Genomic DNA, 115,343 nt, shown 5'->3' with positions numbered 1-115,343 from the left:
GATCTGCTTGGTAGCAGGGCCGCCGAGCAGGATCTCGAGTCGCTTGTGCATGATGCATTCAATCGCATCACACAGGAACATAAACGACGTTCTGCAGTGGTGTGGGAACAGGTCCGGCGACAAATGGTCGAGGTATCTGCATTGGAGGCCACACTGGCTCGTCTCCCAGAAGCTTCGAAGACGCTGTTGAGACGCATCAGTGTGTTCCGTCAGGATTTCCCACGAGCGGCCCTTGAGCAGGGACTCCACGCCAGTGAGCAGGAGTGGCAACCGTTGGTGGATGGGGAACTGCTATACTATGATCCATTCCGGCACCTGTATCATCTCCATAGCATTCCCTCGCAGTATGTCACGCAACAGCTGCAGGATGAAGAACGCAAAGCAATCCAGTTCCAGCTGGCTCAATGGTATGAGCAGTATGCTGATCAAGAAAGCCACCTACTCACTGATTATCTTGAGGCGTATGATCTTTTCCGCGAAGCAGGTCACTACCACGATGCAGGAGAACTGGTGCTCAACATGGCAGATGCTTTGCGCCGAGCAGGACTCTATCAACGCCTCTCGCGCCTCTGCGCTCAGGTGATCAAAGAGAACAATGAGGCGAATAGCGTACTGGTAGCTCGAGCAATATATCAACAAGGCGTGATCGCGCAGCTTCAGAGCGACTATCCACAGGCGCAACAACGCTATCGGGTGAGCCTGGAGCGCTTTCAAGCGCTGGGTGAGGTCATTCGTACGGCAATGGTTCTCTATCAACTTGGTACGATTGCCCAGGAACAAGAGAACTACGCGCAGGCCCAACGCCACTATCACGATGCACAGAGAATTTTCGAGCACGAGCAGGAGTTCGGTGGCCTTGCCGGAGTGTTGCGTGAGGTGGGCACCATCGAACAGAACCTCGGCCATATGAATGAAGCATCCCGTCTGTATCAGGAGAGTGTGGATCTTTTTCGACAGGTGGATGATCCAGGTGGCATTGCCGAGGGACTGCACGCTTTAGCGACGCTGGCACAGGAACAAGGGAAATATGACGAAGCCATCCGGCTATTTCAGGAGATTCTCCCCATTCTCGAGAAGCAAGAGGATCGCGTCGCGGAAGCCGCTTTACATTTTCAGTTAGGAACAGTATTCCAGGACCTGGGAGCATATGAGGATGCACGGCATCACTACCTGCAATGTTTGACGATCACCGAGGCGTTGGGAGATAGAAACAGGCGTGCCAGCACACTTTTTCACCTGGGCATGCTCGCACACATGCAACACAACGATGGCGATGCGAACCACTTTTATCAGGAGAGCCTGGAGCAATTTCAAACACTGGAAGACCAATCCGGACAAGCCAGCGTTATGCTGCACCAGGGTACCCTGGCTCAGGATCAGGGGAACATTGAGGAGGCACATCGCCTCTATCAGCACAGCCTGGAGGCCTTCACTCGCCTCCATCATCTCGCCGGGCAGGCGGCTACATTCCACCAGATGGGCATGTTGGCTCAAGAACGTGGGGATTACACACAGGCACGTCATCTCTACCAGAACAGCCTGAAGCTAGCCGAACACCTGCACGATCCGATTGGGCAAGCTGCGACACGACACCAGATAGAGATGATCGCGTATAAACAGGGCAAGTATGCGGAAGCACAACAGGCGTATCAGGAAAATCTGGCAACGTTTGAGCGCCACGGCCACATGCCGGGACGGGCATCGAGTTTGCACCAACTGGGACTGATTGCCCATGAACAGGGTCGCTATCAGGAAGCGCAGCAGTTCTATCAGCGTAGCCTGGTCTACTTCAAACGACTTGATGACCAGGAAGGCCAGGCTGTTGTCCTGCATCAGCTTGGAATGTTGGCCCAGGATCAGGAACATGACCAGGAGGCACAATACTGCTACCAGGAAAGTCTGGCGATCAAACGGCGGCTGAACGATCTCAATGGTTGTGCCACGACATTGCATCAGCTCGGAACCCTGGCAGATAGACGAGATGATGAGCAAGAAGCGCGACGCTTCTACCAGGAAAGCCTCACACTCTTCCAACAAACGGGAAATCAGGAAGGCTATGGGAGTACGATCCACCACCTTGGTATTCTGGCGCAGCGTCGAGGCGAGTTTGCAACGGCCAGGCGATATTATAAGGAGGGACTGAGCATCGCAAAAAAGCTCGGTGATCGCTCCGGGCAGGCCAATGCGTTAGGGCGACTTGGTCTGCTCGCCTGCCAGCAGAAGAATCTGGTCAACGGACTGAAATACACCATCCAGGCTATATTGATTCTGGAAGAACTGCAAACGCAAACACGCACATGTGCATCACGCACCTTCGCATGGCGTGTTGCTGGCCGCATTCGCGCAGATATGGATACGACACGCTTTGTACACCTCTGGCGTAAATATGCCGGGGCGCTTCCCTTTCCAAACATCTACCTGAAACCACGAGAGTGGCTTCAACGTCATGTGCTGGAATTTCTCCAGGCAAAGGATTGGGAGGAATCACAGCGTCTCGTTCGCACATACCCGGACCTGTTACAAATTGAGGCGGATGAGGTGCTGCAAGCATTATTGCCTGATCAAGTGGATGATGAATCGCGAGCGTTTATTGAACTCCATCGCCGTTTGTTACGTCGATCACGAGAAGAGAGCATTGATGCAGCATTCGCCGATATCTCGAAAGATGAGGATGGTGAACCTGATACGCCTGAAAAAAATTGAGAGGATGTGCTATGCCTGAAGAGAAAGTGCTGAAGTTTGATTGTGGCTACTGTGGAAAGGAAACAACCGCTATCGTCACTGTGATGCCGAATCTGAAGATGTCCGTAACGCAAACCATAACCAATACGTTCTACTGTGAGCATTGTAGCCGTCCAAACAAGGTCGAGGTGCCTGCTTACTGGAATACACGTCGTCTTGTACTGGGAAGGGACAAAGGGTTTCTGGATTACCGCGATGAGATTCCCACGTTCCAGGGAGAAACATTGCCATGACGCGACAAGGCCATCAGTTTACCGCCGATGAGGAAAAAATCCTTCAGGCTTCCGCTGATTACTGGCGCGCAATAGCAAATGAGGAGCCGGTAAAAGCTCTGGCAAGGATCGAGGAAGCTGCCAGACAATTGATTGCCGTTACCTCGGCCCTTCAGGCGGCCTACATCGCGATCTTCGCACTGAGCGACCTGAGAAAGCAGCTGAGTGGGATGCAAGGATTTCCTCCTGGCTGGCTCCTTCTCTGCATCCTCTTTTTGCCGCCGCTTTTCTGGTTCATCAGCCTCTACCAGGCCACGCGGGTCTTCATCCCGAAAGTGTATGATAAGGTCAACCTTGATGAAGTCAGCGTGGGAGCCTGGGTCAACATCAGAGCTGCATACGATCAGACCGGGCAAGAAAAATTGCATGTGCTACAATCATCTCAGCGTTGGTTAGTGATGAGCTTCGCTGTGGTACTCGTGGCGCTATTGCTGCTGTTCTTCCTACCGGCAACCGTGACAGAACCCACAAAGATCATCATTGTGACGCCGACGCCTGTCCGGTGAAGCATCCACTATTTGCTTTATAAGACAGTGTTTGACAGCCATGAAAAACGGTACACCTGATGGTGTCAAGTACCCAATTCCATGGCTCTCCCGTAGAAATAGTGCTCAGCCATATCGTCTGAGATGCTCCTGATTCGTACAAAGAAGAGAGATGTTTGTAGCGACAAGGATGTTGTATTGTGATGACGCTCCCTTTTTCTTTGCCCGATTTTCACGTCACCGAGAGTCGCATCGTCGATGATCGTGTGCTCATTATTGCTATCTCTCAGCGTACGATGGCTGCATGCCCGGCTTGCCAGCAGGAATCGTCGCGCATCCATAGTTGGTACATCCGCTCGCCGCACGATTTGCCTGTGTGTGGTGAGCGCGTCCAATTACAGTTACACGTCCGGCGCTTCCGCTGCCTCAATCCTGCGTGCCAGAAAGCTACATTTGCGGAACGGCTGCCCAAGGTGGTCGCCTTTGCTTCTCGGAAGACCGTACGACTGCGCACTTTGGCGGATGTTTTCGCACTTCTCGTTGGTGGCGAACTTGGATCTCACCTTTTTTCTCACCTGGGAATCCAGATGAGTCCTGATACGCTCTTGCGCCAGATCCACAGGACCAATTCCCCCATGGTTCCAACGCCGAAGATCCTTGGGGTGGATGACTTCGCCTTTCGGAAAGGAAATCGGTATGGGACCTTGCTCATCGATTGGGAGCGTCATCAGCCGATCGATCTCTTGCCAGATCGAACAGCAAGCACGCTTGCGACCTGGTTGCGTGCCCATCCTGGCGTCCAATGGATCAGTCGAGATCGTTCAGGAGAATATGCACGTGGAGCGACTGAAGGAGCACCATTGGCCCGGCAAGTGGTTGATCGTTGGCATCTTCAGAAAAACTGGCGCGAGATGCTCGAACGAGCATTCCATCGTGTCTATTCCCAACTTCAACGCCATGTTGTTCCCGATACAGCAGCTCCCTATCCTCGTTTGCCACGTGAACGCAGTTCCAATGAGCGCCAGTCACAGCAGGATGCCCGTGCTCGCCGGAAAACACGGTATGACGAGGTCAATGCATTATTCCAGCAACAGCTTCCCATTGCTCGTATCGCGAGCCAGCTTCACCTCACACGCACGACGGTGTACAAATATGTGGCTGCTGAAACCTTCCCTGAACGAGCACCTCGCGCACCATCTGGTTCTGGGCGAAGCATTCTTTCTCCCTACAAGAGCTATCTCAGACGGCGCACCGAGCAAGGCTGTCTGAATGGGCAACATCTCTATCGTGAAATCTGCGATCAAGGCTACGTGGGAAGTTACAAAACGGTCCTCCGCTGGCTTCAATCACAAGGACTCCTGCCGCGCCGTCAGGGAGAACAACAACCAGAGACGCTCAATGGCACCATGGAACATCAGGGAACCACGATTCCTGATGAGAACCAAACACCTCACATCCTTCTTTCAGAGCCGCTCAGGTCAGCTCGGTCTCTCTCCTGGTTGCTGATGAACGATCCTGCGGAACTGGACGCGGCAGACCACCAGATGCTTACATGTATTCGACAAGAGCCTGCAGTGGAAACCATGTATCGTCTGACGCAACACGTTCGCCAGCTCCTCAAAGAACGTCAGGCGGATCAATTGGAAGCCTGGCTCGGCATCTGTGCTGACTGTGGCATTCCTGAGATTGAAGCCTTTGCCCTGGGAATTCGGCGAGATTTTTCAGCTGTGCAAGCAGCGTTTCAGTTTCCCTACAGCAATGGTCCAACAGAGGGTTTGGTGAATCGACTGAAACTCATCAAGCGTTCGATGTATGGACGCGGCAGTTTTGAGCTTTTACGCCAACGGGTGCTCAGGTATGCTACGTGTTATGGCTGAGCACTATTTCTACGGGAGAGCCCTTTTACTGGGTACTTTACACGGTTATTTTAAGAAGCACCTCCATTATAGGAAGTGCTTTTTTTCCTTCTATTTTTATTGACATATAACTAATACATTGTGATATAGCATGCTTCTGTAAGCCAACAGATGGTCTTACAGGAATGAATGGTACACAAATTACTGCTTACCATGATAAAGCCTCAGATTGGCGTCTCAGTGCGTTGTAACGGCTGTTGTGAAAAAGTATTCCCTTTTCAGGCGTTCAGAGGGTACACTTTATGTATAGCTAGTGGGCTAGTGACTAGCTTTATCTTTATCGATGGAAGAGGAAGAGGATGGAACGGTATTATTGGGATTATGCCCCAGGCAACGGCTTTGCAATATCTACAGAATCATCTATACAGGAAGTCTTGAATCAAGCCTATAAACAGTTTACGGCCCCTGGTTACACAGTCTATATCAGTAAGGATCGATTGTATGGAGGGACTACCTTTGTTGTGCTGTTTGAAACTGCCCCTAATGAGAAAAGCAAACAGCAGTACTACGTTAAACTGGCGAACCTTCAACAGTATGAAAGCTTTATGCGTCAATGGGCTGTATTGCTACCAACGATCTATCTGCAGTTACAGCCATTGATAGATAAGAGTGTGTCTGAAGGCCATGCTTTTCGCGCCTACGGCCCCCTGACGCTACGCGCCTGCGGCGCGCCCGTACGGGGGCGTTTTGCTTCCCATGGTCACAGGTTTCAGACCCATTCTTGTACTCGCGACGCTGATGGAGGCAGAATCACATTGACTTACTTGTATTTATATGCCATCGTGTGTAGTATATTACACTATATTTGTCATGAATTTATAAATAAGTCATCATCGTTTTCATTCTTCCAAACTCCTGTGTACATACTCCTTATGTAGTTTATTATGTAGATGTCCACTTCCAACCAACGCGTGTGATGAGAAGAAGCATGTCAGGGATGGTGACAAACCGCGTCATACCTAAATTCCACAAGGAACACAACAGAGGAAGGAGGACCAGTCATGAATCATGACAACCAGGCAAAAGCTGTAAAGCTTTCTGAAAATTTTGTCGATTTCATTGATCTGGCCGACGAAAACCTGGAAGAAGTCGCTATTCTGGAGTTTGGCATTCAAGGCGGTGTGGGCTGCTCTTACTGCGGTGACTGCGCTTATAATTGCGCTTGTGGTAGGGACTGCAGTAGTTGCGGAACCTGCAGTTGCCGCTGCAGTGGTGGTTGCGGTTGCAGTTGCAGTGGTGGTGACTGCGGTAGTAACTGCGGCGGTGACTGCATTGGAGGCTGCTACGGTAGGTGTAGGAGCTGTCTTCCGGGTAGGTATGGTGGTTGTTGAATGTAGTAGGTTTTGCGGTGATGCCTGGAGTCGCGTTTATAGCCCGGGTCATGGCCGTGACGGATGACCGACTACTCTTTTCAGAAAGTGTCTTACTCCCATCGTGAAGGGAGTGCTGGCGCGAGCCTGGTTAGTAGGCGATAGCAAGCCGAGAGCTTGATGAACGCCTCTGAGCTTTCCGGCAAGCCCTCGTGATCGCGAGCCAGGCGACGCCAGTGCACGATCCAAGAAAAACTGCGTTCGACCACCCACCTTCTGGACTGGGGATGAAAGCCTGAAGGAAACATCGTTTTCATTCTTCCAAACTCCTGTGTACATACTCCTTATGTAGTTTATTGTGTAGATGTCCACTTCCAACCAACGCGTGATGAGAAGCATGTCAGGGATGGTGACAAACTGCGTCATACCTGAACTCCACAAGGAACACAACAGAGGAAGGAGGACCAGTCATGAATGATGATAATCATGACAACCAGGCAAAAGCTGTAAAGCTTTCTGAAAATTTTGTCGATTTCATCGATCTGACCGACGAAAACCTGGAAGAAGTCGCTATTCTGGAGTTTGGCATTCAAGGCGGTGTGGACTGCGCTAACTGCGGTGGTGGTGGTGGTTGCGGTTGCCGTAGTGGTGGGGGTTGCCGTTGCGGTTGCGGTTGCGCTTGCAGTGGTGGGAGCTGCAGTGGTTGCGGTTGCGGTTGCGGTTGCATTGATGATGATGGTGGTTGCGGTTACCGCGGCGATTACTTTTGCGGCTGCCCTTGCCGTAGGTGTGGTGGCTGTAGGTGATGTAGTAGGTTTTGCGGTGATGCCTGTAGTAGCGTTTATAGCCCGGGTCATGGCCGTGACGGATGGCCGACTACTCTTTTCAGAAAGTGTCTTACTCCCTTCACGATGGGAGTAAGACACTTTCTAAGCATAAAGAGGCATTAGAGGGAAGGAAGAAGGGGTTCAAGTCGCCTATGGAGATACTATCATACAATGGAGATTTATAGCCCCTAATTTTTCTTGTAACGTACCTGGTAATATAGACAGTAAAAGAAGAGAGGTACGGAAAATATGGCAGGCAAACGGAAAACGTATACACCGGAATTTAAGTTCAAGGTGGTCATGGAAAGCTTTCAGCGTGAGACCACCCTGGAAGAAGTGTGCCGAAAGTTTGGCCTGGCTAGTTCGGTTATCAGCCGATGGCGCCAAGAATTTCAACAAAAAGGGCCAGAGATCTTTGCCGATCAACGTGATCTGCAAACGCGCAGCAAGGCTCAGGGCCATGCGCCAGGAGAATCGCCGGAAGAGTTGAAACAACTCATCGGAGATTTGACGGTTCAAAATGAACTGCTAAAAAAATCCCGCGGGCTACTGGGCAACTAAGCGCACATGAGAAAGTGGAACTTGGGCGAAGTCTCTGCGCTTCTGGTGGTCCGATCAACAAATCCCAACTCGCCCGCGCCCTTGGCATCGCTCGCAGCAGTCTGTATCTGCATCCCAAGCGGCCTCAGATGGATAAGCAGCTGGTGGTGAGCATTGAACACTGGCATGAACTGGATGATACGCTTGGGCATCGCAAGCTCGCGGTGCTCATCAATACCGGGAAAAATCGAGTCAAACGGGTGATGCACAAATATGGCATTGCTGCCCGGCGTAAAAAGAAGAAGTATGTCTATCCGGGCAAGGCAGCTCAGACGGCTCCGAACCTGGTTCGAGAAATGGACGAGGATGCCACGCAACAGATCATCTTTTCTGACATTTTTGAGGTTCATCTGGCTGATCAATCACGAGTGCGAGGGTGTTTTGCTCTTGAGAAACAGACGCGCCAGATCTTCGGGCTGGCCTTTGATTATCATATGCGCGCCGATTTGGTGACCAGTGTCATTGAGACTATGACTTTTCCCACGGCTGGAGCCATTTGGCATAGCGATCAAGGCAAACAATATGGAGCGCAATGCACTCGGGATTTGCTGTTACAGAAAGGATTTCTCCAATCGATGAGTCGTGCTGGCACACCCACGGATAATGGCTATGCCGAGCGTTTTGTGGGCACCTTCAAGCTCGCAGTAGCTGATCGCCGTTCGTACCGAACCCTGGGCCACTTCTTGGGCGCTGCAGAGACATGGATCAATTTTTATAATACGTTACGTCCTCACGAGGGCGTAGGCAATTGTTCACCTTTGCACTATGCTCAAGATCATCTCTTACATGGTGCTCCTTTGATTTCCTTATGAGAGTGTCTCTTTTACTGGGTACTTTACAATTTCATGGTACATTCGCTTTTTTAGACAAGAATAACAAAAATCTACGAGCACTTGTTTTTGAATGCGCTCGCCCGTTTGTGGTATCTAGAAATCAAGTTGGGGAGGTAAATAAGATCGTGAAAAGCAAGATTTTTGCTGAGGTAATGCATCCCTCCTTGTTAGCTTCTCAGCCATACGGTACACTAGAAACAAGAAAATTGTACCATGAATATGGTGCAGGAGTGCCGGGAAGCCTGGTCGGCAGGTCCTGGTACTTTTTTGTGTGTACACTGGGACCTCTTGAAATATTACGTTCACATGGTTCGTTGCAATGAAACCAGATGTGAAAAGGAGAGTCTCATGCGCATTCTTCGATATACAGCTCCATCTCTCAGCGCGCTTTTTAGTTTCTATTGTGTGATTTGGGGTCTGATTACTCCATCCTTGTCAACACTATACCGCATTGATAGTATTTTCTTGGGTGGACTTTTACTGCTGCTAGCTTTCGTCCATTTTCGTTTTACCTTTCCCTTGAAACAAGGAGAAGTTGTGCTCCTTGAGAGGAATGAGTAGGTACTCATTTTGTGATGAATGGTCTCATCATCTTCCTCGTCTCATTTCAGAATAGAGTGAACAATCTGATTCTAAACTGTCAGATCTTAAAAGCTATATGGACAATGTTTGAGTTTGTCCATGTAGCGTTTTATATGAAGATGGGTAGGAGGAAGGCAACTCTTGGGGGTTCAGGAGATTGCAGTGCAGTGGGAAGAGTTGCCAAATGTGTTGACAACTCTTTCCCCTCTTCAATTTGATCGCTTGGTTGCTTAAAAGAATTTGCACATCGCGTTATCTAGAAAAAACAATCCCAGGAACTCCCTCCTGATCAGGAGAAAGTTCCTGGGATTTTCAACTTTCGGAGCCTGCATTCGCTTATCGAGATAAGACGCAATTCCCATGCCCATCAGGTGAAAAACAGGGCATGAGAACAACAAAGGCAAGCATATCAACGTCCCTGGAGAACTGGGAGCGCAGATACACGATTCGCCAGATAGTCCTGGAGCCGCTCCTCTCCCTGTGGGCTCACCAGGAACGTCACGGTATCACCAACCTGAATCACACTACCTCCTCGCGGAAAGATCAGTTCGCCATCGTGGCGAATAGACACAATCAAACATTCCGAAGGGACTCCCGCCTCACGCAATGGTTTGTTCACCAGAGGAGCATGCTCTTCGATTTTTGCTTCCAGCATGACCGTTCCTTCTACCACCCCACGCATACGGCGAGAATCTTTGGCCAGGGTCCTACGATACACTTGTGCTATGCTGGCCGCCGTCAAGATACCCAGAATTTTCCGTGTAGAAGAGAAAGGATTACGCTCAACCACAGGCGCCCAGCTCACTCGTGCACTGGTCAATTGCTCTAATGCCTCATCGAGGGTGGCATACGAATCCAGCGTTAACACCTCTGTGTTCATGATCTCTCTGATTGGCCGTTCAGCACGCTCGGCAAGAGGAATGCGCTGGATATCTGCCAATGTCACAACGCCTTGTAAATGTCTTTCTTTATCTACTACTGGCGCTCCACTGACAACCTCATTCGCCAGCATCTGTTCAGCATCGGCAACCGTTTGTGTGGTCGAGAGCCCCAATTTCAACGCGAACATGGCCTGGTGCACTGTGAGCGTCGAAAGCAGCGGAAACGACATTTGTAAACGGTGCGCAGGCGAATCGGCTTTGGTATTGACCTGGCTGGTATAAATGGTATCTTTCCCCACCAAAATTGATGAGATACTGACCGCGATCATAGCGGGGGCGAGTAAGGAAAGGTTCCCCGTCATCTCAGCAACCATAAGCATGATCGCCAGTGGCGCATGAGCAATCCCTCCAAAGAGGGCCATCATCGCCACGATCACAAAGGGACCCGGAATCGCGGGCAAACCTGGCAGTACGTGGTAACTCAACCTCCACACCGCGGCGCCAACCATTCCTCCAATCACCATGCCCGGACCGAAGATACCACCCGATCCCCCCGACCCAACCGTGAGTCCAGTGGTGAGTATCTTCACAAATGGCAATAACAAAATGATCCAGAGAGGAAGCGAGAGCAGACCAGTTCCCATACTGACCTGCACCCAACCATATCCCATGCCAATAGCCTGGGGGATGACCAGACCGATCAAACCGACGAGCAAGCCACCAATGCCTGGCTTCACCCAATTTGGCAGCGATAGATGATGAAATTGATGGGTGAGGCCGTAAAATCCGCGCGCATAGAGACGACCGATCAGTCCACAGAGAATCCCAATTACAACATAATAAAGCAATTGTGGCGGCGAACTGAATGCGAGATCCGCTGGCACAGCGAAGATAGTATGCCAACCGGAATAGACGCCAAAGATGCTATAGCCGACAATCGAGGCGATCAATGCAGGCATAATAGCCTCTACCTCGAGATCATCTTTATACAGGATCTCGGCTGCGAGAATAGCTCCCCCTAACGGGGCACTAAAGATCGATCCGATACCAGCACCCATACCAGTGGCGAGCGCAATACGTCGATCCTGCGCATCCAGATGGAGTACGTTGGCCATGATCGAACCAAAACCCGCGCTGATCTGGGCCGCTGGTCCCTCACGCCCGGCAGAACCACCCGTTCCAATGGTAATGGCGGATGCCACCAGTTTGATCAGGGGAATACGTGCCCTGATGGAGGTACCTTCATGAAAAGCTTTAATGGCCGCATCCGTTCCATGTCCCTCGGCTTCAGGCGCCCAGGTGAACACAATAAAACCAGCAATCAATCCACCCAGCGTCGTGACGACCGGCAGCAACCAGGGGCGTGCCGAATTCCAGAAGGACATCACCCTCGTCGGCCCCTCACCAGCCGGGCTCGGTTGAACATAGCCAACAAGGCCCTCGATAAACCAGTGATTGGCATAATGAATCGCAGTATAAAACACAATGGCCCCCACGCCAGCCACAATCCCAATCAACGAACTTAACACTAACCACTTCAAAAGGTAGCGAGGACTTTCAAAACTACGCTGTAGGCGGCTAAAACGCAATAGACGTCGCATAAAGCTAGCGCCTCCGGCGGATTCTGGAACCATCATTTATACTCCATGTCCTTTGTCTTTATCAACAAACAAGCACTAAAACCCCATCATTAATGAGTGGGCAACCATTCATTAATGATGGTAAAAAAATATGCCTCTGATCAGGCAACATATCTCTGCATACAGTCAGCAAAAACCGATATACTCTTTCTATAATCTCAAGCTCACTCTCTGCTCAGCAAACTATGCAGTCTATGGCGAACACAACAAACGGCAACCTCAAAAAGGATGGCACATAACATACCATCAACAGCGTAAAAGGGTCTTCAATCTCACGCATAGGCCGCTTCAAAATACATATACATCATACAACATAAATGGGCAGCCAGTCAATAAAATTGACGAGACAATAGGTGCAAACAGTACGGGTCTCTTTCTGCGGTTATAAAAGGGTCTCCATAGATATAGAAAAGGCGGGGTGCACATGTAGCAAACATTGACGGAACGCGAGATGTCCTCGCAAAAATCTTTTCCAAATTCTCTCGATCTCTTGACAATACATGCCTTGATCATAGATGACGAAAAAGAACACGACAAAGGAGTGCCAGGAAGACTGGTCGGCTATCAGGTTTTCATGTCCTTTTTTAAGAAGAACTTGATATGTTTATAAGAAAAAAAGAGTAGAAAGGCCAACTGTGCTCGCTATTCCACTCCTGATTCGTGATCTGGTTTTGTTTTTGACGATAGCGCTGGTAACCAATCTTGTGACCAGAAAGCTTGCTGTTCCCTATACACTCGGCTCAGTCATCATTGGACTGGTTGTTGGTATCATCGGAGTAACACCTGAAGTTCGTCTTACACCAGATCTTGTCTTGTTTGTTTTTCTGCCTGCCCTGTTGTTTGAAGGTGCATGGAATGTTAAATGTTCTTTACTTCGCACGAATTGGAAGGTTATTTTCTTTCTGGCGGAATCTGGTTTACTCCTTTCATTTGGTACTAGTGCGTCATTTCTGCATCTCTTCGATCACATCGATTGGTCCACGGCCTTGTTACTGGCGGCGATTCTCTCACCAACCGATCCTGTCGCAGTCCTGGGACTCTTTCGTCAGCTCCATGTCAATGAGCGCTTAGCCAATATCATCGAAAGCGAGAACTTATTGAATGATGGAGTGGCAGGCTCCCTCTATCAAATATTTTTAACCTTTGTCTTATTGAATCTGCATAGCGTTGCCCCAACCGGGTGGGCGGCGCTTGGTTCTGGCCTGGGACAATTTCTCATGGAAGCTGGAGGAGGTCTCCTCTTTGGCTTCATCAGTGGTCTCCTGATTAGCCAGGGATTAAAACGCATTGATGATCCTCAAATAGAAACATCTGCCACCCTTATCGCAGCGTATGGGGTTTTCTGGACCGCAGATGCGCTCCACCTCTCTGCAATCATTGCCGTCATCATGCTTGGCCTGCTACGAGGAAATTATGGTAGAAACACAGCCATGACCGAGCAGGCAAAAGGTGATATCGATACCTTTTGGAATATTATCGCATTTCTTGCGAATGCATTCATTTTCATGCTCATTGGAGTCCAATTCCATTCGTACATCCACACACTGTTCAGTACACCTGGACTGACCATCTAGCTTATTTCACTGGTCGCCATTGCAGCCGTTTTGTTGGCGCGTTTCCTCATGGTCTTCGTCATTGCTGTGCACTCCTGGATACCTTCCTCCAGATCAAAAACGGGCAAAGAGCGTCTGCCACGACCATGGCGCTTCATTCTCTTCTGGAGTGGCTTGCGTGGTGCGTTATCGCTTGCACTTGCCCTTGCAATTCCGCTCGATGTACCTTTTCGGGACGTTATTCCCATCTCAACATACTCTGTGGTCTTCTTTACGCTGCTCGTGCAGGGACTCAGTATCCGCTGGATCTTGAATAAAGCGCTGTCATCATCTCATCCATCCAGAAAACAACAGCCATCAGCACCTTCGGAAGAAGAGAATCAAAAAGAACACATCATTTCAGCCTGACTGAGTCTCTGCTTTGCTCTACGTTTGCTTTGTATACTCTACTTTTAGCAAACTCTATGGAGTTGTACGCCGTAGTATTAAGTCAATCACCCCAAGAGCGGTAGGAATTTGCGCACAAAAGATCAAGAGAAATGTGGTGAGCTTATCAAGTGTGGGCTTATTGAGCATGGAGTAAAACCAGTTCCCAATCCGTGATCCACCAAACAGTGTCCCAGTGGCCATAGGCACAAGGAGAAGCATCCAGAGCGTGGTATGCCATATTGCAAATGTACACAAACTAAAGATGGCACCACACATGATATAACAGCAGGATTCGCTGAACCTCAGCCTTCGGCATAATTCAAACACGACTGCGGCCAGGAAAAGGGGTATGGGTACCCACAGCGATGGCTCATGCAATGCAACGGGCACAACGTCTAGCGGTCGAGAAACCTCGTGATAGCGAAGAAGAAAGATGGTGTAAAGATCACGTGTAGCAGTAAAACAGGACCAGAACAACGGCGCCAGCAGGAATATTCTTAATCGTCGGTCAATACGACGTAGCAGGGCCAGAGCAGCGCCAGCAAAGAAGGCTACCTGTGGGATGAAGAGCGGACATGTTTGTCGTGTCAACCCATGATTCAGGTAGATACGATACATGTGTTGTGCATCAGGCTCCTTGCGTACAACAGGAAGATTGGCAAGTGCGTGCAATAAATGGGGAGAATAATTCAGGTAGAATGGACCTAACATAGGAGGGCACATAAATTCTATAATCAGGACGGCAATAACAATATTGGTGAACCAGGACAGAGGACGATACCTTCTGAACGCCAACCGAGAGGCAGCAAAACCAAAAATGATGGTAAACCAACACCACCCGAGCATGTCATGTGGAACAGACCACTGCGTTTCGTCTAATCCAAAGGCAGTGTGCCAGAAATTATCAAGGGTAATAGTGATACATAACAATACCAATCCACTCCCTAAGATCATAAGAGCCGCTGGCACACGAAAATGAAGACGTGGAAGGGAAACGGCCGGACCAAACCAGATGCTCAGCGATGGGGTCAGGGCAATAACCGCAACCAGAGCTCCAGTACAGGCAGTGACGACAAAGACAAAAAAATGGGGAGGGGACCAGAAGGTATCAAATCGTCGGGTCGCATGCCAGACACGGTCCCAGAGTTTTCCGCTCCCTGTCCCGGCAAAAAACAAGACAAAGGTAAACCAGAAAAGACGATACGCCCACTTGACACTTTTTGGTTCGTTGCATCTTCCTGGCAAGTTTGTATAGGGAGGTACAAAACCGGATTCCCGACTTTCTTCCCTAGAAGCAAATTGCATTAGATCATACATCTCGTATTGCCTCCTGATATACTTGACTTTGCTAGTTGAGCAGAGAACGAGCAAAGACTGGTAAGGATGGTAAAATTGACTAGAAAGTCATTATCAAAAAAAGGGAAACGCTGCGCTGCATTTAAGCATGACCGAGCAAAGTTCATATACCATACCACCCTCTTTTTATTGAATGATCGCCCACCCATAATTTTTCTGAAGCGTACAAGAAAATGTAGAGAGATACGCTCTTTTTATGCTTTTTTGACGTGCATTGAAGAGGGTGCTTTGACTTCCTGGCGAAAGTATGCTACACCAATAGAGGTCCAGCGATCCTTCCGAGGCAAAAGAACTTCTTTTTTATCTCGGAGAATGATCACGCAGAGGATACGTTTTCCTCTGCGCAATATACATGAGTAAACATGCATATTGCCGTATCATCTCATGGTGAGGATCATCGTTTTTTACTGACTAATTGCCCATAAATGTGGTGCGATAAGAGACAGAGTAGCAAAAAAATGGGATACCCAGGAGGGAATGATGCCAAAGATTGTAGATGAGCAAATGCGAGAGGCAACACGCCAACACATTCTTCATGAAGCAGCCAAAGAGTTTGCTCGTCTCGGCTTTGATCAGGCCAATATTAATCTTATTGCCGAAAAAGCTGGTATTGGAAAGGGCACTATCTACCTCTATTTTGAAAATAAACGTGAACTCTTTCTGGCCATGCTCCGTTTTATTGCGCAATCACAGTTAGCCGCTATTCGGGGGGCTCTGGCTCAACACGGGAATCTTCAGATGCGCTTAGAACAACTCTTCCTGGCATTCGTACGTCTGGCCGAAAAAGAAAGTGATTCCTTTAACGTCTATATGAGCGCGCTGTATGGCGTCAATCGAGCATTTAGGACGGAGGCAACGAAACTCCTCCGCGATTACGTTGCGGTTATTGCCCTTGTCCTTGAAGAGGCCCAGGTCCGGGGAGAAATTCGCGTTCGCAATATCGATACCACAGCGCTCATGGTGCTCTCGCTCACAGAATCCTTTATCCTGTCTGCTCGGGTATTGGGCCAATCTGAACAAACCCTGGTAACGCAAGCCAGCCAGACAGCCCAGTTCATTATGCAAGGATTCGTGGCTTCAGTATAATCACTCCTTTTTCCTCGCCTTAGCGAATGAGCCATGATGACCTTGAGAATGGGCTAGCCCTCACTATTCTTGAATAGCAATCCAGCATACTCGCCACATTTTACCATTTTCCAACCATGCCTCTCTATACTAGAGGGCATCCGAGAAGGCTCCAGAAGCGGATGGAGAGTATCTCATATTCCAGCAGAGGGTATTGTCAACTTCGTCTGGAACTCCTGGATAGCAAGAGCTTTTTGTAGGGTATTGTCAACTTGCGAAGAGGCAAGAAGCTCTGGCATACTAAAAGCATGAACACACAAACATCTTCATCCCTCTACAAAGGTTTTCGCTACCCGCCTGAAATCATGAGTCATGCTGTCTGGCTCTACTTCCGCTTCTCGCTCAGTTTTCGCGATGTGGAGGAACTCTTGGCCCAGCGCGGGATTGTCGTCACCTATGAAACGGTGCGGCAGTGGTGCTTAAAGTTTGGGCAAACGTATGCCAACGAATTGCGACGGCGACGCCCTCGGTGTGGGGATACGTGGCACCTGGACGAGGGCTTTCTCACCATCCGTGGAGAGAGGCACTATTTGTGGCGAGCAGTGGATCAAGATGGCAACGTGCTGGATATCCTGGTGCAAAGCCGCCGGAACAAACAAGCCGCGAAACGTTTCTTCCGCAAGCTTCTCAAGGAACTGCAATACGTCCCACACGTGATCATCACCGATAAACTGAAGAGCTATGGCGCAGCGAAACGCGAGCTCTTGCCCGGTGTGGAGCATCGCCAGCACAAAGGGCTCAACAATCGAGCGGAAAACGCACATCAACCCACGCGACTGCGTGAAAAGAAGATGCGGCGGTTTAAATCAGCCAAACAAGCGCAACGCTTTCTCTCCGCCTTCGGACCCATTGCTGGGCATTTTCAACCGCGAAGACATCGTTTGCGTGCCGGAGAATACCGTACCATTTTCCAGGACCGCTTCCAGCAATGAAACGCGGGTGGCTGGAGTCAAGCAGATTGCATAACGATCTATCTTCCCCAGTATTTCACTGCCTTGCCGTCTTTTTCTCCTTTATAGCTCAATAATACACTGCATTCCTACAAGCAAGTTGACAATACCGGAAGGAACGCCATGGGTGTAATACGTAAAGGTGGCGAGTGGATGCGGAGTGGGCACGAGTGGGTGCACTCTTGTCTTGCAATTTCGTTGTCCGTCTCGTATACTAGAAACGAAAGAGGAGCAACTCCTCTGCAAAAGGAGTGCCGGGAAGCCTGGTCGGCCATCGGCACTCCTTTTGCATGCATGCGTTTGGATGCGTCGGTGTGGATATGTGAGAATGGAAGAATGGAAGGACAAAAGGGAAAAGCGCATGCTTCACAAATCAGCTCTTGGACAACCCAAAACGAGTGCACTCACGGACATCTTCGTTCGCCCATTCCAGGAGTTCACTCGCGCCACTATGTCAAGTGGCGTGCTTCTGCTCCTATGCACCATCATTGCCCTGCTCTGGGCAAACACTCCCTTCTCCCAAAGCTATCACACCCTATGGGAACACCACTTCGTGGTCGGTTTCACCGGACTGCAACTGAATTACCCCTTGCGCGTCTGGATCAATGATGGATTGATGGCTCTCTTTTTCCTGCTCGTGGGGCTAGAAATCAAACGCGAAATGCTCGTGGGAGAATTGTCGCAGATCCGTCAGGCAATTTTGCCCATTGTCGCGGCTCTTGGAGGCGCGACCTTCCCTGCACTCCTCTACATGGCCTTCACCTGGGGAACGCCCGCCTCATCAGGTTGGGGTATTCCTATGGCAACAGATATCGCCTTTGCGCTTGGGGTGTTGGCGCTGCTTGGAAAACGTATTCCGCTTGCGCTCAAGGTCTCCCTGACTGCGTTGGCGATTGTTGATGACCTTATTGCGGTACTCGCCATTGCGCTCTTTTACTCTCAGGGCATCTCCTGGCCTGCCTTCTTCCTTGGAGGCGTGCTACTCCTGGTGTTGCTGCTCTGTAATCTGCTGGGAGTTCGCCGCCGCCTGGCCTATGGACTGCTGGGCTTTTTGCTCTGGCTGGCCATCTTTTCCTCCGGGGTGCACGCCACCATTACCGGTGTCTTGGTAGCGTTAATGATTCCCGTGCGCTCACGTCTGAATGCCACCACATTTGTGCAGCAAAGCCAAGAGATGCTTGCAATCTTTGCCCAGGGACGTGCTCCAGGTCTTGGCCTTGTCATGGATGAAGGTCAGCAAGCCGCCGTTCACGCCTTAGAAACGCATGCGGAAGCGATCCAGGCTCCACTCCAACGGATCGAACATGCGCTGCATGTTCCCGTCTCATTTGCCATCCTTCCCCTCTTTGTCCTGGCAAATGCTGGAGTACGTCTTGATATTACCTCCCTTGCTCAAGTCTTGTTCAGTCCTGTGAGTCTTGGGATTGTCCTTGGTCTACTCGTAGGAAAGCAGCTGGGCATTCTGCTTTTCTCCTGGGGCGTGGTCAAGCTGAAGTGGGCGCAGTTGCCCCCTGATATCACATGGAGGCACATCTATGGCATGGGATGGTTGGGTGGCATCGGATTTACCATGTCCCTTTTTATCGCCGATCTGGCGTTTGCGGCCTCTCAAAGCGCGCTCCTGGATCAGGCCAAGATTGCCATCTTGCTTGCCCTTCTTCTCTCCAGCATAGGAGGCTTTCTCTTTTTGCGTACCGGGGGAGCCAAACAAGGGCAAACTGCCAACGAAACCAGTCATTCTGCTTACTAGCATTGACACTGTGAGTAATTCTGTACCTCGTGATGATGTTTTCGATACTCCTGCGCTGCTTACGCAAAAAATATACATCATATATGAAGAAAGGAAAACGCTGTGAATATTCCCTCACTGGAGGGCTATCTGGTGCTCTTTCTAGCGATCGCACTTTTGACGATTGCGGTAACGCGGCGAATTGCCGTTCCCTATACTCTGGGTCTGGTCGTCGTTGGATTGGGTTTAGGCCTCTCAGGTCTGCTTCCAGGTGTCCAACTCACCCCTTCACTGGTCCTCTCTGTTTTTCTGCCTGCGTTACTCTTTGAGGGGGCCTGGGCAATGCGATGGGATGTGGTTCGCGCCCATTGGCGGACCATCTTTTTTCTGGCCGGGCCAGGTCTTCTGCTCTCGCTTGGTATTATTGCGGGTATTTTGCATGTGCTCGATGGTCTTGACTGGGGCACAGCCTTATTGCTGGCGGCGATCCTCTCACCCACTGATCCTGTTGCGGTCCTCAGCCTCTTTCGCCAGTTACACCTGGATGAGCGGCTCTCGGTCATTATCGAAGGGGAAAGTTTATTTAATGATGGAGTTGCCGGGTCCCTCTATCAGGCGTTTCTTGCCATCGTTCTCCTCTCGATACAAGGACACCCTTCTGGAGCCTTTCAGGCATGGGGACAGGGCGTGCTGTTTTTCTTGGTTGAGGCTGGAGGAGGACTCCTGCTTGGGCTGCTTATTGGGTGGCTGGTGAGTCAGATCGTCAAGCGAATCGACGAACCTTTAATGGAGACAATCCTAACCATCATTACCGCGTATGGCGTGTATTTGCTTGCGGATCAGTTTCATCTCTCTGCCATTATGGCCGTGATTGCAGCCGCCCTAGTACTGGGGAATTATTGCCGTCGTGTGAGCATGTCGGAGCCATCCCAGCATGCGGTGGGCAATTTTTGGAGTGTCTTGGCCTTTGTGGCCAATGCGGTGATCTTTCTGTTGGTGGGGGTACAGCTCAACCCCCTGGCGTTGCCTTTGGTTCCAGGTGAGGAGCGCACGACGCTGCTGTTTGCAGTGTTTGCGGTCAGTGTCGTACTGGTGGCACGGCTGGCACTGGTGCTGGTGCTGGCTGCTCGCTCGATGCTCGTGCTCTCACCCCGATCCAGGGCAGCGGGACCAATGCAACCTGTGCCTCGCTCATGGCAGTTGGTCATCTTTTGGAGTGGTCTACGGGGCGCTCTTTCCCTGGCACTGGTCCTGGCTCTGCCCATGGCGATACCTCATCGCTCAGTCTTAGTGATTTCGACCTATGCCGTAGTCTTCTTTACCTTGCTGATACAAGGGAGTACCTTGCGTTGGCTTCTCAAACGCATCCCTTCGTTACAAGCGTCTCTTCCGAGCGAGGGAGAAACATCGTCATCAGAGGAGCAGGTCGCAGAAACGCCCGTGTAGCATCAGGCGAACATGCGCAACTGCGACACATTGATCAGGCGACGCAAACGCCTGTCGAGAAAGAGCTTGTAACAGTGTTGAAAAATGTATAATACTACATTAAATGCATAAATAGCGAATGACTATTTTACTCGGCTATTCGAGCTTGCAATTGGGAAGCAACAGACAAGAAAGAAGAGAGGAATGATGAGTAAAAGCGGTGCGCGAATTCTGGTCGTCGATGATGAGGTAGAGATTGTGCGGGCGCTCCAGCGCAGCCTACTCGCTCATGGCTATGAGGTTTTCACTGCTCACAGCGGCGAAGAGGCGCTCGAGGTCTGGCGGGCCTCTCGACCCGATGTGATGTTGCTTGACCTGGAATTACCAGGGATCAGTGGTCTCTCAGTCTGTCAGCGCATCCGAGCCGAGTCGAGTTTGCCTATCATCGCCCTTTCTGTCAAGGGGGCCGAGCGGGATAAGGTGCAGGCACTTGATCTGGGTGCGGATGACTATGTTCCCAAGCCATTTGGTGTCGATGAAGTGCTCGCACGCATCCGTGTTGCCCGGCGTCATAGCGCCCGGCAGACCTCCGTCATAGAGCCCCGCTTCGAGAGCGGGCCACTGGTCGTTGAGATTGCCCGGCGCCATGTGACACTGGATGGGCAAGAGGTGAAGCTCACCCCAACCGAATATGATCTCCTTAAGGTGTTGATCCAGCATAAGGGCAAAATTATGACGCGCCAGATGTTGCTTAAAGAGGTGTGGGGCACCAGCTACAGAGCTGGCTCGCACTACCTGCACGTCTACATCGGGCAGCTCCGTCGCAAAATTGAGCCCGATCCCACTTCTCCCCGCTTTATCCTCACTATCCCCGGCGTTGGCTATCGCTTTAGTGACGAGCCATAACCATCTTGAGCGAATCTTGAGCGCTTCCCCGCTTCTCTTGAGACCCTCTTGAGATCTTTTGAGCTACACTCTCTGGAGGTGAAGAGAGTGTAGCTCAAAAGAATAGAGGCGAATCTAGAGAGAGCTGAGCGAGTGAACAAGAACCAATTTTCCACCCGTTTGCTGCTTCCCTTTACCCACGGGGTTGATACGGAAGCGTTGGATGTTGCCATCCAACTGGCGAAGGCCTGCCACACCACGCTCGTTGCCGTAGCTGTCCTTCGTGGAAAGGCAAAGCGCAATCGGCTGGAGCCGCGCCTGGAAGACATCATGCAAGCGCAGGATTTTCTGGAAGCGGCGCGCTGGAAGGCCGCGCGTTATAGGGTGGATATAGAGCGCTTCGAGATCGTGACAACAGACGTGACAACAGATATGGTGGGGAGCCTCGATGTGCTCACCAAACAACGTTCTTGCAACGGCGTGGCGCTCTTTGTCAGGGGAGGCAAGGGTGTTCTGCTCAGTAATGATGAGATCCTGGCCTGCCTGGAGCAGGTTGACTGCACCCGATATCTCGTTCATTTGCCAGCTCAGACCAGCCCCTTGTTTGACGCTCTGTGCAGACGGCTCATCCGGTGCTCATCCTGGCTCTCCACACGACTCTTTTCCGCTGATAGCGGTCTGGCTGTCCCTCCATCTCTCGAATTGTCAGAAATCGTGAGACAGGTTGTGAATGGAGAGGAAGAGGGATCTGAAGAAGATATCATTGAAGATCAAAGGATATGCAACAATGGCTGATAGAGATACATCGCCTATGGGAAACGAATATCAGCACTTCAGCGACACACGGCCACTGACGGCAGAGGAAGATCCCACTCAGCTGGTGCGCTATGAAGAAATCCGGGGCAGCAAACTTGGCGATGTGCGCGTGCGCCGTGTGATTCCTGCAAGCCCGAAGCTGCGCTACGTGGAGCAGGGGAGGCTTTCGGCGACGACGGCAGCCGATGCTCCTCAGACGGGATGGGAGAAGGTAACGATGGCTCTCAAGCGCACGCTGATCGGCAGTCCCCTCTCAACGGCCCGTCTCGAACACGAGCGGCTGACCAAGTTCAAGGCGCTGGCGGTGCTCTCCTCCGACGTGATCTCGTCGGTGGCATACGCGACGGAGGCGATCCTACTTGTCCTTGTGGCTGCCGGATCAGGCAATCTCTGGTTGACGTTGTTCATCTGCCTCGCGATTGTTGCTCTGCTCTCTATTGTGACGCTTTCTTACCGGCAAACGATCCCTGCCTACCCGAACGGCGGTGGCTCCTATATCGTGGCCTATGACAATCTGGGATTGCTGCCAGGACTGACCGCCGCAGCCTCGCTCATGGTCGATTATGTGCTTACTGTTTCCGTCAGCATTGCTGCTGGCGTCCAGGCGCTGGCAACGCTCTGGCCAGCACTTACCCCCTACGTCGTTCCTATTGACGTGGCGCTGGTTCTGCTGATTACGATGGTCAATCTGCGTGGCGTGCGCGAATCGGCGACGATCTTTGCACTCCCAACGTATCTCTTCGTCGGGAGTGCCTTGCTACTCATCATCGTTGGCTCTTTCAAGGTCTTTCTCCTTGAGCACCATCCGCTCTTCGGCAACTTTGCTCATGTGGCCCCCAGTGCGCCGCTCACTCTTTTCCTCATTCTCCGTTCCTTTTCTTCTGGCTGTGCGGCCATCACCGGGACAGAGGCGATCTCCAATGGGGTGCCAGCTTTCAGGAAGCCGGAGGCCCGCAATGCCGCTATTACGCTGACCTGGATGGCTATCATCATCAGTACACTCTTCATTGGTACGACGGTATTGGCCCTTGGCTATGGAACGCTGGCGTTCCCAGATGGCAATCCCACGGTCATCGGCCAAATTGCTCAAAAAGTCTTCACTGGCCCGCTCATCTTTATGTATCCTGTTTTTCAGATCGCCACGCTCTTCATTCTGACGCTGGCGGCGAATACCAGCTACTCCGATTTTCCACGGCTCTCTTCCCTGCTGGCGCGCGACCATTTTCTGCCGCATCAGTTTGCTTTTCGGGGGGATCGCCTCGCCTTCTCAACTGGGATTATCAGTCTCGCGATTCTGGCTATTGTGCTCCTGGTCGCCTTCAATGGGGTGACAACTTCGCTCATTAACTTGTATGCCGTTGGGGTCTTCTTCTCGTTTACGCTTTCTCAGGCTGGCATGGTTCGCCACTGGTGGAAACTGCGCGCAACACATCGAGGGTGGCTGCGCAGCATGCTTATTAACGGTTTGGGCGCGACAGCCACATTCGTTGTAGCCCTGGTGATTTCCGGGACCAAATTCCTTGAGGGGGCCTGGATCGTTATGCTTCTCATCCCGCTGCTGGTGGTGATGTTCCTCTTAATCAGGCACCACTATCTGCGGGTTGAGCGTGAACGCACGACAGAGGTGCCGCTTTCTCCCAAAGAGGTGCATCATCGCCTGGTTGTGCCAGTGGCCGAGCTAAACCAGGCAACACGAAAGACACTGGCCTATGCCCGCTCAATCTCCGCACATGTGACTGCCGTCCATGTACACCTTGACCCGGCCCGCACCATCGCCCTACGCGCTGGCTGGGGGCTCTGGCAGGCAGAGTTATCGAAAGAGGAGCAAGTGCAGTTGGAGATCATTGAGCCCTCCTCTCGTTCGCTGGCCCGCAACCTGATCGGCTACCTGTGCTCTGTACAAGAGCAGCATCCAGATGAGACGCTCACGGTTGTCCTGCCTGAAGTTGCCGGGCGTTCGGCGATTGGGCGGCTCTTTGCCCATCCCCATATCTTCCGCTTGAAGTGGGCCCTGTTCCATCAGCCACAAATCGTCGTCACCAACGTCTCCTGGGAGACATCGAACAGCCTGGTCCGCCCTCATGCTATCCACCATCGCTTCATCGTTCCTATCGCTGAACTGGATCGCGCTTCGATCCAGAGCCTGGCCTATGCGCGTTCGATCTCTCCCCGCGTCGTCGCGGCTCATGTCGCTATCGATCCGCATGATGCCGAAGCTGTTCAGTCGAAGTGGAAGAAGATCCAGAGTCACTCTGCGCTCGCAGAAGAATCGAAGCTCGTGGTGATCGAGTCGCCCTATCGCTCTCTCATTCGTCCTCTGCTGGCCTACATCGACGCTATGCAGGAAGTGCATCCAGACGAGCAGCTTTCCGTCATCCTGCCAGAGTTTGTCGTGGCACACTGGTGGGAATACCTGCTGCATAACCAGACGGCGTGGCGCTTGAAAACTGCCTTATTGGCTCGCCCAGGCATCGTGGTCATAGGCATTTCCCAGCATTTGTCGCGTGTTGCACACCCCGATGGGCGAGTCGTCTGATGCAGCCCGAAGTGGAAGTGTCAGAACTCAGAACACAACAAGGAAAGCTCACACAAAGTGGGGAAATGCACATCCAAAATGAGTGAAAGGTGGGGGCAATGAACCCATTTTTCCGCCTTTTTGTGGTGGAAGTGGGGAGACATTCCTTGCGTCACATGACTGTATCCTGAGTTCTGATATCAAATCCTTTGAAGGTGACGTGGTATACTCAGTGGCATGAATACAAAAATCCGCGTGGCAGAACATCTGCCTTTCGAAGAGATAGAAATGCGCTATCGCAAGGCTAAAGACGGCCTGGAACGCGGCCGCTGGCAGGTCATCTGGCTGATCGCGCAAGGAATATCGGCCCAACACGTAGCCGACATGACGGGATACTGTTACACGTGGGTACGCACCCTGGTTCAGCGCTACAATCAGGATGGTCCCAGGGCGATGAGTGACGGGCGTCATGAGAATCTTGGTGGTCAGTACCTCCTCTCAGCAGAGCAACAGCAGCAGTTGCAAGAGACATTGCAGCAGGATCCACCCGATGGCGGCTTGTGGTCAGGACCCAAAGTGGCGCTGTGGATCGAGCAGCACACGGGTCGCAAGGTCCATGCCCAACGAGGCTGGGAGTATCTGCGACGTCTGGGTTTTCGCCCACGCGTCTTACGTCCTCGTCATGTGAAAAGCAACCCCCAGGAGCAGGCCGTCTTTAAAAAAAACTGAGCCAGGATGTGGCGTTGATCCACGTGGAGCACCCCCAGGCCAGCGTCGAACTGTGGGCGATGGACGAACATCGCATTGGCCTCAAACCGATCTTGCGCCGGATATGGGTACGCAAAGGATCGCGACCACGCGTTGGAGTGCAACAGCGCTACGAATGGCTCTCCCTCTACGGCTTTGTTCATCCCCACTCTGGGCGCACCGAGTGGCTCATCTTGCCCACTGTTGATCTCGAGATGATGAACCTGGCGCTGGCGCATTTTGCCCAAGCCGTCGGTGCGAGCAACGACAAACACATCGCCCTGGTCCTTGATCAGGCTGGATGGCATGCCAGTGCTCTTCTCCAGGTTCCTCAGGGCCTTCACCTCATCTTTTTGCCTCCCTACTCCCCCGAATTGCAGCCCTGTGAACGGCTCTGGCCGTTGTCCAATGAAGGCATTGCTTCACGTTGGTTTCCTTCCCTTGACGCGCTTGAAGAGGCGCAAATCCAACGGTGCCAAATCCTGCTACAACAACACGACAGCATTCACCATACCACGTGCTTTCACTGGTGGCCTCCCGACCCGTCAAAGCACATGGCATTCAAAGGATTTGATATCACCCCTCCTTGAACGAGAACCGCTGCCATCCTTCCCCGCAGTCCAGTCATTAGCTGGCTTTCAAAGGGTACTATGATGGCTCTGACTGATGATCTCTCCATCGGATGCAGCTATCTTTGCCTGTCTCGCAAGCGTTCCAGGCGAAGAGATCACCTCTCACAAGTTTGGACCCTGACATTCTACGATGACCTTTGGGTGGCTCCTTTAGGCCGAATACAGACGCGTCTCGTCTGCCGTAGAAGGGAGGCGCGTTTCTACCCCTGGAACATCGCCTCTTGCTGGAAAAAAAACAATACCAACGTTTTGGTGTAATCAAAGCGTACACCATACCTCCCACTCACGGTTGTCCCTTGTGGGGCGACTCTCCCCTCACCGTGTGGACCTTAACGACCCGTCAAACAGAGCTTTCTTACGTCACCCAGTTTCATCTTTGGCTAGCAAACCGAGTGAGGAGAGAGAGTTTTCTCCTCTCGTCCACATTGTCCAGGCAGCTCTTTCACCTCCGACTGCTCAACCGGAAGCTACGCCTGTAGCCATCAGGCTTTTGGGGGAAAGCCTGAACCCTACCAAAGAAGAAATCTCCTTTGCTTCGGATAATGTCAGTAGCCAAGTTCTTGTCGCACCTTTGATGTACGTCTCGTCAACACGCCAGGAATCGGTCGTGGGTTTCAAATGGGGGCGGCAACGTCGTTCGAGCTCAGGAGCATAGTGTTGAACCCAGCGGTAGATCGTCGTGTGATCCACATGCAGACCTCGCTCCAGCATCATTTCTTCCAGATCGCGGTAGCTTAAAGCATAGCGCAAATACCACCTGACGCACAAGAGAATGATGTCGGCTTGGAAATGACGCCATTTAAACGGGTTCTGCTCGGTCATGATGAGTCCTCTTTTGCCCTTTTCTCTCAACTGTAGCAGATCGGTTTACTTCTTGCAACACAACCATATATCTATCGCAGGTGGTTCCATTGTGTTTTTCCATATTAACGTCAAACGTTAGGTTATCTGGTCGAATTCATTTAAAACCTCCATCGCCGTCAAAATGCTCACGTGCATACACGTGGAAAGACGGCTTGTTGATTCTCGACCGGTAGCAGGCGGCTTAGACAACTCGGTAGGCAACCAGATGTCCACCAAACCTGCAAGAAAAGACCGCAATTACATAAAAACCACTGAATAGGGTTAAAAAAAAACTTCTTCTATATCATAGAAAGCAGGCAGGCCGCTTCATCTCATCTTTTCAGTGATGTGGAGATCGATTCGTCTATCAAAAATACCTTCTCCAAATCACTGACTTTGGGATGAGCCAATTTCCCCTGAAATTTGCCCTTCTGTTGGTCAAGAGAAGCAAGAAAAGGGTTAAGCTCCGTTTTTCGCAGACAATCGGAACTTTATTGCTCTCAAAAGAAACATCGCGTCAAGCGAGATGACCGTTATAACGACTGGTTGCGACTGACTGGTGTCCTCGGCTTGATAAGCCTCACTTTTATTACCATGTTTGATCAGCTTGAGCAAGCGATATGGCCCGATCTGCTGCCCTGCTAACGACATACGCTCTCTCCTAAATTAACATAGCATGCATTTGCCTTCTACCGAGAGTAACTGCCTGTTTAGCCAGCAGTGCAAAAAGTAGCGCTGGATTGAATAGTCCAGGTAGCGGTCCGGCCGGAAGGGTCAAGAAATGTCAATGTGTAATTACACATTGAATCTGGTACAACGTAGGCCGTACTCGTCGGTATAGACTGTCCCGGAGGCACCTGGTAATACTGCCAGGGATTAGACGCCTGATCCTCGTAGTAATGTCGACCAGCGCTATCTCGCAGGTAAAGTAAATTGCTGTTGACTATCTGTGGTTGTGAGGAGTAGTTTGCAAACGACATGTTAACTACTATGAAATGGGTAGCGTTCGGGTTTGTAACATAGTAGTTTCCATATCGCAATGATTCAGTTGCACTATTAAGAATAACATTCCATACGGCACTCGGTACAGGTGCTGGGGTGGGAGTATCCGTTGGTGCAGGGATGGGAGTATCCGTTGGCGCAGGGATGGGAGTATCCGTTGGTGCAGGGATGGGAGTATCCGTTGGCGCAGGGATGGGAGTATCCGTTGACGCAGTGGTGAGAGTATCGGTTGACGCAGGAGTGGGATCAGTAATAGATTGTGGTGTGTTCGTTGAAGCCGCTGTAGTAGTCCACGGATGTGTAGCAAGTAGAGAAAAGGCAAGCAGAATAGCAGCGATTATGCTCAGAGTTGCGATTATTGTTTTGTTATTTGATGAGCGTTGCCGGTTTGTATGAAAAGGCTGATGCGAGGCGTCGGCGACCGATTTCGCTACTGATTGTGCAGAGGCCGCAGGAACACGTGGGGTTGCCAGCTGTGTCGGAGTAACAATTGATGGGCCAGGATTGGATTTTGCCAGTTGCGTCGGAGCGACAGAGGCCGAACTGGGAGCGGGCGTTGACGGCTTCTGGTTTGGCGCAGCAGGAGCGGCGAGCGCCTGTAACTCCTGTTTGACGAGCAGCATACTTGCAGGCCGTTTATCTTCGTCCAGTTCCAGCATCTGGGTGAGCAACGTGGTCAGACCAGCAGGTGCAGTCGGCACCAGTGATGGCAGCGAAGGGAAGCGAAACGGCGATGACGAGGGATCATGTCCCGACGCTAGTTGATACAGCGTCACGCCCAGGCTATAGATATCAGAACGCGGGGTGGTCTGCGCTTTACCATATTGCTCTGGCGGCGCGTAGCCCATGGAGCCATAGTACGCAGTATCTTTGGCCTGTCCGGGCTTGAAGTGGCGTGCAATCCCAAAGTCAATCAGATAGATATGTCCATCTGACGTACGCATAATATTGGCTGGTTTGAGATCGCGAAAGATAATAGCAGGCTGCTGATTGTGCAAATACTCCAGTACGGTACATAACTGCATGCCAATGTGGAGTACTTCGTCCAGTGGAAGCCTTCCACCTGGAGCATAGCTGAAACAGTCTTCGAAATAGTCTTCAAGCGTCTCGCCTTCAATAAAGCTCATCACCAGATACCAGTGCCCGTTTTCCTCAAAATGATCAAAAATATTGGGCAGGTTGGGATGTTGCAAGCGCGCGAGCATCAGTGCTTCTTGTCTGAAAGCGTCGGCTGCTTCTTTCTGCTCTTGAGGAGAGAGGCCACTCTGGCTCATCTCTTTCAGGGCGACCTGTCGATTGCCGAGCTGGGTATCCTCTGCGCGATAGACCGCTCCCATGCCCCCTTTGCCCAGAGGAGCGAGAATGCGGTAGCGCTGTTTGAGCGTCACATTGGCCAGTAGTTTCCCTGTGGTGGAATGGTAGAGGGTTGGTTTAGCCGCCTGCAATGACTGGCCACAGGAGCGGCAGTAGACCGCCTGGGCTTGATTGGCTGCTCCGCAGTTGTTACAGATGAGGGTCGAAGGCATCATACACGGTTCCCCTTTTCTCTCTTGGAAATGAGATGATGAATAAGCTTTCCAGTCGAGCTTATTGATGACAACATGACACGACTCATGATTAACACATGCAAAAGAAAAGCATCTCAGGGATACTTTTTGCGATAGAACGTCAAAAGGAAAACCAGAATACTCACGAGAAAAACTATTCCACCAGCGATTGTTTCCACATCGAGATGCTGAATCAGCCCTACAATAAAAAGTAATAGGCCAACTAATCCACCAAGACCACCAAACCATTTTCCAAGCAATTTTGGCGTGCATTTACGAATCAGGAACATGCCAAGAATAAATTCTGGTACGCCTATTACGACTATCGGTGTAAGAGAACTCGCGTCAAGACGTGTTACTATGACACCGACTATTACAAAAGATAAGAAAAGAAAGCCCAAAATCGTTCCCAGGGTGAGTAATATCACTTTCCCATGCGATAGTTTTGGATGAGACGAAGGCATGAGAGCCGAGGAAGGTGGCGCGTACTGGGTTGGAGGAATATGCTGTTGACGCGCAGCGTATTGCGTTGGTGCACTGGATGACGAGCGCGCGGCCAGTTCCGGGTTCTCTGCTGGCTTTCTCTCGCGTGCTGGCGGAAGCGTCGATTGAGCAAGAGCCGGGTTGGCCATACGTTGGAGGCGCTGTTTCACTTCGGTCATGCTGGCAGGCCGACGATCGGGGTCCATATCAAGCATTGATACAATGAGTTCCTCCAATTCACTGGGGACGGTCACGCCCAATGAATGAAGCGAAGGCAAGCGAAAGGGGGAATCGGAAGGGTCATAACCAGACAACAGGCGGTGAAGCGTTGCACCTAGGCTATAAATATCAGAACGAGTCGTCGTTTGCTTGCTAAATTGTTCGGGCGAGGCGTAACCGGGAGAACCATAATTGGTGGTATCCCTGGCTTTTCCCGCTGTAAAATGGCGAGCTATCCCAAAATCAATCAAGTAGATATCTCCCCGCTTTGTCTTCATAATGTTTGATGGTTTCAGATCGCGAAAAATGATTGGGGGGCGTTGCGTGTGAAGATAATCGAGAACCCCACACAGTTCATTGCCAATGTTCACAACCTCTGGAACGGGTAATTTTTTCCCGCTCCGCTTCTCCAGAACCTGTTCAAGTGATTCACCCTCAATAAAACTCATCACCAGATACCAGCGTCCGGCTTCGGAAAAATGCTCATAGATGCTCGGCAGATGGGGATGATGTAACTTCGCCAGCATCAAGGCTTCTTGCTTGAACATTTCCGCCGCTTCGGTAACTTCCTGAGGATAGAGGGAGGCCATACTCATTTCCTTGAGCGCGACCAGGCGATTCCCCAGCGCGGTATCTTCTGCTTTATAAACCGCTCCCATGCCTCCTTGATCGAGTAAGGAGAGAATACGATAGCGTCCATGAAGAAGGTGCCCTGGAGCCATTCGGCCGGTGCCTCCCACCAGAACTGCACTGGCCGAGGACACACCTTGAGCAAGGGCTTTTCCACAACTGAAACAGAAGGTGGCTTGCGAACGATTGGCAGCTCCACATGTAGAGCAGTAAATAGTTATCTCAGCCATGTTAGTCTCCTTTGCGCGTCTTTGTATGCTAAACAAATAGTCTTAACACTGAATTAATTAGGAGGGGTTGCATACCATTGACCATGATCGGGATTACCCTGGACCTGCCAGGTGCCCGCAATATGACCATCGCTGTAGATAACCCCATCAAAAGTTGCTGTTAAACTATAGCCGCTTACATTCTCTGAGTCGCTTGCATTCTCTGAGAAAATTATTCTGTTATCTGTTGTGACATACCCATGCACTGGATAGCCCAGGCTGTTAACCCCAAGGCCAATTTGCTGTCCTGTAAAATTGCCTGAAGCATCTTCTTTAATCCCAGAAAGTGCCCAGGGAGAACGGTCATTTGGAATCATAGAATCCGTTTCATAGCCAGCATAGGCTTTTTGTAATTGAGGATAAATAGATGTAGGGGTTGTATCTATAGTATTGTTTGATCCTGAGTAGCTGCTTGTTTTGGCTGGTAAATGAGAGTTGACAACCAAGCTAATAATGATAATTCCTATAAGGACAATGCCTCCAACCATTAATAAGAGTTTCGATGAGCTATGCGATTTTTGCGGTAGCCCGCTATGGATTGTAGGTGATGCCTGTTGCGGAGTGGGTGGCGCGTAGCGAGTAGGAGCAAGCGAAGCCGCCGAGACTGTAGGAATATGTTTCGGGCTTTGTTCGCGCGTTCCTGTAGAGGAGGGAGATGTACCAATCTTTTGCAAGGCGCGTTTCACTTCCAGCATACTGGCGGGACGGAAGTCAACGTCGCTGGAGAGCATACGGGTTAACAGGTTCTCCAGTTCGACCGGGACTGTGATCCCCAATGATTGCAGGGAAGGGAATTTAAACGGCGTGAGCGAAGGATCGCGTCCAGAGAGCAACTGGTGCAGTGTGACACCCAGACTATAGATATCGGAGCGCGGCGTTGTCTGGGCTTTGCCAAATTGTTCAGGCGGAGCATAACCAGCCGTGCCATAATTTGCGGTATCCCTGGCCTGTCCCGGCTTGAAATGGCGCGCAATGCCAAAATCGATCAGGTAGATGGCTCCCTGCGTGGTGCGCATGATATTCGAGGGCTTCAAATCACGGAAAATGATCGGTGGCTGGTGGCTATGCAGATAGTCCAGGACATTGCACAATTCAATTCCAATCTGCAAGACATCATGCATAGCTAATTTGCCAGAGGGCGATTTCTCCAGCTCGTGCTCTAACGACTCCCCTTCGATATAGCTCATTACCAGATACCAGCGCCCGTTTTCCGAAAAATGATCATAAATGCTGGGCAGATTGGCATGCTGCAGCTTTGCCAGCATCAACGCTTCTTGTTTGAAATTCTCCGCCGCTTCAGTCACTTCTTGCGGGTATATGGCCCCCATACTCATCTCTTTTATCGCCACCAGGCGCTGCCCCAGCGCGCTATCTTCCGCCTTATAGACGGCTCCCATACCTCCGCGACCAATCAGCGAGAGAATATGGTAGCGCTCTCTGAGACGTTGTCCTCGCGTAAGTACGCCTGTGCTGCCCGCGCCAGGAGATGTTGTGGCGCGGGATGGAGCTACAGTCCCGCTAACAGGGATCTGCGTCTTGCTTATGGGACCAGTTCCGTGGTCGATTGGTTTTCCACAACTGAAACAGAAGGTGGCTTGTGAACGATTGGCAGCTCCACATGTAGAGCAGTAAATAGTTGTCTCAGCCATGTTAGTCTCCTTTGCGCGTCTTTGTATGCTGAACAAATAGTCTTAACACTGAATTAATTAGGAGGGGTTGCATACCATTGACCATGATCGGGATTACCCTAGACCTGCCAGGTGCCCGCAATATGACCATCGCTGTAGATAGCCCCATCAAAAGTTGCTGCTAAACTATTGCCGCCGATATATGCTCTCGATAGTATAGAAGCCTGCACCAGAAATCACTCCTGCTACCCGCTTATCGTAAGCTTGCCGGCTTGGCTCTAACACTCCCTCCTGATTGAGCACCATAACGGTTCCCGGTTCAACCTCCTCCAAACAAGTAATCTCGAAATCCTCTGCAAAGTCGGCGTTGGTCAGGGTGATATCGCCAGTCACAACGACATTGCCATCAAAGTACCCAGCCGCGCCACTCGTGCTTTTCCCATACACACCAGGGCCAGTACTATCGTTGTATCCTGCCACTGGCGTTGCTAAATATTTAAACCCATCGTTTGTCTTCTGCATCAAAGCAGTATCGAACGTACCTCCACTCAGGTCATAAACCAACAGCATATCCCCTTCCCTCATCTGGTTCAAGCGGGTATAGTACAAAACAGCAACTATTATCTCTTCTAACAAGATAATCTCTTTCTCTAAAATTTATCCTTGATTGCTGCTTGACACATCAGGCCATGTTTATGTTGCTGATAAGTGGCAGGAATAGTGATAACTGCTCCTGTGAAGGTAGGATGTCCAGAACTGATCATGAAAGCATCGGCATCATGCTTGGTCTTGCGCAAGACATGCATCACTAATTGTTCTGGCAACCAGGCCTTTCCTCCTAATAGCAAAGGATGAGTATTACCCAGATCACGTCTGATCTCGCGTCGATAACAGAGCGGGTCACGTAATCGCTGGTTATTGGCAGCTTTTCCGGAAAGGATTTGTCCCTGGAATGTAACAAAAACGCTAGAGGGAATAGAAAAAACCAGCGAGGCAGGATCTTTGATCAGGGTAAGAATATCACCCTCGAGAAAAGCGGCACTAGAAAAACAAGTACCGAAGTCGATGCCTAAGCGCATGGTGGATTTCTCCTTCCATCTCTCTTTCAGAAAGGGGGATTTGCTTGTATGGCTCTTTTTGAGAGGTACCGTTTGACGTAGATTTTTCCACTTCAATTTAGTGCAACATACTGATGACTAAGGCAAATGCAAGAATCGCGCCGAGTAAAACGCCAAGAAACATCTCGTACCATTCGGCGTGGAGTTGCTTCTGAACCACTCGGAGTATTCCTATACTAATCACACTCCCAATAACAGCCGCGATTCCTGCACGTATCAGGGCAAAATCAATCGCGGTTAAGATAGCAGCTATAATCGCAGCTATAAGAACGTTTTTGAACGACATTTTTCTCTTCTTTCGCACATGCATTGCGCAATTTTTTTAAGAGGGGATCAATTAGCCGATGCAATCGCATGGTGGATGCCTCTTACAACTTTTCTTTACCAATTAGAGGGTTTCTTACCTGGAGAACATACGCATTGCTTTTCAAATGTCAGACATGTATTCTGATTGTTTCTTCAGTTTCTCTTCGGCCGCACTCTGTCTATCTTTTATCTGTATCAGTGGATGTGTATCGCAATGAACAGTCAGTTGGAAAATGTCCGGACGGGCATCTTGTCCAGTGACATCGAGCATCCACTTTGATCGGTGCATCTTGCGCACGTCAATCTCCGCATACAGAATGGCCTCTTGCTCCAACAATGGCCCGGCAATGATCTCCCCTTCGGGATTGATAATCACACTCCCACCCGGATGAAGCCATCCCCCCTTATCGCAAAGAGAGAATTGCGTAAGTGGCGCACTCCCGGAAAGAGTTACCGCTGGTAGGACTGCATTGCAACCAAGGATAAAGACTTGTCCTTCTCGTGCAATATGACGAAGTGTGGCATGCCAGATCTCCCCATGCTCCCATGAGGTGGCAACATAGAATTGTGTTCCCCAGGCGTAAAGCGAGTGACGGGCCAGCGGAAGGTAATTCTCTCCACCAATCAACCCTCCGATGATACCCATAGGCATTTTGTAGACCTGCAAAGTGCTGCCATTACCTGCGGTCCATACCAATCGCTCTGCTCCATTGAGCACCAACGAGCGGTGCTTGCCAACGATTTGCCCCTGCGCGTTAATGTAGAGTTGCGCATTGTAACAACAGACTCCACCAACTTCAGTGGCACACTCAGTCAACCCCATGACCACATTTATGCGTGCACGCTGAGCCATACGACAGAGTCGGTCGGTCACTTCTCCAGGGATACGTACTGCATTCGCACGAAACGTCACATACAACTCACTCAGAAGAGACTGCTCACCGGGTGGAATATTCCAGACCCAGACAGGATAACCGCAGATGAAGGATTCAGGAAAAATGATCAGACGGGCACCAGCTTGACCGGCATCAACGATGCATTCGCAGGCTTTCTCCACTGTCGCGGCACAATCCAGATAGACAGGTGCAACCTGAGCCACGGCAACCGTGAAGGGAGTGTTATGCACGTGTGACATAGACTTCATCTCAGCTTTCTCTCTTGCAAGCCAGTCTGGTACCGTTATTGCTGTTGATACCCTTGCGGCTCTGTGAAAAGTATAAGGGATCAACGCTCTGTTTCGCATCGGGAAAAACACGACTAATTAGAGGGAGGAGTACGTATATTTATTGTGGGCAGTACGTAGAAAAATCATGCATGCTTATCCACCAGCCCTTTTTCGACGGCCCACACAGCAATCTCTGCATGTGAGGTGAAATTGAGCTTCAGCAGGAGATGTTCGGCATGCTTCTCGATCGTCCGCTCACTCAGGCTCAAGATGGACGCGAGGTCATGATTGGATGTGCCCTGGGCAATCAGGGCAGCCACTCGCACACACCCCACGAGACGCTGAATCTGTGTTTGTAGTGAAAAAGTAGCACCGCAAACCGTCTCAAGCAGCGTTGCGGCCTGGTCCAGAGCATGTTGTACAATATACGTCAAGGCCAGAAAACCGACGACGACACTGAGGAGGAGTGAGGCCCCGATCTCCTTCCCTAGCGCCAATGCGTGTTCCAAATGATGTTGTGTCCTGGTCAGCGCCAGACAATCGAGGAAGAGCGCCCCCAGCAGCAGATGTGCAAGGACAATCCAGACATGATGTTCCATGTCAACAGCGAGAGCCAGTGCTACCTGAGACGACGAAGTTCGCCTCGTGGCCCCAGGCTCAATCCAAGGTAGACCAATGCATTGGCTTCACCAATCTGCCAGCCGATCTTATGCGCAATCATGAGCGCTTCCTCTCCAGCACTGATGGCCTCGTCTCCAGAGGCTGACGATGAAAGCGCAGGGAACAAGAGATAACTGGCGCCACTCATCCCTCGCATCGCCAGGCAAGAAATCAGTCCCTGCTGGTTGCTATGCTGGCGGAAAAGCGTGATAGCCTGCTCACATGCGTATGCCCTTTCTTGCACATGACCGTTCATAAACTGAGTGACCCCCAGCAGGTCCCACGTTTCGGCCAGGCCCTGTGCATCGTTCCTCTCTTGAAAAAGGGCCAGTGCCGCTTGATGATAGCCTATCGATTCCAGAAGTTCTTTCATATTCATATGCCAGTTGCCCAACCGATTCAGGCTCTGATACACATGAGAACCGGTCAAAGCTAGGAAAACCATGCTGTATATACGGAGAAAGTGCAGAACAAATCGTCATGTACCACGTTCAACACATTCGGAAGCTTTCTCACAAGCGGAAAGCAACCGGCTTCAACCGCATACTCAGGGCAATCAATCGGAAGCAGGTCCCAGTCTGCATATCTTGGCATGCAAAGATCCATCAGGGGACATATGACAACCTTAAACTTTCGAGGCTGGCATATATCCCTCACTGAGAAATGAACCGTAGCGACTCTTGGAGAGCCGGATGCCTGGAAATCGCGCACGTCCTGGTTCTGAGGAGAGATGGGAACTCTTGATAAATCAAGACCTGGCCTCTTTTACCCTACGGTGAAGGGGTTCGATGCTCAATCTATGAGGTACGCGTAATGCGAATTAGCCACAGTAGAGCAGCATCTTTATGAGCCACTGGAATTCGATATGGTTTTCAACGGTCTATTCACTTTCTACGTACCATTCACAATAAATATACGTACTCTCTCCACAAATGTGTCGTATTTTCCCCGATGCGAAACGAGATATTCATATTCTACCCTATTAATAGTTCATGGATGTGTCATATATCAGTTTGAATATTTGGCAAGAAATTGCTGAAGATAAAAGATGAAACAATGCGCTCATGTAATGTCTGTCGCTGATAACGATAATCGGTGTTTACACAACTTCTTACAAAGTTAAAAGGAGAGACATGGGATGCCAGACACGACTATATATTGCTCTACCTGCGGAGCTGCTAACCGTTCACAAGCCTCTTTTTGCTTTAGTTGTGGCAAAGCACTTGATCGAGGCACCTCATCCATAAGTGTTGCACCTATAGGTGCAACAGGCCGACTTGCTCAAGGGCAATACCTCAATGGACGCTACCAGATTCTCTTGTCGATTGCTCAAGGCGGAATGGGTGCTGTTTACAAAGCCGAAGATACCTTACTAGGCAATCGCCTGGTTGCTATTAAAGAAATGGGCATGGTTTCGCTCTATCCGAACGAGGTCACTGATGCTGCAGAAATGTTTAAACAAGAGGCATTGATGCTGGCGAAATTACATCATCCCAATTTGCCAAGTATCTATGATCACTTTTCTGAAGCAGGGCGCTGGTATTTGGTGATGAGTTTTATTGAGGGCGCATCCTTAGAGCATGCGCTGGAGAAAACAAGCAGTGGAAAATTTCCTGTCTCCGAAGTTATAAAGATTGGTAGCGAGTTGTGCAGTGTTCTCGATTATTTACATACTCAGCAGCCTCCTATCATTTTCCGTGACCTCAAACCTTCGAACATTATACGTACGAGCAGAGGAGCCATCTATCTGATTGATTTTGGCATTGCTCGTCACTTCAATCCGGGTAAGGTAAAAGATACGGCCAACTATGGGACAGCTGGCTATGCACCACCAGAACAATTTGGGAAGGCTCAGACGACGCCACGCTCTGATATCTACAGCTTAGGTGTGACCTTACACCAGTTGCTTACTGGCCGTGATCCCTCAATTACACCGTTTCAATTTCCAACCGTTAGTTCGCTTGGTGTGTCATTGCCCGTAGGCCTTGAGTCATTGATTATGAGAATGCTGGATTCGGATATAAACAAGCGACCCGCTAATATGCTGGAAGTGAAAACCGAATTGCTGCGTATTGATTATTCTGCACCTATCGCATCTCAAACTGCCAAAGCAAACGAGAGAAGAGTGGAAGACAATCCAGAGAGAGTGGCTGGCCCCGGTTCTACAGTACAAACCTACTATCCACAATCAACACTCACGCCAACACAATATGCACCCTCATCACCCTCACTACCATCCGCCCAGAAGAAGTCTGGTAATACCTTTCTCCGTGTGCTGGGTACAATTCTGAGCATTTTCGTGATCGCTTTAGGATGCATAAGTTTTCTTTCCGGTGGTATACAAATAATTATACTTAATGCGAAAGGTTATTATTATGGGAATCCATCCACTGGCTTTGTAATTGGCACGCCGATAACACTTCTCGGATTGTACCTGTATTACAAGTGGGTGCCTGCTGTTGTGGGAAAATGGATCGGAGGTATTGTTGAACTGGTTGGTATGTTAATACTTGCGACTGGATTAGTCTTTGCCAATGACCCTATGCAAATTGCTACTGGCATATTTTTCGTGGTAATCGGTGGACTTCTTCTTCTACTTAGCTGGCTAAGAAAATAAGCAGTCAGTTGTCCAGCAGGCCTTTTTCACTGGCCCATACGGCGATCTGGGTGCGCGACGTAAAGTTCAGCTTTAGCAGGATGCGTTCGATATGCTTCTCGACAGTCCGTTCACTCAGGCTTAAGCGGTTGGCGAGATCATGATTGGATGTGCCCTGGGCAATCAAGGCGGCAACCTGACGCTCACGTGCGGTCAGTCCTCCATATGTCTGTTTTGCAAGCTGCCGTGGGGATGGAGTCGGCAAGGGGGGAAGCTGTGTCCTGGCCTGCCTCAGGAAATGCTCTCGCTGTGCGGCATCCGAGATGTTCATAGCCAGTTCCTCAATGGTCCGGTGTGCCTCGGCAAATGCCTGAGCAGCCTGTTTTCTCCAGCCTTGCGCCCGCAAAATGGTGCCATACGAGATACTGATGCGCCAATAGAGTGGCCGGAGGCATTGCGTATGTGCAGCTTCCAGCGCTGCTTCTAACATCGCCTGGGCCTCCTCCACACGCCCAAGTGCGGCCAGCGCCTCGGCTCGCACGTGCCAGAGGCGTGGAGAAATTCCAGGTTCATGTCCTTCAGACGCGGTAGAGGCAATCGTGTCTTCGATGATGGCAAGCGCCTCGGCCGGTTCATGGCGCGCCAGCGCTAGCTCCGCTCGCGCACACCAGATGAGGCGTTGCATCTGCGTATGCCTCGGCAGGTTGGGGCCACAAAGAGTATCAAGGAGTGTTGCAGCCTGGGACAGGGATTGCTGCGCGATATACGTTGAGGCCAGAAAACCGGCGACGACATCGAGTAGAAGTGAGGCCCCAATCTCCTTCCCCAGTGTCAATGCATGTTCCAGATGATGTTGTGCCTCACGCAAGGCCAGGCAATCGAGGAAGAGCGCACCCAGCAGCAAGTGCGCGAAGGCAACCCAGACATGATGTTCCATTTCAACCGCGAGAGCCAGTCCTGTCCGAGCCAGCTCCAGCGCACGCTCAAATTCGCCCAGCGGTCCCAGACTCAATCCGAGGTACACCAGGGCATTGATTTCAGCAATCCTCCAGCCGATCATACGCGCAATCATGAGCGCTTCCTCTCCACAACGGAGAAGCTCAGACCTATGTGCTGAGGAGAAAAGAGGAGGATACAAGAGATAACTGGCTCCACTCATCCCCCGTGTTGCTAAACAGGAAATCAGCCCTGGCTGATTGCCACTCTGGCGGAAAAGTACAATAGCCTGCTCACACGCGTGTGCACCTTCTTGCAGATGACCGCTCACAAGCTGTGTGAGACCCAGCAGGTCCCATGTTTCAGCCAGGCGCTGGACATCATTCCTCTCTTGAAAAATGGTCAGGGCTGCTTGATGGTAGCGCAATGCTTCCGGCAGTTCTTCCATATTCATATGCCAATTGCCTAATCGGTTCAGACTCTGCCCCAGGATGGAAGGGTCATCCATCACGCGGGCCAGTTCTAAGGCCTGCTGGAAGAAGTCACCAGCCCGTAGATAGTGGTGTCCAGTCCAGAGGACCCCTTGCGAGTTGAGGCAATGCCATTCCATTGTACGATCGTTGAGGGCTCGTGCGGCTGTTAGCGCCTGCTCGTAATCATGGCTTGCTAGTTCGAATTCACTGAGCATACCGTATGCCTGTGCCCGGGCACGGTAGACACTGAGGGGGGGAGGGACAGCCAGGTGATGAGCTGCTTCCAGGGCGTGCGTAAAATGCTCGCAGGCGGCCCGCAATGAGTAGAGCTGTTGCGCCTGCATGCCGGCTCGCGGCGCATACTCCAGCACACTGGCCCACTCACCCGCCATGTAGAAGTGGTACGCAAGGTCAGCAAGAAGGGTGTCAGGAACATCAGGAGATATGGCCACAAGGGTTTGTGCAATGGCAAGATGGTGGGCTTTACGTTCTCGTGCGAGCAAGTCGTTATACATGGCTTGTCGTGTCAGGGCATGGCGGAACAGAAAGACATCCTCTGATTCTTCAACAATGAGTTGTGCTTTGATCAGCTCTTTGATGAGATCAAGCATCTTACGTTCATCTTGCCGGGTTAGTTGCTGCAACAAGGGAAAGGAAAAACGTTGTCCGATCACGGCAGCAACAGCAAGCAGTTCTCTGGCAGCAGGAGTCACATGATCAAGACGCCGCTGAACGGCAATCTGCACGCTTCTGGGAATATGTAACGCGTTCAGGGGCTTGCGCTTCCATCGACCATCCGCATAAAAGACGTCACCGTCCATCTCGAGGGATTTCAAAACCTCTTCGATAAAAAAAGGATTGCCATCCGTCAATGCAAAGATCATGTTGAGAAAGTCAGTATGAGCCGGATGGGGAAGTGCGAAGATCTCCCGAATCATCATCCCCACATCAGCAATGCTCAGGCGCGTCAATGGCACCTCTATCGCAAGACGAGAGCGGTCCAATTGAGCAAGAAAACGCGTCAATTCCGGACGGACTTCCTCATTTCGATAGGTGAGAAGGAGGAGAAAAGGGCGGGATGTGAGACGATGGGCCAGGTAGAGCAAAAACTCCAGGCTCGTCTCATCACTCCAATGAATGTCTTCGATGAAGAGGATCAGGGGCTTGCCAGCAGACAGACGCATCAAGAAATGGGTAAGTGCCTGAAAGAGACGACGTTTCTCCTGGTCTGCATCAAGCGCCGGAGCAGACGTACATGCCGGCCAGAGGGAAGAGAAGGCAGGATAGAGTTGTATCAGCTCGGGGCAGGCTGGTCCCACACACGTCGCAAGCGCCTCCGGAGAGTGGGAAGCGAACACGCTCTCCAATGCATCCAATACAGGTGCATAGGGATAGGCATGATCTGGTTCAAAACAGCGCCCTTTCACAATCGTCACAGCAGAGTATTCTGATTGCTGCTGCAATAGCGGAAGCCTGGCAATAACTTCGGTAACGAGCCGTGATTTGCCAATTCCGGCCTCGCCCGCGAGAAGTACTGTCTGACCTTGGCCACTACACGCTTGCTTGATAAGATGAATAAGAGCTTCGAGTTGCTGGTGGCGACCAATGAGGATAGGGCAGGAGATAGGTGTATGAAGTGGTAGTCCCATACGCATTTACTTCTCTCTTGCAAAATACCGCTTCTCAATACCACACCTCGTAACACTGATAACAACAGAGAACACTAAAGGAGTCGCACATTCCCACAAAGCTTATGCAAATGAAGCTCTTATGGAAGTACCTACTGAAAAGGAAGGGCACGATACGCCGTTCTTCGATCAGGGATTGCTTCTCTATCCCGCTATACAAAAAAAATTATACCATAACTTTGTTTGTAGTTTAATCTCCCATTGCCGGCTATCGTGGCGATTTCAAAGTCCCAAGGAGAAAAAAGGGTTCTTGTGCTCAAGGATGGCCCTTAAACGCTTATATACCCACGAGTTACACAACGAGATGCACATTCCAGTTAGAGAACGCTTTAAATACTATTTTTTAGTGGGCTATTCTTGTAATGTGTAATTTGACACAAAATTGGCTTTTGACCATTTTCGGGCTTTGTCCTCGCTTGCTTTCAAAAACAAGTCAGTTGGGGGAAGAGGCATTCGTTGGCTAGACGAGCGTGTTCGCCACTGATGGCTACTCCAGCTAGAGAGATATAGGATACGCTTACGGAGGAGTGGAAAACCAGCTCGCCCGTATCCCATCCTTTTAATCAATTTTAGCTTGATCACGTGACCTTCGGCCATCCCGTTTAGACAAACTGTCAACGGTTGTGTTGCAAGAAATGGCAACGGAGAAAACTGGGCGTGATTGTTCCTCACCATCTTTCTTAAAGAGCCACTCCAAACAATGTGGTGGCCAGCGCAGCCTGGCCTCTCGGGTAGTGGTTAGATGGTAAGTGATAAACCCAAATTATACTGAACAATAAACCACTTGGTAACCATCTCATGAGATTCGTCAGATTTGGAAAAGGACAACGTTTGTCGAACGTAGCGGCCTACTCGTTGACGCAAGGTGTTGTTCCAGCGTTCCATATACGCAGTCTCCCCAGTTTCCTTCCCAACACAATGATGGGTTTCAGCTGGGAACACATAGTGATAGGCATGCCAAAAATCACCGAAGGTATGGCAGTGTTTGTATTCATAAGGGATGGCTTGCCATAACCGAAGGCAGGTCGCTTTGCTTCGGTCTCCAATGGCAAAGGCGACGATTTGGCGGGTTCGGCGGCACATCGCCGTCCACAACCATCGTGCCTGGTCTTTTTTGCGTACAAAACTCCACATTTCATCGAGTTCGAGCACATCATCTGGGGTCGCAGGCAGAAGGGTTTCTTTGACATCAGGCAAGTTTTGGACGTGCACTTTGAGCCACGCCACAATGGTTGGCCGTGCCATAGCAAAGATTCGTGCCACTCCACGCAGGCTACACCGCTCTAGGCAAGCCCGCAGCGCCGTTTGTTGCTCAGTTTCTGAATACGCTTGCTTTGGTATGAGAACACGATAGGTGCCACAGTCCTTGCAATGGTATTGAGCGTTCCCACAATGATTGGTTCCATTTTTGACAATATTTGTACTTCTACAGACGCGGCAGACGTATGTCATCGTTTCTTGAATCATACCTCAATTCTACCTCATCACTTACCACCTAACCACTACTCACAGCCAAGCAATAGTGGCGATGGCAATATTATCAAGGATATCCATAGCAATGCAAAGAGCCAGGATATTCCTAAGACCACATAAGCAAAACGAACATGTTTTTGAACCTTCGGTGCTATCATTGATCCAATAATTCCTCCAATACCCCCAATACTAAAAATGATACCAATTACTTCACTAGATGCTTGATGAGACTGTGCAATAATAATTACAATAAGTGTTAGACCAGCCCCAAAAAAAACAGATCCAGAAGTCACAAGAGCCATCACTCGCAGGAGTGGTTGTCGCCAGAGCCAGTGTAAGCCTTCTGTAATATCCTTGACAAGATGCTGACCTGTTGGTTCTCGTTGTTCTTGAAATTTATAATGAACCCATAGAATAAGACAAAAAAATGGAGGTTTGAAGGTGGAAAGGGAAGAGATGACAACAATCAGAAAAACGTATACAACCGAGTTTAAAATCAAAGTCGTGAAAGAAATTTTGCGAGAAGAAAAATCTCTCTCGCAGATTGCTTCAGAATACGGGACGCATGTGAATGTGATCTCTCGTTGGCGTGATCAAGCCCTGGCTGGTTTACCAGCGCTCTTTGATGACCGCATGGTACAGGATCAAGCAGCGAAAGAAGCGGAATGGGAAAGAGAACGAGAAGGGTTATATGCAGAGATTGGTCGACTAAGCACCCAGCTTGGTTGGCTGAAAAAAAAAGGTGCAAGAGCATTTGAGTCGTGATGAGCGAGTAGCTCTGATTGAGTGGAACCGGGAGGAGCTAGCCGTGAGCACCCAGGCCGAGTTATTGAGCTTGAACCGGTCCAGCTTGTATTACCAGCCGGTTCCCCCTTCACAAGAAGAGATTGCCCTTAAGCACCGCATCGACCAGATCTATACTGCGTATCCATTTTATGGGTATCGCAAGATCACGAAACAGTTACAGCTTGAAGGGATACAAGTGAACCATAAGGCTGTAGCTCGACACATGCGAGAGATGGGGCTGGAGGCAATATACCCGGGTCCGAATCTTTCCAAGCGAGCACATCAAGCGAGCATCTATCCGTATTTGCTCAAAAATGTCATCGCAAGCACACCCAATTATATCTGGGGGATCGACATCACGTATATCCGTCTGAACAAAGGATGGATGTACCTGGTCGCTGTCCTGGATTGGTACTCGCGATATGTGGTGAGCTGGTTGCGACATGAAGTTGCTTCTGTAGCTGTTGAGGCTGCTAAACAGCGCTCAACCTGGTGTTCCACCACCAGTACCTTACCGAGACCTGCGTCGGGAGCAATTCCGGGGTGGGAAGCTCTCGGAACAATGTACCCTTTCTCAATGAGAGCGATGGAACTGTGAGGAAAAATCGTAACGGTAAGCATCAATGCGGTTGAGGGGCTAAGGTTCAATGGTATGGCTAACACACGTGAACTGCCGATAAACGTCGTTACGACGAACAAGCCAAAGATGCTGACAGGCTTGAACCAAAAGGTATGTGAGAGGCATAGAGGTATCCAGCTTCCTCTATCGTGGACATACTCTCACCGGCGAACAGGCAGAGCCTAACCCATTGGGGTACAAAAGCAGAACATGGTAAGCCCGTCCCGCTCCCGAAAGGGAAAGCCACCCGCAAGGGGAGCCGATAGCGAGGCGGGTACAGGAGGGCGGAAAAAGCGAAAGCTGTTCTGTAACGGAGCAGATAGGGGAACCTTCCCCACGCGAAAGCGGGCAGACTTCCGTCTGGTCTTTCATCACGAAAAGGAGTGGTAAACGATGAAGGAGGAAACGCAGATGGCGGTAGCCAGGTCCACAACAGAATACTCTGATGAGGAAACGGCTACTGGTGCATCCTTCCACGACTCGTTAGAGTGGCACGGCATCCGCTGGTACCACACTCAGCGAGAAGTGCGTCGGCTCCAAGCCAGGATCGTGAAGGCAACTCAGGAAAAGAAATGGGGCAAGGTGAAAGCCCTGCAACGAATCTTAACCCACTCGTTTAGCGGCAAAGCACTGGCTGTGCGGCGAGTGACGGAAAACCAGGGGAAAAAGACACCCGGCGTGGACAAGGTGATCTGGGACACGCCGGAAAAGAAAGCACGAGCCATACGCGACCTGAAAGCAAGAGGGTATCACCCTCAACCGCTCAGACGTGTGTATATCCCCAAGAGCAACGGTGCTCAAAGGCCACTCTCGATTCCGATAGACGCTGTACACTACCCTTCTTTCCAAGCGATGTTCGGGATTCCATTTCTTCTCCTCCTGGTGGATCGGGAACTCTGATCCACCGCTACAGTCTTACGTTACCATACATTAGCAAGCAGGCCGAGTATGTCGGTGCTTCCACTGTCGCTTGACTGGCTTGCGCAGAGCCTCGATGATCTCGTGGGTAAGCGTAATCCAGCGTGGTCCCAGTGGAGTCGAGCGCACGCTCTCCAGCCGTCCCATTTTGCACCAGTCGGCGATCGTGGAGACATCGACGTTGAGCAGTTCGGCGGCAGCTTTCGTCGAATAGCGCCCATCTCCCCGCTGCCCAGTTGGCGCGGCTTTCGGACGCTCTGGGCATCCAGCAGGAATGTGGTAGGCGTAGCGAATCCATTCAATTTTACTGACCGTAAACGAGCCTCCCATGCCAGCTCGCTCTCCTTCTTCATTCAGGAGAGCAGCAATCTGCGCATTGGTCTGTGCCGGAGACAACTCCCGCACGCGCTCGACCACTTGCGGGCTCGTTTGGCGTTCTTCCCACGACATTTTGTGACGTGGGATGGCAAGACGCGTGAGGGCCTCAGTCTGCCAGCGAATGGCGACATCAATGACGTTGCCACGCTTCGAGAGCGTCACATCCTTCATCAACCAGCGCAACAATTGTTTGCGTTGAGCAAAGGTCGTCGTGGGAGCGTGCCAGATAGCTGGCAAATCGTGGGCCAGGCTGCGAATCTGCTCGCGTTGCGAAGGAGTGAGCAAGAGAGCCGCTGGCTTGGGCCCCAGCGCATATTCGCGCTCCAGCTTTTCGACCTCGGCCAGTTTCTCATTCCATTCGCGCTCCAGGCTCCGAGCCACCAAACGATTGTCTGGATCAACCGCCTTGTAGCGCCGCCGGGCCAGGTCTGCTTCATATTGCGCGCGCTCAATTTGCCGCTGCCATTGGCTCTCTACCTGTTTAGCGCGTGCTTCCAGCGAATCGAGGGCAGAGAGAGCGACCTCCAGATGTGCAGGCTGGATTGCCTCCAGAAAGCACTGCACCACCCACGAGTTGCGCAACGAGCTAAGCCCAAGTAGCGCTCACCCCGAAAAATGTGCCTCCCTACGAAAGGAAATGGAAAAAACAACTCGCCTTTCCGTAAGGAGGACTCATGACCAGTATCGCGTATTCTTCGATCAACATCCAGTCCTGTGCTCAATCGGCTCCAGCGCAGCCCTGTTGGTTCGGCGAACTCACCGTGATCGTGCATCACATGCAGCGTCACGGCGTGCTTGCCGCCATTGAAGAGCAGGTGCGCTTTGCGCGTCGGCGTTTCGGCCACTACGACGTGATTGATTTTGTCGCCGTGCTCTTTGGCTACGCCATCAGCGGTGAGCGCACCCTCGAAGCCTTTTACGAACAGATGACTCCCTGGGCCAGCCCCTTCATGGCGCTCTTCGGGCGCGATCGCCTGCCTGCTCGTTCGACCCTGAGTCGCTTTCTCGCCTCCCTCGACCAGGCTCCCGTTGAAGCTTTGCGCACCCAGTTCCTCGCTGATCTGCTGGCTCGCCCTCTGACCAGCGAAGAACTGCCAGGTGGGTTGTGGGACCGGCAAGGGGACCATCTGCTGGTCTTTGATGTGGATGGCACCCGAGAGGCGGCTCGCCAACGAGCCTTGCCGCAGACGGCGGATCGGCCCGCCCCAGTCCGACGACTCCAGCAGCTCTGTGCACCAGGCTACACGGGACGCAAGCGGGGGAAGTGGTCCGCAGCCGAACGACCATCCTGCAAGCCCATACCCATCACTGGTTGGCCAGCTTTGGCAACCCGGGCAATGGCCAGTACCGTCTCGAGTTGCGTCGGGCGCTGACGGCCATCGAGACCTATGCTCAGGCGATCCATCTGCCTCCTTCACGCCTGCTCGTGCGCCTTGACGGTCAATATGGCACCAGAGCGGTCCTCACTGATCTGGGAGAGATGCGCTACGTCACACGTGGCAAAGACTATCACCTCCTGGATCAAGCCGAGATCCAGGCACGCCTTTGCCTGCCCCCCGATCAGCCGTTCACGCTGCCAGAAAGCGGGATGGTGCGCACGCTCTACGATTGCCCAAATCTGCCCCTGGACGGCGGCGGGAAGCGCTACCGGATCATTGTGGCCACCCACCCGGCAGGCACCACGAAAAGTCGGATTGGCATCACCCGTGATGGCGTGGTCTACGAGCTCTTCTTCACCAATCTGGCACCGACAGCTTTCACGGCGGCAGATGTCATGGCGCTCTATCTGCATCGTGGTTCCTTTGAGCCAGCCCTGTGGGATGAAGATCTCGAGCAGGACCCTGATCGTTGGTGTAGCCATGCCCCCTGGGGGCAAGAAGCCTGGCAAATCATCAGTCAATGGATCTGGAATCTGCGTCTGGAACTGGGTCAGCAGTTGCTTGCCGAGCCGGTCCGCACCACGGAGTTTGCGCCAGCCCACCAGGAGCAGGCGCCTGGTTCTGCTTCCGGCTATGCTCCCGCCACCGCCGCCTCGTCCTGGAAAGCGGGTCGTTTCTCAGGCAAGGACTTTGCGCGCCAGCCCGATGGGACCTTACGTTGTCCTGCGGGAGCGTCACTGGTGCTGCAAGAACGGCGCCCGGAGGCCAATGGGAGTCTGCGCCTGGTCTATGGAGCCAGTATTCGCAATTGTCGTCCCTGCCCGTTGCGAGAGCAGTGTCAGTGGGAGGGACATGCCACCGCGAAGCCGCGCCAGGTGAGTCTCCTGTTGCATCCCCGGGCGATCGGCGAAGAGCCGCTGCTGTGGCGGGATTGGAGTCGCAGGCGCTCGCGTCGAGCCTGCATCCAGTTGGTCCGTTATCAACGCCTGGATGTGGCGGTTCATCCTGCGCTTGTGCCTCCCTGCGACGCATCGTCGGGTGTGCTTTCTCGCGCCCAACGGGCGCATATGCGGCTGACCTTTCACGAACGGCGGGCTCGCAATGAACGGACCCCAACTGCGGCACTGGTGAGGATCACGCTCTTCGGCATTCCCGAGGCCTTTGCTGCGTTTCTCGGTCTTGAGAGCATGTAACGTTCGATCTCTGTCACCACGATGCTGTGCGTTCTCGGCGGAACGGCCAAGCATTCCGTGTGGAATTCCTGTGGCCTTTTTTCCTGGTTTCCCCGCTTTCACACTTCTTTTCGGTCATTTTTCTGCCAGGAAGCGTCATCTCCTCTCGGCTTTTATCTCATCTACGAGTGATAAACTCTTCTACAGGCTCATTGCGCAACTCGTGGGCTGTGCAATCCACTGGGCCATTTGCCACAAGCCTTCGAGCAAAAGCAAGGGCGGTTCCACTGCGTCGGGATCAACGAGGGGAGGGCCTGCGTAGTCTGTCAAGCTGGCAGCGATTGCCGCGTGATAGCCATCAGGCAGACGAATGATGAGGTCAGGATTTGGGCCTCGCCTGAGGCGGACAAACTGCACGCGCTGGCCATGCAATGGATGGTGGGGATGAGTCACCGTGACCCATTTCCCAGATGGGTTGTCAAAGGAGGTAGTGTGCTGTGAAGATGCCTGTCGTGGTGGATCGCTGTCTTCAGGCTATGGTCAAAAATGCCCTGGAACCGGCATGGGAGGCCAGGTTTGAGGGAACGAGCTATGGATTTCGACCGGGCCGCAGTTGTCAGGATGCTATTGGGAAAATCTATGGGTTGGCCCGGCCAAACAAGACTAAGAAATGGGTTCTTGATGCGGATATACGAGGAGCTTTTGATAACATTTCGCACGAATACTTACTCAAAGCCATTGGACCAGTTCCTGGCAAAGAGCTGATTAAACAATGGTTGAAAGCAGGGTATGTGGATTATGGGACATTTTACACCACAGAACAAGGAACGCCACAAGGCGGGGTGATTTCCCCACTTTTAGCGAATATTGCACTGCATGGTATGGAAAATGCTATTGGCGTTAAGTACAGTGCGGGAGGATATATCAGAGGCACGCATGCGGTAGTGAGGTATGCCGATGATTTTGTTTGCTTTTGTGAAAGTGAACAGGATGCCGAAGCTGTCCAAAGCATCCTTGTGGAATGGCTGAAAGAGCGGGGATTATGTCTCTCAGAGGAGAAAACCCGCATCGTTCACCTGACCAAAGGATTTGATTTCTTAGGGTTTCACATCAGGCACTATCCAGCACCAAAGACTTCCCGAACGGGATGGAAGCTCTTAATTAAACCAAGCAAAGCCTCGGTACGGGCCGTCCAAAGGAAACTCAAAGACATCTGGATGAAAGGAAAGGGAAGCAATGTCCAGGGAGTCCTGGCAAGACTGAATCCGATCATCCGGGGGTGGGCGAATTACTTTCGGACGGTGGTGGCAAGTGCTATCTTCCACAAACTGGATAGCTGGATGTTTTACCGGGCAGACCGTTACGCCAAATGGCAGCACCCTACTAAATCCAAACACTGGCGGCACCAGAAATACTGGGGACGCTTGAACCTGGATCGGTCAGATCGGTGGGTTTTTGGGGAGAAAGCCACTGGGGGATATCTCCTCAAGTTTGGATGGTTCCCGATAGAACGGCATGTCCTCGTCAAAGGGACGGCATCGCCGGATGATCCTCAACTCAAGGACTACTGGGAGCAGCGACAGGCCGCCAAAGCAAAAGATCTGACGTTTTCAAGACAGAAGATCGCCAAGCGACAAAAAGGTCGTTGTCTGGAATGTGGAGAATCCCTCTTCAATGATGAAGAGCTTCAGGTTCACCATCTTCTCGCAAAATCTTTTGGGGGAAAAGATGTCTACAGCAATCTGGCGCTGGTTCATCTACTTTGCCATCAGCAGATTCACGCCTACACGCAACGGGCCATGCACGACTGCCAACAGTTCAACGATCAAGAACTAGCAGAAGAAAGCAATGAACCGGAGCGACGCAAGTAGGAAGAGAACAAGGAGCGGTGTGGTTCGTGATGTGTGTAAACGCTATACTGAAAGAGGCTCTGTAGCACTTTGTGTGATCAAAGCAGAGGAAAAAGTGATAGAATAAGGCAACTACTACTCAGTCGCATCATTCCCCGAGAAGAAAGAGTTTCGTGACGAATCCATTGTTGTTTGCATTGCCTGCTGACATGCAGGTGGAAGACCTCTTCATTGAAGGCGATACCCTCATACTCCTTCTGGCATCATCGCAATCAAGCCAGATGTGTCCCGCATGTACGCATGCTTCATCACATGTTCATAGTCGCTACAACCGACGGCTTGCTGATCTGCCCTGTCAAGGGCGCGCCGTTGAGCTGCGTCTGAAGGTGCGTCGGTTTTTCTGCGAGAATCCAACCTGTATTCGCAAGACGTTTGCAGAACAGTTTCCAGAGATAGCTCCTGCCTATGCGCGCCGGACGTTGCGCCAGAGCAAAACCTTAGGCGAGATCGCCTTTGCACTTGGGGGCAGAGCAGGAGCGCGCTTGGCTTGCTTCTTGAGCCTGCCAGTCAGCTTCTGGACTCTGCTTCGCCTGCTGCGCCGTACACCTATGGCACCCATCAGAGCCCCACGGATGCTGGGCACAGACGACTTTGCTTGGAGAAAAGGAGATCACTACGGCACAATCCTGGTCGATCTGCAAGCTCACCGACCAATCGACTTGCTGCCGGATCGGGAAGCAGGAACCTTTGAGAGATGGCTCCGTGAGCATCCCGGCGTTGAGGTTGTGAGTCGCGATCGCGCCAGTTCCTATGCGGAGGGTGCAAAAAAAGGTGCCCCGGACGCCATCCAGATCGCTGACCGCTATCATCTGGTTGCGAACCTGCGTGACACTGTGCAACGGCTGCTGGATCGCAAACGTCAGTGCTTGCCTCCTTTGCAAGAGGGCAAAAGCACCGCACTGCCTGCGATGACAGACGAGAAGCCATTGATGGAACCTCAAGTGCAACAGAAAGAAAAGGACGGAAAGGAAGGAGAGCGTGTATCACTCACGCGCGCCGAGGCTCTTCGCCAAATGAGGCGCGGCAAGCGGTATGAACGCTATCAAGCGGTGGCGGAACTCCATCAGCAGGGTCTTGGAGAGCGAGCGATCGCCCGAACGACTGGCCTCTCCCGCAACACGGTGCATCGCTACTTGGAAGCTGGCTCCTTTCCCGAATCAGGGCCGCGAAAGAAACGACGAAGCAAGCTCGATCCCTATCTGCCATACCTGCGGGAAAGATGGGACGCCGGATGTCAGAATGCCGCTCAGCTCTTCCGCGAAATCCAGACCCGCGGCTATCGTGCGTCGTCGCCTACCACTCTACGAGCTCTGATTTCTGACTGGCGGACCAGTTCACCAACCCCTGTTCGCCGTACCCGTGGCCCCAAACGCACATCATCACCGCCTGCCCAACGCCACCTCTCGTCCCGGCAAGCGTCTTTTCTCTTTATCAAGCAACCTGAGACACTCTCTCCAACGCACCGGTCCTATCTTGAGCAGATGTACCAAGCCAGCGAGGAGATGAAACAAGCGTATGAATTGAGCCAGCAGTTCGTCTCAATGGTGAGGCTGCGGCAAGGAACGCACCTGGATGTGTGGCTCCAACGCACGAAAGAGTATGGCCCTCGTGAACTCATCAGTTTCGCTTCGGGGATCAGGCGCGATTATGCGGCAGTACAAGCTGGATTATCAATGGTAGAAAGTAATGGACAGGTAGAGGGCCAGGTAACACGTTTAAAGTATCTCAAGCGGCAAATGTACGGTCGAGCAAAGTTCGATCTCCTCCGATTGCGGGTGCTGCATGCAGCTTAACCTTACCCATCACGCAAAGTGCTACAGAGCCAGTATACCATCGGCGCTAATAGCATGCGCCGCTCCCGTTATATTGGCTTTGCCAAAACGCATTTGCAACATCTCGGAATTGCCGCTGCGATCAATGTGGTGCGTGCGGTTGCGTGGCTTGATGGGGATGAACTCGCTCCTACACGTGTCTCTGCCTTCCAGAGGCTTTATCTTGCTGCTTAAAAAGTTTCCCAACAGTGTCACATTTGGTGATCTGGAGAGTGCAGAGCTGAGGTACTCCCCGTGACCAATGCCGTTTTTCCTTGTAAGCGCGTAAATGTCTCCTTTTTAAATATATGCTTCTTTCTTAATAAATAGATAGAAATCCCCCCGTATTGGGTTCTATCCATTCAAGAAACAGGAGTGTCAAGCTTTTCTCCTGGCATCAAGGTGCCCAACGTCTTCATTACTGATGATTCTTTGCAAGCGAAATTTTCGTTCTTCCCGCTGTAGTTTACACCTTCTCAGGACAGGGTCAATCTCTTTGATTTCTCACGCTTGCTTCCGTATGGAGCCAGTGTGCTAAGTCGCATACATTTTGACAGGTACATACAAAAATATGGTATAGTAACAAAAAAAGGAACGAAAAGGAAAGAGAAAAAAGTTATACGAGATCCCATCTACACGAGAACCATGCAATTAAGGACTGGACGCCAGTCCTCAGCGTGAAGGCCCTACTTTATGCGACATGCATCGCATTTTTCCTTCTATAATAAACGATATGCCAGACTGAGAGCAGAAGACGGATTATGCCTCCGCGCCGCATCTAAAGGATGCGGACGTCCTGCATATCCAACCTGTAGTGTTCCTTTATCTGTGCAACGCGAATGAGCGCAGTATCGCAGGAGGGGCAGCGCATGACCATCCCCATCCTATGCATATAGACCGCCAGCGCACCGATGGCAGATGTTGCGCCGCAACGTGTGCAGGTTGCCTGGACCTGCGTTATTTCAGCGGGGAAGATCTCTTGCAAGATGTCCCCGGCAGCATTGTCATCAAGCTTGTTCTCCATCATGTTTCTCCTGTCGGTCCGAATCGTTCGGTTTTGATTCGTTCTGGTTCATATCCCAGTGTGCCAAGTCTCTCTGCGGCAGTTTCGGCGAATGGGGTTGGACCACAGATGAACATTAGCGGGCGTTGATCAGCCAGCCATGCCGCCTCACGCCGCATCTCAGTATCGATGCGGCAATGATACCCAGTCCATCTGGTGGTTGCACGCGGGCCAGTGTCTGCACTACCTCAATCATCGTACCGTCCCTGGCCAGGCGAGTACGTTCATCACGGTAGACCACCTCTGTGTTCGATTGCCACGAATATAGCAAACAAAAGGCCACACAGTTCCATCTGGTCACCGACATGTAGCTCACTCATGCGGTAAGGTGACACTTCCCCATCAGTGAGCCGTTCGACGATGAGCGTCACATATCGTTCCTGCCGGGAAGCAGATGTAATCGAATAGTTGCGCTCCGCCTGGTAGCTGTCTTCAGCCGTGATCTGCATATCCACATGCTGTCCCTGTCGATGCCCTTGCCAGTGAGAAGCGGCGAGCGTAATGCTTTTCACCTACGCTGTTTCTTCCCGCATCGCAACCACCTCGCGAGTTGCCAACTTAATCACCCTGGTACCGTTCTTCTTTCCATGGATCACCGTGATTGTTGTAGCCAAGCGACTCCCAGAAGCCTTGTTCATCCTGATCAACCAATCGCAGGCCCCGAATCCACTTGGCGCTCTTCCAGAAGTAGAGATGGGGAACCAGCAAGCGTGCCGGACCACCGTGTTCAGGGGAGAGAGGCTGCCCCTCATACCCATAGACGACCCACGCCTTCCCAGCGAGGACGTCTGCCAGCGGAAGGTTGGTGGTATAGCCGCCATCACTGAAGGCGACTACGTAGTGGGCATCGTACTCCACCTGCTCTAGCAGTGTATCGACGGAGACGCCTTCCCAGTGCGTATCCAGTTTCGACCACTTGGTCACGCAGTGGATGTCTTTGGTTATCGTCTCATGTGGCAGGTCGCGAAATGCATCCCAGGTCCATCGCTTCGGTTGCTTGACTTCTCCAAGCAGGGAAAAATCCCAGTGTGCGAGAGGGGTGTGTGGCGTCGGTCCTGCCGAAAGGACGGGAAAGCCACGCTCCTGATATTGTCCCGGCGGGATTCGTCCACGCTCATCGCTCCGTGGGCGACGACCTTGAAACCCCCGCGAGAAAAAACCTTCACTCATTACCTCACCCTGATCTTTCCATTTTTCGCCCCAAAGGATCTAGCGTTCTGTCAATCGACGATTGATAGGCGGGGATGTAAGGGGCGGCAGCCCCTGACCTGTCTATTATTTGCTGTCGCGTTCTTCTGGCCTGTTCTTTTACTGTAAAAGTGTAATCTACCAGACAATCATTGTCAAGTATATATTGAAGAGGTGCATCTCATGTGCATAAAAAGAGGAATATGGATGAGTGAGATGCGGAGGAATACATTGTTGCATCTCTGATAGAATAGATCTCCGTCATCTTCCGTGCAGCGAGATGCAATTCTTGTTTTATTGCTCTCCTGTTTCTTTAAGGAAGAGATGTTTCTCACTTGTGACCAGAAAAAAGCGAGACCATTGAACGAGCCTGTGAGGATACTGTAGCAAAATGTGAATCTTGTTGCGTAACACGTGGGTGCCTTCATTCCAAGAAAGACCAAAGTCTGGTTCGGTCGTTTGTGGTGAGGCGAGGAGTGGGATACCTACCTCATCAAGCACTTGGTGTGCAAGATCTAGCTCTTGCCCGTTCTCCTGCAGTGGTGTACTCCAAATATCCCATGGGCCATGAACTCGTGCTGTAAGCAAACTTGCAGCCATGAGCGCACGAACTGAGCGATGGGCACAGAGAAACAGCACACGCTTCCGATGCTCATTCATGCAAAATATCCTCATTGCAGGCGAGCAACGGCTGAATGTCGATAGGAAACTCGCCTTACAGAGTAGCTTACCCTGTTCTTTCAATGCAGGCAAGATGTTTTGCACGGGATATCGCACAGAGACTAAAGCATCACATGGCTGCGTGTGGTGAGCAGATGAAGGGAGTGAATCAGGGTAAGGGTTGGTTCTGTCAGAACTCAAGCCATCCTCTTGGCAGAGCACTCATACTTCTGCTATGCTCATCCCATGAAAACAGGATGGAACAGGAGTGTTGACCGATGAACTGCCCCTATTGTGCTGCCGCCACGACCAAGAAGCGAGCGAAGAAAACCAAACTGGGCTACGCAACGTTCTTTTGCTCTCAGTGTCAACATAGCTTTAACGAACGAACTGGTACCCCATTCAACTATCTCGCATTTCCCACGGACATCGTCCTGCTTGTGGTCTTGTGACGATTGCGCTACAAACTGAGCTTGCGGGATGTCACCGCGTTATTTTTAGAGCGCGGCTTTGTGTTGACGCATGAAACGGTTCGAGACTGGGAAGAGCGGTTTGCTCCCTTGATCGCGGACCACTTGCGGACCAAACGGCGAAGCCAAGTAGGAACCTCGTGGTATGTCGATGAAACCTATGTCAAAGTGCATGGGAAGTGGTGCTATCTCTATCGGGCCATTGATCGAGATGGCAATCTGGTTGATTCACGGCTGAGTGAAAAGAGGAACATGGATGCTGCCAAACAGTTCTTTAAGCAAGCCGTCGCGGTAGTTGGTTATACTCCAGAGACGGTCACCACAGACGGACATCGCTCTTATCCGCGTGCAATACGCGAGATCATGGGAAATGATGTGGTGCATCGGACCAATGTGTATCTCAACAACCATCTCGAACAAGACTGGATACTTTTGGCACCTCGGCTCCCGGTCAGAGCGAGCACCTCGTGCCCCTGGCAGTTCAGGAAGAGCTGAGAGCCTTCACCCGCTTTTGCCGCTCTTGTAGGCTACGCAGACGATGTTCAGACCGCGCCTGCTCTTGTATTTGTTGCACGTATTTTGCAAACGGGAGCGGCGCGGTGGTACTGGTCGACACCGGAAGCACTTTGAGAATCTGTCCTTCTGCCAACAAGACGAGTTGGGCTTCCTCGGCGTTCAGATGCACCGTGATGAGGTGCCCACGCCACGCCTTGCCTACGTAATAGCGCTTGAGGTCCAATTTGATGCTTCCCGCGGCATCTACCCGACGACGAAAGACGTGTTGGGGTTCGTGGCGTAGCCAGCGCAGCGGATCCACGCTGCTCGGCAACGCGGGTAAGGGGCTCGCCTGGGCCAATCTGTCGGCGGGAGGCCGATCCAACAGCGCCCGTCCCTGGTGCGGGCGCTCATGATTGTACAACGCCTCAAAGGTGCTCAGCGCATCCTGGGTCTGTTCCTGCGTCGTGGGACGTTCGACCATGAGACATTCTTGCTTGAGCCTGCGATGAAATCGTTCCACGTAGGCATTTTGTTCCGGATGCTGCGGATCGCAGACGTCCATCTGAATGCCCAGACACCTGCCAAAGCGCAACAAAGCGGAACGAAAGTCACTGCCCTGAGGGCTGCCGACAAAGCGGGGATCCCGATCCAACGTGATCTTGCGTGGTACGCCCCAGCGCTGCATGGCATGCACCAGCGCTTCAATGACGGTTTCAGCGGTAAAGTCATGGCGCACCTCCGCATGCAACCAGAAGGATGAGCCTTGATCGACCACATTGAAGATTTCCAGACGCTGCTGTTTGCCTTCACCGGCGGCCTCTGCGCTGCTTACCTCTTTAAAATCCATCTGCCACTGCGTCAAAGGAGCCACCGGATCCATGGGTTCACGGTGGGGTGTGGGCTTGGGAACAATATACTCGAAGAGGCGTAAATAGCGGTAAATCGTGCTGCTGGCGGGGGGCGTATAGTCCGCTTCTCCCGCGTGCACCTGCCGTTGCAAGTAGGTACGAATCGTACGGGGGCCGGCCACGCGATGCAACTGCTCGGGCAGCTGTTCGCGTAAGGTCGCAATCTGGCAGACCTCGTCAATGGAGAGATGAGCTGGTGGGGTTTTGCGCGCACTGGATTGCCCTTGCAGGACGACGTAGACCTGCTCAAACGGGGCATCCAGATAGGGGCACAGACGACGGCGCCAGTCTTTGACCCAGCTTTCGGACATGCCGGTCTCCTTCACCAACTGCGCTTGTTTCCACTCAGGATGCTGTTGCAACAGACTATACAACAAGAGGCGTTTGGGATAGGATGGATGCAGTGCGCTTGCTTACTGCCGGAGAGTTGCTTGAAGAGCAACACGTAAGCAGTCGTGTTAGGGGTAAGTGGCATGCGTTTGAAAGTGGCAATTTCAGAGGTGTGAAGCCCACTGACAATGTACCGATTGACCTAGCCAGGGGAAAACAAAGGGCTACCCCTGCGGCCTATGTTGACGAGAGGAACCTTCGTCTGAAGCGTCGTTATCCTAGAGGGGTGAAACTGGCTGATACACCCTGACCAAAATGGTAAGGCGACGGCCTAAACGCTTGCATCTCGTTTGGGACTGCTTCCTGGCTCGCCCGGCGTAAAGAAGGCAACTACGGGTCGCTATGACACTTTCCGGTGGGAAGACAAGGAACTCTCATACCGCTTGACCGAAAGGAAGCGAAAATGCCAGCTTGCGGGAGAGAGGACGGAGGCGGCGTAGTAGTCAAATGCTCCTCTGTAATGGAGGAGACAAGGCGAAGGTCCGCCAGGGTAAGTCCAAAGAAACGAGGAAAAAGGAGTGAACCGGGAAATGCAGATGACGGTGGATTTTCTACTGGTGCGTCCTGGGACGATCTAGCAATCGCCAACTCTCCACCTGGGAGTATCTGGACCCAACCGGAAAGCCGGATGCCGAGAAATTGGCCTGTCCGGTTTGGAGCGGGGGAAAGGTCGAAAGGCCCTACCTATCGCTACTAGCGAGATACTCCCTGGTTTCATATACAGTGAACGACGTTTGAACAGAGCGTATCGCTTTTTGCTCTGAATTTCCAGGGGCACGAGGTGCTCGCTCTGACCGGGAGCCGAGGTGCCAAAAGGATACACAAGTTAGGAAAAGATTTATTGAAACACAGAAGATCTTGTTAGTTTATGCCAGCTTTTCAGTACGATACTATTTTCTTCCGTTGACCCATATCTATCAACTGCCAGAACGCTTTTACTATCCGTGGACCATGCAAGTGCGCCTAGCTCGGTATCATTATGGGCATCGGTAAACGTTCCTACTTTCTGACTACCCGCCGTAGCAGCAATCCATACTTCAATGGTATTTCCTCCATTTGCTAGCAGCGCCAAGAGTTTACTATCGGGTGACCAAGCTAACGTCCATGGTGTGTTATTATCTTGCTTCAAAAGAATGGCATCTCCAAGCTGATTTTCTATCCACAGCGAGTTGCCCACGCCAATAGCAAGATATTTTCCATCTGGTGACCAGGAGAGCTGATTGCCTGTATCTCCAAATCGTGTTCTTACCCTGGTGGGGAATGCTCGACTCAGGCGTTGTATGCTCTGATTCTCCTTGATATCCCAGGCGGATATGCTCCAAGTACTGTTACGTAAGAGTAGAGCCGCTAGCTTATTGTCTGGTGACCACGCAAGAGCCATAGGCTCACTCTCTTCAGCAATATGCAGGGATTGGAAACGTGTTCCACTTCCCCCATCCCAAATGTATAGTAGTCCTCTGGCGCCGGTCACAAGATGGCCTGACGCTACGTAAGCTGGCATGAGCCGCAAAATAGCGGGCATTATCCAGCTTGAAAAGTTTCATGCAGCTTTTTGAGCTGTTAGCCATAAGAGGCAAGTGCGGAAATGCCAATGGGAAATGGAAAAAGCTAGCTTTTCAGCAGAAATTTGGCGTAAAAGCCAGCTTTTAGGCATGTGCACCTCTGCTCATTCCGGCTCCATCAGAGTTGGGAACAAGAGATGAGCAACAATACTGTTTTTGCATGTAGTAACTGCTACCCTGCCCTTCATGTCAACTTACGTAGCCTCTGGGCCTCTATCCTTGTGTGACGCTTGGCCTTGACAGCATTCACGTCGATATGTATGATAACCTCTGGTAAATCATTGGGTCAATTTTCACTCACTAGACTGGATCAGAAACGTGGTTGCTCAGTATTGAGCAGTAGCTCCATAGGTTAATCGCGCTGCCTATTGCGGTGCATACGTTGTCTTCTGGCTCATCTACGTCTTACGCCGATGGCCCTTTTTGTGTTGTGCGCGAGCGCAATTTCCCCTCATCCGTGCTCCACCTTTCTTTCCAAACAGTTTCATTTTTTTACCTTCAGATGAATATGTTTCGAGAAAGAAAGGAAAAGGAATGCCTCCACAGTTCCCTCAACGCGAGGAGAGGAATGTGTCCTCGCATGAAGGATCTCACTATTCGGCTTCTCAGGTCAAAAAAACAAAGCAAAAGCGGAAGTTCTCTCTTGCAGCTTTGCTCGTTGAACGTGGACACTTTGCCTGTCTCGATGAAGCTGAGCGTTGGGTCATGGCAGGGAAAATCCTGGTGAATGGGCAGCGCTTTGACAAGCCTGGCATGCTTGTTCCACAGAACGTCACCATTCGCATCCTCGGAAAAGCGCGTTACGCCAGCCGGGCAGGATATAAACTGGAAGCAGCGCTTGCGCACTTTGCCATCAACCCCGTTGGGTGTATTGCTCTTGACTGCGGAGCCTCCACTGGTGGGTTCACGGACTGTTTGTTGCAGCATGGAGCGGCATTCGTCTACGCAGTCGATGCCGGTCACGGCCAGCTCATTGGTCGTCTGCGCAGTGATCCTCGCGTCCGCAATCTGGAGCGAACCAACTTGAGCGATCTGACCGCGATGCAGCTTTCGTCACGGCCAACGTTGATCACGCTGGATCTCTCGTACCTCTCGCTGACACAAGCTTTGCCAGTCGCGGCAGCAGTGCTTGCGCCAGCGGGGCAGATCTTGACGTTAGTGAAACCCCTCTTCGAGGTTGCAAATAGCCAGGCAAGACAGACTGGACAGATCGATGATCCCCAATTGCTCGTGGCAGCGCTTGAGCAGGTGATCCAGGCTGGTGCGGCTTGTGGCCTGGCGCTTCAAGGGGTGGCCAAACTCGCACTCCTGCCACGTCACGGAGTACATGAGTTCGTTGCTTCATTCCTCCGAGGCTCACACATGCCTCCCGGGTGTCCCGATGGTCAGACGCTGCTCGCGATCATCAACGGACAGGGGATTGGGCGCGTTTCGCCGGAGTGACGTTTCCCAAGGTCGAGTAGCAACGAAACGAGGGGATGAACAACGGCGTTGTCCCCTCACTCCTTGGCAGGCTAAGAGTTCCACATGCCGTGGGAGATCGTACGGCATTTTCGTGCTTGCCTCTTATGGCTAGCCGCTCGAAAAGCAACATGAAACTTTTCAAGCTGGATAATGCCCGCTACTTTGCGGCTCATGTATGACGTTCGATCCTTATGACCGCAGCAGTTTCCGCAAGTCGTAGACGAGCAAGCAAGTCGTAAGAGGACAAGAAAAACAAGGCGCCTTTCAGCAGAGTATTTTGCTTGAAAAATCCAGAAGAAGGGAAGGAATGCAGCTTCTGAGGCAGAGAAAGCGCGTCAAAAGCGCTTTGGGTGAACATGCAAAAAGTACCACAAGCCTTTCTGGCGATGATCTCCATGAAAAATGATAGGGAGGTTCGTCTAGGCTGCCATAGCTAGGATCTTTTGTTGGGCTTGCAACAAACGGCGTTGTTCAGAGAGTGCCAGTTTGCACATAAGCGTCGCAAATTCCTCAAAGGATAGTAGTGCTCTGTCAATCATTCTTTGCAACATTGCCTGTTGGAGAGGTCGACTTCTTTTTCTCAAGGGATGGGTAAAGCCGTTTGAGCTTGATACGCGCATCAGCGGTGGTAAAACGCCAATTGACAGTGATGGCCTCCTCATTGCGATTCTGTTGCCAGGTCAAGACCTCTCGCTCCAGTTCCTTCTGTGTCCCAATGCGACGGGAAAGACATTGGCGGGCCAAAGCAGAGAGCTCAATTTCGGCCATATTCAACCAACTCCCATGGACGGGCGTGTAGTGGATTTCCAATTTCTTGAGGAGGCGAAGGGCTTCCGGCGGCGCAAAGGTGGAATACAAGGAAGATGGTGTGTGGGTGTTGAGATTGTCCATCACCAGCACAATTTTCTCTGCCTTCGGATACTGGACATCGACGAGTTCACGAATGAAATGAGCCCAATCCTCGCTTGTCCGGCGCTCTGTCACTTTGACGAATCTCTTGCCCGCCAGCGGCTCACATGCCAGAAAAAGCTTGCGCATCCCTGCTGATTCAAAGGTGTAATCGACCCGCTCAGGCTGGCCCGGTTGCATGGGCAGGCTTTCTCGTTTGTCCTGCAGCAGCAGTTTGGCACTTTCATCCATGCACACCTGTGGAAAGCGTGGGTCAAACGGACGCGTGTAGATCTCTAAGATATCTTCCATGCGCCAGACAAAGGCGGCGCTCGCTTCTGGGGGAATACACCAGCATTGTTTTAACCAAGGCTTGAGCTCGTTTTTTTTGAGCGTTTTGCGCACGGTTTCGTGACTCACGTGTTCCACATAGCCCAGTTCCACCATACGATCAGCTAGAAAACGTAACGTCCAGCGGGCTTGGCCGGTAGGACATGGGCTGCACGAAAGGGCAATGAGATGGGCTTCTTGCTCTCCATCCAGGGCTCGGGCTCGTGTTTGGGTATGGAGACGGTGGTTGAGGGCATCATCCAGGCCGCGGGTGACAAAGCGCTCACGAATACGGATCACGGTGTAGCGGCTCATCTCAAATGCTTCGGCTACTTGCTCATCGGTCCAGCGCGGACCGGGAGCGTTCTGGTCGATTTTGAGTAAGATACGAGCGTGCGCTTGTTGCCTGACGGGTGCCTTGCCTCCCGCCAGCAATTGTTGTAACAGAAACCGTTGTTCCTCGCTCAATGTGACCTCATACTTGTGGGGGCGCTCTCTCATCTGTCTCTCCTTGCAAAAACTATTCTTGAGCTTTCAAGGATAACAGATTGGCTCTTCCGTTGCAAACCTCGCTTGACAGAGCAGTAGCGTGTGCCGTAATCCTTTGATGGGCGCCTGCTTGAGCACCCGAGACTTTTGCCGGATCACAAAGACCTGCTGGTGCGCATCGACGCACAGATCCACGTACTGCCCGATCCCATCCAGATCAATAGAATAGCTTCCTTCAGCAATACGCACGGTTCCATTCTGGCGAACCGTGCGAATGAAATGTTTTCCATGCACAGAGGAGAGCCAGATATCAGGATCAACGAGTTGCGGAAGGGAAGGCAAGTTGGGAAGTTGTGGGAAGGCCACACGAGGTGGCTGATTCTGACAGGAAAGCGCCTGATGAGGTCGTTCCGTATTGTAGTGAATCACAAAGGCTTCCGTGACCTCTTGTGCCTGCTCAAGCGTGTGTGGGCAATGGACTTGGATACACTCCTGGTTATAGGCGCGGTGGTAGCGTTCAACAAACGCATTTTTATCAGGTCGATGTGGGGGACATACGTTCGGCTCAATGCCCAAACAGAGGAGAAAGCGTACGAGTGGCGAAGGAAAATCGCGTCCTGTAGCTGCTCCGACAAAGCGTGGATCACGATCAAAGGTGATCTTGGGAGGCAAACCATCGCGCTCTAGGAAATGAATGATGGCTTGCAGTGTTGTTTGAGCGTGAAAATCCTCCTGGACCTGTGCATCCAACAGGATCGAGGTTCCGGCATCCATGAAATTGAAAGCTTCTACGGCATGCTGCTGCTTGCCTGTCGTAGAAACTTCGACAGTGGAAATATCTTTCAAATCCATCTGGATTTCTTCTAGCATGCCTCGCTGCTCGCCAGGCTTGCGCTTGCGACGCTTCTCGTGAGTGATACGGTCATTTTTCTGGAGGATTTTCCAGATGGTTCGTGTAGAGCGAGGTAATGTCTCTGGATGAGATTGCAACTGAGGGTCACGAGGCAAGTAATACAAGATCGCTCGTGGTCCTGGCGTCCGCTTCAGATTCTCTGGTGGGGTATCACGAATGGCGAGAATACGCGCTTCTATCACCGGATCAGTCTGCGGATAAGGGGTTTTGCGTCCAAATGGCTTGCCCAACAGCACGTGTGCATCCTTTGGAGAGGCTTCACGCAAGCGTTTGACCCACTTCTTGACCCAGCCGAGGGACCGACCAACCCGGTTGGCTAGTTCCTGCTGTGTCCACTCTGGATGCTTCTGCATGAGCTGTTGAAGCATCGCTCGGTCGGCGATCCAACGTTCTTGTTGCATCTGATACACTCCTTTCTAAGAAGAATCTCTCCCATCCAGAGTGTATCATTTCCTCCTTCCGTCTGATTTGACGGTTGCTTGCTCGTCTACGACTTGCGGAAACTGCTGCGGTCATAAGGATCGAAAGTCATACACCTGGTGACAGCTTACGTAGCGCTACCCCTACTCAGGAAAATATAGTCAGACATACAATAAACGTAAAATGCGTCAATAAATCAAATATTACTCTATTATATATCTTTCCCCTCCAGCAAGTAGGCATTATTGGCTCACGTGAGCCAATAAAGGCCTGTTAGGCCCGCCCGTGCAATTTACAACGTTAACAGACTCTGCACCTTATTGGCAGCGACGGCAAAGTAGAGAGCGAGCCAATTTCGGCACCTTATCAACAGAGTAGAGGTGATTTTGGCGGCTCACGCTGCCGATAATGGAAGCTATCGGTACTGTAAACCGTGCACTGATAGGCTTAGCGTTGTAAATTTCTCCTGCGGGCCTAACAGGCCATGATGTGCATATTCCTATCCCTGGCGTGAAGCCCGAGGAAGTAGATATCACTATCCTTAATGATGCCGTTACCGTCCGATGGGAGTACGCTCCAACCCCTCCAGAAGAAAGCAAAAATCTTCATCGTGGCATTCAGTATGGTACCTTTCAGGAACAATTCTCTCTTCCAGCGGAGATTAATGCCGAAGCTGCTGGTGCAAGTTTTAAAGATGGTATCCTTTCAATCCACCTCCCTAAAGCAAAGCAGAGTAAAAGCAGAAAAATTCGTGTATCGACGTAGAAGAGCAAAGAAGGCGAAAACCTTTGATGCGAGTAAATGTGTAATAAACATATGATATTGCAAGCGGTAGAGTGAAGCGTGATGCATCAATTTCCTGCCTCGTGGTGAGGTGACACTCTACTGCGCCAGCTCTCATGAAATAATTCCGACCGTGCAGGTGGCAATGCATGCTGGCATGGACTATAGGGTCAAAGGCTTGCCAAAGAGCACTCATGGCCCATCGAAGACGATAGAGCGGTACTGTCACTTGACGGTACCTCGCTCCGCTGCGATGGCACCAATGACACAAGAGCTATTGACGCAAATCCAAGAGCAACGGATGCATCAAGGAGAACAAGAAGATGTAGGCGAGGGTGACCATCAGCAGCAATTTGCGTCGGTTCTCTCCTTCCCACACCCGTGGACTTTCCATTCCCAATTCACATGTGTGGTTGCAAAATGTCAGCTCAATCCGCCATCGACATGCATAGGCCAACACGACTTCCTGTTGGGTGTGGGGCGCTTGCACACAAAGCGTGCCATACTGCTTAGACGAAGGAACCTCCGAGACAGGCGAGTTTGTAATGAAACACTGTCTATCTCAAGAGGTTCTTTTTGCGTTGTTTTTGTCCGTCCACTACGGGATCTCTATTACGATATGGGCGAGATCACAATCTGATTATCAACTTCAGTGACACCTGGTGCTGACCAGCAGGCGGTCTCTTCCGCCGCCTGTTTCTCCGCATAGGAACGCACCGTCCCACGGAGGATGACTTTGCTATCCTCCATCTCAACCGTGATATTCCTGGCATCGGTTTCCGCATTGCGCATGAGTGCTCGCTTGATTTGATGCTTCAAATCCGGGGGCAACACATGAGCCTTGACTATAATGAGATTAGTGATGCCTTTGACCCCTGACAGACGACAGGTCACACGTAGGGCGGCTCGCTTCTGAAAGCCGTGGTCAACCTCGCCTTTGAGACTTACCCAACCCTGGTTGACCATCACATCCAATGTACCAGTCGGAATCGCCGCATCCCATCTCAAGGCGTTAAGCACAGCAGCAACAATGTCAGCATCGGAGCGTTCGGCAGCTTCGGGTAGGTGTACCTCAATATCATTGACAACTGCTTTGACGCCTTGAAGGCGATAAGTGATCTCTTCAGCAGCGATTTTTTTTAAATACGAGTCGACCCAGCCAGTCAAGGTGACGCTACCATCCTTGACTGCGACCTCAATTTCATTGGGCCGCACACGCGTATTCCATTTCAATTCTTCCAAGGCATCTGCCTGGATTTCTTCATCTGTAGGGATGGCCATGTTGCATATCTCCTTTCAGTATTTTAACTATTCTCGTCCAGAGGTATCTGTTCCTGCCCCAAGCTGACGACGACAACTTATTTTTATTATATCAACAGTATAGTTCTCTAAATTCTTGAGTCGTAAACGCTATACTGATAGAGGCTCTGTAGCACTTTGCGTGATGGGTAAGGTTAAGCTGCATGCAGCACCCGCACCTGGCCAGCGCTGCAACTCCAGTATAGCATGGCAAGCAAGCGGTCGTTGAAAAAGGGGATGACCAAGAGGCATGAGCGGGGATGGCGTTGCGTTGCGTGTGTGCTGATTGGTGAAGAGGCTGAGCAGGCATGGGAGGGCGTCGCGAGTCTGTTCAGAGACATGTGCAAGGGGTGAGATGGTGTGTCTCTTTTTTGTGGTAAATATGGCGACGCGACGACGTATTTACTTGCACTGCGGGCGAGCTGGTTGGGAGAGGATGGTGTTCCCTGCTGACGGGCAGCGTGGGAGGAAGGCGTACAGAGCGTGCCACGGTTCACGCCCAGCGCTTCATCTGAGGGGAGAAGGATCGGCAGATGAGAGAAATAGCAAGAGAAGCAAAATTGGTGAAAAAAGGCTTGACACGCTGGCGTCTGGGCACTACAATCCATCTTTGGATGCTATAGTGCATCTGCGAGGGGAACGCGAAGGTGTTTGTGTTGTTTTGCTGATCCATTGCCGATGCGTGGGCCAGGCGAGCCAGAAGGGAGTCATGGAACATGGTGTTTGAGTTGTTTAAAAGGAAAAAGACGGTCCTCACCATGCAAGTGGGAGAGGAAAATAAGAGGAAGCTCAATCAGCATCAAAGGCAACTGGTCGAAGCTCTCTGTGCTGTCCGTATTGATCGACATGAGGACGATCGCTATGATTGCTCAAACATTGGACAACGGCATCAATGTTTGAGCAATTTCTCATTGGATATAGTTGGCCATGCATTGCACGTGAATGCGGAGGAAGGTATCTATCGGCAAGTTACTCAGATACTGATCAAACTGTATAGTATGAGTAAAAAGTATGATGGAACGCTTCTTGCAAGTGATGTTATCTCTTTTTATGATGGTGTGAATCGTCTGGCCATGAGCTTTGAATCTTTTGAAGCCCCAGGATCCTGGCGTTTTAGTCTTGAGCTTCTTTCTGATTCTCCCCACGTATTACAGCGATGGACGGAGCAAGGCTATAGGAGTGATGCTTTGCCTCTAAAGATTGTCTTCGTCACCCCATAAATTGGCATCATATGATGAATAGAAAGGAAAGGGGAAGGCAACCATATGGAGCGGAAGGAATTTGGGGAGCCCGTGCAGACGGCGACGGTGGTGGGTGCAGCGTGATCCACCGCACGACATTGACACAGGCGGCGAAAGCGGGTGTGCTGGGGAGCAGTGCGTAGCGGTCGAGGGATGCCTGGCTGATCAAGACGGATCATCCCGATTGGTGGGAGTGGCTGTGCGCCCATGCATATCAGCCCTTCACCCAGGGCTATCGTCGGAACATGGCGGCCGCACTGGGAGCGCAAGAGGCGACAGCCGGTAGCACGGAGCGGAAGCACAGGATGCACCACGAGTGGGACCGCTGACGAAGGGGCCGCTCGTGCATGAGCAGGAGGCCGATGCACCGAGCCCTGGTGGGGACGACAGGGTGGCTGAGAGGCGTCATAGCGGCGAGCAGGGGAGCGCGATCGCGACCGGTGAGGAGGTGGACGTGAACGGTGCAGCTGGCGGGATGGAGGAGGAGGAGCGTGGAAGATGCTGCGGAAGCAGAGGGGAATGGTGCGGCCCTGCCGCGTTCACGTGCGGCGCGCAGGCCTCGTTCTTGGCGGTACTGGCGGACGTGCTCCTGCTGCGCTGCTCGCAGCAGGGAGGGGTATGCGGAGCGTTGCCGACGGATGCCAGCAGTTCGTATGAAGGCTCGGTCCTGGCGCGATCGGCATAGCTGGATCTTTCCTGGGAGGGAGTACGCCGATCAGAAAGACAGAGACAGATGAAACCAGGGTGGATGGTTCAGAACTGGACGTGCTTTCTACGGTGTATCCTATCCGACGATTGAGCAGGGCTTTGCCGCCTGGTGCATCGAGATCCTGGAGCGCATTGTTTTCAATGCAGAGAAAGAGTTTGCCCAGAAGAGGCCGCTGGATGGCCTGGTCGAAAAACTGGCAGCGCTGCGCGAGAACGTGGAACGTGACGCGAGCGAGGATCCAGTACACGCACGCATCTTCCAGCTGGTGCATGTGATCCCGTTGGAAAGCCCTGAAATCAGCGAGCGCGCTCAACAGAGGCACATTTTGCCCACCAACCGGATGCATTGATTTCGTCCAAACAAATTCGTGGTCAATCCGCTCCACGCCTCGAATTTTGGGGTGTGTTCTACAGGAGTAACACTCCTGTAGAACACCCGTGTTGACGAGTGTCTCTCCTCAGCACTCCTTTCCCCAAGTTGCATCCTTTTCCGGGTCTATCCATCTCGGCCAGGCTTTCTCGTATGCGGTGTTTCTTTCTGTTCCTTCTCTCTCTTCTCTCTCTCCTCGCTCTCCTGTGTTGTTGTTGTTTGTCAGATAAAAAAGTAGAGTTTGCCAGATAATATGGCGCCGTTTTTCTGCTCCAATCACATTAGTCTGTGCTGCATAATCTGTCGAGGCATCTTTTTCATCTATTTTCTCGTTCTCTCACCTTCGTTCTGTATCGCTTGCCATTCCTTCCGACAAGATATCCGGCACTCCCGCCAGGAAATGTGGCAAAGTGCTTGCGTGTTCAAGACGCATCTGATAGACTGACATTTACATGGTTTTTCACAGATATAACGGTATGATATGAGTGAAGGAGCAATCCTATGTTGACGCCAAAAAATTTCGCACCTTGGTGCCAACGACTGCATCTCTAACCAGAAATAGAAAAGGTCATTACCTTGATTCGCTCATCGCCTCCAGTACTGAAGGTGAGAGGACATAAGTGAGATGAGAACCAGAAAAAAAACAGAGGAACTGCAAGAAAAAACAACTGCTCAGGAAGGAGATACGTTCAACTATCAACAACTGATCAAGAATACCCTGCTCCATAATGACCAATTTCTCAAAGCGACACTGAGTCTACCTGCAAACAAGCAAGACGGGAATTGGACGAAAGTCGTGATCCGGCCTGTCATGATACGAGGAAAAAAACACCTTCAATTCTCATACTTTGATGCACAAAGAGACATTACTAAAAATTATGCTGGGGAGGAACAGTTACAACAGATCGATGTGCTCCTCTCGCTGGAATTTAAATATATTCATCTGTACACGCAAGCACAGACAACACAGATTCACATCACCAAGAAAAACAAAGTACAAATCCATTCTACGAAAGCCACTGGGGAACACCAAAAAGGCGACTTGTCACATGATCGCCAAAAGAAAACCTTTCTTGCTGAACCAGCAGCAGTACCGTTCTTACAAGCTGTAGGAATTGTTGGCAATCATGGCAAAATCAACGTGGATATGTACAGCAAATACAGACAAATTCAAGAGTTTATTAAACTGGTCTTTCAAACAGGGGCCTTGGAGCACCTTCCCGCCTCTCTCCTGCATGTCGTTGATGCTGGTTGCGGCAATGCCTACTTGACATTTGCGTTCTACTACTATCTCCATGAATACCTTCAGCGATCAACAGAGATGATCGGGATTGATAGCAGAAGTGAACCTTTAGAGAAACATCAGGAGAAGGTAGTTCAGCTTGGCTGGACCGATCTTCAGTTTGAAACCAGCACCATCATTGATTTTCATCCAAGGGTTGCACCACATATTGTGCTCTCTCTTCATGCGTGTGATACCGCAACAGATGAAGCACTCGCTCAAGGGATACAATGGGGGAGCAGTTTACTGGTCAGTGTTCCTTGCTGTCATCATCATCTCCAAGTCCAGTTAGAACAGCAGCCTGCTCCCGCTCCATTTAGCTCAGTGCTTCGGCACAGCATCCTCAAAGAACGTCTCGGTGACATTTTGACCGATGACTTTCGCGTCTTAATTTTGCAGATCATGGGATATCAAGCAGATATTGTCCAGTTTGTCTCAAATGAACATACGGCAAAAAATTTGATGATTCGCGCAAGGAAATCACATAGGCCAGGCAATCTTCGCGCGGTACACGAGTACAAAAACCTCAAGGCGTTTTGGAACGTCACTCCATATCTTGAGCAATTGCTCGCAGAGCATATTACGAGGTACCTGGACTGATCATTCTATCCTCCATAGAAAGAGGAACGGCGCAGGATATTGCAGGAGCAGATCTGGGAACCAGTCGAAGATTAGGACGACGTTGTTAGCTCCTCCTAGGGAGGAAGGATTCGATATGAGTAAACTCTTCATCATTTGTGGCATTTCCTTTGCTGGCAAATCAACGCTCGGAAAAAAGATCGCGCAGCAGTTCGGCTATGCAGAGGTTGATGTGGATGACACGAAGACCCACCTGTATGGACCAGATATTCAAGATGAAGCTTTGTGTCGTGACGATTGGATAAGAATTTATGCTGAAACGGACTTTCTCATTGAGCATTATTTACAAGCGGGAAAGACGGTGATTGATGCTTCAAGGAGCTTTCAAAAAGAGGAGCGGTTACAGGCAAGACACATTACAACCAGATTGGGTGCTGAAATTGTCACGATTTTTGTTGATACTCCTGAAGCTATTGCTCGTCAACGGCTCCTCGAAAACCGAAAAAAGCCATTGAGACGTGAGGTGACGGATAAAGATTTTGAAGCGACTCTTCGTGCAATCGAACCGCCTACTATTGATGAGAACCCTCTCGTTTTCCACTACGGCGACGACGTTGAACGTTGGATTGCCCAAAATATCTCAGCACTATGTTAGAGAAAATGCAGCGTCTATCAATAGCGTCCCTTCCCAGACGACTTGAAGAAATCCTCCGGAGAGACCTCGTCATAACTCACCGGACTGTTCGCCGGGTGACGCACAACCTTGACCCACGAAGCACTTCAAACCCATACTCTTCAACCAGGTCAACGGGTCCGTCTGGAAATGGAAGCACGAGCAGGAGAACAGCGAGTCGAAAAAGGACAGGCTACAACACATCAGCAATTACAGGAACTGAACGGAGCGATGGCATCTCCATCAAGGAGATCGGTCCCTTCCTCATCACGCATTGCTGAGCGTGCTCCGCAGCGTGATCCAGTAGGAGAACGTGCAAATAGCGCCAACTGTGCTGGCTACTTAGATCATCTATTCAAGAACCGGAGACGTGCGCTGGGACAATCTCTCGTCGCTCATCTTGTTTTTACGAAGAGAGGCATGGAGCAAGAACATCGAGGACAGGTCAATTTCTGTTTGCTGAATACGGAGAGCCTCTTCTGGCAACCAAGCAAAGAGAAGATGCGTTCTCTTCGGCGGTGGAAAGAAAACAGGACAGGGAAGACAGAAAACACGTCAGGCCCTTGAGATAGCCACCATAGGACGCTGGGTCTCCTTCACTCACCCCTGTATGCAGTTGGTCCCTCGTCTCCCGGTCAGATCGAGCACCTTGTGTCCCTGCCCTTTCAGGATGAGCTAAGCGCGCGAACCCGCTGTCGCCGCTCTTGCAAAGATCGAAGACGATGTTCGGCTCGCGCCTGTTCTTGGATCTGTTGCATATACTCCGCAAACGGGAGCGCGCCTTTTGACCAAGCAGGCACGGGCAGTACTTTGAGGATCTGCCCCTCGCCCAACAAAACCAATGTCGCTTCCGCTGCATTCAGATGGACCGTTGGGAGTTGTCTGAATATCGACATGCATGTCTGTGATCCGCAGCATCCTGAACAAAACGCGTATGTCGAGCGGTTTCATCGCACACTCAAGCAAGAATGTCTACAGGTCGAACGTCCCAGCACAGCCGGGCAGACCCAGCAAGCTCTCACCACCTTTGAGACCTTCTACAATCACGAGCGCCCGCACCAGGGACGTGCTCTGCTGGATCGGCCTCCAGCAGAGCAATTGCGCGAAACATCCCCTTTACCAGCCTTGCCGACTGCGGTAGACCCCTTGGCCTGGCTGCACCATGAACCACAACAGGTCTTCCGTCGTCGCGTGGATGCCGCTGGACGGATCAAGTTAGACCTGAAGCGGTATTATGTGGGGAAGGCATGGCGCGGACAACTCATCACGGTCCATCTGAATGCAGCGGAAGCGACATTGGTTTTGTTGGGCGAGGGGCAGATCCTCAAAGTACTGCCCGTGCCTGCTTGGTCAAAAAGCGCGCTCCCGTTTGCGGAGTATATGCAACAGATCCAAGAACAGGCGCGAGCCGAACATCGTCTTCGATCTTTGCAAGAGCGGCGACAGCGGGTTCGCGCGCTTAGCTCATCCTGAAAGGGCAGGGACACAAGGTGCTCGATCTGACCGGGAGACGAGGGACCAACTGCATACAGGGGTGAGTGAAGGAGACCCAGCGTCCTATGGTGGCTATCTCAAGGGCCTGACGTGTTTTCTGTCTTCCCTGTCCTGTTTTCTTTCCACCGCCGAAGAGAACGCATCTTCTCTTTGCTTGGTTGCCAGAAGAGGCTCTCCGTATTCAGCAAACAGAAATTGACCTGTCCTCGATGTTCTTGCTCCATGCCTCTCTTCGTAAAAACAAGATGAGCGACGAGAGATTGTCCCAGCGCACGTCTCCGGTTCTTGAATAGATGATCTAAGTAGCCAGCACAGTTGGCCCGTCAGCTCTGGCAAACGCTTTCACAAACAGATGTTTACCCTCAATTGGGATCGACAGATTATTCGGTGCCCAGCCGAACACGAAATATCCTTTGTGCCTGGTTCAACCGTTCACTTTCCCAAAGACACCTGTGCCCAGTGCCCGTTGAAAACGCAATGCACGACCAGTACCAAAGGGCGCAGTGTCAGCATCCATCCTGACGAAGCCTTACTGATCGAGTTACGCCAGCGCCAGTTGACGCCTGAAGGACGGGCCAAACTGCGTGAACGAGTCGCCGTGGAGCATACGCTGGCCCATGTTGGTCGGTGGCAAGGACGGCGCGCACGCTATCGTGGCACACGCAAGAATCTCTTCGATCTGCGCCGCTGCGCTGTTGTCCACAATTTACATGTGCTGGCTCGTTCTCAATCACTCCAAGCTGATCTTCAGGAGGCTGCCTGATTTCTCGACCGCTTCTCTAGGTGTTCTGCCAGGGCCACTTGCCTCCATCATTCGTGTTCTTCTGTCACGACTTGCGTCTCACTTTCTGCTTGTGCTTCTTCTGTGAGAGACGTTTTGGCGGCTTTTCCTTCCATTCCGCCCAAGTAATCCGTTCAGAACGCTGCCAGCGGTTGAGCAGTCGCCGAACGTGTGCAAGCATTTTCAGGTCATGGTGGTGTCCGGGTCTATAGGACACGAAGCCCTCAAGAGTGTTCTCTTCCAAGGACGAAGACAAGACACAGTCACGCTGTTGAAGCGCTTGCCGCAGATCGCGGTGTTGTTGCTGATTGTTCTGACTGAAGGTAATATGAAAATGGACGGCATGCTCATCTGTGAACGAAGCAGGAAGGCTCCCAAAGATATCTTCCTCCTCTACCACATTGAGAGCAGTTAACGCTTTGAGATCCTTATGATAGCGCTCTTCAAACTGTTCCGTGGAGAGGTCTGCTCCTTCTTTTCTCAGATCCAGATAGCCCGTGAGGTTCCGCATGAAAACATAGCCATCGACGTGGTCTGCTGGCGGCTCTCCGAAGTTCGCCACACCTGTTTTTTGTCGAAAAGCGTCTCCAGCTAGAGCCACCACTCCATGATAGATCTGCTGGGGTTGCATCTTCCGGAGGATCTCCCGAAGATCCTCACCTGTTTGTGGCAACCAGGTGATGTCTTCTATCTCTGGCTCAGCCTCGAAACACTCGTCAAGCGAGGCATACTGTCGTCCCGTTGCTTGCGATCGAACACGATAACCAAAGAGCTCGTAGTAGCCATCCATCATGCTATGCTCCTCGAACAGCTCTTCGAGGGTCTTGAGCCACTGGTCAATTGTTTCGAGCAAGATCGGCTCTGGGAGGGCAAGCAACGCCTGTTGTACCTGTCGAGCCAGCTGTTTTGTCGTTTTATTCATCGCGCGCACCTCCTTCTCTCTTGTTGGCAAGCTTCATTGCTTGATAGATTCTCTCGACTAATCGTCCCACCATGCAAGCTCGTCAACAGGGAGTGGTACAATAATGTTGAGCCGCCTAAAGAGAGCAGAGAAGAGGTGCAGAATGGATCTCGCCATGAACAACGTCTGCCTGTTTTCCACCTTCTTCCATTTTCCTTGCATTTGATGGGTCTAAATTTTTTTGCGCCACTCCCATTCACCATAGGCATTCATCTGCTCTATGAGCCGTTCTGTTACTAGATGGAAAAGCTATGAGTGGTCATTGGATGGCTCGTCAAAGAGTGATGGCTGCTGCGGTGGCTCAACGTGACGTTGCCTTTGTCGAGCCTTCTCAAGGAAATTGTGCGAACTGAGCACGGGTTTTCCGATCCGCTTCTCGATGACTTGACGGGCTTCTCCACCTGCTTCGCCGGCATCGCGAGCGTCTCGCCTCAGTTCGGGAAATCCCTGGCTCTCTCGGTCCTGATGGAGGGTGATTGCGGTTGCTTCGCTCAGAGAGGTTAAGGCGAGTTCGAGCGGGGTCATGTGGTCGCGCAGATTCGTCTTGATGGGCAGCAGTTTATATTTTTTGTGGGCTTGGACGGAGATCGCAAATGTGCCCTGGTGGATCTCGTTGGTGAGCACCGCAAACTCAACGCCTTCGTGAGCCCCGCGAGCCTTCCACTCGTCCGTGAGTTCATTGCGAAGCAGATCGTTTTTAATTCGTTCCTCAATCCAAGTGTCGTCATAACCCTTGGCTCGATAGGTCAGCTTCACGCGTTCGAGCGCTTGCTCAGGATGTTCAATTTCCTCAAAACGTTCCTCACCTACCTGGGCTAACCACAGACGCAACGGCTCTGCACGCGGGCTAGGAATACTTTGCATCAGGCGTAGGATGGACTGACGATTGGCCGTATCCGTCAGACGAAAACGTCCATCTTGCGCCTTGAGCTTGAGTTGCACGAGTTGATCGAGCGTCTGCTGAGCCCCTTCGTCATCGGCTAAGCGCTTCTTGGTATTGCGCCAATACGCTCCTGGATCTTTCGACTCGGTGAGAAACGCGATGATATCCACAATAGCATAATACCATTCCCCTCGATGCCAGAGACGTCGAACGTCTGGATGAAATGGGGACAATGATTGTGGAAGATTTCCATCAGCCATAGGAGAACCTCCATCCTTCATGGCAACCCGTAACAATCTGTTACGGGTTGCGGAGAGAACACGATCTGGGAATGTTGCTCAAGAGCAACATGGCCTGAAACAGCTTGTCTAAAATACACACAGACCTCTTCAGCCTTCTTCTTTCTTCTTGCTCCTCTTGTGCCCTGGCTTGCTTCACAGGTATAATCTGACTGAAAGGTCTGGGGTAACGGTCTGCGCTCTTTGGTCGGAATGCGCCGTTACCCCTAGGCTATGCAACCTCTTCCTGTTCTTCAAATAAGTCCCCCAACTTGCACCCCAACGTTTTGGCAAGCTTGGCTAAAGCGTCAAGCTCCACCCGCTGCATCTGGTAATTCCAATACCGATTGATCAGTTGAGCGGTAACTCCGCTCCTCTCCGCTAATTGGCGTTGATTCAATCCTTGCTTCTCAGCAAGCTCTCTCACGCGAAGTTTGACCATAGTGGCTCCTCCTCAAAAAATCATGGGTTCAGTATAGCAGGTTTGCATGAATTCGTCAAATCGTTGTTTATCATATTAGCAGATTAACGAAATAGAGATATATGCCTTCTTATCCCACGAATTGCGCAACGAGACTGTAGAAGAGCTAATCGCTGAGTGAGGAGACGAAAGCTCCTCAGAACAGGAAGGCATGCTCGGAAGAGGGAAGTAAAACGGTTGTGTTGCAAGAATGAAGGTGTGATGATAAACTCTTCCTTATTTGGAGCAGAGTAGAGGAGTTCTTCATCATGATCGAGCAGAATTCGTTCAAATGGCGTCATTTCCAGGCCGACATCATTCTGCTCTGCGTTCGCTGGTACCTGCGGTATGCGTTGAGCTACCGCGACCTGGAGGAGATGATGCTCGAACGGGGCCTGCACGTCGATCACACCACGATCTATCGCTGGGTTCAACGCTACGAGCCTGAACTGGAGAAGCGTTGCCGACCGCATCTGAAAGCGTGCAATGACTCGTGGAAAGTCGATGAGACGTACATCAAGGTTAGGAACGTGTGGATGTATCTCTACCGTGCCGTGGATTCAGATGGCAATACCCGAGAGTTTCTCTTGAGTCCAATGCGGGATGCCGAGTCCGCCAAGCGCTTTTTCGTCAAAGTGCTCGCATCGACTGCTCGATCAGTTTCTCAAGCGTGTCCGGTTGCAGAGCAGGTGGCTCCACCCACGACTCCGACTGACACCACAATCATCACGTCACCTCCTCGCGTGATCAATGTCGACAAGAACGCGGCGTATCCCAAAGCCATTGCTGAGCTCAAAGCCACTGAAGTGCTGCCTCAGCACGTAGAATTGAGGCAGGTCAAATATCTCAACAATCTCATCGAACAAGATCATCGGTTCATCAAACGCTTGACCAAGCCAGGGATGGGCTTTTTCTCCTTCGAAACAGCCTGGCGAACCGTACAAGGCTTCGAGGTGATGAACATGCTGAGGAAGGGGCAGGTACAAGGAGTGAACAAAGGAGATGTACAAGGGCAGGCCACACTGGTCGCCAGACTCTTTGGAGTTGTTGCCTAAGCTGAACAAGGAGAGGTATACCACGCTCATCTTGTTTCTTCTCATTTCTTGCAACACAACCGGAAAATCCTGGTTTGTCGATGAAACCTATGTAAAGGTCCATGGAAAGTGGTGCTATCTCTATCGAGCCATCGATGGGGATGGCAATCTGGTTGATTCTCGGTTGAGCGACAAAAGGGACATGGAGGCAGCCAAGCGATTTTTCAAGCAAGCAGTTGTTGTGGTGGGTCATGCTCCCGATCAGGTCACGACGGACGGCCATACCTCGTACCCGCGAGCAATACGTGAGACGATGAACGGTCTTGTCCAACATCGGACAAACAAATATCTGAATAATCGACTGGAACAAGATCATCGTGCCATCAAACAACGGTATTATCCCATGCATGGCTTTGGAACCTTTACGTCAGCCGCGCGTTTCTGTTGTGCATTTGACGAGTTGCGGAACTATTTTCGTCTCCGCAGCACGATGGGAGAACCGATTTCACTCCCCGAACAGCGGCGAGTGTTCCTCCAGCGACTCACTGCCTTGAAGACGTTGATGCAGGTAACTGCCTAGCAAGAACTGATAACACAAGGCATTTAACAAACCTCATGCGTTTCTGTGCTCTCAGTTCTGACACAACCTGTCTCATCTCCTCTAAAATAGACAGTTCCGAGCTAGCCTTCACTCCAAGGTCAATGCGATGCTGAGAAAACTGGATGGCAGCGCGTATATATTGAAGCAGCAATTAACTTGTGATAGTTAATGCGCAAAATTCAGGATGTAGCAGAACATATACAGCAGAAGGATTCGTATTAGGAGTGATGAGTATGCAATGTTCTGATCATGATGGGCGTTGCCATGATAATGTTCCCATAGGAACGAGTATTTTCACCAATTCTCAAAATCCCTATTCCAAAGCTATACATTTAGCAGATCCATCTGGCAGAGTAACCACAGATAGCAGGCAGTCTGGGGAAATGTCTCTTGAGAGTCTGCTCATACGAGGTTCAGGGTATATCCAGCAGGGTAATCTTACCGGGGGAGTAACCTTGCTCGCCCTGGCGTGTGAGCAATTATCTTCCGATCAAGGGCATTTTGCAACGGAGTTCACTGCCCTCCAACAAGAGTGCACAAACTACTTGTATGCTCTGCATGCACTTCAGGAAGCGAGCGAACATTTTACGAGGGTACATACAGCGTTGCGAGAAAAAGTTGCGAACTTTACAACGATAGCGTCAAAGCTGTTAAACGGCATTGACGCTTTCCCTCTGTCTCTTTCCATAAATGAGCAGGACCAGTCTGCGACAAAGATCCAGAAACACTCGGTATCTGCCTCTGCATCGGCAGGGTCACGCGTTACCGATGATAGCACAGGTCTTCCCCCATTATTTATCACTTGCCTGGGTCCTTTTGAAGTCAGGCAGCAAGATAACGTGCTTCCCCTCTGCTCCAGCTACAGCGGGCGGCGTATTTTGCGCTATTTAATAGCCCAATCGGGATATAGAGCAAGCTCGGATACGCTGCAAACGCTCTTATGGCCTGAGGACGAACCGGAAGTCGCGCAGAGGAAGCTGCATTCTGCGATAAGCGCTCTGCGTCGTGCACTTCATCAAGGACAGGTCCGGCAGCCAGGAAATGGATACGTTGTCTATAAACAGCGTAGTTACGCGCTTAATCCGGCAACGACGATCTGCACCGATGTCGATGAGTTCCTTCAGCTCTATCAGACGGGAAAGCAAGGGGGCAAAGAGCAAGTTACCTGCTATGAGCAGGCTTGCCTGCTTTACAATCGACCTTTCTTGATGGAAGATGTGTACGAGGACTGGTCTTCTTTGCAGCGAGAGCAGTTAAGTCGTGTATATTTCACGATGTGCCAGACATTGACAGAGCACTATCTTGCGCAGCAGTGCTACGACGATGCCACAAAATGGGCTACAGCGGTTCTCAAGGAGAATCCTTGCAACGAGGCGGCTCATCGACAGCTCATGCAGATCTATGCATGCCAGGGACGTCGCAGCGAAGCGCTGCAACAGTATCAACGCTGCAAGCGTATACTGCACGAGGAATTGACAGTGCAGCCATTGCCAGAAACAACATGCTTGTTTCACACGTTGCTCGCCAATGACACTCTTGTGCAGGATGAAGAAAAAATGTAGCAGGCGTGCAGGAAATATGAAGTGCTTTGCCCTATACTTGAGGGGACAACTTGTCAGCATATGAAGAGATGCCTACTTGCCAGAGAACAAAGGTTACAACCTTTTGTTCAGCATATCTTTTGTACAGATAATAGGGAAATCTCGAAAGGATAGCGCATATGGAGCATGCTCATGATGATCAGGAGAAGGCAAATACTGAACTAATAGGTCGAACAAAGAAAAAAGCCTCTCCCTTGAGATCATATAATGAAGGTTCTCCTACCCGCATCCCTCTCTGGGCAAAGCTGGCTTATGAAAATCAGGCTTCTCCATCACTTCGTCTGCCTGACAGGGGTAATAATACCGGCTTACCAGATATACTGAAAGCAGGAATTGAAAACCTCTCAGGTGTGCCGATGGATGATGTAAAAGTGCACTACGACTCCCCCAAGCCTGCTCAGGTGCAAGCGTTGGCCTACACGCAGGGAACAGATATCCACGTGGGTCCAGGACAGGAACAGCACCTGGCTCATGAAGCCTGGCACGTAGTACAGCAGAAGCAGGGAAGAGTCCCGCCCACAGTACAGACAGGGGACGTGGCGATTAATAACGATCAGGGCTTGGAAAGGGAAGCCGACGCGATGGGGATGAAAGCTGCTGAGACAAGGAATTTCCAGGGCGATTTGCCTAATCCCCTGGCTCTCAATGCTGAAACAGCACACGTACCTCAAAACAACGGGATTACGATCCAACGAAAGCTCGGGTCAGTGTTTCTCAGTACCAAATACATCCGTGATGAGCAAACTGCAAATATCTACACGATACCAATGACCTTGCCAAACCGTTTCCCTGTAGGTAGCTACGTATTTTTCGATGTAAACAATCAGGGAAACATTACGCGTATAGATTTCCCCAGGGGAGTTGTTAATCAAGCACGAGAAGTGGTTATTGAAAACAGTACACAAACAGAGTTCATCATATCGCCCTCTCTGAGAGGGCAATTTTCAGATAGAGCGAAAGTAGTAATCACCAAGGGCGCAGTGGTTATCCCTTCAGGTGGAGCGAGTCTTCAGGGTAGACTCTATGCGCTTTCCTTAGAGTTAGACGCACCAGCATACTTGACAAAGGGAAGGAAGAGCGATGTGATTAATTTGAATGTGCAGGAGTCAGAGCTAAAAGAAAAAGGAACTTTGGTAGAGCAGGATGAACCTAACAAGAGTGGTTACGCGCCTGACCAGGTTTTTTACTACATTGGGAAAGGACTTGCCTACACGACGAGAATACGCACATGTGCTGCTTTAGCCATATACAACCAGCAAACAGGTCTGTCCTATCTATCTCACGCCGAGTCAAGAACATTATCAACAACAGTGAGTGATAACATAACTGACTATATAAAACAGGTAAAGAAGGTCGGTGGCAATTTCTTCGACCCTCAACAAACACGTATAACGTTATTTTTTGCCGATGATACATTAAATGATTTTCAAACGTCATCGGTGAAAGTGATTACGGACGCTTTGGGCAAAATCCTCTCAAAAATCCAATTAATCTCGTTACTGAGTAGCATAAGCTACCAAATTGTAAGTCCAGAAGACTTTGTATTCGTAGGAAGTAGTCATACTCCATCCATTAGCCTACTTTCCACCGTTCAGCAAACATACCTCTTGAAGCGCTATACTACTGCTAATACTCCAAGTCAAATAAAAGAGGCCGAGCAGGAATTTATCAACTTAATGGATCAATTTAACGATTGGAATGATTATGATGTACGAGCAGAAGTCTTCGCAGCCTCAGAAATAGCGTCTGAAAGAGGTAATGAAGAATTTCAAAAGCTTTTACTGAAACTTATTGGCCAGTAAACTGACGTTATGCTGATTTCGTTGACCTCTATGAAGCATACAATGCACCTCTTGCCAAATCATCAGAATTCATAAAAAACAGGCAATAGTGTGAAAGAACGAAATACAAAGGAAAAGTGTAATTCTCTCGTATACTTAAGATGGCATGTTCCTCCTGCAAGAACTTGAGCCTCTCTAGCGAAAGGACTCTACCAATGTATGAAGCAAGGGATATCAGGCAAACACAGGCTGACCGGACACAAATGAATTCTCCAAAGCGAGCAACCAGGATAAAGCAGCCTCCCCTACGTGCCAATAATCCCACACATATCCCTTTCTATGCCCAGGTCTGGGGCAATCGCCCTCCTCCGTGGCTACGTTTGTCTCCCTCAATGCAAGCACAGGAAAGGGAGGAAGGCGTAAAGAGGGATGCCAGACCTATGCAACGCAGAGAAAATAGCACCGGATTGCCAGATGACCTCAAGACGAGAGTTGAGCATCTTTCCGGGATATCGATGGATGATGTACAGGTTCACTACGATTCCCCCAAGCCTGCTCAGGTGCAAGCATTGGCTTACACGCAGGGGACAGATATCCACGTGGGACCAGGGCAGGAACAGCACCTGGCTCATGAAGCCTGGCACGTGGTGCAGCAGAAGCAGGGAAGAGTCCCGCCCACGGTACAGACAGGGGACGTGGCGATTAATAACGATCAGGGCTTGGAAAGGGAAGCCGACGCGATGGGCGCAGAAGCAGGGAGCATGAGAACCCAAACCCGGCAAGCAGATTATGTTCCACTTCGGGGCACTGCTCATGAGCAGAGTGGATTACCCGCTTCTTTGAGGGTGTACAGAGAACAGCAGCTAGAAATCAACCCACCTCAACAAAGTTCCTTAAAACATCTTGTTTCCCCAGTCATACAGGGAATGTTTCACCCAACCAATGTCTATTCGGGGCAAACATTCAAACTGAATCCGTCTCAACAGATACAACTGAAAAACGCAGTGGAGCAGAGCATCAACAGCGCCGCGCTAGCACTGTTCACAAAAAACAGGAAATTAGGGAGCGTAGCTGCCCTCATTACGAAGTATGAGAACGAGGATGTGCAAAATTTTGAGCAGATCAAAACACGAATACTGACAGATTTAGGGGTACCCACTCAGCCACCAGAAGCGCTAAAGATCAGCAAGGAAGAGGAGATAAATGAGGAGAAGAAAAATCTAGAGCAGCAAGGTATTTTAGAACAAGATCAAGAGCTGAACAAGGCAAATAAACTTGCTGAGATTTTTCGTGCGGAAGAAATGCCAAAAGAGGAAGGATCAAGAGAAGTCGCAGGCTCACTAGCAACAAAGCATCTCACATTTCTAGAAAAGATTAACAGGGTCAGTAAAGTAGGAAACATTTTCACAGGAGAATTCACGGGCAAAAAAAGCGTTGAAGGTAAAATATTGAGCGAAGGAGAAAAAAGAGTTGAATTAAAGAAAAATGTACTGGAATTTTATGCTGTTGTAGCACAATTGAAGCAAGAAAAAGAGGAAGAATCTCCAAAGAAACTGTTCTTCTATAGAAAGGTTCTGGTTAGTGCGCAAAAGAAAAAAGAGATAGAACAGGCGAAACCGGGTGAAGAAATCCTCGAAGAGATCCTACCTTTTTCTGTGAATATCAACGCGGACTTTGTGAAGAACTGGAATCCCTCCCCGAGAGAAATTGTTGTAAAGATAGCAGTTTCTACATCCTATGGAATGATTGTACTATCGTCACCAGATAAAGAATCTGTATTAAGTAAAGATCCGGGAGAAGCGGCACTCGTCCCGTCACGGTTTATTTTGCTAGAGCTAATAGAAGAGGACAATAAGCCGGTATATCTCGTGCGAGCAGAACCTCTGCATCCCGGACAAGTCGTAAAAACGCTTCAGGAGCCAGGTGATCCTCTTGCATTTGTAACTGATGAGATAATCAAAGCCCTTGAGGATATCAATGCCGGATTGGAAAATAACGCCTATATTCTTGTGAAGGAGGCTACCAAAAGCCTTACAGATGCGCTGAGTAATCTAAAAAAGCGCATACAATCCATAGAAGCAGGAGAGGGCATACAAAAACTAATACAGCAAGGTGAGTCAGTACTAGCAAGTCTAAACTCAAGAGAAGTGCTTTATTATTTAACATTAAGCAAATAGCCTACGTTCCACTGTTTGAGCCCGAAAAGCCTTCTTCAATAGTAGTATGGAGGATCAGGATCTATCTTCCCGTCAGGAACCAGCGGGTGGCTATCTCTTTGAGCAGTTCCCGCTCTATTGCCGCAGAAGATGGTATTGGTATGGGCGGGCGTACGTCGTGCTTCGGGCTCTGCTAGAAGGTCATCCAAAAAGAAAAATGCAAGAAAAATGCAAGAAAAATGCAAGCAATACATGTTAAGCTATGCCATGTAATGGATGAGAAGCGTATGCCGAGAAGAGAGTAGAGACACTCGAATGGCAACCTACCGGGCAATAGGAGCAACTTGTGAGGCTATTGCACAGTTACTCCAGCAATTATGGCAACGTAATCCACCAGATGAGAGCCATCTGCAATTCGCAGTTTATCGCACTGCTGATTTCGACCAACCAATGGATGTAGGCATCTCATTATTTCTCTATCGCGTTACAGTGAGTAACATTCAACGCACACCACCGGCAAAACCAGGGCCGCAAGGATATCCACGGCGCTCGCAATTGCCGCTTGAACTTCACTTTCTACTGATTCCCTGGGCCAAACAATCATCTCTCGAACAGGTCATCCTTGGCTGGATGCTGCGCACAATGGAAGATTATCCAATTCTGCCATCTGGTCTGCTAAACATGGCTATGCCTGACGTATTCGACGCAGATGAGACGGTGGAAATCGTCTCCGGGCAACTTTCAAATGAGGAGATGTTCCGCATCTGGAATGTGCTGCCCAGCAAATACCAGATCTCTATACCTTACACTGCACGAATTCTACGCATCGCTTCAGAAACGCCTTTGTATGAGAATCCTCCTGTGCAAATACGAGAACTAGTCTTTGATAGGTTAAAGGAGCAGTAATGCAATATCTTTTGCCGCTCAATACTGTGTCGGGAGGCAGTGCTTTAGGTCTGCGCTTTCTGGATACCGTGCATGGTGTAAGCGTGAACGATGGCTTAGTAGTTACAGCAAGGCGTTCCGGCACAGATAATCCCAGGCAAATGGCATCTTCTTCGCCATTGTCGGGTATTTATAGCTTCCATACGCTATCGAGATTAATACAGAACATCGATACAGGTCAGGGATCAGTTCCTGCCGAGCCACCGTCCACCTCTCAGGGATTGGCTATACCAGATGTAGGTAACATAGAGCAGCTTCGTAGCTTGTTACAAACTTATGCTGACCCGGCAACAGGCAGCAATCTCATTATTTCCGTAGAAGATCAGTCAGGGCGATTTCTACCGCAAGTGATCCTGGTATCTCTTCCCAGGCCACAACTCATGGTGATACCGCTGTTTTCCAATCCCGCCCGTACACCATCGGCAGCACTGGGCATTGTGCGTGGAGAGTTGGTGCTACACAACACACAGCAGTCGGGCAAGTGGGCGCTGATAACCGTGACACTGGGAACGCACACGTTTGCTGGAGTGGCTGATGCGCGAGGAATGTTTACGCTGTTTGTTTCCTACAGCGGTGCCCTGCCACCCTCTGTTGGCGCTTCACAGAATACCACGGAGCCACTATCATGGCCTGTCACCATCAATATCTATTGTGAGCCTGACAAGCAGACGCCTGTATCACAGCTAGAACCGCCCGATCTTTTGTCGATTATAAAGCAAGGAAGTGCCAATATCTATGACGGAGCAAACCCGCCCAGCTCTACCATTACGCGCACTATGAAGTTTGGAGAAGATCTGATTCTCAAGACTGATCCTCTCCAGCCGCAATTGTTTATCGATCCAGCCACTCAATAGGAACACATTTTTCCTCTAGCATATGTATGTTCGAGCCTGAGGAAGTACGAAAAGTGGCAGTAAGAGCCCCTACATTATCATTTTTGTTGTACCGTGGGCGCTCCAATATTCTATTGCGCCTTATTTTTGGAAGAGGAGATGATGCGATGCCTGAGTACCTGGCACCCGGTGTCTATCTTGAAGAAACAAGCTTTCGCTCAAAGTCCATCGAAGGAGTCAGCACTAGCACAGCTGGCTTCGTTGGTCCGACACGCTATGGCCCAATTATTGGTGACCCCGAACTACTCACCAGCTTCGCCGATTTTGAGCGCATTTACGGGGGACTAGGAGATCTTGTCTTCACCGATGGAACGACTGTAACGAGACAGACCAATTATATGGCCTATGCGGCACGCGCCTTCTTCGACGAAGGTGGAAAACGCCTGTATGTCAGCCGGATTGCTAATTTCGGTCAAAATGGCTATGCGACTGTGACAGGAGCCGACAAAATAGACGTGCCAGCGAACTCAACAGGGTATGCCTCAACCGAGAATGCACTCACGCATCCAACAGCTACACAGATCATTTCACGCTTTCCTGGCACGGCTGGCAATATGCGCATTACTTTTACGCTCCAGGTCAGCCCATCTATTCTGGCAAAAAAATCTACGGGCAGCGGCTCTACGCTTACGCGGATACAGGACTATGACCTGGTTCATGTACGAAAACCCGGTACTACGGCAGGGACCTGGCTCAACGTAGGTGATACGAATGGACTCTACCTCGCACACTGGGATGCCGTAAGCAACGATTGGATGCTCATCGATACGAATGGAACAGCCACGGACCTGCAAACGTTTCTGTCAAATGCAGACCCTAAGGTGCAGATACGCCTCGTCACAGTGACAGTGGATGTTGCACGTCCCAACGAACAGGGATTTGCACCTCCATCATCGTTTGGCAGCTTCAGCTTTGATCCACGCAGTGCGAGCGCACTTACAACAACTTTTACACGCCTCCCCTCAACGCGCTCGCAATTCTTGACTACCCCTTTCGCGCTCGAAGTCACCTCCAATATTGCACAGACAATTGCATCCAACTTATTTGGTGATGGCATCATTAGCAAGTTACTTAACAATACCGTCAGCGTAACTGATCTACAAATCTCGTATACACTGGCTAGCGGTAGTGATGATCTCCTTCCCACAGGAGCTACCTATGCAGGAAATCCGGATGAGCAGATGCGCCGTGATTTTGTGGATGATCCTCTTCAACGTTGGAAGAATGGCTTGTTGGCCTTTGAGGGCATTGAGGATATCTCTATTGTGGCTGCTCCAGGATATAGTACGCTTGCTCAAGATGAAGCGTTGGCCGCGCATAATGCACTCATCAACCACTGCGAGAAAATGCGCTATCGTATCGCCATCCTCGATACTCCACCAGGACTGACTGTTTCAGGAGCACTCGACTTCCGCAACCAACGTTCTTCCAATTACGCAGCACTCTACTATCCCTGGGTCACTATTCCGACAGCAACCGGTCGTTTGAATCTTCCTCCCAGCGGCTTTATAGCAGGTATCTACGCTCGCAACGACACGAATCGCTCCGTTTCCAAAGCTCCGGCCAATGAGGTAGTCATGAGCGCGATCGATTTTGAACAGCGCCTCAACCAGGCTCAGCAGGAAGTACTCAATCCTGTTGGCATCAATTGTCTGCGTTTCTTCCCAGGTCGAGGCTACCTTGTATGGGGAGCCCGCACGATTAGCGATGATCCGGAATGGAAATATGTCAACGTACGGCGCTACTTTGCCTATCTTGAGCACTCTATTGATCGCGGCACACAATGGGTTATCTTCGAGAACAACAACCAGCAATTGTGGAGTAATGTTCGGCGTACAATCGAAGATTTCTTGCTGAACGAATGGCAAGCTGGCAATCTGATGGGTACTAAACCGGAAGAGGCTTATTTCGTTCGCTGCGACCTTTCAACCATGACGCAGAATGACCTGGACAATGGACGCCTGGTATGCTTGATCGGCGTTGCTCCGGTGCGCCCGGCTGAGTTCGTTATCTTCCGTATCGGGCAATGGACAGCGAATCCAAGCGCGTAACGGCACAATATCCGCGATAACTAAGCAAAAGGAGTAGATGAGATGAGCGTTGAACGAGCAAACCCCTATGGAAGCTTCAATTTCCTGGTTGATCTGGGCAATGGCGATTCCACGAGTGTGCGCGCCGGTTTTCAGGAAGTGACAGGTCTCACGATTGATGTGACCACCTCGGAGTATCGCAACGGCAACGAAGCAGTCAACCGTGTGCGCAAAATCGATAGCATCTACAAAGTAGGAGATATTACGCTCAGGCGTGGACTGATAGGAGCACTGGACCTGTTCCAGTGGCTCGATCAGGTACGTACAGGGAGTCAGGCAGCGCGGAGAAATGTTACTATTCAACTACGCGACGAAGCGGGACTCAACACCGTCATGACCTGGCGACTCATTAATGCTCGGCCTATTAAGTACACCGGACCATCGTTCAATGCCAAAACAGGGACCGATGTTGCTATTGAAGAGCTCGTCCTCTCTTGTGAAGACCTGGCAATCGAGTAGGTGAAGTATGACACTGACCTTTCAAGGACGCTTGCCCGGTATTGTCTGCGACGCAGCACTTCCGACCTCCCAAGCAAATTCGCTACGACTTGATGTCGCCGCCTTTGTCGGTTTCGCCGAGCGGGGACCACTCGATCAACCCGTAGCAGTGGAGGACATGAGCCAGTACCACGCGGTATTTGGTGGAGACCTGCTGTTAGCCCGTCAGCAGAAAAATAGCCAGCCTATCTATGCTCACCTGCCAACGGCAGTACAGGCGTTTTTTGACAATGGTGGGCGGCGTTGTTATGTCGTGCGTGTTGCTGGAGAAGGGGCACGTTCTAATCGCTTCCGTCTGCCGGGCTTGCTAGCCTGGGATCAGCAGACGCTCAAGACGGTAATCGCACCGGCAGCCTGGGTCGGGCGCTGGTCAAACGCCATGCGTATCGGAACGCAGTTGCGCGACACCCCTCTTGCTAGCATATCGCCGAAGTTTACAGCCTCAAATGATGGTGTAGAGTTTGACCTTATTGTGCCCTTTCGCTCCTCTATACGCATAGGTGACGTGCTACGCCTGCAATTTGACGGTCCGGACAAGCCTGTCATGTTCTGCTCAGTGGATGCTCTAAAAAATACAAGTAATGCTACGGCTGGCATGCAGGCACTCCCTGTAACGGTCCAATCTAAAGCTGACATGCAACTGGCTTTTACACGCACTACCGGCAGTCTTCCAACTGCACCTCAGAAGATAGAGGTACTACAGCAGGACAATGCGAAATCGTCACAGCCCGCAAGCTACCAGCCAATTGTGCTGTCGTACTCACAGGCCTCTTTTGAGCAAGCTTCTCAGTTTGAAGGAGGCTACCGTTTACAAATCGAACTGCCAGAAGCTACAGCTATCATGGTTGGCGATGTGCTCATCATTGATGATACCTTGCGATTTCCCGTAGGAGTTGTAGAAGAAGAGTCTGTCAGCCAGGGTACGAAGAAGCTGCGTGTGATAAGCAGATCGCCCTATTGGCAATTGATCCCTAATGGAGTTGAGCGCCTGACAGAGACAGGCTGGCAACCCATAACGTTATCAGTTCATCACCTGATCGCTCCTCTGTATCCTGATCAGGAATATACATTGCACCTGCCAACATCGGAGCTAGTGGACATCAATGATATCTTGCGTGTGACCTATAAGGAGAGAAAATTACTCTTTCCTATCTGCGATACAGGTCTGACACAAGCTCAACATGATGATTCACCAGACGAAATTGCAACGTTGCAAGCGATTAGTCGAACTGCACTGTGGGAAATGCAGAACCCGGCATCAACTACCTACGGAACGTTGATGCAGATAGATTTACTCAGCTTTGATCTGGTCATACAGGAAGGATTGGTAACTGAGGAGACCTGGCAGTCGCTGCGCTTTGGTCCGGGAGCAAACTACTGGATCGACACCTGTGTTCCACAGACTATGCCCGGCACATTGCAAACCGACGCCTCACCGCAGCGCATCCCCGGGTTAGATACCAGTCGTTCATCGCGGCTGGGAGCTCCTCTCATCGATGGTAGTACTGCCCCACTGTACTTTCCACTAAGTATGGACGAGACGTTGAACCTTGCAGAATTTGCCTCACCGCTACACGAAGAGAAGAACAGCGCTGCATCCTATTCGCTGGCAAGTAAGGATGGGTTAGTGCAATTTGACCCGACAAAGCTGTTTCTTGACACGAGGTTAGCAAATGTCAGTGCACGTGACCTGTTTAATGTAGCCAATCAGCTCCTTTACCTGAACTCTGATCCTGCTATCCAACCACTGCAAAAACTACATAGCCTGCTATCCATTGACGAGATTGGGTTCATTGCCCTGCCCGATCTCGTCCATAGAGGCTGGGGGGCAGGTGAAGATAAGCCCGTGCAATCAGTGCTTGCAGATCAAACCGACCATTCACGTTTTCAGACGTGCGATGCCTTAAGAAACATCAATCCATTGATGGGTAGCACATGCGATGATCCTTTACCCATACGATTATTGCCAGCAGAGGACGAACTGCCAGAGCCGCGCCAACAGCTCAATAACCTCCCGGTATTACAGACCATAGAGCAATACGAGCAGCAAAATCTGTTACAAGACCAGTTGCAAGTACAGCGAGCACTAGTCAATTTCTGTGCAGCTCGCGCTGAGGTACTGGCAGTTCTAAGTCTCCCACAACACTTCAAGCGGCGTGAAGCGCTAGAATGGCAACGAAAATTTATCACTGAGCAATCAGGTGTAATGGAGGACGCGTTGCTAAGTTATGCCGCGGTCTATCATCCCTGGATACAGGCTCGTGAAGAGGTTACTCCAGAGCTGGCCTCACTGCGCGCTTACCCACCAGACGGAGCGGTTTGCGGCATGATTGCCACCCGTGAATTGCTGCGAGGTCCGTGGATCGCTCCAGCCAATGTGCCATTGCTAGGAGCGGTCGGACTTACGCCTACGCTGAGTACAGCAGATTGGGCTGACCTGTTCAATGCACAGATCAACCTTCTGCGCCAGCAACCCGGGCAATTCGCTGTGCTCAGCGCACATACTCTCAGCACTGATAGCCAGCTCTTACAAATATCAGTGCGCCGTCTGATGATTTTCTTGCGGAAATTGGCTCTGCAACGTGGCATGCAATATGTTTTTGAAACAAACGACGAGCGATTTCGTCAACGTGTTCAGGCTAGCTTTGAGCGCACCTTAACGTTGTTATTGGAGCAAGGAGCCCTGAACGCCTTCGAGGTGGTGACAGGCAGCGAAGTAAACACGATCAATGATATTTATAACGGACGCTTCTTAATTGCTCTGAAGGTCGCCCCGACTCAACCAATCGAGTTTATTACCATTGTCCTTTTACGTGCCGGAGAAGACCTGCTGGAAACCGTAGAGAGGTAATACAATGCCCAATCCTGCATTGGAAACGATAGAGCCACCCTATACCGCCTTTCGCTTCGAGGTCGTGCTCAACCTGGATAGTGCGCTGCCAGGTATAACAAATCCGATCTGTAATGCTGCCTTCGCCGAGTGCGACGGTCTGGAAATGTCTATGGAACCAAAGATACTACGCGAGGGAGGCAATAACCAGGAAAGCATTACGCTCATGGGGCCAGTGAGCTACGGCCAGTTAACGTTGAGGCGCGGTATGACAGCGAACATCCAGCTATGGACCTGGTTTGCCGCAGCGACGCAGACAGGACAGCGTGCAACAGCCCAGGGCGTCGTAACGCAATGGGATGCAGCAGGCAGACCTCGCCTGAGCTTTGTGCTCACAAATTGTTTACCTGTTAGACTACGTGGACCATCGCTCAACGCCAAAGATGGGCAGGTCGCCATAGAGGAGATGCAGATAGTTTATAGCAGACTTAGTGTGCGGCTTGCCGGAGAGGCAGGCTCAGGTCAAAATATGGCCTCCAGCACGGTGAGCGGCGGACCTGGACTGAGTAATAGCACATCTTCCAGCCGGAACATCATCTAGAAGGAGAGATAAGCAATGGCACTGGTCAAGGCTTACCTGGAAGTTGTGCAGGGACGCAACAAAGGTCTCAAAGTTGCAGTCCACTTCAATCCTCAGAGCCTCCAGGTGAGTTATCAAACAACCGGAGTCACGGGGGCAGAGGCAAGTGTGCAACAACTGGCTCTACAAGAAGTTCCTGCGCAACGCACCGGCTTCGGATCAACCCTTTCTCTTGATCTGGTTTTCGATACGACTCAGAGTGGCCAGGATGTGCGCAATACCACGTTGGACCTTGCCCGCATGATCCAGCCGGGAGTGAAGGACAATAATAACGCCAACATTACTCCTTCGATTCCAATAGTACGCTTTTGCTGGGGAACGTTCCTATTCAACGGCAATATTCAGTCACTCAATGAGACATTGGAGTTCTTTTCAGAGCAAGGTATACCACTGCGCGCAACTGTAAGCCTGAGCATGAATGAGGTAGCTCTGGATAGTGATACCGTAAACAACCAAGCTCCCGGCACTGGCACACAGGCAAGCACGGGGCCAGCCATTGGTACAACCCCTTTGACGATGTCGCAAGCAGGAGATAGTTTACAAGGTCTGAGTGGACGCGCTGGCGTAGGCAACGATTGGAAAGCCATAGCCAGAGCAAATAACATCGATAATCCAAGATTACTAGCGACGGGAACCATCCTCAATCTGAATATACCCATTAACGTAACGCAATAGAGGAGGAAACAATGGGCATTATCATCAATGACTTTGAAATCATACTCGATTCGCCGCAAACAACAAAGCAGCCGCAGAGCCAGGAGTCAGTGAAGCCGTCACCCCAACCTAAACCGCGAATCGAACCAGTGGATATCGAGCAGATTGTGCGCCACTTTGAACAACGCCGCAGCCGTGTGCGTGCGGACTAGCTAACGCTGGGAGCCTGACCGTTATGCAGAAGTCCACCGCCTACATCTCACGCCCAACGGTATTGATCAATGGGCAGACTGATAACAAGCTTAGTAACACCATCCAGTCGGTGCTAGTCGAAGAGACAACCGAAGGACTCTTCAGGTGCGAGGCACTTTTCAACAACTATGGCCTGGTGACGCAAGGAATGAGTGAAGATTATTTATACGCTGCAAATTCTGCGCTCGATTTTGGCACAGATTTTGCTATCTCCATGCCTGTGAATGACACTACTTTCGGCCAGGTGTTCAGGGGAAAAATTAGTGGATTGGAGGCAGAGTATCCGTTTGGCGGAGGCGCGCTGATTACGGTACTGGCAGAAGATCAGCTACAGAACCTGCGTATGACCAGGCGTACCCGTACATTCGAAGATCTCTCAGATGAAGATGTGCTGCGCCAGATTGCTGAGGAACACAGCCTCACGCCAATGCTGGATGTACCGCAAGGTCCCACACATAAGATCCTGGCACAGGTCAATCAAAGCGACCTGGCTTTCATTCGAGAACTAGCAAGGAATATCGGTGTGGAACTGTGGGTAGCCGAGACAACGCTCTTCGCTCAATCACGCGCAAACCGCGCAAAGATACACATTGACCTGGCCTATGGGGCTAACTTGTACTCGTTCAGCGTACGTGCCGACCTTGCGCACCAGTGTACGGAAGTGCATGTCACAGGCTGGGACGCGAGTGCGAAGGATGCGATAGACGAACAAGGCGACCAGAACGCAATCCAGAACGAGCTGGCGTCGGACACTACTCAAAGAGGCGGCAGCTTCTTCCTTCAGCAAGCTTTCGGCGAACGCAAGGAATACGTTGTCCACACGGCTCCCCTCACCAGCGAGGAAGCACAGAGCATCGCTATAGCACGCTATCGAGAGAGAGCCCGCCGCTTCGTCACGGGGACGGGTGTTGCCAGAGGTGATGGGCGCATCCGTGTGGGCTGTAACCTGCGCCTGGGAGGACTGGGCAATCTCTTCGACGGTACCTATTATGTGACCCATGTACGCCACAGTTATGACAGCGTACATGGCTATCGTACGACGTTTGACGTGGAGCGTGCTGGCATAAGAAGGCTATCAAACTCTATTAGCTAAGGGGTATATGTATGAATCTGGACTCTTCCAATCTGGAGCGAGCAGCAGTCGGGCCGGGAGGTCTGTTCTACGGAGTTTATCCAGCACTTGTACTTGATATCATGGATCCCGAAACGCAGGGGCGAGTCAAAGTAGGTCTGCCCTGGGCACCAGATGGAAAAGGCAGCAGATACGAAGCGTGGGCTCGCCTCGCAACGCTCATGGCAGGCAATAACCGTGGTACCTGGTTTGTACCCGAGGTCAACGACGAAGTACTGGTCGCCTTTGAGGGAGGAAATCCGCGCCGCCCCTATATCATCGGCTCGTTATGGAACGGTGCTGATGTGCCACCGGAAAGGATGGATAGCGCAGGGGATAACAATATCAAAACAATCCTCTCGCGCCAGGGGGTACGTATTACGCTGGACGATACCGTAGGAGCTGTCAAGCTGCGCCTGGAAACGCCCAATGGTCAATCAATCATTCTTAATGACACCGATAACTCCCTACTTGCGGAAGATAGCAATGGCAACTCCATCAGGCTGGATGCAGGAGGCATCACTGTAATCGCAACCTCGGAGATTTCACTTTCGGCCAGCACCGCAAAAATTGAGGCTGGCCTGGTCACAGTCAGTGCAGGTATGTCGCAGTTCAGCGGAGTAGTGCAGTGTGATACGTTGATCACCAATGCAGTTGTCAGTTCTAGCTATACCCCCGGCGCTGGCAATATCTGGTAAGGAGAAGGCCACGGTGCAAAGTATGACCATACAAAGCCCCACACAGACAGTTACCACGACCAGATGGCTCAAACCAGCGCTGCTATGGGGAGTTACAGACCAGGATATGACCAGACCTTACCTGGCCGAGTTCGCCACCGATAACTTCTTGCGCGACTTTCTCTCTATGATGGCGGGCGAAACCCCTCTCACATTGAATGGGCCACAGGATAAGGATGCATCAGGAGTACTCAAACTGTACCAGCCGATGCACCAGCGCTACTATCTCGTACTAGGTTCGCTGGTATGTCGCCTCTGGGGTCTACCCGATCACACGGTTGTACGCAAAAACGGTGAAAGCACATCTTTTGTGCTGCGCAGAATGATTAATGGTCAGGAACACGGCTGGATTAACGACGGTTCTCGGAAAGGGTGGCAACCTTTACTAGATGCACATAATAGTCCTGTTGCCGTTCTGCCAGATGAGCAACGTCTCCCTCTGCATCCTGTACAGGCTCAATCGCAAGCAGGCAGCGATCCACGCACAATCTACTATGGCTACGTCTCCGTGAGCAGTCGTGAGAAATACCTTGACCCGGCTGCAAATGCGATAGCGGATATCCAACAGGAAATAACGAATGCGACAGTGGGTGATCCGCGCTTCGATGAAATTGCCACACGCGTGATTGGTGCATGGCGCATGCTGTACGTAACGAATCCTGACCAGAGTCCAGGGAATACGCTTAAACCTGAGCCGCTTTCAGACCCCGAACTGCTGCGGCAAATAAGCCTGTACTTGATCCTTGACATGGGAGATTGCTTACAACGTTTCTTACCCGAAGTCTTGAATGCTCTGGGTACTGACGGTTCCAGCCTTAACGGGATGACTGAGCGCAAAGGGCTATTTAGCGAGTTGTACAGCATCTATATAGCCAATTCCCTACCCAGCAATGCCAACCACATGATTACACTGGCCGACGCTTTATACAATCTTCGTGACAAATTAGCCGTGGCACAAGGCCTGGATGATCTGCCGGATAATAACTACCTGCTCAACCCTGTCTATAAACAAGATAGCAATCAGCCAGCTAACCGCACGCAGATCATACCTTCATCTTACCTGGATACGTCCAGCATAAACAATCTCAATCTCTATGGCGCATTTTGCCGAGCCATCAAAGAAGCCGGGAGGCCAATAAACATACCCCCTGAAGTAAAAGATCTACTCAAGAATGATCCTCCGGGTGGAGATATCTACTTTCTGCGCTTGCTCTATGAACGTGGTCCCTGTTATGAGCCGATTGTCAGCGAGCCAGGAGCCAGTTTCACTTTCGCTAAACCTCTCGACCCCCGTGCACCTGCACGGCCTATTCGTATTGAGCTTCCCAGCATCAAACTTAAAGACCTGCGCCAGTTTAAACGAGGCGTCGGTATGCAGATGACGCCAGAACTAAACGACGTAATCAATAGAGTGCATACTGGGATGCTCCAGGGTAGTGGCTTATTAGGAACTGGCGCAAGCGTCGCCATGATCTGCTCATTTTCCCTTCCCATCATTACGCTAGTTGCTTTTATCGTAATGTTTCTCTTCCTGTTATTATTCAATATTATCTTCTGGTGGTTGCCTTTTATCAGAATTTGTTTCCCGTTGCCCAGGTCGAAGTAGCACTAGAAGTTGGAGAAGATTATCATGACAAATTCAGCAGATCTATATGGACGCAGTCTGGGCTTCCCTCCCCAGGTGGGGCCAAATGGGCAAATGCTTTGGTCGTCAGGGGAGTCGAATGTACGCGAATCGATCTGTATTATCCTGTGTACGCGACCTGGCGAACGTGTGCTGCAACCTGATTTCGGTTGTGGACTGGATCGCTATCTTTTCGAGCCAAACAACACGAGCACCTTACGTCTGATCCAGGAAGAAGTAAAACGCGCCATCATACGCTGGGAACCGCGTGTGGCGCTCAACGATATTCACGTCAGTGTCAATCCAGCCGATCAACGCGCTGTCGATATCGCTATCTATTACACACTGATTGCCATACAGAAACGGGAACAACTCAACCTGACCTTTATGCAACAAGTATAAGTGCAAGGGAGAAGATACATGCCGATAGAACCGATACAACTTGATGATCGTAGTTTCGAGCAACTGTTCGAAGAAGCGAAAGCGCGCATCCCAGTACATACACCACTGTGGACGAATTTTAATGAGAGCGATCCCGGTATCACACTTGTGCGACTCTTTGCTTTTATGACGGAAAACCTGCTCTACCGCAGCAATCGTATTCCAGAAGCAAACCGGCGCAAGTTTCTCTCACTTCTGGGCATTGGTTTGCAGCCGGCATCGGCTGGAAGTGGCTTTGTCAGTTTCATCAATGAGCGTGGCCCTCTACGCTCCTGGCCTCTAACCGCTGGTCAGGTTGTACACGCCAACAACATTGCTTTCCGTACCCGCACCCCTGTATGTATCCTCCCAGTCACTACAGCAGCGTTTTATAAGCAGCCGCAGAACGACCTTGATAAAAGAACGCAACAGCAGTATCTCTCGCTCTTCAGTGCATTTGTTGAGCAGCCTTCCGATCAGTTAACCTTTTACCAGGCCAAACAGCTAGATTCACCTGAGATTGGTAAGCCTCTGCCCTCGGTAGACCTGGATGACCATATACATGGTACACTTGACCGTTCGTTATGGGTAGCGTTGGTAGGGCCACAGAACGTTGCTCTTAGTGATGTACGTGCAGCTATTGCAGGCAAAACCCTTACATTGGGTATCTTCCCCACGCCCAAAAGCACAGAGCAAGTCCTTTCTCCAGCAACCTCTCAATCCGCCAGGTCCGTTCGTGATCCCGGCCTGATCTTTGAGATCGCCGCACCTGATCCAGATCCCGCTCATCCTGGCAGTGGCATGGGTCCGGCGAAATATGTGCGTCTGACCCTCGACTATGCAGACAATGTGTTGGAGGAACCAGGCATCGTACAATTCAGACTTCCTGAGTATAAGCAGCTTGTGCTCTGGAATTACGCTCCCACAGAGGAGGGCACGGGTGACTACCCACCACTGGTAGAAGACAAATTACTAGCGCAGCGCATAGCAACCTGGATACGCATTCGCCTCCCTGGTCCACAGGACTCGCTCAATGGCAGTACGGGAATGCAGCAACAAGCGCATTTGACATGGGTTGGTGCCAATGCAGCGCGGGTCATCCAGGCACTGAAGATTGACAATGAGGTACTGGGAGTAGGCACCGGAGCACCTGATCAGACGTTCAAGGTAGTGAATACACCCGTTATTATGGAGCCGAACACTGGTGATATGGGCAACACGTTTGTATTAGAGGTGCAAAATGCCAACAATAATTGGGAAACATGGAGCCTTACCGACGATCTCTATGCAGCCAGTCCTACCGATCAGGTCTATACCCTCGATCCAGAAGCAGGGCAGATCAGCTTTGGCAGTGGTCTGCACGGCAAACGCCCGCCACTGGGAAAAACTATTCGTGTCTCGTATGAGTACGGTGGCGGACCTGACGGCCAGGTTGCGATAGGAGCGATTAATAAATGCGCAGCGCTGCCAGGCGGCTTCAAGGTAACCAATGCTTTGCCAACCTGGGGGGCGCAAGCTGGTGAAAGCGTTACAGATGGCGAACGCAATATCTCTCGCTACCTGCGGCATCGTGATCGCCTGGTAACCGTAGATGATTTTCGCGATATCACACTACGTACGCCGGGCGTTACTATGGGTCGAGTAGAGGTACTGCCTCTCTTCAACCCTGAGCAGTTTGATAGCAACTTTCCCGATCAGACCTGGCCTGGCACTATCACTATCATGGTCATTCCTAAATTTGATCAGGTGCAACCCGATGCACCTGTGCCTGATCGCCTATTCCTTAATGCTGTGTGCAATTGGCTCAACCCGCGCCGTCTTGTGACAACTGAGGTGTATGTGCGCGGTCCTCAATACATACCCATATGGATATCAGTGGGCACTGTAACAATGCCTGGTCAAATGCGCGAGGCCGTGCAGGGTAACGTTCGAACGGCGCTGCTCTCCTACTTATCACCGCTCACGGGAGGTCTTCCCGTAACCTCAACTGCAATGGGTACAACTTCCTCTACCGGGGCCGTGCCGGGAAACTTGACACAGCTCTATGGAACTGGCTGGCCGCTCGGTACAGAAGTGCGGCGGCAGGATTTAGAGGCCATCGTCACACGGGTGGCAGGAGTCCGCTATATCGACTCAATTAAGCTAGGCATCGTTACCGCTGATTCGGCAATACCAACGGATGTAGAGCGTATCCCTCTCCTGGGGCTACAATTGCCCAGGGTAGTTGGAATCAACGTGCGTGAAGGGACAGCGGAGGATCTTCAGGCATTGTTAGGCCAAACTACTGTTACGCCGGTCAATGTGATTCCGGTACCAGTGTTACCGCAGAAGTGTTAGGTGAAGCCGTGGACGTTAATGGTACAAAATATCATCTCTTATATGGCTGCGATGATTGGAGCCAGTGTTTGCTAGAAAACGAGACGCTCAGTAATCTCTGGCATAACGTGACCTACACGCCTCTTGAGTGGGATCATACAAGCTCCAGTCTGCGTTTAGCGCGTGAAGTGCCATTATTTCGCCAGTTCTCAAACGAGACACCACAGCCATTAGCGCTTAATACACGGCGAGGAGCCGCACAAGACCTCGCTGGTAACTGGTATTGGATTGATCAGGATGAGAGCGGCATTCGCTGCCTTCCCAATGGTGCAACTGCCTCATTCCAGTTCTGGACGAGTGCTGAACATAATGAAGAGCGCATCGCCAGCAACCAGGCAACATTTATGAGCTGTCAACCGCCTCAGCCAGCTTCACTCCTGCTGCGAAGTCTCGCTATCACAGCACAGCGCTATCTGGTTGTAGGCAATGTAACCGGGCATGGGCTGCTCATTTTCGACTTGCAGAGTGGCAATCCTCCGTTCCCGCTACGCTGGCCTGACACCACAGAGTTTACCCCCTGGGACCTTGCCGCAACTCCAGAAGGTGGGGTACTGGTCCTCGACCGTGACCATCAGATGTACTGGATACTCGACGAGCATTTTCGTCTGCTGGCGGATGCGATCAGCCCTCAGATGTCATCCTTTCAAGCGGTAGATCCTGGTAGCCGTGTTGCTTATATAGCTCCGCTCTATGGCGGCTATGCGCTGACCGGTGGACCACGTGTCCCGGTGAGTATTGAGCCGGGACCACATGGGCACACTCTGATCCTTGATGCCGATATCTCTCTGGGCTACTCGGTTATCTATGAATATCAGGGAGCAGAGCAGGTAGCAATGTATTCGCTACAGGATGCAGTAGTAGCACAGGACCCTGCTCTCGGCGAGGGTATTGCAGCTCGCTTCTCGGTCCTGGGACACGATTTCGCCTATATTGAAAGCGACGTAAATATGCTGTCTTCGGGCGGTCAGATACGGGAGCGAGGATGCGATTGTCAAAGCGCTATAAGCTTATCAGATATACGCCATATTCTTTATGTAGCTGACCAGGGAGGGAAACAGGCTTTTGCTTTCGTGCTGGATCGCACAGACACAAAGCTGATAGATCAGGGCGACTTTCTACCTTTGCGCAGTTGGAATGGTAAGGCTATCGTCGCCAGCAATGGACAGGTATACTACGACTTTGCAGAGCGCTGGGTCCCCATACATACATATACGGAGTGCCATTACGCTGGTCTGGCTATACTCACGACACCGCTGCACTTTGCAACAGATACAGCCACTTCAGGAGAACCATTCGACAGTACTATTCCTGGTTGTACCTGGCACCGTCTTTTTCTTGATGCGCAGATTCCGCAGGGTACCAGCATTCGCGTACGAGCGCGGGCTGCCGATGATCCTGTGCTGCTGTTACAAGCTGGCTGGAATCAGCAACCTGATCCGTATCTACGCTCCGGTGGGGCAGAGTTGCCCTATTATGATCCCTGGAGTGATATGCAACCAGTAGCGGAACGTACGGGCACATGGGAACTGCTCTTTCAAGAAATCTATGGTCGCTACCTGCAAATTGAACTGACGCTTCAAGGCACCGGGCGCTCTACGCCTGCAATACGAGCCTTGCGGGCATGGTATCCACGCTTTTCCTACCTGGATCATTACATGCCAGCAGTGTATCGCGAAAATCCTGTATCAGCTTCATTTCTGGAGCATTGGCTGGCAAATTTTGAAGGCATCTATACCAATCTGGAAGACAAAATTGAGCAGGCAGCCGTATTATTTGATCCCCGTACTACGCCATCTGATACACTCGATTGGCTGGCAGGCTGGTTTGACCTGGTTCTTGATCCGCTGTGGAGCGAGCAGCGCCGTCGCTTTCTGGTCCAGCACGTGGATAAGCTCTACCGCTGGCGTGGCACTGTGCCAGGTGTTGAAATAGCTGTGCGCCTGTATCTAGATGAGAGGATAGATGAGTCCCTATTCGACTTCGCTGGCCCGAACAGGGGAAACGTGCGCATTGTGGAGCACTTCCTGGCACGTGATGTAGGCAACCTGGTTGCCTCTTTCTCTGAAGAGAGAAGACAACCATCAGCCCCACTTACTGCCGAGGTTGTACAGGAATATGCGCATCGTTTTAGTCTGTTCCTCCCACATAACCTTCACGAGGAACAGCTTGCGCTTGTGAGACGTATCGTTGCTCTGGAGAAACCCGCACACACCAAGTTCGAGTTGGAACCATACGGCGATCTCTTCCGCATCGGTAAAGTCCGTCTTGGAGTGGATACCTACCTGGGCGAGAGCCTACGGTTCACGCCACTACAACTCGGCAGCGCTTACCTGGGCGATAACTACCTTGCGATTCCTTCTTCCTTTGATCTCATTGAACGCCTGGTCCTTCTACAGAAGGACCAGAATAGCGGCCCGGTTAGTAATCCCAATGCAGGTACTATAGAGCGAGTCCCATAGATAGAACTAACGCTGAGGAGCAAGAGCATGAACGATATCAATCAACAGTGCCTATCACTGGCTAATGGCGTATTAAGCCCTGACCAGAGGGTCAACTATGAATTCGGCCTTGTCCTGGGTGTTAACGAATTTCGCCAGGAGCAAGAATACTTTCTAGAGAAGAACTATCTCTATAATCGTGAGTTGCATGGCTTCGGTACCGTATCCGGTCTGAAGGTGACGTTGCAAACCCCGAGTGATAATACAAACGAGCGGGAGATTACCATAGACCCTGGTATGGCGATTGACCAGTGGGGCCGCTCGATTGTGGTCAGGAATACATTATGCGCTCATCTACAGGCATGGCTGGCAAAACAGGACCAGGACCCCAACAATCTGAATCATGTCGCTAGCCACCTGGATGCTGATGGCAACGGACACGTCTATATCGTTGCAAGCTATCAGGCATACCCTGATGACCTGGTACCCGTCCCAGGACAGGGATGCAGCAGCGAGACGAAAAGGGCCGCATCGCGCATCCATGATTCCTATACCATCGAATTAACCTGGACAAAACCTGGCATGGCTACCTGGGATGCCGAACATTGCTTTGCGCAGCTGCTGGCACAGATACGGCTCATGCCCGAGACCGGCGCTTCTGATGAGCAAAAAATCATCGAGTACATACGCCAGCTAGATCAGCCCTGCCCCGAAGCCTTTCCTGGCACACTCTCTCAGGATTTCTTACAATTGCCCGCTTTCAGAGCACGGGAAGCGCTAGATCGCATCTTTACGGTCTGGGTTACTGAGATGCGCCCCAAACTGCATCCGGATCTGCTCAATCCAGACAATAATGCTACAGTGGACAATCCGGCTATCTTGCTGGCGAGTATCGACCTTATACTCCAAAAAGGAACTACAAGTAACACCGCCTGGCAAATCCTCTCGGCACAAGCGAATGATGAAGGACGTCCCTTCTTGCTGAACACACAGTTAGCACAGGAAACCATCCTACAGAGCAAACTACCAGAGCCTGAGCGTGAGTTTGCAACGTTGCAGGCAAGGGATAACCACACATTGCGCCTCTGGGTCCATCACCCCGATCTAGTGCAGATCCATCAAATCGCAAAAGGAGATCTGGCACAGATGCAGATACAGAGCGAAGATACGACGCGCACTATTAGCAATGTCTCGGCGGTGTCTAATACACGCAATGTATTTGATATTACAGTAGCTGAAGCAATACCATCAGAAGCACGCCTCGCGCTTACCTTCATACTTAATGCTATCACCACCAGCGACGACCAGGGCGTAAATCCACGCCTCCTGCAAATTGCACTTGACGCACTCAACTTCGCATATGTCGGACATGATCGTGTCGCCAATACCATTACCATCTATAGCGTTGCAGCCTATCCAGTGGCCCCTCCTCCGCAGCTTTCTATCACAGATATCATCAACTTGCCTACCCATCCCTTTGTAACGGTTACGACACTCAGCGCTTCCCCGCCTAAGTTTGAGCTGTGGTTTCACCTGAACCTGGACCCGGCCAGCAATAGCGTCTTCATTCAAGATGCATCCCCGTGTTTCGTCACAATCGAACCGAGCAGCAGCAACGACAGCACACAAAGTATCAAAAGTCAAGTTGATAAGGGTTCTCAACGCAATATTTTTACGCTGACACCGAGCACTACCAAGGCTATACCTCTCACTCCCCCTACCTATCTGCGCCTGGTATTCCCAGTTGACCAACTGCAAGTGCAGGTGGCCGCTAATAACGTCATTTCACTACGGGCATATATGCAACAGCAGAACATCAAGTTCGAAGGATATAACGGGAAAGACGCTATCGTTGCCTATGTAAGCATACCGTCAGCTTGAGTCAGGAGACCAGATAATGAGCAACCAGTTTCTAGAAGCTACCTTCAATGGAGGACTACGCGTGCCGCACTACTTCAATGGTCGTCTGCTCTCTGCTGAAGAACTACAGACAGATCAGCAGGCAGTGCTCACACGACAAGGTTGGCTAGGGCAAGCCAGCGGTTACGGGGTAATTGATGGCTTAGTGGCAAGCCAGCTTGACTCCTCCAGTATCAAGGTGACATCCGGTTCGGGTTTAAACCGGCAAGGTCAGTTGATCCGCCTGCCCAACGATATCACGCTAGCACTGCCTCTACAGAATACCCCTCAGCAGCCAGTGAATGATACAGGAGGCTTTAGCATCTGCACAGCGCAGAGCGTGCAACCGGGAGCAGCCAGCGCAACAATTACTGCCGGTGCTTATGTGCTTACTGCCTTGCTTACCTCACATCTTGAGGGCCTGGCACCTACACAATTTACGGCAACCAACGACATCAGAAATGGCACAAGCAACGCAACACATTGTGGAAGCCAATGGGAGGTTGAGGGCATACAGTTCAAGATCATACGTCTGGCAGGCTTTGACACGGTTAGCGGAGTCAACGATACGAACCGGCGCGCTCTCCTCGCTCAATGGTGCTACGGCAGTGAAGTTTTACCAGATCTCGCACTCGATCCGTTCCATTTTCCAGATACCGTTGGTGGTCTTGATCTGCTCGATCCCGCTGATCTGACGCCCTACGATCTGCCTCTGGCCGTTTTTTACTGGACGGGTAGCGCACTGAGCTTTGTAGATGCGTGGTTGGCCCGCCGACGACTGATCCGACCTGGCGCATTGATAAGTACCCCCGAGACCACACCATCCACAAGTGGTATGCCACCAGATAACACACGCAGCATACAATCACCTCTACAACGCGTACCTTTGCTACGCACCTGGACAGGTCTACTAAGTGATAAGCGCGAAGCCACGGCTCAAGCTCGCTTCCTGCAATTTCAAGGTCACATTCAACAGCTTATCGATGACAAGAAAGCCAGCACGGTCGCGATGAAGGACTACTTTCGCTTTTTGCCCCCGGTAGGTTTCGTGCCTGTGACCCTCGATAGCTTGCTCAATCTTGTTGGACCGCCAACGTCATCACTGACAGGAGCTGGGATTCAGACATCCTCTCAGGCAACGCCTGACCCATTTCTCGATGAACTCCGATCCCTGTTACTAGCACGGCTGGTAGCGGAAGGGTCTGCAGGAAACTTTGTCAATAGGGGAGAGAATGGCTTTAGCTATGCCACGTTTTTTGACAGCCATCAATACTTCTGGATACGCACGAGAATGACCACTAACTTCGTCATGGATGTAAAAGAGTCCAACAAACAATCCGGCACCCAGGTGATCAGCTTTCCACGCAATACACCCCTTTCGGATAACCAGCTCTGGTATTTTGAGGGCGGTTATATTGTCTCCAAGCTCACCGGATTTGTGCTTACAGCATCGCACGTCGAGAACCTACCCATCCCAATGCCTAGCGTTGCGCCCCCAGCGCCAGCAACTCAATCAACCAGTGCTGCGCCAGCGCCAGCAGCTCAACCAAGCAATGTTATATCTGTACCGTCTCCTAGCGCACCACAGATTCTACTAACTGCCGACGAAAAAAAAGAGCCGCAAAGCTCGGACCAACAGTGGAGCATCGATGCAGATGGTTGCCTGGTCAGTAAGTCTAATGGTTTCGTAGCGGATATCTACTACGCGCAGCCAGCACCCATCACACCAATCATTGCCTATCCGAAAAATAGCCAGCTCATCCCTAATCAACGCTGGTACCTTGATCCTTATGTCCCTGATCCTGCCGCCCACCCGCTAGTACCATTTGTGGTCAACCAGGCAATTGTTGATGGCGCGGCTATTACTTCTCTCATGCAACAAGCCTGCTACGATGATGCCATCGACATTGCTCAGTTTTATAACCCGCAACAAGCGCCATTTCCAGCACTCAATACGTACTTCGTCAGAGAGAGTCTGGTAAATCCTTCTTCGCCACTGTACATCATGTTCACCAGGGCTCGGCGTCCATTTACCTGGGCGATCCCTCCACAATAGAAAGTGAGAATAGTCGTATGATGAGCACATGGGATCAAGCACAACCAGCGATAGGCCATCTCAGCGTACGCGACCGTGGGGTAGAACATGCTGAGATGAACGCCATAACTCTGCGCCTTCGTACGGAGCGCTTGCTGAAGAGCGCTGACTTGCGCCCTGCTGGTTTGCCGACCAGTGCCGTGCTGATTGTGCGCAGGCTAGACGATCTGGCTCCATTGTCGGCCCAATCACAACTTCTACCGTCGGACTGGACTACGCGTCTACACGACCAGATACGAGCACTCTACGCTACAGCAGCCCGCCCTACTCTTGGCCCGGTCTCAGCCAGTGCTACCAGTATTCTCTTTACCGATCCAGCCGAAATGCTGGCTTGCCTGATACGTGATCTTCTCAGCGGGCAGGCATGGGAATACTGGTACTGGCAACAAGTGTTACATGGGGCTCCCAGGGTACTCGGTCCTGCGCTAACGACTGTATGGCAAGCGCAGGCTGCCTTCTTGCCTGCCGCTCTCAGCTCTATGAAGCAAGCGGACGTGTATGCCGCCGTCGCTACGCTCTCTTCTGCCCAGGCAAGCACTGTTACGCAGGCTCTACATGCTGCCTTCGCTCTACCCTCAATGGTGACAGCGACAGCTGACGACTCGCCGCAGCTTACTACACTGCCCATACAGCCTTTTCCTTCAGCAGTTTCATGGACACCAGAACCACATCGTATTCCCTTACCAGAGCCACCCTGGCAGCGCTGGCTATCACCAATGCCACCAGCAGAGCTAGCACCGCAAGCACACTATCTACTCGGCCTTGCCCGCACGCTTCAGTACGCTCCGGCCTTCGCACGTAGTACACACTTTATGACTCAAGTAGCATCATGGCTATATACAAATCTTGCCGCTACACAGCAGAAACGTCACCTGGAACGCAGTGTGTATAGAGAGCGTGAGCACTCCAGCGAAATGCCCCATATTTCAAGCGAGGAGGTGGCAACATCTTCTCGCCAATGTATGGAGAATCACCAAACTGCATCTTCATGCGAGTCGGCACAACGCCGAGAAATGATGTCCCTCCTAGAATCGATCCCAGACGGAAATATAGAGGCTATATCAACATCTTCCTCTATCACAACATCCGCATCGACACAGAATCTCCTACCGCCACCGGTGTCCAGCCACATTCAAACAGGTGATACGTCGCCTATCTCTGCACCACCAGCACAGATATCTGATTCCCCTTCGTCATCAATTGCTGACAATCTGAGTGGAGCCAGAACAACGTTCACTAATAGCCTGGATAGTCAGCCTGCTGAGAAGTTCGATGAAGGGCTGCCGACCAGGCTAGGAGGCATCCTCTACCTGGTTCATATTCTATCGTGGCTCGATCTGCCTGTCTGCTGGGATGCGAACGGTGATCTGGCTGAGCATGTAGGAGGCTGGGGTATCGTGGAGGTACTGGCACGTGGTCTGCTGCATGCTCTACATGACGATTGGATTGATGACCCCATCTGGAGTATGCTGGCCTCACTTGACAGGCGTGAGGCGGGTATCCCTGCTGGCGCTACGCTACCGCCACAGGATGCATTTCGTCTGCCAGCGCAGTGGCTGCGCAATTATGGTCCCAGCGCACCAACCTGGATTGCTTATACCAACCAGGCACGCCTATTATTGCTTGAGGAGAGCACAGGTTATCTCGTCGCCGATATTCCTCTAGCTGGATGCTCGTTGGACGAGGTCGTTACGGCAGAAATAGAGGCATATCAGGCAGCAGGAGTAAACAATATCACCTGGCATGTCTCAAATGAGAGCAATACACAAACTCTTTTCGGGAACGAACAGCGCCTTTCTGGCATGCTCAGCCAAAGCACAAGCTGGTGGCTACAGCGCGTGCTCAGCTTTATACAATATCTCCTACTACATACTCTCAGACAAAATACACATGATATTAGCCTGCTGCCAGACTTGCTACTCTTCAAAAGTGCTCGACTGCTCGTCAGCCGCACACATATTGACCTGTATATGAATATGGACCAGATCAGCCTGCCTATCCGTCGTGTCGGACTCGATCGCAATCCCGGATGGGTACCTGATCTAGCACGTATCATATTGTTTCATTTTGATTAGAGGTGCTCCGGTGCAAGATATCTCAACTGCCAATAATGTCTCCCAGCCGCTCAATATATTCCCGAGAGCCGAGAACCATTTTCTGCTTTATTTGTACGCTGTCGTCAAACAACTCCTCACCCAGATACAGGCCGTCGAGATAGGCAAGCAGAGCCTTGAGCAATTTTCGTTTCTGGAAGGCTATCACAGCACATTACGCGCCTGCCTACCCACCGATTTGCCTCCTATGCAGGAAGAAGTGTGGTGGGATGCATATCGTGCGCAATGGGAAGCGCAAACAACGGAGCATTTGCCGCTCCGTGCGCTTATCGATGAAACTGGACTGAGCACACACGCAGTACATATATTGATTGCAACTGGCATTGTTGAGGAAGACATACGTTTTGGCAGCCTCTTTGCTGCTCTGCAAGAGCCACAAACAGCTCATCGCCCGAGCCTGGGCTTGTTAAGCTGGCTATTGAGCGATGCTGCCAGTGAGCATGCCGATACCTGGCAGACATGCCAAACACTGCTTGACCTGGGACTACTTTCTGTTGAAAATCGAGCAGACCCGCGCCCTGAATGGATACTGCGTGTTCCTTCTGCCATCTGGGATGCTCTACGTGGCCGCATTGTGACCCAACCAGCATCGGGCCTGACCTGGCAGCGAGCCAACGACTTTCCCAGACTGGATGATTTAATTCTGCCTACAGCGCTACACCAGCGTATTATGAATCTGCCTGATCTGCTCACCGGCAACTATATCACAGCTCTCGTATTGCGTGGCATGCATGGTACCGGAAGGCGCACTACACTTGGAGCGATAGCCCGAACACTCAACCGCTCGCTATTGCTCTGCGAAGGTTGCAAACCCGGTGACGACGCCTGGCAACTGCTGGGGCCACTAGCAACCCTCATGGGAGCTATGCCAGTACTGCGCTACGAGGCAGGACCAGGCGAGGCCATCAGCCTGCCAATGTTACCCGGCTATAGCAGCCCGGTTGGCATCACATCTGGTCCAACCGGTGGCATGCAAGGTCCGCTGATCTCCCATGCACTGAACTTCAACCTGCCAGCCCCTGACCGTGAAGCACGCCGTCGTTTCTGGCAAGCAGCCGATATACCAACATCCTCTGAGGCACTGGACAGTATCGCCACCCGTTTTCTACTGACGGGCGGCCACATAGTAAAGACTGCTCCGCTGGTACAGTCCTTCGCCACTCTCGATGGTCGCCTGGAGGTTGCTACGACCGATGTGCAGCAGGCAACACGCGCGCTTAATCGCCAGGCATTGGAAACGCTAGCAACTGCCCTGGAGCCAGCTCAGGGGTGGAGTGACCTCATTGTCAACGCTCCAGTAGCCCAGGAATTGCGTACGCTGGAGACGCGCTGCCAGCATAGAGAACTTTTGCTAAAACAAAGCGGGCCCGCCTTCAAGCAGAGCCTGAATCGTGGAGTACGCGCGCTATTCACAGGTCCCAGTGGCACTGGCAAAACACTGGCGGCACGCACTCTGGCAGCAGTGTTACAGATGGATCTTTATCGCGTGGACCTGGCAGCAGTTGTCAGCAAGTACATCGGCGAAACCGAGCGCAACTTGAGCCTCGTCCTCTCACGCGCAGAGGAACTGGATGTCATGCTTCTCCTCGACGAAGGAGATGCCCTCATGACAGGGCGCACCGACGTTCGCACTTCTAACGACCGTTACGCCAATCTGGAAACGAACTATCTGCTGCAACGGCTCGAAAATTACGAGGGCATTATCATAATCACTACAAACGCAGGCAACCGCATCGACAGCGCCTTCTCGCGCCGCATCGACTTTATCATTAACTTTGTTCCACCCGAAGCTCATGAACGCTGGCTCATCTGGCAATCTCACCTTCCCCAGTCGCACCGTGTAAGCGCAGCCTTACTCGAAGAGGTTGCATCACGCTGCGCTCTGACTGGCGGACAGATTCGCAATGCGGCTCTACATGCCACACTCCTCGCCATGGGAAACAAAGATCAGGTCAATGATGGGCATTTAGAGGCTGCGGTGCTGCGCGAGTATCGCAAAGCTGGCGCGGCCTGCCCGCTGCATGTAAAACAAGGGCGTAGAAGTGGATAGAAAGTATAGGTTAGATGAAAGGACTTCCTGTTATGCATGACTCACTGTACTGTGCTGGCTACATGGGACATCTGTTCAGGAAATCGGCCTGTTGTGCATGATGAAGGAAGCTTTCTTGCCAATGTACGTGAAATGTGCGTACAATCAACACAGTCCACGCTGCGTAAGCGCTCTGACTTTGCGCCCATTTTCACAAAGACGAGGATCCATCTGTGCGGTCTGTGTTTTCCGTAGAGTAGGGGCCGGTCGCCCATTGCTGGGTCGCCCGTACCCCCCTCCCCGAACCGTGCTTGCGGCTTGTCACCGCACACGGCTCTCCACTTTGTCTGAGTACTTCCTTCTGAGTTCTCGGGACAGCATCAGCACATCCCACTTTCCTCTTCAGGGTTCTTCAGACTCCGCTAGCCCACTTCCCCCCAAACAGAACTGGTTTCGCCGGTGTTACCACCGCTTATCCCTCTTGTCGGGACCTCACAAGAGGTCTGCACAAGCCATTACAGCCGTACGTTGGGTAATATTGGACTTCCGTCGCCATGCAGGAGTAATCCTGTTTAGGCGATCCCACGTTTTTGACGAGAGCAAGATGCGACGTGTGTAGGCCCTCCGTTCGTCTTTTTCCCCTCTGGGAACAGAGTGTGCTGAGAATGTTGGAGAGGCACGCAGAACGAGGTTACGCGCCTCATTCCCAGCCCAGCGTTACGGGTCGTTTTCGCTGGTGTCATGCTAGAGACCACAAGACTGGAGTTCAAGAAATTCATCTTTGACCATGCACATCTTCTGCTGACCGATCAGGAAGCACGACCTCTTTCCCTACGCGGCCTTTTCCTGACATGCTATCGTCGCCCTCCTCTTTCGAGGTTTCAGCCAGTTGGCAGGGGTAAGTCAGGTGCAGAGAAGGCCTTCCAACAGCCTTCACCAAAGTACTCTCTCTCGCCACTTACGTGGCGCACTCGATCAAACAATGCGTCTCATTCGGCTTCCATGCCCTTCAAGAACACGTTTTGCGATGGATAAAGCCACCAACGACTTCTCTTGCGCTCGGTACACTCGCCGATCTGACCAGAAGCAAGACTGAACTGCTCGCGGAACATGCGCTCTTACGACAGCAACTGGTTATCCTTCATCGACAGATCAAACGGCCTCCCTACCGAAAGACGGACCGGCTTCTTCTGGTGCTCCTCGCCAGGATGGTCCGAACCTGGAAACAGGCGCTCTTCCTTGTCCAACCAGAGACGCTCCTCCGCTGGCATCGGGAGCTCTTCCGCTTGTTCTGGAGGCGTAAAATGAAGGCACAGGCGAGAAAGCCAAAGCTCTCGCCTGAAACGATCAGCTTGATCAAGGAGATGGCCGCACACAATCGGCTCTGGGGAGCGGAGCGCATTCGCGGCGAGCTTCTCAAGCTCGCTATTCGGGTGAGTAAACGGACGATTCAGAAATATATGAGACCCATCCGCCGCACACGACCGAGTGGGCAGACGTGGAAAACGTTCCTGCGCAATCATGCGGCAGAGGTGTGGGCGTGTGATTTCCTGCAGGTGACCGATCTCTTCTTTCGTCCGCTGTTTGCCTTCTTCATCATCGAGTTGAAGTCGCGCAAGGTCATCCATGTGAACGTGACACGGTCTCCAACTGATCGTTGGGTCGCACAACAACTGCGAGAGGCGACTCCATATAGACAAACACCCAAATACCTCATCCGGGATAATGACAAAAAATTCGGGCCGAATTTCGCCCGAGTAGCAACGACCAGTGGCATCAAAGTGCTTCGCACTCCGTATCGAACTCCCCAGGCGAATGCGGTCTGTGAACGCTTTCTCGGGAGTGTGAGGCGCGAATGCCTGGATCACTGCTTCATTTTCCAGGAGAAACAACTCTATCGTCTCCTCAAGGCCTATGTGCGGTACTTCAATCAAGCCCGACCTCACCAAGGGCTTCAGCAACGGCTTCCAGACCCACCAGAGCTTTCTGCACCGCCTCCAGGCCAGTCGGGCCACGTGCTTTCTGTTCCGATGTTAGGTGGATTACACCATGACTACCAAAGAGCAGCATAAACCAGAGAAGGCATACTCATGAGGGGTTGTATGCAGTTGGTCCCTCGTCTCCCGGGGTGTCCGACGACATCGAACCCCTGGAAATCCAGAGGAAAAAGCGATACGCTCTGCTCAAACGTCATTTACACTGAACACAACCAGGGAGTATCGCCAGTAGCGATAGGTAGGACCTTTCGACCTTTCCCCCGCTCCAAACCGGACAGGCCAATTTCTCGGCATCCGGCTTTCCGGTTGGGTCCAGATACTCCCAGGTGGAGAGTTGGCGATTGCTAGATCGTCCCAGGACGCACCAGTGGAAAATCCACCGTCATCTGCATTTCCCGGTTCACTCCTTTTTCCTCGTTTCTTTGGACTTACCCTGGCGGACCTTCGCCTTGTCTCCTCCATTACAGAGGAGCATTTGACTACTACGCCGCCTCCGTCCTCTCTCCCGCAAGCTGGCATTTTCGCTTCCTTTCGGTCAAGCGGTATGAGAGTTCCTTGTCTTCCCACCGGAAAGTGTCATAGCGACCCGTAGTTGCCTTCTTTACGCCGGGCGAGCCAGGAAGCAGTCCCAAACGAGATGCAAGCGTTTAGGCCGTCGCCTTACCATTTTGGTCAGGGTGTATCAGCCAGTTTCACCCCTCTAGGATAACGACGCTTCAGACGAAGGTTCCTCTCGTCAACATAGGCCGCAGGGGTAGCCCTTTGTTTTCCCCTGGCTAGGTCAATCGGTACATTGTCAATGGGCTTCACACCTCTGAAATTGCCACTTTCAAACGCATGCCACTTACCCCTAACACGACTGCTTACGTGTTGCTCTTCAAGCAACTCTCCGGCAGTAAGCAAGCGCACTGCATCCATCCTATCCCAAACGCCTCTTGTTGTATAGTCTGTTACAACGTCATCCGGAGTGGAAGCAAGCGCAATTGGTCAAGGAGACAGGGATGTCGGAAAGTTGGGTCAAAAACTGGAGACGGCGCCTGCGTCCCTATCTCAATGCCCCTTTCGAGGAGGTCTATGTGATCTTACAAGGTTGCTCCTGTGCCCGCAAAACCCCATCACCTTCCCTCTCTCCTGATGAGATTCTGCAGATTGTGACGCTGCGAGAACAGCTTGCGGAGCAGTTGCATCGGGTAGCCGGTCCACGCACGATTCGGACGTATTTGCGACGGCAGGTGCATGCAGGAGAAGCGACCTACACACCACCGGCAAGCAGTACGATCTATCGCTATTTATGCCTCTTCAGGTATATTGTTCCCCGGCAGCAGCCCCACCATGAGCCACTGGAGCCAGTGGAGCCGTTGCGGCAGTGGCAGATTGACTTCAAAGATGTGGGCAGCGCTGACATCGAACCCGAAGGCAAGCAGCAGCACCGCCTGGAAATCTTCAATGTGGTTGATCAAGGCTCGTCGTATTGGCTGCATGCCGAGGTGCGCCATGACTTTACGGCCGAGACGGTCATTGAAGCGTTGGTCCATGCCATGCAACGCTGGGGCGTGCCCCAGCAGATCACCTTGGACCGCGATCCCCGCTTTGTCGGCAGTCCCCAAGGCAGTGATTTTTGTTCGGCCTTGTTGCGCTTTGGGAGTTGTCTGAATATCGACATGCATGTCTGTGATCCGCAGCATCCCGAACAAAACGCGTATGTCGAGCGGTTTCATCGCACACTCAAGCAAGAATGTCTGCAGGTCGAACGTCCCAGCACAGCCGGGCAGACCCAGCAAGCTCTCACCACCTTTGAGACCTTCTACAATCACGAGCGCCCGCACCAGGGACGCGCTCTGCTGGATCGGCCTCCAGCAGAGCGATTGCGCGAAACATCCTCTTTACCAGCCTTGCCGACTGCGGTAGACCCCTTGGCCTGGCTGCACCATGAACCACAACAGGTCTTCCGTCGTCGCGTGGATGCCGCTGGACGGATCAAGTTAGACCTGAAGCGGTATTATGTGGGGAAGGCATGGCGCGGACAACTCATCACGGTCCATCTGAATGCAGCGGAAGCGACATTGGTTTTGTGGGGCGAGGGGCAGATCCTCAAAGTACTGCCCGTGCCTGCTTGGTCAAAAGGCGCGCTCCCGTTTGCGGAGTATGTGCAACAGATCCAAGAACAGGCGCGAGCCGAACATCGTCTTCGATCTTTGCAAGAGCGGCGACAGCGGGTTCGCGCGCTTAGCTCATCCTGAAAGGGCAGGGACACAAGGTGCTCGATCTGACCGGGAGACGAGGGACCAACTGCATACAGCAACGTGCTGGATATCCTTGTCCAAAGCCGACGGAACAAACAAGCAGCGAAACGCTTTTTTCGGAAGCTCCTCAAAAGGCTCCAGTGCGTTCCACGCGTGATCATCACGGATAAACTGAAGAGTTATGGCGCAGCGAAACGCGAGATCCTGCCTGGCGTCGAGCATCGGCAGCACAAAGGATTGAACAACCGGGCAGAAAATTCCCACCAACCCACCCGACTGCGTGAAAAGAAGATGCGGCGGTTCAAATCAGCCAAACAGGCCCAACGCTTCCTCTCCGCCTTCGGCCCCATTGCTGGGCATTTCCAACCGCGACGTCACCGTTTGACTGCCGGGGAATATCGTACCCTTTTACAGGGCCGATTTCAAACATGGAATGAAGTGATTGGAGCAAAGCGATTCGCATAACCAGAGGTATCCCCCATATCTTCCATGACCCATCAGCATCCTTCTTCACTATAACTCAGCAATAATCTTCATTTCTCTGGTTAAGTTGACAATACCGTCAGTAAGGTATCCGCAAAACTCATGCTCTATTCATCGGTCCTTCTCTAATGCGTATTACCAGAAAGATCAGAAGTATCAACATCTCCTGACCTTGTATACTATACAATAAAAAAGAACTTCATCCTTTTTCGTCCAAACACCGCCATAAATCACTCATCAGACCAAATTTCGTCTGCAAAACACTTGACTGTGGGACCGGTTTCATGGCATATATACATATGAGTAAGCGTTTACTGGCATTTTATGTGTTTATGGGACCGGTTCCATAAATCGTTATCAATCTTTACCGCATTCTAACTGTCTTTTCGATTTGTTTGCAGGAAGGGCGTATGGCAAAGAAGCCGACTATTCGTGATATCGCACGCCTGGCTGGCGTCTCAAAGTCGACGGTATCTCGCGTGCTGAATAACAGCGCCAATGTCGATCCATTCACGCGTGAGCGTATACAGCGCGTGATCGCGGAACACGACTTCGTGCCTGATCAGACAGCGATGCATCTGGCACGTGGAGATCGCCGACTCATCGGTATGCTTCTTCCAGCCCTGTGGTCGTTTATACCGGAAATTATACGGGGCATCGCTAGCGTGGTCGAGGAAAACGGTTATGAGATTATTCTCTATAGCTCGGCTGGTCACAAAGATTTTCGCAACGTGGTCGACCGAGTGCTGACAACGAATCTCACCGCCGGTCTCCTGGCCTCGATTCATACCCATTCGCCCCAGCACTTGATCACGCTCTCCCGCAGTGGCCTGCCCGTCGTGATCATCAATCTGACGGCCCTTCGACTAGACAGTCCCTGGGTAAGTGTAGACAATGCGGGTGGGGCGCGCCTGGCTACTCGCCATCTGCTCTCACTGGGGCATGAACGCATCGCCTTTCTCTTTCCCAGCCCTGATCTACCCTGCTTCCATGATCGTTATCATGGTTACTGCCAGGCGTTACGGGAGGCTGGTATAGAGCCAGATCCCATGCTAGCACTTTACGACGATGGTAGTGCCGTGAAATGCCTGCAAGAGATTCAGGCCATGAGCACTCCACCCACCGCCATTGTCGTTGGCAATGACTATCTGGCCTATAGTGTAATTATGGAACTGGGGAAGCTGGGCTGGCGCGTACCCGAAGATATAGCCATCGTTGGCTTCGATGATGTCATCCCGCCTTATCAAAGTTCCATCGCGCTCACAACGGTACGCCAGCCGTTCTATGAAATCGGTCAGTGTGCCGTCGAAATGCTGCTCTCTCAGCTCAATCCGCGCTTCAAGCCTTCGCGCAACTGGTTGGAATTTGCGGTTCCCTTTGACCCGGATTGGCAAACAAGTCCTGATGGGCATACCTGGCCATCCTGTCACATCCAGCTTCCGCTCACTCTGACCGTGCGCAATTCATGTGGTTCCGGACGCCGCTACTCAAGCGGAATTCAGCATGAAACCTGAGCGGGAAGCAGGCGGCAAAGAGGACCATTTAACGTCACTGGTAGCTTTCTTGTTTATCTACATCATTGTCGATGAGTTGCGATCTGGTATGTATCGCAAGTATTAAAAACAACAGAGGATGTATTAACATGGACGTTCCTTCGATCCTTCTTCCATCGCGGTTTAGCCGCCGCACTTTCTTGAAGACAGCTGGCGCGGTGGCCAGCGCAGCAACCCTGGGTTCCAGCCTGAGCGCCTGCGGTAGCTCCTCCAGCGGCGGCGGCAGCACCGTGACACTCCAGTACTGGGACTACTATGTCAGCCAGTCTCCCTGGCTCGATAACGAGGTCAAGCTCTTCGAGGCCGCTCACCCCAATATCAAGGTTAAAAGGACCATCAACAGTAGCACTACCTATGACCAGCTATTCAATCTCGCTGTTAAAGCCAACAAGCAGCCGGATGTCTTTATGGTTACGGGCACTGCGACTCCCTACAATGTGCAGATGCAGAAGGGCTGGTGGTTGCCAGTTGATAAGTGGATTAATGCGTCGTGGAAGAACCGTTTCCCAACCGGCACCTTCTACGAGGGCAACAATATGTACAACGGCAAGACCTATACCGCGCCTCTCGCTGGTAGCGGTGTTTTCCAGATGCTTTATCTGAACACGGACGTGTTTAAAGCCGCTGGCCTGACCAATAGCGATGGCACACCCAAAGTACCGCAAACCTGGGACGATGTGACAAAATTTGCCGATATCATCACTAAAAAAGGCAATGGACAGTATTATGGTCTCGGCTTCGGCGCTGGCGGTGGCGGTTCTGTCACCAATTGGGTCGATCTCTTCATACGCGCTGCCGGCGTACCTGGAGGCGCGTTTGGCGGCACCGGGGGCACCTGGTACGATGGCTTCGATTACCGCGTGGGCAAATATACGTTCTCCAGTGATCGCAACTGGGAGGATTTCATCAGCCTGTTCCTGCAATGGAAGCAGAAGGGCTACTTCTATCCCAATTC

Annotated in this window: 88 protein-coding genes and 8 pseudogenes (2 of these 96 cut by a window edge); 63 read left to right on the top strand and 33 right to left on the bottom strand. The window is 51.4% G+C overall.

Annotated features, from left to right (window positions below; translation table 11 throughout):
* The 6 genes from JMI88_RS27950 to JMI88_RS27925 all read left to right on the top strand — a co-directional run.
* Positions 1 to 2,703, top strand: partial view of a tetratricopeptide repeat protein gene (locus tag JMI88_RS27950; RefSeq protein ID WP_201365235.1) — the 3' portion only. It extends 1,794 nt beyond the left edge of the window; the window shows 2,703 of its 4,497 coding nt (coding positions 1,795-4,497); the start codon falls outside the window, past its left edge; the stop codon is at positions 2,701 to 2,703.
* A gap of 11 nt (positions 2,704 to 2,714) precedes the next feature.
* Positions 2,715 to 2,975: a hypothetical protein gene (locus tag JMI88_RS27945; protein WP_201365234.1), complete on the top strand. Its 261-nt coding sequence runs from the start codon at positions 2,715 to 2,717 to the stop codon at positions 2,973 to 2,975.
* Complete coding sequence (locus JMI88_RS27940; RefSeq protein WP_201365233.1) at positions 2,972 to 3,520, top strand: hypothetical protein; 549 nt, start codon at positions 2,972 to 2,974, stop codon at positions 3,518 to 3,520. Before JMI88_RS27945 ends, JMI88_RS27940 begins: the two co-directional genes overlap by 4 nt.
* Before the next feature lie 182 nt (positions 3,521 to 3,702).
* The gene (locus tag JMI88_RS27935) at positions 3,703 to 5,376 is read left to right on the top strand and encodes an ISL3 family transposase (RefSeq protein WP_236023100.1); all 1,674 of its coding nucleotides are present in this window, start codon (positions 3,703 to 3,705) and stop codon (positions 5,374 to 5,376) included.
* A gap of 338 nt (positions 5,377 to 5,714) precedes the next feature.
* Positions 5,715 to 6,293 (top strand): hypothetical protein, encoded by a 579-nt coding sequence (locus JMI88_RS27930; RefSeq protein ID WP_201365231.1) that lies wholly within the window; start codon positions 5,715 to 5,717, stop codon positions 6,291 to 6,293.
* Between the two features lie 169 nt (positions 6,294 to 6,462).
* On the top strand, positions 6,463 to 6,813 hold the full coding sequence (locus tag JMI88_RS27925; RefSeq protein ID WP_201365230.1) for a hypothetical protein: 351 nt from the start codon (positions 6,463 to 6,465) through the stop codon (positions 6,811 to 6,813).
* Positions 6,814 to 6,838: 25 nt separating this feature from the next.
* Here the strand turns inward: JMI88_RS27925 and JMI88_RS27920 are convergent, their stop codons facing one another.
* A complete protein-coding gene (locus tag JMI88_RS27920; protein WP_201365229.1) occupies positions 6,839 to 7,042 on the bottom strand; it encodes a transposase in 204 nt (67 codons plus the stop codon).
* 280 nt (positions 7,043 to 7,322) lie between these two features.
* On the opposite strand from JMI88_RS27920, the gene JMI88_RS27915 reads away from it, so the two are divergent.
* From JMI88_RS27915 to JMI88_RS27905, 3 genes are all read left to right on the top strand, one after another.
* Positions 7,323 to 7,646 (top strand): hypothetical protein, encoded by a 324-nt coding sequence (locus JMI88_RS27915; RefSeq protein WP_201365228.1) that lies wholly within the window; start codon positions 7,323 to 7,325, stop codon positions 7,644 to 7,646.
* Positions 7,647 to 7,801: 155 nt separating this feature from the next.
* Positions 7,802 to 8,113, top strand: coding sequence for a transposase (locus JMI88_RS27910; RefSeq protein WP_201361717.1), 312 nt, complete (start codon positions 7,802 to 7,804; stop codon positions 8,111 to 8,113).
* 14 nt (positions 8,114 to 8,127) lie between these two features.
* Entirely contained in the window at positions 8,128 to 8,964 is an 837-nt protein-coding gene (locus JMI88_RS27905; RefSeq protein WP_201361718.1) for an IS3 family transposase, read from the top strand.
* Between the two features lie 1,012 nt (positions 8,965 to 9,976).
* Here JMI88_RS27905 and JMI88_RS27900 read toward each other — a convergent pair.
* Complete coding sequence (locus tag JMI88_RS27900) at positions 9,977 to 12,085, bottom strand: chloride channel protein (RefSeq protein WP_236023097.1); 2,109 nt, start codon at positions 12,083 to 12,085, stop codon at positions 9,977 to 9,979.
* Positions 12,086 to 12,723: 638 nt separating this feature from the next.
* Between JMI88_RS27900 and JMI88_RS27895 the strand changes: the two are divergent.
* Positions 12,724 to 14,049: pseudogene (locus tag JMI88_RS27895) on the top strand (cation:proton antiporter).
* A 54-nt stretch (positions 14,050 to 14,103) separates the two neighbouring features.
* Here JMI88_RS27895 and JMI88_RS27885 read toward each other — a convergent pair.
* Complete coding sequence (locus tag JMI88_RS27885; RefSeq protein WP_201365225.1) at positions 14,104 to 15,387, bottom strand: hypothetical protein; 1,284 nt, start codon at positions 15,385 to 15,387, stop codon at positions 14,104 to 14,106.
* A 516-nt stretch (positions 15,388 to 15,903) separates the two neighbouring features.
* Between JMI88_RS27885 and JMI88_RS27880 the strand changes: the two genes are divergently transcribed.
* The 9 genes from JMI88_RS27880 (at position 15,904) to JMI88_RS27840 (ending at position 26,208) form a co-directional block, all read left to right on the top strand.
* Positions 15,904 to 16,512: a TetR/AcrR family transcriptional regulator gene (locus JMI88_RS27880; protein ID WP_201365224.1), complete on the top strand. Its 609-nt coding sequence runs from the start codon at positions 15,904 to 15,906 to the stop codon at positions 16,510 to 16,512.
* 287 nt (positions 16,513 to 16,799) lie between these two features.
* A complete protein-coding gene (locus JMI88_RS27875; RefSeq protein ID WP_201365223.1) occupies positions 16,800 to 17,483 on the top strand; it encodes an IS6 family transposase in 684 nt (227 codons plus the stop codon).
* 379 nt (positions 17,484 to 17,862) lie between these two features.
* Positions 17,863 to 19,251 carry a Na+/H+ antiporter NhaA gene (nhaA, locus tag JMI88_RS27870; RefSeq protein WP_201365222.1) on the top strand — a complete coding sequence of 463 codons (1,389 nt, stop codon included), beginning with the start codon at positions 17,863 to 17,865 and terminating at the stop codon, positions 19,249 to 19,251.
* 102 nt (positions 19,252 to 19,353) lie between these two features.
* Positions 19,354 to 20,676: a cation:proton antiporter gene (locus JMI88_RS27865; protein WP_201365221.1), complete on the top strand. Its 1,323-nt coding sequence runs from the start codon at positions 19,354 to 19,356 to the stop codon at positions 20,674 to 20,676.
* Between the two features lie 183 nt (positions 20,677 to 20,859).
* A complete protein-coding gene (locus JMI88_RS27860) occupies positions 20,860 to 21,561 on the top strand; it encodes a response regulator transcription factor (protein ID WP_236023096.1) in 702 nt (233 codons plus the stop codon).
* A 132-nt stretch (positions 21,562 to 21,693) separates the two neighbouring features.
* Entirely contained in the window at positions 21,694 to 22,335 is a 642-nt protein-coding gene (locus JMI88_RS27855; protein WP_201365220.1) for a putative universal stress family protein, read from the top strand.
* The gene (locus JMI88_RS27850) at positions 22,328 to 24,892 is read left to right on the top strand and encodes an APC family permease (protein WP_201365219.1); all 2,565 of its coding nucleotides are present in this window, start codon (positions 22,328 to 22,330) and stop codon (positions 24,890 to 24,892) included. Before JMI88_RS27855 ends, JMI88_RS27850 begins: the two co-directional genes overlap by 8 nt.
* 216 nt (positions 24,893 to 25,108) lie before the next feature.
* The gene (locus JMI88_RS27845; RefSeq protein ID WP_201365218.1) at positions 25,109 to 25,600 is read left to right on the top strand and encodes a helix-turn-helix domain-containing protein; all 492 of its coding nucleotides are present in this window, start codon (positions 25,109 to 25,111) and stop codon (positions 25,598 to 25,600) included.
* Between the two features lie 23 nt (positions 25,601 to 25,623).
* Positions 25,624 to 26,208: an IS630 family transposase gene (locus JMI88_RS27840; RefSeq protein ID WP_236023099.1), complete on the top strand. Its 585-nt coding sequence runs from the start codon at positions 25,624 to 25,626 to the stop codon at positions 26,206 to 26,208.
* A 612-nt stretch (positions 26,209 to 26,820) separates the two neighbouring features.
* On the opposite strand, the pseudogene JMI88_RS27835 reads toward JMI88_RS27840, so the two are convergent.
* The 11 genes and pseudogenes from JMI88_RS27835 to JMI88_RS27785 form a co-directional block, all read right to left on the bottom strand.
* Positions 26,821 to 27,072 (bottom strand): annotated as a pseudogene (locus JMI88_RS27835) (IS6 family transposase); the annotation flags it as partial.
* Positions 27,073 to 27,552: 480 nt separating this feature from the next.
* On the bottom strand, positions 27,553 to 27,744 hold the full coding sequence (locus JMI88_RS27830) for a hypothetical protein (RefSeq protein ID WP_201365216.1): 192 nt from the start codon (positions 27,742 to 27,744) through the stop codon (positions 27,553 to 27,555).
* A gap of 59 nt (positions 27,745 to 27,803) precedes the next feature.
* On the bottom strand, positions 27,804 to 29,624 hold the full coding sequence (locus JMI88_RS27825) for a serine/threonine protein kinase (RefSeq protein WP_201365215.1): 1,821 nt from the start codon (positions 29,622 to 29,624) through the stop codon (positions 27,804 to 27,806).
* 113 nt (positions 29,625 to 29,737) lie between these two features.
* A complete protein-coding gene (locus JMI88_RS27820; protein WP_201365214.1) occupies positions 29,738 to 31,204 on the bottom strand; it encodes a protein kinase domain-containing protein in 1,467 nt (488 codons plus the stop codon).
* A gap of 53 nt (positions 31,205 to 31,257) precedes the next feature.
* The gene (locus JMI88_RS27815; RefSeq protein WP_201365213.1) at positions 31,258 to 32,892 is read right to left on the bottom strand and encodes a protein kinase domain-containing protein; all 1,635 of its coding nucleotides are present in this window, start codon (positions 32,890 to 32,892) and stop codon (positions 31,258 to 31,260) included.
* A 165-nt stretch (positions 32,893 to 33,057) separates the two neighbouring features.
* Complete coding sequence (locus tag JMI88_RS27810; protein ID WP_201365212.1) at positions 33,058 to 33,441, bottom strand: hypothetical protein; 384 nt, start codon at positions 33,439 to 33,441, stop codon at positions 33,058 to 33,060.
* A gap of 80 nt (positions 33,442 to 33,521) precedes the next feature.
* On the bottom strand, positions 33,522 to 33,950 hold the full coding sequence (locus tag JMI88_RS27805) for an Hsp70 family protein (RefSeq protein ID WP_201365211.1): 429 nt from the start codon (positions 33,948 to 33,950) through the stop codon (positions 33,522 to 33,524).
* Positions 33,951 to 34,047: 97 nt separating this feature from the next.
* Positions 34,048 to 34,275: a hypothetical protein gene (locus tag JMI88_RS27800; RefSeq protein WP_201365210.1), complete on the bottom strand. Its 228-nt coding sequence runs from the start codon at positions 34,273 to 34,275 to the stop codon at positions 34,048 to 34,050.
* Positions 34,276 to 34,416: 141 nt separating this feature from the next.
* Complete coding sequence (locus JMI88_RS27795) at positions 34,417 to 35,439, bottom strand: carbon-nitrogen hydrolase family protein (RefSeq protein ID WP_201365209.1); 1,023 nt, start codon at positions 35,437 to 35,439, stop codon at positions 34,417 to 34,419.
* 164 nt (positions 35,440 to 35,603) lie between these two features.
* A complete protein-coding gene (locus JMI88_RS27790; RefSeq protein ID WP_201365208.1) occupies positions 35,604 to 36,059 on the bottom strand; it encodes a response regulator transcription factor in 456 nt (151 codons plus the stop codon).
* 20 nt (positions 36,060 to 36,079) lie between these two features.
* Positions 36,080 to 36,550, bottom strand: a complete 471-nt coding sequence (locus JMI88_RS27785; protein ID WP_201365207.1) for a hypothetical protein — start codon at positions 36,548 to 36,550, stop codon at positions 36,080 to 36,082.
* A 708-nt stretch (positions 36,551 to 37,258) separates the two neighbouring features.
* On the opposite strand from JMI88_RS27785, the gene JMI88_RS27780 reads away from it, so the two are divergent.
* Positions 37,259 to 38,737, top strand: coding sequence for a serine/threonine protein kinase (locus JMI88_RS27780; protein ID WP_201365206.1), 1,479 nt, complete (start codon positions 37,259 to 37,261; stop codon positions 38,735 to 38,737).
* A gap of 4 nt (positions 38,738 to 38,741) precedes the next feature.
* Here JMI88_RS27780 and JMI88_RS27775 read toward each other — a convergent pair whose 3' ends face one another.
* Together JMI88_RS27775 and JMI88_RS27770 are read right to left on the bottom strand one after the other, a co-directional pair.
* Positions 38,742 to 41,774 (bottom strand): helix-turn-helix transcriptional regulator, encoded by a 3,033-nt coding sequence (locus JMI88_RS27775; protein ID WP_201365205.1) that lies wholly within the window; start codon positions 41,772 to 41,774, stop codon positions 38,742 to 38,744.
* A gap of 777 nt (positions 41,775 to 42,551) precedes the next feature.
* Complete coding sequence (locus JMI88_RS27770) at positions 42,552 to 43,280, bottom strand: IS1 family transposase (RefSeq protein ID WP_201365204.1); 729 nt, start codon at positions 43,278 to 43,280, stop codon at positions 42,552 to 42,554.
* Between the two features lie 462 nt (positions 43,281 to 43,742).
* Here JMI88_RS27770 and JMI88_RS40915 point away from each other — a divergent pair.
* Positions 43,743 to 44,508 (top strand): annotated as a pseudogene (locus JMI88_RS40915) (IS3 family transposase); the annotation flags it as partial.
* A gap of 594 nt (positions 44,509 to 45,102) precedes the next feature.
* Positions 45,103 to 45,510: pseudogene (locus JMI88_RS27755) on the top strand (reverse transcriptase N-terminal domain-containing protein); the annotation flags it as partial.
* Positions 45,511 to 45,621: 111 nt separating this feature from the next.
* Here JMI88_RS27755 and JMI88_RS27750 read toward each other — a convergent pair.
* Positions 45,622 to 46,569 (bottom strand): MerR family transcriptional regulator, encoded by a 948-nt coding sequence (locus tag JMI88_RS27750; RefSeq protein WP_201365201.1) that lies wholly within the window; start codon positions 46,567 to 46,569, stop codon positions 45,622 to 45,624.
* Positions 46,570 to 46,661: 92 nt separating this feature from the next.
* On the opposite strand from JMI88_RS27750, the gene JMI88_RS39685 reads away from it, so the two are divergent.
* Both JMI88_RS39685 and JMI88_RS27745 read left to right on the top strand, forming a co-directional pair.
* Positions 46,662 to 47,360 carry a hypothetical protein gene (locus tag JMI88_RS39685; protein WP_236023094.1) on the top strand — a complete coding sequence of 233 codons (699 nt, stop codon included), beginning with the start codon at positions 46,662 to 46,664 and terminating at the stop codon, positions 47,358 to 47,360.
* Positions 47,252 to 48,559: a hypothetical protein gene (locus JMI88_RS27745; protein WP_236023093.1), complete on the top strand. Its 1,308-nt coding sequence runs from the start codon at positions 47,252 to 47,254 to the stop codon at positions 48,557 to 48,559. Before JMI88_RS39685 ends, JMI88_RS27745 begins: the two co-directional genes overlap by 109 nt.
* 180 nt (positions 48,560 to 48,739) lie before the next feature.
* Here JMI88_RS27745 and JMI88_RS27740 read toward each other — a convergent pair whose 3' ends face one another.
* Positions 48,740 to 48,991 (bottom strand): DUF5372 family protein, encoded by a 252-nt coding sequence (locus JMI88_RS27740; protein ID WP_201365200.1) that lies wholly within the window; start codon positions 48,989 to 48,991, stop codon positions 48,740 to 48,742.
* A 50-nt stretch (positions 48,992 to 49,041) separates the two neighbouring features.
* Between JMI88_RS27740 and JMI88_RS27735 the strand changes: the two genes are divergently transcribed.
* Both JMI88_RS27735 and JMI88_RS27730 read left to right on the top strand, forming a co-directional pair.
* Positions 49,042 to 50,409: a group II intron reverse transcriptase gene (locus JMI88_RS27735; protein WP_201365247.1), complete on the top strand. Its 1,368-nt coding sequence runs from the start codon at positions 49,042 to 49,044 to the stop codon at positions 50,407 to 50,409.
* Between the two features lie 188 nt (positions 50,410 to 50,597).
* Positions 50,598 to 52,241, top strand: coding sequence for an ISL3 family transposase (locus JMI88_RS27730; protein ID WP_444542388.1), 1,644 nt, complete (start codon positions 50,598 to 50,600; stop codon positions 52,239 to 52,241).
* A gap of 796 nt (positions 52,242 to 53,037) precedes the next feature.
* Here JMI88_RS27730 and JMI88_RS27725 read toward each other — a convergent pair.
* The 5 genes from JMI88_RS27725 to JMI88_RS27705 form a co-directional block, all read right to left on the bottom strand.
* Complete coding sequence (locus JMI88_RS27725; RefSeq protein ID WP_236023092.1) at positions 53,038 to 53,286, bottom strand: DUF6510 family protein; 249 nt, start codon at positions 53,284 to 53,286, stop codon at positions 53,038 to 53,040.
* A 112-nt stretch (positions 53,287 to 53,398) separates the two neighbouring features.
* The gene (locus JMI88_RS27720; protein ID WP_201365199.1) at positions 53,399 to 53,563 is read right to left on the bottom strand and encodes a hypothetical protein; all 165 of its coding nucleotides are present in this window, start codon (positions 53,561 to 53,563) and stop codon (positions 53,399 to 53,401) included.
* Positions 53,550 to 53,834, bottom strand: a complete 285-nt coding sequence (locus tag JMI88_RS27715; protein ID WP_201365198.1) for an FAD-binding oxidoreductase — start codon at positions 53,832 to 53,834, stop codon at positions 53,550 to 53,552. The genes JMI88_RS27720 and JMI88_RS27715 overlap by 14 nt, the downstream gene beginning before the upstream one ends.
* 46 nt (positions 53,835 to 53,880) lie before the next feature.
* Positions 53,881 to 54,492, bottom strand: coding sequence for a sulfite oxidase-like oxidoreductase (locus JMI88_RS27710; RefSeq protein WP_201365197.1), 612 nt, complete (start codon positions 54,490 to 54,492; stop codon positions 53,881 to 53,883).
* 312 nt (positions 54,493 to 54,804) lie between these two features.
* Complete coding sequence (locus JMI88_RS27705; RefSeq protein ID WP_201365196.1) at positions 54,805 to 55,170, bottom strand: low molecular weight phosphatase family protein; 366 nt, start codon at positions 55,168 to 55,170, stop codon at positions 54,805 to 54,807.
* A gap of 278 nt (positions 55,171 to 55,448) precedes the next feature.
* On the opposite strand from JMI88_RS27705, the pseudogene JMI88_RS27700 reads away from it, so the two are divergent.
* Positions 55,449 to 56,135 (top strand): annotated as a pseudogene (locus tag JMI88_RS27700) (IS6 family transposase).
* Here the strand turns inward: JMI88_RS27700 and JMI88_RS27695 are convergent.
* Both JMI88_RS27695 and JMI88_RS27690 read right to left on the bottom strand, forming a co-directional pair.
* Positions 56,122 to 57,357, bottom strand: coding sequence for an integrase core domain-containing protein (locus tag JMI88_RS27695; protein ID WP_201365195.1), 1,236 nt, complete (start codon positions 57,355 to 57,357; stop codon positions 56,122 to 56,124). The pseudogene JMI88_RS27700 and the gene JMI88_RS27695 overlap by 14 nt on opposite strands.
* Positions 57,358 to 58,274: 917 nt before the next feature.
* Positions 58,275 to 58,817 carry a PD40 domain-containing protein gene (locus JMI88_RS27690; protein ID WP_201365194.1) on the bottom strand — a complete coding sequence of 181 codons (543 nt, stop codon included), beginning with the start codon at positions 58,815 to 58,817 and terminating at the stop codon, positions 58,275 to 58,277.
* A gap of 751 nt (positions 58,818 to 59,568) precedes the next feature.
* Here JMI88_RS27690 and JMI88_RS27685 point away from each other — a divergent pair.
* Positions 59,569 to 60,441: a TlyA family RNA methyltransferase gene (locus tag JMI88_RS27685; protein WP_201365193.1), complete on the top strand. Its 873-nt coding sequence runs from the start codon at positions 59,569 to 59,571 to the stop codon at positions 60,439 to 60,441.
* A gap of 552 nt (positions 60,442 to 60,993) precedes the next feature.
* Here the strand turns inward: JMI88_RS27685 and JMI88_RS27680 are convergent.
* Together JMI88_RS27680 and JMI88_RS27675 are read right to left on the bottom strand one after the other, a co-directional pair.
* A complete protein-coding gene (locus JMI88_RS27680) occupies positions 60,994 to 62,181 on the bottom strand; it encodes an IS630 family transposase (protein ID WP_201364671.1) in 1,188 nt (395 codons plus the stop codon).
* A gap of 33 nt (positions 62,182 to 62,214) precedes the next feature.
* Positions 62,215 to 63,483 carry an integrase core domain-containing protein gene (locus JMI88_RS27675; RefSeq protein ID WP_201365192.1) on the bottom strand — a complete coding sequence of 423 codons (1,269 nt, stop codon included), beginning with the start codon at positions 63,481 to 63,483 and terminating at the stop codon, positions 62,215 to 62,217.
* A gap of 508 nt (positions 63,484 to 63,991) precedes the next feature.
* Here JMI88_RS27675 and JMI88_RS27670 point away from each other — a divergent pair.
* Complete coding sequence (locus JMI88_RS27670; protein WP_201365191.1) at positions 63,992 to 64,267, top strand: Hsp20/alpha crystallin family protein; 276 nt, start codon at positions 63,992 to 63,994, stop codon at positions 64,265 to 64,267.
* 630 nt (positions 64,268 to 64,897) lie between these two features.
* Here JMI88_RS27670 and JMI88_RS27665 read toward each other — a convergent pair.
* Positions 64,898 to 65,566, bottom strand: coding sequence for a BON domain-containing protein (locus JMI88_RS27665; protein ID WP_201365190.1), 669 nt, complete (start codon positions 65,564 to 65,566; stop codon positions 64,898 to 64,900).
* Between the two features lie 734 nt (positions 65,567 to 66,300).
* Between JMI88_RS27665 and JMI88_RS27660 the strand changes: the two genes are divergently transcribed.
* Entirely contained in the window at positions 66,301 to 66,804 is a 504-nt protein-coding gene (locus tag JMI88_RS27660; protein WP_201365189.1) for a hypothetical protein, read from the top strand.
* Between the two features lie 560 nt (positions 66,805 to 67,364).
* Here JMI88_RS27660 and JMI88_RS27655 read toward each other — a convergent pair.
* Complete coding sequence (locus tag JMI88_RS27655) at positions 67,365 to 67,781, bottom strand: hypothetical protein (protein WP_201365188.1); 417 nt, start codon at positions 67,779 to 67,781, stop codon at positions 67,365 to 67,367.
* Between the two features lie 747 nt (positions 67,782 to 68,528).
* Here JMI88_RS27655 and JMI88_RS27650 point away from each other — a divergent pair.
* The 3 genes from JMI88_RS27650 to JMI88_RS27640 all read left to right on the top strand — a co-directional run bounded on the left by JMI88_RS27650 (position 68,529) and on the right by JMI88_RS27640 (position 71,004).
* Positions 68,529 to 69,785: a class I SAM-dependent methyltransferase gene (locus tag JMI88_RS27650; RefSeq protein WP_201365187.1), complete on the top strand. Its 1,257-nt coding sequence runs from the start codon at positions 68,529 to 68,531 to the stop codon at positions 69,783 to 69,785.
* Positions 69,786 to 69,900: 115 nt separating this feature from the next.
* On the top strand, positions 69,901 to 70,419 hold the full coding sequence (locus JMI88_RS27645; RefSeq protein WP_201365186.1) for a P-loop nucleotide/nucleoside kinase family protein: 519 nt from the start codon (positions 69,901 to 69,903) through the stop codon (positions 70,417 to 70,419).
* Between the two features lie 108 nt (positions 70,420 to 70,527).
* The gene (locus JMI88_RS27640; RefSeq protein ID WP_201365185.1) at positions 70,528 to 71,004 is read left to right on the top strand and encodes a hypothetical protein; all 477 of its coding nucleotides are present in this window, start codon (positions 70,528 to 70,530) and stop codon (positions 71,002 to 71,004) included.
* Positions 71,005 to 71,102: 98 nt separating this feature from the next.
* On the opposite strand, the gene JMI88_RS27635 is transcribed toward JMI88_RS27640, so the two are convergent.
* Positions 71,103 to 71,333, bottom strand: coding sequence for a hypothetical protein (locus tag JMI88_RS27635; RefSeq protein WP_201365184.1), 231 nt, complete (start codon positions 71,331 to 71,333; stop codon positions 71,103 to 71,105).
* On the opposite strand from JMI88_RS27635, the gene JMI88_RS27630 reads away from it, so the two are divergent.
* The gene (locus JMI88_RS27630) at positions 71,332 to 71,910 is read left to right on the top strand and encodes an integrase core domain-containing protein (RefSeq protein ID WP_201365183.1); all 579 of its coding nucleotides are present in this window, start codon (positions 71,332 to 71,334) and stop codon (positions 71,908 to 71,910) included. The genes JMI88_RS27635 and JMI88_RS27630 overlap by 2 nt on opposite strands.
* A gap of 334 nt (positions 71,911 to 72,244) precedes the next feature.
* A pseudogene (locus JMI88_RS27625) lies at positions 72,245 to 72,694 on the top strand (transposase); the annotation flags it as partial.
* 64 nt (positions 72,695 to 72,758) lie between these two features.
* Here the strand turns inward: JMI88_RS27625 and JMI88_RS27620 are convergent.
* From JMI88_RS27620 to JMI88_RS27610, 3 genes are all read right to left on the bottom strand, one after another.
* Positions 72,759 to 73,634: a hypothetical protein gene (locus JMI88_RS27620; protein WP_201365181.1), complete on the bottom strand. Its 876-nt coding sequence runs from the start codon at positions 73,632 to 73,634 to the stop codon at positions 72,759 to 72,761.
* 288 nt (positions 73,635 to 73,922) lie between these two features.
* On the bottom strand, positions 73,923 to 74,816 hold the full coding sequence (locus JMI88_RS27615) for a BRO family protein (protein WP_201365180.1): 894 nt from the start codon (positions 74,814 to 74,816) through the stop codon (positions 73,923 to 73,925).
* Between the two features lie 250 nt (positions 74,817 to 75,066).
* A complete protein-coding gene (locus JMI88_RS27610) occupies positions 75,067 to 75,276 on the bottom strand; it encodes a helix-turn-helix domain-containing protein (RefSeq protein ID WP_201365179.1) in 210 nt (69 codons plus the stop codon).
* A gap of 287 nt (positions 75,277 to 75,563) precedes the next feature.
* Here JMI88_RS27610 and JMI88_RS27605 point away from each other — a divergent pair, with 287 nt between their 5' ends.
* The 28 genes and pseudogenes from JMI88_RS27605 to JMI88_RS27470 form a co-directional block, all read left to right on the top strand.
* Entirely contained in the window at positions 75,564 to 76,349 is a 786-nt protein-coding gene (locus JMI88_RS27605) for an IS6 family transposase (RefSeq protein ID WP_201365178.1), read from the top strand.
* A 55-nt stretch (positions 76,350 to 76,404) separates the two neighbouring features.
* Positions 76,405 to 76,908, top strand: a pseudogene (locus JMI88_RS27600) (IS6 family transposase); the annotation flags it as partial.
* Positions 76,909 to 77,312: 404 nt separating this feature from the next.
* The gene (locus JMI88_RS27595; RefSeq protein WP_201365177.1) at positions 77,313 to 78,491 is read left to right on the top strand and encodes an AfsR/SARP family transcriptional regulator; all 1,179 of its coding nucleotides are present in this window, start codon (positions 77,313 to 77,315) and stop codon (positions 78,489 to 78,491) included.
* A gap of 158 nt (positions 78,492 to 78,649) precedes the next feature.
* Positions 78,650 to 80,332 (top strand): eCIS core domain-containing protein, encoded by a 1,683-nt coding sequence (locus tag JMI88_RS27590; RefSeq protein WP_201365176.1) that lies wholly within the window; start codon positions 78,650 to 78,652, stop codon positions 80,330 to 80,332.
* A 419-nt stretch (positions 80,333 to 80,751) separates the two neighbouring features.
* A complete protein-coding gene (locus JMI88_RS27585; RefSeq protein ID WP_201365175.1) occupies positions 80,752 to 82,488 on the top strand; it encodes an eCIS core domain-containing protein in 1,737 nt (578 codons plus the stop codon).
* A gap of 294 nt (positions 82,489 to 82,782) precedes the next feature.
* Positions 82,783 to 83,373, top strand: coding sequence for a Pvc16 family protein (locus tag JMI88_RS27580; RefSeq protein WP_201365174.1), 591 nt, complete (start codon positions 82,783 to 82,785; stop codon positions 83,371 to 83,373).
* Positions 83,373 to 84,266 carry a hypothetical protein gene (locus tag JMI88_RS27575; protein ID WP_201365173.1) on the top strand — a complete coding sequence of 298 codons (894 nt, stop codon included), beginning with the start codon at positions 83,373 to 83,375 and terminating at the stop codon, positions 84,264 to 84,266. The genes JMI88_RS27580 and JMI88_RS27575 overlap by 1 nt, the downstream gene beginning before the upstream one ends.
* Before the next feature lie 146 nt (positions 84,267 to 84,412).
* Complete coding sequence (locus tag JMI88_RS27570; RefSeq protein WP_201365172.1) at positions 84,413 to 86,356, top strand: phage tail sheath subtilisin-like domain-containing protein; 1,944 nt, start codon at positions 84,413 to 84,415, stop codon at positions 86,354 to 86,356.
* Positions 86,357 to 86,398: 42 nt separating this feature from the next.
* Positions 86,399 to 86,854, top strand: a complete 456-nt coding sequence (locus JMI88_RS27565; protein ID WP_201365171.1) for a phage tail protein — start codon at positions 86,399 to 86,401, stop codon at positions 86,852 to 86,854.
* 7 nt (positions 86,855 to 86,861) lie between these two features.
* The gene (locus JMI88_RS27560; protein ID WP_201365170.1) at positions 86,862 to 89,744 is read left to right on the top strand and encodes a phage tail sheath C-terminal domain-containing protein; all 2,883 of its coding nucleotides are present in this window, start codon (positions 86,862 to 86,864) and stop codon (positions 89,742 to 89,744) included.
* A 4-nt stretch (positions 89,745 to 89,748) separates the two neighbouring features.
* Positions 89,749 to 90,324: a phage tail protein gene (locus JMI88_RS27555; protein ID WP_201365169.1), complete on the top strand. Its 576-nt coding sequence runs from the start codon at positions 89,749 to 89,751 to the stop codon at positions 90,322 to 90,324.
* 15 nt (positions 90,325 to 90,339) lie between these two features.
* Positions 90,340 to 91,038, top strand: coding sequence for a CIS tube protein (locus JMI88_RS27550; protein WP_201365168.1), 699 nt, complete (start codon positions 90,340 to 90,342; stop codon positions 91,036 to 91,038).
* 11 nt (positions 91,039 to 91,049) lie between these two features.
* Entirely contained in the window at positions 91,050 to 91,229 is a 180-nt protein-coding gene (locus JMI88_RS27545) for a hypothetical protein (RefSeq protein WP_201365167.1), read from the top strand.
* A gap of 23 nt (positions 91,230 to 91,252) precedes the next feature.
* Complete coding sequence (locus JMI88_RS27540; protein WP_201365166.1) at positions 91,253 to 92,362, top strand: phage late control D family protein; 1,110 nt, start codon at positions 91,253 to 91,255, stop codon at positions 92,360 to 92,362.
* Between the two features lie 11 nt (positions 92,363 to 92,373).
* Positions 92,374 to 93,078: a phage baseplate assembly protein V gene (locus JMI88_RS27535; RefSeq protein WP_201365165.1), complete on the top strand. Its 705-nt coding sequence runs from the start codon at positions 92,374 to 92,376 to the stop codon at positions 93,076 to 93,078.
* A gap of 13 nt (positions 93,079 to 93,091) precedes the next feature.
* Positions 93,092 to 94,723, top strand: a complete 1,632-nt coding sequence (locus tag JMI88_RS27530; RefSeq protein WP_201365164.1) for a hypothetical protein — start codon at positions 93,092 to 93,094, stop codon at positions 94,721 to 94,723.
* Positions 94,724 to 94,747: 24 nt separating this feature from the next.
* A complete protein-coding gene (locus JMI88_RS27525) occupies positions 94,748 to 95,143 on the top strand; it encodes a GPW/gp25 family protein (RefSeq protein WP_201365163.1) in 396 nt (131 codons plus the stop codon).
* Positions 95,144 to 95,161: 18 nt separating this feature from the next.
* Positions 95,162 to 97,498 carry a baseplate J/gp47 family protein gene (locus tag JMI88_RS27520; RefSeq protein WP_201365162.1) on the top strand — a complete coding sequence of 779 codons (2,337 nt, stop codon included), beginning with the start codon at positions 95,162 to 95,164 and terminating at the stop codon, positions 97,496 to 97,498.
* A gap of 68 nt (positions 97,499 to 97,566) precedes the next feature.
* Entirely contained in the window at positions 97,567 to 99,996 is a 2,430-nt protein-coding gene (locus JMI88_RS27515) for a phage tail protein (protein ID WP_201365161.1), read from the top strand.
* A 27-nt stretch (positions 99,997 to 100,023) separates the two neighbouring features.
* Positions 100,024 to 101,856: a hypothetical protein gene (locus tag JMI88_RS27510; protein ID WP_201365160.1), complete on the top strand. Its 1,833-nt coding sequence runs from the start codon at positions 100,024 to 100,026 to the stop codon at positions 101,854 to 101,856.
* 16 nt (positions 101,857 to 101,872) lie between these two features.
* Positions 101,873 to 103,930 carry a ricin-type beta-trefoil lectin domain protein gene (locus tag JMI88_RS27505; RefSeq protein ID WP_201365159.1) on the top strand — a complete coding sequence of 686 codons (2,058 nt, stop codon included), beginning with the start codon at positions 101,873 to 101,875 and terminating at the stop codon, positions 103,928 to 103,930.
* Between the two features lie 17 nt (positions 103,931 to 103,947).
* Positions 103,948 to 106,044 carry a hypothetical protein gene (locus JMI88_RS27500; protein ID WP_201365158.1) on the top strand — a complete coding sequence of 699 codons (2,097 nt, stop codon included), beginning with the start codon at positions 103,948 to 103,950 and terminating at the stop codon, positions 106,042 to 106,044.
* Between the two features lie 10 nt (positions 106,045 to 106,054).
* Positions 106,055 to 108,133 (top strand): ATP-binding protein, encoded by a 2,079-nt coding sequence (locus JMI88_RS27495; protein WP_201365157.1) that lies wholly within the window; start codon positions 106,055 to 106,057, stop codon positions 108,131 to 108,133.
* A gap of 1,001 nt (positions 108,134 to 109,134) precedes the next feature.
* Positions 109,135 to 110,184: an integrase core domain-containing protein gene (locus JMI88_RS27490; RefSeq protein WP_236023090.1), complete on the top strand. Its 1,050-nt coding sequence runs from the start codon at positions 109,135 to 109,137 to the stop codon at positions 110,182 to 110,184.
* Between the two features lie 926 nt (positions 110,185 to 111,110).
* Positions 111,111 to 112,349: an integrase core domain-containing protein gene (locus tag JMI88_RS27485; RefSeq protein ID WP_201365155.1), complete on the top strand. Its 1,239-nt coding sequence runs from the start codon at positions 111,111 to 111,113 to the stop codon at positions 112,347 to 112,349.
* A 60-nt stretch (positions 112,350 to 112,409) separates the two neighbouring features.
* A pseudogene (locus JMI88_RS27480) lies at positions 112,410 to 112,817 on the top strand (IS6 family transposase); the annotation flags it as partial.
* A 428-nt stretch (positions 112,818 to 113,245) separates the two neighbouring features.
* On the top strand, positions 113,246 to 114,349 hold the full coding sequence (locus JMI88_RS27475; protein WP_201365154.1) for a LacI family DNA-binding transcriptional regulator: 1,104 nt from the start codon (positions 113,246 to 113,248) through the stop codon (positions 114,347 to 114,349).
* A gap of 128 nt (positions 114,350 to 114,477) precedes the next feature.
* Positions 114,478 to 115,343, top strand: partial view of an ABC transporter substrate-binding protein gene (locus tag JMI88_RS27470; RefSeq protein ID WP_236023089.1) — the 5' portion only. The gene runs 658 nt beyond the window's last position; the window shows 866 of its 1,524 coding nt (coding positions 1-866); the start codon lies at positions 114,478 to 114,480; its stop codon lies off the right edge, out of view.

The organism is Dictyobacter formicarum, from assembly GCF_016587435.1.
This window is presented reverse-complemented; position numbering and strand designations above follow the sequence as displayed.

Bases quoted from the DNA above. Each gene is read 5' to 3' on its own strand.
- JMI88_RS27590 (WP_201365176.1), top strand. From the start codon at position 78,650: ATGGAGCATGCTCATGATGATCAGGAGAAGGCAAATACTGAACTAATA.
- JMI88_RS27505 (WP_201365159.1), top strand. From the start codon at position 101,873: ATGAGCAACCAGTTTCTAGAAGCTACCTTCAATGGAGGACTACGCGTG.
- JMI88_RS27945 (WP_201365234.1), top strand. From the start codon at position 2,715: ATGCCTGAAGAGAAAGTGCTGAAGTTTGATTGTGGCTACTGTGGAAAG.
- JMI88_RS27770 (WP_201365204.1), bottom strand. From the start codon at position 43,280: ATGATTCAAGAAACGATGACATACGTCTGCCGCGTCTGTAGAAGTACA.
- JMI88_RS27565 (WP_201365171.1), top strand. From the start codon at position 86,399: ATGAGCGTTGAACGAGCAAACCCCTATGGAAGCTTCAATTTCCTGGTT.
- JMI88_RS27620 (WP_201365181.1), bottom strand. From the start codon at position 73,634: ATGAATAAAACGACAAAACAGCTGGCTCGACAGGTACAACAGGCGTTG.
- JMI88_RS27520 (WP_201365162.1), top strand. From the start codon at position 95,162: ATGCCGATAGAACCGATACAACTTGATGATCGTAGTTTCGAGCAACTG.
- JMI88_RS27630 (WP_201365183.1), top strand. From the start codon at position 71,332: ATGCATGTCTGTGATCCGCAGCATCCTGAACAAAACGCGTATGTCGAG.
- JMI88_RS27910 (WP_201361717.1), top strand. From the start codon at position 7,802: ATGGCAGGCAAACGGAAAACGTATACACCGGAATTTAAGTTCAAGGTG.
- JMI88_RS27780 (WP_201365206.1), top strand. From the start codon at position 37,259: ATGCCAGACACGACTATATATTGCTCTACCTGCGGAGCTGCTAACCGT.
- JMI88_RS27775 (WP_201365205.1), bottom strand. From the start codon at position 41,774: ATGGGACTACCACTTCATACACCTATCTCCTGCCCTATCCTCATTGGT.
- JMI88_RS27880 (WP_201365224.1), top strand. From the start codon at position 15,904: ATGATGCCAAAGATTGTAGATGAGCAAATGCGAGAGGCAACACGCCAA.
- JMI88_RS27900 (WP_236023097.1), bottom strand. From the start codon at position 12,085: ATGATGGTTCCAGAATCCGCCGGAGGCGCTAGCTTTATGCGACGTCTA.
- JMI88_RS27570 (WP_201365172.1), top strand. From the start codon at position 84,413: ATGCCTGAGTACCTGGCACCCGGTGTCTATCTTGAAGAAACAAGCTTT.
- JMI88_RS27610 (WP_201365179.1), bottom strand. From the start codon at position 75,276: ATGGTCAAACTTCGCGTGAGAGAGCTTGCTGAGAAGCAAGGATTGAAT.
- JMI88_RS27800 (WP_201365210.1), bottom strand. From the start codon at position 34,275: ATGTCGTTCAAAAACGTTCTTATAGCTGCGATTATAGCTGCTATCTTA.
- JMI88_RS27825 (WP_201365215.1), bottom strand. From the start codon at position 29,624: ATGATGCCTTCGACCCTCATCTGTAACAACTGCGGAGCAGCCAATCAA.
- JMI88_RS27575 (WP_201365173.1), top strand. From the start codon at position 83,373: ATGCAATATCTTTTGCCGCTCAATACTGTGTCGGGAGGCAGTGCTTTA.
- JMI88_RS27635 (WP_201365184.1), bottom strand. From the start codon at position 71,333: ATGTCGATATTCAGACAACTCCCAACGGTCCATCTGAATGCAGCGGAA.
- JMI88_RS27935 (WP_236023100.1), top strand. From the start codon at position 3,703: ATGACGCTCCCTTTTTCTTTGCCCGATTTTCACGTCACCGAGAGTCGC.
- JMI88_RS27680 (WP_201364671.1), bottom strand. From the start codon at position 62,181: ATGAGAGAGCGCCCCCACAAGTATGAGGTCACATTGAGCGAGGAACAA.
- nhaA (WP_201365222.1), top strand. From the start codon at position 17,863: ATGCTTCACAAATCAGCTCTTGGACAACCCAAAACGAGTGCACTCACG.
- JMI88_RS39685 (WP_236023094.1), top strand. From the start codon at position 46,662: ATGACCAGTATCGCGTATTCTTCGATCAACATCCAGTCCTGTGCTCAA.
- JMI88_RS27710 (WP_201365197.1), bottom strand. From the start codon at position 54,492: ATGAGTGAAGGTTTTTTCTCGCGGGGGTTTCAAGGTCGTCGCCCACGG.
- JMI88_RS27665 (WP_201365190.1), bottom strand. From the start codon at position 65,566: ATGGCCATCCCTACAGATGAAGAAATCCAGGCAGATGCCTTGGAAGAA.
- JMI88_RS27585 (WP_201365175.1), top strand. From the start codon at position 80,752: ATGCAACGCAGAGAAAATAGCACCGGATTGCCAGATGACCTCAAGACG.
- JMI88_RS27645 (WP_201365186.1), top strand. From the start codon at position 69,901: ATGAGTAAACTCTTCATCATTTGTGGCATTTCCTTTGCTGGCAAATCA.
- JMI88_RS27830 (WP_201365216.1), bottom strand. From the start codon at position 27,744: ATGTCGTTAGCAGGGCAGCAGATCGGGCCATATCGCTTGCTCAAGCTG.
- JMI88_RS27940 (WP_201365233.1), top strand. From the start codon at position 2,972: ATGACGCGACAAGGCCATCAGTTTACCGCCGATGAGGAAAAAATCCTT.
- JMI88_RS27540 (WP_201365166.1), top strand. From the start codon at position 91,253: ATGCAGAAGTCCACCGCCTACATCTCACGCCCAACGGTATTGATCAAT.
- JMI88_RS27795 (WP_201365209.1), bottom strand. From the start codon at position 35,439: ATGAAGTCTATGTCACACGTGCATAACACTCCCTTCACGGTTGCCGTG.
- JMI88_RS27580 (WP_201365174.1), top strand. From the start codon at position 82,783: ATGGCAACCTACCGGGCAATAGGAGCAACTTGTGAGGCTATTGCACAG.
- JMI88_RS27850 (WP_201365219.1), top strand. From the start codon at position 22,328: ATGGCTGATAGAGATACATCGCCTATGGGAAACGAATATCAGCACTTC.
- JMI88_RS27845 (WP_201365218.1), top strand. From the start codon at position 25,109: ATGAATACAAAAATCCGCGTGGCAGAACATCTGCCTTTCGAAGAGATA.
- JMI88_RS27730 (WP_444542388.1), top strand. From the start codon at position 50,598: ATGCAGGTGGAAGACCTCTTCATTGAAGGCGATACCCTCATACTCCTT.
- JMI88_RS27615 (WP_201365180.1), bottom strand. From the start codon at position 74,816: ATGGCTGATGGAAATCTTCCACAATCATTGTCCCCATTTCATCCAGAC.
- JMI88_RS27535 (WP_201365165.1), top strand. From the start codon at position 92,374: ATGAATCTGGACTCTTCCAATCTGGAGCGAGCAGCAGTCGGGCCGGGA.
- JMI88_RS27560 (WP_201365170.1), top strand. From the start codon at position 86,862: ATGACACTGACCTTTCAAGGACGCTTGCCCGGTATTGTCTGCGACGCA.
- JMI88_RS27675 (WP_201365192.1), bottom strand. From the start codon at position 63,483: ATGCAACAAGAACGTTGGATCGCCGACCGAGCGATGCTTCAACAGCTC.
- JMI88_RS27790 (WP_201365208.1), bottom strand. From the start codon at position 36,059: ATGGAACATCATGTCTGGATTGTCCTTGCACATCTGCTGCTGGGGGCG.
- JMI88_RS27650 (WP_201365187.1), top strand. From the start codon at position 68,529: ATGAGAACCAGAAAAAAAACAGAGGAACTGCAAGAAAAAACAACTGCT.
- JMI88_RS27695 (WP_201365195.1), bottom strand. From the start codon at position 57,357: ATGTCCGAAAGCTGGGTCAAAGACTGGCGCCGTCGTCTGTGCCCCTAT.
- JMI88_RS27555 (WP_201365169.1), top strand. From the start codon at position 89,749: ATGCCCAATCCTGCATTGGAAACGATAGAGCCACCCTATACCGCCTTT.
- JMI88_RS27705 (WP_201365196.1), bottom strand. From the start codon at position 55,170: ATGAATGAGCATCGGAAGCGTGTGCTGTTTCTCTGTGCCCATCGCTCA.
- JMI88_RS27920 (WP_201365229.1), bottom strand. From the start codon at position 7,042: ATGAAAACGATGTTTCCTTCAGGCTTTCATCCCCAGTCCAGAAGGTGG.
- JMI88_RS27810 (WP_201365212.1), bottom strand. From the start codon at position 33,441: ATGCTGTTGGTTTATGACCTGAGTGGAGGTACGTTCGATACTGCTTTG.
- JMI88_RS27725 (WP_236023092.1), bottom strand. From the start codon at position 53,286: ATGATGGAGAACAAGCTTGATGACAATGCTGCCGGGGACATCTTGCAA.
- JMI88_RS27660 (WP_201365189.1), top strand. From the start codon at position 66,301: ATGGTGTTTGAGTTGTTTAAAAGGAAAAAGACGGTCCTCACCATGCAA.
- JMI88_RS27605 (WP_201365178.1), top strand. From the start codon at position 75,564: ATGATCGAGCAGAATTCGTTCAAATGGCGTCATTTCCAGGCCGACATC.
- JMI88_RS27550 (WP_201365168.1), top strand. From the start codon at position 90,340: ATGGCACTGGTCAAGGCTTACCTGGAAGTTGTGCAGGGACGCAACAAA.
- JMI88_RS27500 (WP_201365158.1), top strand. From the start codon at position 103,948: ATGATGAGCACATGGGATCAAGCACAACCAGCGATAGGCCATCTCAGC.
- JMI88_RS27875 (WP_201365223.1), top strand. From the start codon at position 16,800: ATGAACACACAAACATCTTCATCCCTCTACAAAGGTTTTCGCTACCCG.
- JMI88_RS27815 (WP_201365213.1), bottom strand. From the start codon at position 32,892: ATGGCTGAGACAACTATTTACTGCTCTACATGTGGAGCTGCCAATCGT.
- JMI88_RS27475 (WP_201365154.1), top strand. From the start codon at position 113,246: ATGGCAAAGAAGCCGACTATTCGTGATATCGCACGCCTGGCTGGCGTC.
- JMI88_RS27510 (WP_201365160.1), top strand. From the start codon at position 100,024: ATGAACGATATCAATCAACAGTGCCTATCACTGGCTAATGGCGTATTA.
- JMI88_RS27525 (WP_201365163.1), top strand. From the start codon at position 94,748: ATGACAAATTCAGCAGATCTATATGGACGCAGTCTGGGCTTCCCTCCC.
- JMI88_RS27885 (WP_201365225.1), bottom strand. From the start codon at position 15,387: ATGTATGATCTAATGCAATTTGCTTCTAGGGAAGAAAGTCGGGAATCC.
- JMI88_RS27820 (WP_201365214.1), bottom strand. From the start codon at position 31,204: ATGGCTGAGATAACTATTTACTGCTCTACATGTGGAGCTGCCAATCGT.
- JMI88_RS27545 (WP_201365167.1), top strand. From the start codon at position 91,050: ATGGGCATTATCATCAATGACTTTGAAATCATACTCGATTCGCCGCAA.
- JMI88_RS27860 (WP_236023096.1), top strand. From the start codon at position 20,860: ATGATGAGTAAAAGCGGTGCGCGAATTCTGGTCGTCGATGATGAGGTA.
- JMI88_RS27735 (WP_201365247.1), top strand. From the start codon at position 49,042: ATGCCTGTCGTGGTGGATCGCTGTCTTCAGGCTATGGTCAAAAATGCC.
- JMI88_RS27930 (WP_201365231.1), top strand. From the start codon at position 5,715: ATGGAACGGTATTATTGGGATTATGCCCCAGGCAACGGCTTTGCAATA.
- JMI88_RS27805 (WP_201365211.1), bottom strand. From the start codon at position 33,950: ATGCGCTTAGGCATCGACTTCGGTACTTGTTTTTCTAGTGCCGCTTTT.
- JMI88_RS27690 (WP_201365194.1), bottom strand. From the start codon at position 58,817: ATGGCTCTTGCGTGGTCACCAGACAATAAGCTAGCGGCTCTACTCTTA.
- JMI88_RS27595 (WP_201365177.1), top strand. From the start codon at position 77,313: ATGTCTCTTGAGAGTCTGCTCATACGAGGTTCAGGGTATATCCAGCAG.
- JMI88_RS27485 (WP_201365155.1), top strand. From the start codon at position 111,111: ATGTCGGAAAGTTGGGTCAAAAACTGGAGACGGCGCCTGCGTCCCTAT.